The sequence below is a fragment of the Caulobacter sp. GW821-FHT11E11 genome (genome assembly GCF_058808315.1).
In genome coordinates this window covers 54,402-164,698 of sequence record NZ_JBXARO010000005.1, presented here as the reverse complement: position 1 = coordinate 164,698, position 110,297 = coordinate 54,402, and the positions used below count along the sequence as shown (strand labels likewise).

General features: G+C 69.0%; 101 protein-coding genes and 11 pseudogenes (2 of these 112 cut by a window edge). 67 read left to right on the top strand and 45 right to left on the bottom strand.

Going from position 1 to position 110,297, the window contains the following annotated elements:
* The 9 genes from AC1RR5_RS14020 to AC1RR5_RS13980 all read right to left on the bottom strand — a co-directional run.
* A protein-coding gene (locus AC1RR5_RS14020; protein WP_492922253.1) for an energy transducer TonB family protein crosses the window boundary here: on the bottom strand, positions 1-734 show its 5' portion. It extends 379 nt beyond the left edge of the window; only the first 734 of its 1,113 coding nucleotides appear in the window; it begins with the start codon at positions 732-734; its stop codon lies beyond the left edge, outside the window.
* 75 nt (positions 735-809) lie between these two features.
* On the bottom strand, positions 810-1,154 hold the full coding sequence (locus AC1RR5_RS14015; protein WP_492922252.1) for a response regulator: 345 nt from the start codon (positions 1,152-1,154) through the stop codon (positions 810-812).
* Positions 1,151-1,519, bottom strand: coding sequence for a response regulator (locus AC1RR5_RS14010; protein ID WP_492922251.1), 369 nt, complete (start codon positions 1,517-1,519; stop codon positions 1,151-1,153). Before AC1RR5_RS14010 ends, AC1RR5_RS14015 begins: the two co-directional genes overlap by 4 nt.
* 499 nt (positions 1,520-2,018) lie before the next feature.
* On the bottom strand, positions 2,019-3,812 hold the full coding sequence (locus tag AC1RR5_RS14005) for a glycoside hydrolase family 9 protein (protein WP_492922250.1): 1,794 nt from the start codon (positions 3,810-3,812) through the stop codon (positions 2,019-2,021).
* A gap of 73 nt (positions 3,813-3,885) precedes the next feature.
* Complete coding sequence (locus AC1RR5_RS14000) at positions 3,886-5,277, bottom strand: family 43 glycosylhydrolase (RefSeq protein WP_492922249.1); 1,392 nt, start codon at positions 5,275-5,277, stop codon at positions 3,886-3,888.
* 17 nt (positions 5,278-5,294) lie between these two features.
* Entirely contained in the window at positions 5,295-8,138 is a 2,844-nt protein-coding gene (locus tag AC1RR5_RS13995) for a TonB-dependent receptor (protein WP_492922248.1), read from the bottom strand.
* 352 nt (positions 8,139-8,490) lie between these two features.
* A complete protein-coding gene (gene uvrC, locus AC1RR5_RS13990) occupies positions 8,491-10,395 on the bottom strand; it encodes an excinuclease ABC subunit UvrC (RefSeq protein ID WP_492922247.1) in 1,905 nt (634 codons plus the stop codon).
* Positions 10,396-10,424: 29 nt separating this feature from the next.
* Entirely contained in the window at positions 10,425-10,703 is a 279-nt protein-coding gene (locus AC1RR5_RS13985; protein WP_492922246.1) for a type II toxin-antitoxin system RelE/ParE family toxin, read from the bottom strand.
* Positions 10,700-11,005 (bottom strand): antitoxin, encoded by a 306-nt coding sequence (locus AC1RR5_RS13980; RefSeq protein WP_492922650.1) that lies wholly within the window; start codon positions 11,003-11,005, stop codon positions 10,700-10,702. The genes AC1RR5_RS13985 and AC1RR5_RS13980 overlap by 4 nt, the downstream gene beginning before the upstream one ends.
* On the opposite strand from AC1RR5_RS13980, the gene AC1RR5_RS13975 reads away from it, so the two are divergent.
* Together AC1RR5_RS13975 and AC1RR5_RS13970 are read left to right on the top strand one after the other, a co-directional pair.
* Positions 11,004-11,624 (top strand): TIGR02466 family protein, encoded by a 621-nt coding sequence (locus AC1RR5_RS13975; RefSeq protein WP_492922245.1) that lies wholly within the window; start codon positions 11,004-11,006, stop codon positions 11,622-11,624. The genes AC1RR5_RS13980 and AC1RR5_RS13975 overlap by 2 nt on opposite strands.
* 93 nt (positions 11,625-11,717) lie before the next feature.
* Positions 11,718-12,278, top strand: coding sequence for a YbhB/YbcL family Raf kinase inhibitor-like protein (locus tag AC1RR5_RS13970; RefSeq protein WP_492922244.1), 561 nt, complete (start codon positions 11,718-11,720; stop codon positions 12,276-12,278).
* A 3-nt stretch (positions 12,279-12,281) separates the two neighbouring features.
* Here AC1RR5_RS13970 and AC1RR5_RS13965 read toward each other — a convergent pair whose 3' ends face one another.
* From AC1RR5_RS13965 to AC1RR5_RS13955, 3 genes and pseudogenes are all read right to left on the bottom strand, one after another.
* Positions 12,282-12,851 (bottom strand): hypothetical protein, encoded by a 570-nt coding sequence (locus AC1RR5_RS13965; protein ID WP_492922243.1) that lies wholly within the window; start codon positions 12,849-12,851, stop codon positions 12,282-12,284.
* A gap of 28 nt (positions 12,852-12,879) precedes the next feature.
* Positions 12,880-13,577: pseudogene (locus AC1RR5_RS13960) on the bottom strand (DUF998 domain-containing protein).
* Positions 13,578-13,596: 19 nt separating this feature from the next.
* Positions 13,597-15,294 (bottom strand): M28 family peptidase, encoded by a 1,698-nt coding sequence (locus AC1RR5_RS13955; protein ID WP_492922242.1) that lies wholly within the window; start codon positions 15,292-15,294, stop codon positions 13,597-13,599.
* A gap of 374 nt (positions 15,295-15,668) precedes the next feature.
* Between AC1RR5_RS13955 and AC1RR5_RS13950 the strand changes: the two genes are divergently transcribed.
* The 3 genes and pseudogenes from AC1RR5_RS13950 to AC1RR5_RS13940 all read left to right on the top strand — a co-directional run bounded on the left by AC1RR5_RS13950 (position 15,669) and on the right by AC1RR5_RS13940 (position 16,741).
* Positions 15,669-15,908, top strand: a complete 240-nt coding sequence (locus AC1RR5_RS13950; RefSeq protein WP_492922241.1) for a flagellar basal body rod C-terminal domain-containing protein — start codon at positions 15,669-15,671, stop codon at positions 15,906-15,908.
* Between the two features lie 116 nt (positions 15,909-16,024).
* Positions 16,025-16,093, top strand: a pseudogene (locus tag AC1RR5_RS13945) (endonuclease domain-containing protein); the annotation flags it as partial.
* Between the two features lie 57 nt (positions 16,094-16,150).
* The gene (locus tag AC1RR5_RS13940) at positions 16,151-16,741 is read left to right on the top strand and encodes a C39 family peptidase (RefSeq protein ID WP_492922240.1); all 591 of its coding nucleotides are present in this window, start codon (positions 16,151-16,153) and stop codon (positions 16,739-16,741) included.
* A 4-nt stretch (positions 16,742-16,745) separates the two neighbouring features.
* Here the strand turns inward: AC1RR5_RS13940 and AC1RR5_RS13935 are convergent, their stop codons facing one another.
* On the bottom strand, positions 16,746-17,108 hold the full coding sequence (locus tag AC1RR5_RS13935; protein WP_492922239.1) for a DUF6980 family protein: 363 nt from the start codon (positions 17,106-17,108) through the stop codon (positions 16,746-16,748).
* 13 nt (positions 17,109-17,121) lie between these two features.
* On the bottom strand, positions 17,122-18,288 hold the full coding sequence (gene carA / locus AC1RR5_RS13930; protein ID WP_492922238.1) for a glutamine-hydrolyzing carbamoyl-phosphate synthase small subunit: 1,167 nt from the start codon (positions 18,286-18,288) through the stop codon (positions 17,122-17,124).
* Between the two features lie 261 nt (positions 18,289-18,549).
* Here carA and AC1RR5_RS13925 point away from each other — a divergent pair, with 261 nt between their 5' ends.
* Positions 18,550-18,828 carry a DUF1272 domain-containing protein gene (locus AC1RR5_RS13925; RefSeq protein WP_492922237.1) on the top strand — a complete coding sequence of 93 codons (279 nt, stop codon included), beginning with the start codon at positions 18,550-18,552 and terminating at the stop codon, positions 18,826-18,828.
* Here the strand turns inward: AC1RR5_RS13925 and AC1RR5_RS13920 are convergent.
* Positions 18,825-18,971: pseudogene (locus tag AC1RR5_RS13920) on the bottom strand (hypothetical protein); the annotation flags it as partial. The gene AC1RR5_RS13925 and the pseudogene AC1RR5_RS13920 sit on opposite strands and share 4 nt — an antisense overlap.
* A gap of 4 nt (positions 18,972-18,975) precedes the next feature.
* The gene (locus AC1RR5_RS13915; protein ID WP_492922236.1) at positions 18,976-19,347 is read right to left on the bottom strand and encodes an endonuclease domain-containing protein; all 372 of its coding nucleotides are present in this window, start codon (positions 19,345-19,347) and stop codon (positions 18,976-18,978) included.
* Between the two features lie 22 nt (positions 19,348-19,369).
* Between AC1RR5_RS13915 and AC1RR5_RS13910 the strand changes: the two are divergent.
* From AC1RR5_RS13910 to AC1RR5_RS13895, 4 genes and pseudogenes are all read left to right on the top strand, one after another.
* A pseudogene (locus AC1RR5_RS13910) lies at positions 19,370-19,537 on the top strand (hypothetical protein); the annotation flags it as partial.
* Positions 19,538-19,919: 382 nt separating this feature from the next.
* On the top strand, positions 19,920-22,817 hold the full coding sequence (locus tag AC1RR5_RS13905; protein ID WP_492922235.1) for a TonB-dependent receptor: 2,898 nt from the start codon (positions 19,920-19,922) through the stop codon (positions 22,815-22,817).
* A gap of 252 nt (positions 22,818-23,069) precedes the next feature.
* On the top strand, positions 23,070-23,213 hold the full coding sequence (locus tag AC1RR5_RS13900; RefSeq protein ID WP_492922234.1) for a hypothetical protein: 144 nt from the start codon (positions 23,070-23,072) through the stop codon (positions 23,211-23,213).
* A 189-nt stretch (positions 23,214-23,402) separates the two neighbouring features.
* On the top strand, positions 23,403-24,176 hold the full coding sequence (locus AC1RR5_RS13895) for an alpha/beta hydrolase (RefSeq protein ID WP_492922233.1): 774 nt from the start codon (positions 23,403-23,405) through the stop codon (positions 24,174-24,176).
* A 56-nt stretch (positions 24,177-24,232) separates the two neighbouring features.
* On the opposite strand, the gene AC1RR5_RS13890 is transcribed toward AC1RR5_RS13895, so the two are convergent.
* A complete protein-coding gene (locus AC1RR5_RS13890) occupies positions 24,233-24,484 on the bottom strand; it encodes a hypothetical protein (RefSeq protein ID WP_492922232.1) in 252 nt (83 codons plus the stop codon).
* A gap of 131 nt (positions 24,485-24,615) precedes the next feature.
* Between AC1RR5_RS13890 and AC1RR5_RS13885 the strand changes: the two genes are divergently transcribed.
* Together AC1RR5_RS13885 and AC1RR5_RS13880 are read left to right on the top strand one after the other, a co-directional pair.
* Positions 24,616-26,244 carry an ABC-F family ATP-binding cassette domain-containing protein gene (locus AC1RR5_RS13885; protein WP_492922231.1) on the top strand — a complete coding sequence of 543 codons (1,629 nt, stop codon included), beginning with the start codon at positions 24,616-24,618 and terminating at the stop codon, positions 26,242-26,244.
* Between the two features lie 73 nt (positions 26,245-26,317).
* The gene (locus tag AC1RR5_RS13880) at positions 26,318-27,019 is read left to right on the top strand and encodes an HAD family hydrolase (protein ID WP_492922230.1); all 702 of its coding nucleotides are present in this window, start codon (positions 26,318-26,320) and stop codon (positions 27,017-27,019) included.
* On the opposite strand, the gene AC1RR5_RS13875 is transcribed toward AC1RR5_RS13880, so the two are convergent.
* The 4 genes from AC1RR5_RS13875 to manD form a co-directional block, all read right to left on the bottom strand.
* Positions 27,016-28,089 (bottom strand): acyltransferase family protein, encoded by a 1,074-nt coding sequence (locus AC1RR5_RS13875; RefSeq protein ID WP_492922229.1) that lies wholly within the window; start codon positions 28,087-28,089, stop codon positions 27,016-27,018. The genes AC1RR5_RS13880 and AC1RR5_RS13875 overlap by 4 nt on opposite strands.
* Positions 28,090-28,230: 141 nt before the next feature.
* Complete coding sequence (locus AC1RR5_RS13870) at positions 28,231-28,896, bottom strand: helix-turn-helix domain-containing protein (RefSeq protein ID WP_492922228.1); 666 nt, start codon at positions 28,894-28,896, stop codon at positions 28,231-28,233.
* Between the two features lie 58 nt (positions 28,897-28,954).
* Entirely contained in the window at positions 28,955-29,704 is a 750-nt protein-coding gene (locus AC1RR5_RS13865) for a FadR/GntR family transcriptional regulator (protein ID WP_492922227.1), read from the bottom strand.
* 111 nt (positions 29,705-29,815) lie between these two features.
* Positions 29,816-31,027 (bottom strand): D-mannonate dehydratase ManD, encoded by a 1,212-nt coding sequence (manD, locus tag AC1RR5_RS13860; RefSeq protein WP_492922226.1) that lies wholly within the window; start codon positions 31,025-31,027, stop codon positions 29,816-29,818.
* A gap of 238 nt (positions 31,028-31,265) precedes the next feature.
* Here manD and AC1RR5_RS13855 point away from each other — a divergent pair, with 238 nt between their 5' ends.
* Positions 31,266-33,371, top strand: coding sequence for an alpha-glucuronidase family glycosyl hydrolase (locus AC1RR5_RS13855; protein ID WP_492922225.1), 2,106 nt, complete (start codon positions 31,266-31,268; stop codon positions 33,369-33,371).
* Positions 33,372-33,565: 194 nt separating this feature from the next.
* Positions 33,566-34,879 carry an amidohydrolase gene (locus tag AC1RR5_RS13850; protein WP_492922224.1) on the top strand — a complete coding sequence of 438 codons (1,314 nt, stop codon included), beginning with the start codon at positions 33,566-33,568 and terminating at the stop codon, positions 34,877-34,879.
* Here the strand turns inward: AC1RR5_RS13850 and AC1RR5_RS13845 are convergent.
* The 5 genes from AC1RR5_RS13845 to AC1RR5_RS13825 form a co-directional block, all read right to left on the bottom strand.
* On the bottom strand, positions 34,876-35,457 hold the full coding sequence (locus AC1RR5_RS13845; protein WP_492922223.1) for a TetR/AcrR family transcriptional regulator: 582 nt from the start codon (positions 35,455-35,457) through the stop codon (positions 34,876-34,878). The two genes, AC1RR5_RS13850 and AC1RR5_RS13845, sit on opposite strands and share 4 nt — an antisense overlap.
* Positions 35,458-35,596: 139 nt before the next feature.
* A complete protein-coding gene (locus tag AC1RR5_RS13840) occupies positions 35,597-37,114 on the bottom strand; it encodes a tryptophan halogenase family protein (protein WP_492922222.1) in 1,518 nt (505 codons plus the stop codon).
* On the bottom strand, positions 37,111-38,625 hold the full coding sequence (locus AC1RR5_RS13835; protein ID WP_492922221.1) for a tryptophan halogenase family protein: 1,515 nt from the start codon (positions 38,623-38,625) through the stop codon (positions 37,111-37,113). Before AC1RR5_RS13835 ends, AC1RR5_RS13840 begins: the two co-directional genes overlap by 4 nt.
* A gap of 153 nt (positions 38,626-38,778) precedes the next feature.
* Positions 38,779-39,864: a tryptophan 7-halogenase gene (locus AC1RR5_RS13830; RefSeq protein WP_492922220.1), complete on the bottom strand. Its 1,086-nt coding sequence runs from the start codon at positions 39,862-39,864 to the stop codon at positions 38,779-38,781.
* On the bottom strand, positions 39,861-41,387 hold the full coding sequence (locus AC1RR5_RS13825) for a tryptophan halogenase family protein (RefSeq protein ID WP_492922219.1): 1,527 nt from the start codon (positions 41,385-41,387) through the stop codon (positions 39,861-39,863). The genes AC1RR5_RS13830 and AC1RR5_RS13825 overlap by 4 nt, the downstream gene beginning before the upstream one ends.
* 364 nt (positions 41,388-41,751) lie before the next feature.
* Here AC1RR5_RS13825 and AC1RR5_RS13820 point away from each other — a divergent pair, with 364 nt between their 5' ends.
* From AC1RR5_RS13820 to AC1RR5_RS13805, 4 genes and pseudogenes are all read left to right on the top strand, one after another.
* The gene (locus tag AC1RR5_RS13820) at positions 41,752-44,943 is read left to right on the top strand and encodes a TonB-dependent receptor (RefSeq protein WP_492922218.1); all 3,192 of its coding nucleotides are present in this window, start codon (positions 41,752-41,754) and stop codon (positions 44,941-44,943) included.
* Between the two features lie 170 nt (positions 44,944-45,113).
* Complete coding sequence (locus AC1RR5_RS13815; protein ID WP_492922217.1) at positions 45,114-46,241, top strand: glycoside hydrolase family 10 protein; 1,128 nt, start codon at positions 45,114-45,116, stop codon at positions 46,239-46,241.
* 119 nt (positions 46,242-46,360) lie between these two features.
* Positions 46,361-48,046 (top strand): glycoside hydrolase family 43 protein, encoded by a 1,686-nt coding sequence (locus AC1RR5_RS13810; RefSeq protein WP_492922216.1) that lies wholly within the window; start codon positions 46,361-46,363, stop codon positions 48,044-48,046.
* Positions 48,046-48,120 (top strand): annotated as a pseudogene (locus AC1RR5_RS13805) (hypothetical protein); the annotation flags it as partial. The gene AC1RR5_RS13810 and the pseudogene AC1RR5_RS13805, both read left to right, overlap by 1 nt.
* 68 nt (positions 48,121-48,188) lie before the next feature.
* Here AC1RR5_RS13805 and AC1RR5_RS13800 read toward each other — a convergent pair.
* Positions 48,189-49,791: pseudogene (locus AC1RR5_RS13800) on the bottom strand (GH35 family beta-galactosidase).
* Positions 49,792-49,807: 16 nt separating this feature from the next.
* On the opposite strand from AC1RR5_RS13800, the gene AC1RR5_RS13795 reads away from it, so the two are divergent.
* The 4 genes from AC1RR5_RS13795 to AC1RR5_RS13780 all read left to right on the top strand — a co-directional run bounded on the left by AC1RR5_RS13795 (position 49,808) and on the right by AC1RR5_RS13780 (position 54,621).
* Positions 49,808-51,145, top strand: coding sequence for an alpha/beta hydrolase family protein (locus AC1RR5_RS13795; protein WP_492922215.1), 1,338 nt, complete (start codon positions 49,808-49,810; stop codon positions 51,143-51,145).
* An 83-nt stretch (positions 51,146-51,228) separates the two neighbouring features.
* Positions 51,229-53,400: a sensor histidine kinase gene (locus AC1RR5_RS13790; RefSeq protein ID WP_492922214.1), complete on the top strand. Its 2,172-nt coding sequence runs from the start codon at positions 51,229-51,231 to the stop codon at positions 53,398-53,400.
* Entirely contained in the window at positions 53,397-54,041 is a 645-nt protein-coding gene (locus AC1RR5_RS13785) for a response regulator (protein ID WP_492922213.1), read from the top strand. Before AC1RR5_RS13790 ends, AC1RR5_RS13785 begins: the two co-directional genes overlap by 4 nt.
* 76 nt (positions 54,042-54,117) lie before the next feature.
* On the top strand, positions 54,118-54,621 hold the full coding sequence (locus tag AC1RR5_RS13780; RefSeq protein WP_492922212.1) for an FKBP-type peptidyl-prolyl cis-trans isomerase: 504 nt from the start codon (positions 54,118-54,120) through the stop codon (positions 54,619-54,621).
* A gap of 69 nt (positions 54,622-54,690) precedes the next feature.
* On the opposite strand, the gene rutA is transcribed toward AC1RR5_RS13780, so the two are convergent.
* The 4 genes from rutA to rutB form a co-directional block, all read right to left on the bottom strand.
* Positions 54,691-55,755, bottom strand: coding sequence for a pyrimidine utilization protein A (rutA, locus tag AC1RR5_RS13775; protein ID WP_492922211.1), 1,065 nt, complete (start codon positions 55,753-55,755; stop codon positions 54,691-54,693).
* 5 nt (positions 55,756-55,760) lie between these two features.
* Positions 55,761-56,561 (bottom strand): pyrimidine utilization protein D, encoded by an 801-nt coding sequence (gene rutD / locus AC1RR5_RS13770; protein ID WP_492922210.1) that lies wholly within the window; start codon positions 56,559-56,561, stop codon positions 55,761-55,763.
* Positions 56,562-56,697: 136 nt separating this feature from the next.
* Complete coding sequence (gene rutC / locus AC1RR5_RS13765) at positions 56,698-57,087, bottom strand: pyrimidine utilization protein C (RefSeq protein ID WP_492922209.1); 390 nt, start codon at positions 57,085-57,087, stop codon at positions 56,698-56,700.
* 12 nt (positions 57,088-57,099) lie between these two features.
* The gene (gene rutB / locus AC1RR5_RS13760; protein ID WP_492922208.1) at positions 57,100-57,819 is read right to left on the bottom strand and encodes a pyrimidine utilization protein B; all 720 of its coding nucleotides are present in this window, start codon (positions 57,817-57,819) and stop codon (positions 57,100-57,102) included.
* Positions 57,820-57,928: 109 nt separating this feature from the next.
* Between rutB and rutR the strand changes: the two genes are divergently transcribed.
* From rutR to AC1RR5_RS13740, 4 genes are all read left to right on the top strand, one after another.
* Positions 57,929-58,672 carry an HTH-type transcriptional regulator RutR gene (gene rutR, locus AC1RR5_RS13755; RefSeq protein ID WP_492922207.1) on the top strand — a complete coding sequence of 248 codons (744 nt, stop codon included), beginning with the start codon at positions 57,929-57,931 and terminating at the stop codon, positions 58,670-58,672.
* Between the two features lie 62 nt (positions 58,673-58,734).
* Complete coding sequence (locus tag AC1RR5_RS13750; protein ID WP_492922206.1) at positions 58,735-60,408, top strand: sensor histidine kinase; 1,674 nt, start codon at positions 58,735-58,737, stop codon at positions 60,406-60,408.
* Between the two features lie 199 nt (positions 60,409-60,607).
* Positions 60,608-62,218: a flavin monoamine oxidase family protein gene (locus tag AC1RR5_RS13745; RefSeq protein ID WP_492922205.1), complete on the top strand. Its 1,611-nt coding sequence runs from the start codon at positions 60,608-60,610 to the stop codon at positions 62,216-62,218.
* A gap of 4 nt (positions 62,219-62,222) precedes the next feature.
* Positions 62,223-62,624: a c-type cytochrome gene (locus AC1RR5_RS13740; RefSeq protein ID WP_492922204.1), complete on the top strand. Its 402-nt coding sequence runs from the start codon at positions 62,223-62,225 to the stop codon at positions 62,622-62,624.
* A 2-nt stretch (positions 62,625-62,626) separates the two neighbouring features.
* Here AC1RR5_RS13740 and AC1RR5_RS13735 read toward each other — a convergent pair.
* From AC1RR5_RS13735 to AC1RR5_RS13720, 4 genes and pseudogenes are all read right to left on the bottom strand, one after another.
* Positions 62,627-62,756 (bottom strand): annotated as a pseudogene (locus AC1RR5_RS13735) (hypothetical protein); the annotation flags it as partial.
* Positions 62,755-63,228 carry an SRPBCC family protein gene (locus AC1RR5_RS13730; protein WP_492922203.1) on the bottom strand — a complete coding sequence of 158 codons (474 nt, stop codon included), beginning with the start codon at positions 63,226-63,228 and terminating at the stop codon, positions 62,755-62,757. The gene AC1RR5_RS13730 and the pseudogene AC1RR5_RS13735, both read right to left, overlap by 2 nt.
* Positions 63,225-63,560, bottom strand: coding sequence for an ArsR/SmtB family transcription factor (locus AC1RR5_RS13725; RefSeq protein WP_492922202.1), 336 nt, complete (start codon positions 63,558-63,560; stop codon positions 63,225-63,227). The genes AC1RR5_RS13730 and AC1RR5_RS13725 overlap by 4 nt, the downstream gene beginning before the upstream one ends.
* Before the next feature lie 99 nt (positions 63,561-63,659).
* Positions 63,660-65,252, bottom strand: coding sequence for an aldehyde dehydrogenase (NADP(+)) (locus AC1RR5_RS13720; protein ID WP_492922201.1), 1,593 nt, complete (start codon positions 65,250-65,252; stop codon positions 63,660-63,662).
* Positions 65,253-65,367: 115 nt separating this feature from the next.
* On the opposite strand from AC1RR5_RS13720, the gene AC1RR5_RS13715 reads away from it, so the two are divergent.
* Entirely contained in the window at positions 65,368-66,249 is an 882-nt protein-coding gene (locus AC1RR5_RS13715) for an oxygenase MpaB family protein (protein WP_492922200.1), read from the top strand.
* Between the two features lie 142 nt (positions 66,250-66,391).
* Here the strand turns inward: AC1RR5_RS13715 and AC1RR5_RS13710 are convergent, their stop codons facing one another.
* A complete protein-coding gene (locus AC1RR5_RS13710; protein ID WP_492922199.1) occupies positions 66,392-67,144 on the bottom strand; it encodes an SDR family NAD(P)-dependent oxidoreductase in 753 nt (250 codons plus the stop codon).
* On the opposite strand from AC1RR5_RS13710, the gene AC1RR5_RS13705 reads away from it, so the two are divergent.
* From AC1RR5_RS13705 to AC1RR5_RS13695, 3 genes and pseudogenes are all read left to right on the top strand, one after another.
* Complete coding sequence (locus tag AC1RR5_RS13705; protein ID WP_492922198.1) at positions 67,143-67,769, top strand: hypothetical protein; 627 nt, start codon at positions 67,143-67,145, stop codon at positions 67,767-67,769. The genes AC1RR5_RS13710 and AC1RR5_RS13705 overlap by 2 nt on opposite strands.
* Positions 67,708-68,904: pseudogene (locus AC1RR5_RS13700) on the top strand (DNA-packaging protein); the annotation flags it as partial. The gene AC1RR5_RS13705 and the pseudogene AC1RR5_RS13700, both read left to right, overlap by 62 nt.
* 13 nt (positions 68,905-68,917) lie before the next feature.
* Positions 68,918-68,994, top strand: a pseudogene (locus AC1RR5_RS13695) (NlpC/P60 family protein); the annotation flags it as partial.
* On the opposite strand, the gene AC1RR5_RS13690 reads toward AC1RR5_RS13695, so the two are convergent.
* The gene (locus AC1RR5_RS13690) at positions 68,987-69,382 is read right to left on the bottom strand and encodes an endonuclease domain-containing protein (protein ID WP_492922197.1); all 396 of its coding nucleotides are present in this window, start codon (positions 69,380-69,382) and stop codon (positions 68,987-68,989) included. The pseudogene AC1RR5_RS13695 and the gene AC1RR5_RS13690 overlap by 8 nt on opposite strands.
* A gap of 111 nt (positions 69,383-69,493) precedes the next feature.
* Between AC1RR5_RS13690 and AC1RR5_RS13685 the strand changes: the two genes are divergently transcribed.
* Genes AC1RR5_RS13685 through AC1RR5_RS13640 form a run of 10 tightly spaced genes read left to right on the top strand, consistent with a single transcriptional unit; the run spans position 69,494 to position 74,668 of the window.
* On the top strand, positions 69,494-70,645 hold the full coding sequence (locus AC1RR5_RS13685) for a phage portal protein (protein ID WP_492922196.1): 1,152 nt from the start codon (positions 69,494-69,496) through the stop codon (positions 70,643-70,645).
* Positions 70,642-70,896, top strand: a complete 255-nt coding sequence (locus AC1RR5_RS13680; RefSeq protein ID WP_492922195.1) for a hypothetical protein — start codon at positions 70,642-70,644, stop codon at positions 70,894-70,896. The genes AC1RR5_RS13685 and AC1RR5_RS13680 overlap by 4 nt, the downstream gene beginning before the upstream one ends.
* Positions 70,886-71,293: an HK97 family phage prohead protease gene (locus AC1RR5_RS13675; protein ID WP_492922194.1), complete on the top strand. Its 408-nt coding sequence runs from the start codon at positions 70,886-70,888 to the stop codon at positions 71,291-71,293. Before AC1RR5_RS13680 ends, AC1RR5_RS13675 begins: the two co-directional genes overlap by 11 nt.
* Positions 71,294-71,325: 32 nt before the next feature.
* A complete protein-coding gene (locus tag AC1RR5_RS13670; protein WP_492922193.1) occupies positions 71,326-72,549 on the top strand; it encodes a phage major capsid protein in 1,224 nt (407 codons plus the stop codon).
* A 56-nt stretch (positions 72,550-72,605) separates the two neighbouring features.
* On the top strand, positions 72,606-72,890 hold the full coding sequence (locus AC1RR5_RS13665) for a head-tail connector protein (protein ID WP_492922192.1): 285 nt from the start codon (positions 72,606-72,608) through the stop codon (positions 72,888-72,890).
* A complete protein-coding gene (locus AC1RR5_RS13660; RefSeq protein WP_492922191.1) occupies positions 72,887-73,279 on the top strand; it encodes a DUF3168 domain-containing protein in 393 nt (130 codons plus the stop codon). The genes AC1RR5_RS13665 and AC1RR5_RS13660 overlap by 4 nt, the downstream gene beginning before the upstream one ends.
* A 15-nt stretch (positions 73,280-73,294) precedes the next feature.
* Entirely contained in the window at positions 73,295-73,711 is a 417-nt protein-coding gene (locus tag AC1RR5_RS13655; protein WP_492922190.1) for a phage major tail protein, TP901-1 family, read from the top strand.
* A complete protein-coding gene (locus AC1RR5_RS13650) occupies positions 73,711-73,995 on the top strand; it encodes a GTA-gp10 family protein (RefSeq protein WP_492922189.1) in 285 nt (94 codons plus the stop codon). The genes AC1RR5_RS13655 and AC1RR5_RS13650 overlap by 1 nt, the downstream gene beginning before the upstream one ends.
* Complete coding sequence (locus AC1RR5_RS13645) at positions 73,992-74,168, top strand: phage tail assembly chaperone (protein WP_492922188.1); 177 nt, start codon at positions 73,992-73,994, stop codon at positions 74,166-74,168. The genes AC1RR5_RS13650 and AC1RR5_RS13645 overlap by 4 nt, the downstream gene beginning before the upstream one ends.
* Entirely contained in the window at positions 74,165-74,668 is a 504-nt protein-coding gene (locus tag AC1RR5_RS13640; RefSeq protein WP_492922187.1) for a phage tail tape measure protein, read from the top strand. The genes AC1RR5_RS13645 and AC1RR5_RS13640 overlap by 4 nt, the downstream gene beginning before the upstream one ends.
* On the opposite strand, the gene AC1RR5_RS13635 is transcribed toward AC1RR5_RS13640, so the two are convergent.
* Positions 74,665-75,129 (bottom strand): DUF805 domain-containing protein, encoded by a 465-nt coding sequence (locus AC1RR5_RS13635; protein WP_492922186.1) that lies wholly within the window; start codon positions 75,127-75,129, stop codon positions 74,665-74,667. The two genes, AC1RR5_RS13640 and AC1RR5_RS13635, sit on opposite strands and share 4 nt — an antisense overlap.
* Before the next feature lie 142 nt (positions 75,130-75,271).
* Between AC1RR5_RS13635 and AC1RR5_RS13630 the strand changes: the two genes are divergently transcribed.
* The 3 genes and pseudogenes from AC1RR5_RS13630 to AC1RR5_RS13620 form a co-directional block, all read left to right on the top strand.
* Positions 75,272-75,871: a phage distal tail protein, Rcc01695 family gene (locus AC1RR5_RS13630; protein ID WP_492922185.1), complete on the top strand. Its 600-nt coding sequence runs from the start codon at positions 75,272-75,274 to the stop codon at positions 75,869-75,871.
* Positions 75,871-76,497, top strand: a complete 627-nt coding sequence (locus AC1RR5_RS13625; protein WP_492922184.1) for a phage/gene transfer agent baseplate hub protein — start codon at positions 75,871-75,873, stop codon at positions 76,495-76,497. Before AC1RR5_RS13630 ends, AC1RR5_RS13625 begins: the two co-directional genes overlap by 1 nt.
* An 11-nt stretch (positions 76,498-76,508) precedes the next feature.
* Positions 76,509-76,611 (top strand): annotated as a pseudogene (locus AC1RR5_RS13620) (hypothetical protein); the annotation flags it as partial.
* Here AC1RR5_RS13620 and AC1RR5_RS13615 read toward each other — a convergent pair.
* Positions 76,584-76,646, bottom strand: a pseudogene (locus tag AC1RR5_RS13615) (hypothetical protein); the annotation flags it as partial. The pseudogenes AC1RR5_RS13620 and AC1RR5_RS13615 overlap by 28 nt on opposite strands.
* On the opposite strand from AC1RR5_RS13615, the gene AC1RR5_RS13610 reads away from it, so the two are divergent.
* The 8 genes from AC1RR5_RS13610 to AC1RR5_RS13575 all read left to right on the top strand — a co-directional run bounded on the left by AC1RR5_RS13610 (position 76,620) and on the right by AC1RR5_RS13575 (position 88,502).
* Entirely contained in the window at positions 76,620-77,066 is a 447-nt protein-coding gene (locus AC1RR5_RS13610) for an NlpC/P60 family protein (RefSeq protein WP_492922648.1), read from the top strand. The pseudogene AC1RR5_RS13615 and the gene AC1RR5_RS13610 overlap by 27 nt on opposite strands.
* Positions 77,054-80,725, top strand: coding sequence for a baseplate multidomain protein megatron (locus AC1RR5_RS13605; RefSeq protein WP_492922183.1), 3,672 nt, complete (start codon positions 77,054-77,056; stop codon positions 80,723-80,725). The genes AC1RR5_RS13610 and AC1RR5_RS13605 overlap by 13 nt, the downstream gene beginning before the upstream one ends.
* 92 nt (positions 80,726-80,817) lie before the next feature.
* Positions 80,818-81,753: a DnaJ C-terminal domain-containing protein gene (locus tag AC1RR5_RS13600; RefSeq protein WP_492922182.1), complete on the top strand. Its 936-nt coding sequence runs from the start codon at positions 80,818-80,820 to the stop codon at positions 81,751-81,753.
* Between the two features lie 88 nt (positions 81,754-81,841).
* Positions 81,842-84,421, top strand: coding sequence for a porin family protein (locus AC1RR5_RS13595; RefSeq protein WP_492922181.1), 2,580 nt, complete (start codon positions 81,842-81,844; stop codon positions 84,419-84,421).
* A 126-nt stretch (positions 84,422-84,547) separates the two neighbouring features.
* Positions 84,548-84,889 (top strand): PepSY domain-containing protein, encoded by a 342-nt coding sequence (locus AC1RR5_RS13590; RefSeq protein ID WP_492922180.1) that lies wholly within the window; start codon positions 84,548-84,550, stop codon positions 84,887-84,889.
* A 19-nt stretch (positions 84,890-84,908) separates the two neighbouring features.
* A complete protein-coding gene (locus AC1RR5_RS13585; RefSeq protein WP_492922179.1) occupies positions 84,909-85,586 on the top strand; it encodes a response regulator transcription factor in 678 nt (225 codons plus the stop codon).
* Complete coding sequence (locus tag AC1RR5_RS13580; RefSeq protein ID WP_492922646.1) at positions 85,570-86,970, top strand: ATP-binding protein; 1,401 nt, start codon at positions 85,570-85,572, stop codon at positions 86,968-86,970. The genes AC1RR5_RS13585 and AC1RR5_RS13580 overlap by 17 nt, the downstream gene beginning before the upstream one ends.
* Before the next feature lie 161 nt (positions 86,971-87,131).
* Positions 87,132-88,502 (top strand): hypothetical protein, encoded by a 1,371-nt coding sequence (locus tag AC1RR5_RS13575; RefSeq protein ID WP_492922178.1) that lies wholly within the window; start codon positions 87,132-87,134, stop codon positions 88,500-88,502.
* Here AC1RR5_RS13575 and AC1RR5_RS13570 read toward each other — a convergent pair.
* On the bottom strand, positions 88,499-89,191 hold the full coding sequence (locus AC1RR5_RS13570) for an alpha/beta fold hydrolase (protein ID WP_492922644.1): 693 nt from the start codon (positions 89,189-89,191) through the stop codon (positions 88,499-88,501). The two genes, AC1RR5_RS13575 and AC1RR5_RS13570, sit on opposite strands and share 4 nt — an antisense overlap.
* Before the next feature lie 102 nt (positions 89,192-89,293).
* On the opposite strand from AC1RR5_RS13570, the gene ccmI reads away from it, so the two are divergent.
* From ccmI to uczS, 7 genes are all read left to right on the top strand, one after another.
* The gene (ccmI, locus tag AC1RR5_RS13565; RefSeq protein ID WP_492922177.1) at positions 89,294-90,397 is read left to right on the top strand and encodes a c-type cytochrome biogenesis protein CcmI; all 1,104 of its coding nucleotides are present in this window, start codon (positions 89,294-89,296) and stop codon (positions 90,395-90,397) included.
* Complete coding sequence (gene ccmE / locus AC1RR5_RS13560) at positions 90,394-90,909, top strand: cytochrome c maturation protein CcmE (protein WP_492922176.1); 516 nt, start codon at positions 90,394-90,396, stop codon at positions 90,907-90,909. Before ccmI ends, ccmE begins: the two co-directional genes overlap by 4 nt.
* Positions 90,906-92,891 carry a heme lyase CcmF/NrfE family subunit gene (locus AC1RR5_RS13555; protein WP_492922175.1) on the top strand — a complete coding sequence of 662 codons (1,986 nt, stop codon included), beginning with the start codon at positions 90,906-90,908 and terminating at the stop codon, positions 92,889-92,891. The genes ccmE and AC1RR5_RS13555 overlap by 4 nt, the downstream gene beginning before the upstream one ends.
* On the top strand, positions 92,888-93,340 hold the full coding sequence (locus tag AC1RR5_RS13550) for a cytochrome c-type biogenesis protein (protein WP_492922174.1): 453 nt from the start codon (positions 92,888-92,890) through the stop codon (positions 93,338-93,340). Before AC1RR5_RS13555 ends, AC1RR5_RS13550 begins: the two co-directional genes overlap by 4 nt.
* A 177-nt stretch (positions 93,341-93,517) precedes the next feature.
* On the top strand, positions 93,518-95,095 hold the full coding sequence (locus AC1RR5_RS13545) for a Do family serine endopeptidase (protein WP_492922173.1): 1,578 nt from the start codon (positions 93,518-93,520) through the stop codon (positions 95,093-95,095).
* Positions 95,096-95,286: 191 nt separating this feature from the next.
* Positions 95,287-95,958 carry a two-component system response regulator UczR gene (gene uczR / locus AC1RR5_RS13540; protein WP_492922172.1) on the top strand — a complete coding sequence of 224 codons (672 nt, stop codon included), beginning with the start codon at positions 95,287-95,289 and terminating at the stop codon, positions 95,956-95,958.
* A gap of 34 nt (positions 95,959-95,992) precedes the next feature.
* The gene (gene uczS / locus AC1RR5_RS13535) at positions 95,993-97,399 is read left to right on the top strand and encodes a two-component system sensor histidine kinase UczS (RefSeq protein WP_492922171.1); all 1,407 of its coding nucleotides are present in this window, start codon (positions 95,993-95,995) and stop codon (positions 97,397-97,399) included.
* Position 97,400: 1 nt separating this feature from the next.
* Here the strand turns inward: uczS and AC1RR5_RS13530 are convergent, their stop codons facing one another.
* On the bottom strand, positions 97,401-98,279 hold the full coding sequence (locus AC1RR5_RS13530; protein ID WP_492922170.1) for a M56 family metallopeptidase: 879 nt from the start codon (positions 98,277-98,279) through the stop codon (positions 97,401-97,403).
* Positions 98,280-98,307: 28 nt separating this feature from the next.
* Complete coding sequence (locus AC1RR5_RS13525; RefSeq protein ID WP_492922169.1) at positions 98,308-99,195, bottom strand: M56 family metallopeptidase; 888 nt, start codon at positions 99,193-99,195, stop codon at positions 98,308-98,310.
* A gap of 198 nt (positions 99,196-99,393) precedes the next feature.
* On the opposite strand from AC1RR5_RS13525, the gene AC1RR5_RS13520 reads away from it, so the two are divergent.
* The 9 genes from AC1RR5_RS13520 (at position 99,394) to AC1RR5_RS13480 (ending at position 108,236) form a co-directional block, all read left to right on the top strand.
* Positions 99,394-102,276, top strand: a complete 2,883-nt coding sequence (locus AC1RR5_RS13520) for a bifunctional [glutamine synthetase] adenylyltransferase/[glutamine synthetase]-adenylyl-L-tyrosine phosphorylase (RefSeq protein WP_492922168.1) — start codon at positions 99,394-99,396, stop codon at positions 102,274-102,276.
* 78 nt (positions 102,277-102,354) lie between these two features.
* On the top strand, positions 102,355-102,771 hold the full coding sequence (locus tag AC1RR5_RS13515) for an EF-hand domain-containing protein (RefSeq protein WP_492922167.1): 417 nt from the start codon (positions 102,355-102,357) through the stop codon (positions 102,769-102,771).
* 26 nt (positions 102,772-102,797) lie between these two features.
* The gene (locus AC1RR5_RS13510) at positions 102,798-103,358 is read left to right on the top strand and encodes an RNA polymerase sigma factor (protein ID WP_492922166.1); all 561 of its coding nucleotides are present in this window, start codon (positions 102,798-102,800) and stop codon (positions 103,356-103,358) included.
* Positions 103,359-103,371: 13 nt separating this feature from the next.
* Entirely contained in the window at positions 103,372-103,809 is a 438-nt protein-coding gene (locus AC1RR5_RS13505; RefSeq protein ID WP_492922165.1) for a hypothetical protein, read from the top strand.
* The gene (locus AC1RR5_RS13500; protein ID WP_492922164.1) at positions 103,806-104,462 is read left to right on the top strand and encodes a periplasmic heavy metal sensor; all 657 of its coding nucleotides are present in this window, start codon (positions 103,806-103,808) and stop codon (positions 104,460-104,462) included. Before AC1RR5_RS13505 ends, AC1RR5_RS13500 begins: the two co-directional genes overlap by 4 nt.
* Positions 104,463-104,531: 69 nt before the next feature.
* Positions 104,532-105,449, top strand: a complete 918-nt coding sequence (gene msrP / locus AC1RR5_RS13495; RefSeq protein ID WP_492922163.1) for a protein-methionine-sulfoxide reductase catalytic subunit MsrP — start codon at positions 104,532-104,534, stop codon at positions 105,447-105,449.
* A complete protein-coding gene (gene msrQ / locus AC1RR5_RS13490; protein WP_492922162.1) occupies positions 105,449-106,075 on the top strand; it encodes a protein-methionine-sulfoxide reductase heme-binding subunit MsrQ in 627 nt (208 codons plus the stop codon). The genes msrP and msrQ overlap by 1 nt, the downstream gene beginning before the upstream one ends.
* A 39-nt stretch (positions 106,076-106,114) precedes the next feature.
* Positions 106,115-106,870, top strand: coding sequence for a RadC family protein (gene radC / locus AC1RR5_RS13485; RefSeq protein ID WP_492922161.1), 756 nt, complete (start codon positions 106,115-106,117; stop codon positions 106,868-106,870).
* A gap of 121 nt (positions 106,871-106,991) precedes the next feature.
* Complete coding sequence (locus AC1RR5_RS13480; RefSeq protein ID WP_492922160.1) at positions 106,992-108,236, top strand: dipeptidase; 1,245 nt, start codon at positions 106,992-106,994, stop codon at positions 108,234-108,236.
* Between the two features lie 48 nt (positions 108,237-108,284).
* Here the strand turns inward: AC1RR5_RS13480 and map are convergent, their stop codons facing one another.
* From map to sfsA, 3 genes are all read right to left on the bottom strand, one after another.
* Positions 108,285-109,115, bottom strand: a complete 831-nt coding sequence (gene map / locus AC1RR5_RS13475; protein ID WP_492922159.1) for a type I methionyl aminopeptidase — start codon at positions 109,113-109,115, stop codon at positions 108,285-108,287.
* A gap of 105 nt (positions 109,116-109,220) precedes the next feature.
* A complete protein-coding gene (locus tag AC1RR5_RS13470; protein ID WP_492922158.1) occupies positions 109,221-109,613 on the bottom strand; it encodes a hypothetical protein in 393 nt (130 codons plus the stop codon).
* 73 nt (positions 109,614-109,686) lie between these two features.
* On the bottom strand, positions 109,687-110,297 hold the 3' portion of the coding sequence (gene sfsA, locus AC1RR5_RS13465; protein ID WP_492922157.1) for a DNA/RNA nuclease SfsA. Its footprint extends 109 nt past the window's final position; the window shows 611 of its 720 coding nt (coding positions 110-720); its start codon lies off the right edge, out of view; its stop codon occupies positions 109,687-109,689.

Below are 110,297 nucleotides of genomic sequence, written 5' to 3'. Positions count from 1 at the left end.
GGCGAGCCCGGCTGGAAGCGGCTCTCGGCCACCGACGAGGCGGCGGTGTCGGCGAAGGCCTGCTCGCCGTGTTGGGTGACGATCTTGACGTTGCGCACCGCGCCGCCCTCGTCGATGTCGTAGGTCAGGCCCGCCCAGGCCGGATCGACGGTGCGGTCGCCGAAGCTGCGCAGGTCGGGATAGGCGATGGTGTCGGGCCGGCGGCGCGGGGCGCGGGCGCAGTCGCCCAGGCCGTCCAGGGCCTGGCGCAGCGCGGGCCGGGCGTTGCGACCCTCGGCGATCATCGCCTGCATCAGCCGGGCCGGCGAGGCGGCCGCCAGCGGCGTGACGGTGGCGGCGACGTCGAACTTGCAGTCCGAGGCCGGCGCGCCGGGGGCGAAGCGCCAGCTGGCGATGACGGCGGCCTGGGTGTCGGGCGACCAGGCGCCTTCGCGCTTGAGGTCGATCACCCGGCCGTCGGCGTCCACCCCGAAGGCGTAGCGCTCGGGCACGGGCGAGGGGCTCTCGGCAACGACCGTCTTCCAGCTGTTCTGCGTCCGGGGCAGCAGCGGCGCGCCGGCGACCAGCCGGGCCTGGCCTGTGGCGCAGGCGAAGGTCGCAGGCGTCGGGGCGAAGGCGATCAGCTGCGGCTGGGCCTTTTCCTTGACGGTGATGACGGGCGGGGGCGTGGGCCGGGCGATGCGGTCGGCGTGCGCCACGGCGGGCGTCAGGACGGCCAGGGCTAGAAGCAACATGCCGCGCATTGCAACTCTCGCGATCTAAGGTTGAGAATTTGTCCTCGCGGAGCGCTGTTAGGTCAAGTGAAGGTTTTAGGCCGCTTGCTGCCTGATCGCCGCGCCCAGGCGGCCCAGGCTGTAGGGCTTTGGCAGGAACGGATCGCCGGCCGGCAGGCGGCGCGGCCGGCCCGAGGTCAGCAGGCAGCGCACGGCGGGGCGCCGGCGGTGGATCTCGTCGGCCAGCTCCAGGCCGCTCATGCCGGGCATGTCGATGTCGGTGAAGACGACGCCGACCTCCTGGTGGTCCTCGAACAGGTCCAGGGCCTCGCTGGCGTCGGCGGCCTCGTAGACGGTGAAGCCCTCGTCACGCAGGGCTTCGGCCGCGCTCATCCGCACCAGCGGCTCGTCCTCGACGACCAGCACCACGGACGCGCTCATGGCCGGGTCTCCAGGGCGCGGCCCAGGGCCTGGAGCAGTTCCCACGGCGCGATCGGCTTGGCGACGAACTCCGAGCGGCTGACGCCGTCACTCGGGAAGCGATGGGCGCAGCGGGCCGAGACATAGACCACCGGCAGGTCGGGATTGCCCACCCGCGCCATCCGGGCCAGGTCGAAGCCATCGGCCCCCGCGCCCAGGTTGATGTCGGTGACGAGCGCCGCCAGCGGCTCGCGGCCCAGCCGGCTCAGCGCCTCATTGGCGTCGGCGGCGACCCGCACCCGGTATCCCGCCGCCGCGAGCATGGCCTGACTCATCGCCCGCAGGGCGGCGTTGTCTTCGACCAGGAGCACCGAAATCTGTTCCATGCTCATCCTCCTGAGCAATGAAATGTGTGAAGTGCTGTGTGGTTTCAGGTTTCGTAGAATTAATTTCTTGTAAATACTGGTTAATGTTTGGCTTTGGGCGCTGTTGCACTTTTGGAGGCAGGTAAACGGACCCTTGCGGCGTTCGAGAAGGGGGAGCAGACGCAACGCCTCCTCGTCGCTGCCCCAGATGCGGGGGACAGATCGACTTGAGCAGGATTACCGTTCTGGATCACGCTTCGTCGCTGATCTTCCGACATGGCGCCCAGTTGGTCGGCACGCGCTCGGGCAAGCGCAATGTCCGAGTAGCCTTCAAACCAGACCAGATCGTCCACGCTATACTTGACGATCCACTCCATATCGAGGAGCGACGCCGAGACCCCCACATAGGAGCTGTCGCATCCCGCGCCGGTCGCGATGTAGACGTAGCCGGAGGTAGAGACGTGCATTGCGGCAGTATGCCTGCCTGGTGCGCACTTCCGCTATGGGGGCTGATGTCGGTTCAGAAGCGCGCCGGCAGCGGCAGCTCATCGTTCTCCGGCGACCCCTTCACCGGCTCGGGCGCCTCGATCGCGTGCTTGCTGGGCGGGTCGACGACCGCGCCGAAGCCCAGCAGCCCCGTCGCCAGCAGCAGCGCCGCGTTCTCGCTGGTCTGGCCTTCGTTGGAGGCCCAGGAGCCGTCGTTCTCGCAGGCGTCGACGAAGCACTTGGCCGGCGGGGTCTTGGCGTCGATCAGGACCTTCAGGCGCGGATCGGCGCCCGGCGCGCCGCCGTTGGGGCCGCCGCTGGCCCAGCCGGGCATGACGATCCCCCAGACCCGGCAGGTCCAGTGATAGGGCCGCCGCGTGGCGCGCTCGCCGTGGCCGGTGACGAAGCTGTGGTCCAGGGCGTTGCAGCCCAGCACGTAGTCCAGCAGGCGCTGGGCGGCGCCACGGGCTGAGGTTTCGCCCAGCTCGGCGGCGAACAGGCAGATGACGGCGGTGTTGAGCGCCACCTCCACCGAGCCCCAGCTGTAGGCTTCAGGCCGCAGCGTGAAGCCGTAGGGATCGGCCGCGACGTCGGGCGCGAGAGCCTTGGCCGTCTCGACGATGGCCGCGCGGGCCGTGGCGGCGGCGGCGTTGGCGCTCCGCGCCAGGCTCATCGCGCCGAGCACCTGGGGCGAGGGCCAGAAGAACGGGAAGACGCCGATCGTCTTCAGGGTCTCCGCCGCCCGCACGCCCAGCGACGGGTCGCCCGTGGCCGCCGCCATCTCGCAGGTCGCCCACAGGATCTCCTGGCGAGGGTCGGGATCGGCGTAGTTGACGTCGTCGCGCAGGACCTTGGGGTTGGCCTCCAGCCAGGTCCAGGCGCGCTGGGCGGCGGCGCGGCACCGCGCGGCGAAAGCGGGGTCGAGCGCGGCGAACACCCGGGCCGCCTGCAGGGTCGCGCCGACGAACACGCCCGCGTCCAGGCTGCCGCCCGCCTGGACCGCGCGCGGATGCGGATCGCGCTCGGGCGGCTGGCCCCAGGCATAGACATTGGGGCCGGAGTCGACCTTGTGCAGCACCGAGCCGTCGGGGTTCTGCATCTTCAGCAGCCATTCCAGCCCCCAGCGGGCCTGCTGCAGCAGGTCGGGGAGGTCGGGATAGAGGGGCGTGATCCCCAGCTTCAGTGCGCCAGCCTTGGCGGGGCGCAGGTCGTGCAGCCACATCATCTGGCTGACGCTGATCGCCGCCATGTGGGTCCACTTGCCGAAGTCGCCGGCGTTGTACCAGCCGCCGGTCAGGTCGCGGGTCTGGCCGTCGACGATCAGGGCGGCCTCGTCGCGATGGCCCGCGGCGTGGCGGATCCCGGTCACCGGATCGTCGATCGCCACGCCGGCGCGGATCAGGAAGAAGGCGCGGGCGGCGTCGCGGATCAGCGGTCCGTACAGGCCCTCGGCCACGCCGAACGGGACGGAGGCCGCATCGCCCACCTTCACGCGATAACGACCCGGCGTGGTCAGGGCCGAGAAGTCGCCCGTCCGCACATGCTCGCCGGCGGTGACGGTCAGGTCGTGGACCTTGTCGTCCAGCTTGCCGGTGAAGACGGGCTTGCCCGTCAGGGTTTCGACCGTGAAGGCGCGGGCGGCCGTATCGCCGGGCGCGACGGTCAGCACGAACCGCTTGGCCGCGCTGGGAGCATAGCCCACCTGGTTCAGCTTCGGCCCTGGCGTGGCGGGCGCGGCGTGAGCGCAGCCGGCCTGGGCCGCCGCCAGCAGGCCGATCGCGCCGCCGGCCGCCTGACGGCGGGTGATCCCCTTGCGAGCCTTCGACATGCCGCCTCCCGTATGGTTGGCGAGACGCTAGCGTGCGGGCCTGGTGGAGACAATCTCCGGTGGAGAGTGCGGCTCAGGTCACCGCGAACGTCGCCGCGCCGGCGTCACCGCCGCCCACGACCACCACGCCGTCGCGATGCCGCAGATGCCCGCCGCCCAGCGCCGCGAACGACACGCCCTTGCCGGCCAGGCCGACGCCGCGCTTGAAGCTGGCGCGCTTGGGATCGCCGCCGGCCTTGACGATCTCGACCGCGCCATTGGCCCCGACGGCCAGCACGTGGCCCGGCTTGAGGATCGGCTCCAGCGACACCGTCCCCGCGCCCGCCAGCCCCGGCTTCTGTCGGAACTGGGTGGTCGGCAGCGGGCCCGCGCCCACCACCAGCCGGTCGCCGTCATGGCGCAGGAAACTGCCCGCCCGGTCCAGCGGGGCGAAGCGGTCCGGAACCTCGCCCGCGCCCACCGGCACGCCGAAGTCGGGCGTACCATCCGGCTTGTAGTACAGCCGCTGCACCCGCGTGTGGCGGTTGGGGTCGAACAGGGGATCGCCCTTGATCTCCTTGTAGTCGCGGCCGTGATAGACGAGGACGTCGCGGCCCTGCTCGTCGACGGTGAACGAGTTGTGGCCCGGCCCCCAGATCCCCGTCTCCTCGCAGGTCTTGAACACCGGCTCGGGCGACTTACTCCACACCTCCGGCGACATCAGGTCGGCGTCTTCGTCGGCGCTCAAGAGGCCCAGGCAGTAGCGATCGTCGGTGGCGCTGGCCGAGTAACTGATGAACAGCTTGCCGTTGCGATGCAGCGGGGCGGGGCCCTCGGCGACCTTGAAGCCGCGGATCTCCCAGTCCAGCGTCGGCACGGTCAGGCGCGCGGGCGGCCGGGCCAGGGTATTGGCCGTCTTCAAGGGCGCCAGATAGAGGTTGCTGTTGGTCTTGATGCCCGGCTCGGCCTGGGCCCACAGGATGTAACGCACGCCCTTGTGGCTGAAGACCGTGGAGTCCAGCGTGAAGGTGTCCCACGGCGTCTGGAACTGGCCGACGGCCTCCCAGCGGCCGGTCATCGGGTCCTTGTCCAGGCAACGCAGCACATAGGTGCGGATGTGGAACGGCTCGCCGGAGTCGCCGGCCGCGAAATACATGTGCCAGCGGCCGTCGATCTCGTGCAGCTCGGGCGCCCAGATATAGCCGCCCAGCTTGCCGGTCTTGGGCCGCCGCCAGATCACCGTCTCCTTGGCCGTGGAGAGCCCGGCAAGAGTGGGCGCGCGGCGGATGACCAGGCGGTCGTACTCCGGCACCGAGGCGGTCATGTAGTACAGGCCGTCGTGGTGCTTGAAGATCAGGGCGTCGGCCCGCTGGCGCACCAGCGGGTTCGACGGGGTGACCGGGGAGATGCGGGCGGCGGCGGGGCCGGCTACCGCGAGAGCGCCGGCGCCGGCCAGCATCGTCCGGCGCTTGATATCGAACGTCATGCTCTGGCTCTCCCCGCTTAGTTGAACGAATACCGCAGGCCGACCGCGAAGGTGCGGCTGAGGATGGTCGAGCCGAAATTGTCGGTCGCCGGACCGCCCGCGTCGCCGAAGGCATAGTACGACTGGGCGATCTCGTCGGTCAGGTTCACGGCGTCGAAGCTGACCGACAGGTTGTCGCGCACCTGGTAGTTCAGCTGGAAGTCCAGGCTCTTTTCCGGCTTGCGCCAGATGCCGATCGGGTTTGCGAACAGGGCGGCCTCGTTATTGGCCAGGAAGTCGTCGCGCCACACGTACGACAGGCGCGCGCCGATCTTGCCGCGTTCATAGGCCAGGGTGACGTTGTACGAGAAGTCCGACACGCCGAAGAAGTCGGTGCGTTGCTGGCCGGTGATGGCCCCCGAGGCGTCGGTGGACGGCACGTTCTGCGACGAGCTCAGCTTGGTCAGGCTGGCCTGCACGCCCAGGCCCTTGAGCACGCCGGGCAGGTAGTCGGGGAAGTAGACGAGGCCGACCTCGACGCCCTTCAGCACGCCGTCCGAGGCGTTGACCGGTTGGCTGATCACGAATGAGTTGGTGTTCTGGCCGCTGTTGGCGATGGTCTGGCGGCGGCGCAGCGACACGACCAGCCCGTCGATCTCGCGGCGGAAGGCGGTGGCGTAGAGCGCGCTGCCGGGCGCGAAATACCACTCGGCGGTCAGGTCGAAATTGGTGGCGCGGGTGGCTTCCAGGTCCGGATTGCCGCCTGAGCCCTGGCCGTAACCGACGTTCGTCAGGTCGCCGGTCAGGTTGTAGTTCGGGTTCAGGTCCGTGAAGTTCGGCCGGCGCAGGGTCTTGCCGTAGTTGAAGCGCAGCGTGAAATCGTCGGTCAGGTCATAGCGGACGGTGACGCTGGGCAGCAGGTCGGTGACCTTGGTGGAGTCCAGCTTGCGCGCGCCGGTCAGCTGGTCGTTGAAGGCCATGTCGGTGTCGACGCTGACATACCGCACGCCGGCCTGGGCCTTCAGCGGACGGCCGAAGACCTCCTGCTCGAAATCGGCCTGGACGTAGGCGGCGGTGGTGGCCTCGTCGATCGAGAAGTTCTTGAACAGGCGCAGCTGGTCGGTGGTGCGGAAGGCCGGATTGACCGTCTTGTACAGGGTGCGCAGCTCGCTGGCGTGGTCGCGCAGGTAATAGCCGTTGGCCAGCACCCACGAGGTCGGCACGGCGGCGCGGCCGTCGAAGAAGTCGGAATTGGTGAACTGCAGGCCCTTGTCCAGCGTGCTGAGCGGACGACCCAGGAAGCCTTCCTGGGTGCGCTGGGATTCCGAGGCGCCGCGGAAGTCGTAGCGGCCGCCGAACTTCACCGTCTTCAGCGCGCCCCAGTCGGCGTCATAGGTCCCGTCGAACGACAGGGTGATGGCGTCGCCCTCGTTCTTGTTGGCGTTGTCGTACAGCTGGGCGACGTTCCACTGGGCGGCGTCGGTCAGCAGGGCGTTGTTGTCGAACTTGAACGCCGTCACCCCGTTGCCCGGATTGAAGTCGACCGTGATCGAATTGGCGACGCGGTCGGTGCGCATGGCCAGGAACTGGCTGCTGTACTGGCTGTCCTGGTACGAGAAGTCGGCCGCCAGATGCAGGCGGTCGCCGACCTCCCACTTGCCGTTCAGGGCGTAGACGAAGCTGTCGGTCTTGGCGCTGGTCAGGTCGCCGCTGTTGAAGCCGTAGACCGAGCCGGCGGTGCGGGTCTTGATGATGTTCGTGCCGGGATACAGCGTGTAGGTCGAGGCCGGGTTCGGCCCCAGGGCGCCCCACCAGTCGACGAACGAGAACAGCAGGCTGTTGAAGGTCGTGTTGCGGTAGCCGTCGTAGAAGAACTCGAAGGTGTATTCGCTGCGGTCGTTGGGCGCCCACTGCAGCGCGGCGTTGACGGCGGGACGCTTGCGGTCGCCGTAGAAGTCGCTGGCGAACACCGCGTCGCGGGCCAGCAGGTAGGGCGTGGCGACGCCGTTGACGGTCAGGGTCGAGCCGGCCTTGCTGGGCAGGCCGCTGTTGCTGCCCGGGATCCACAGCTGCTGGCCGGGCGCGCGACCGTCGGTGGGCTGGATGCGTTCCAACGGGGTCCAGCCGGCGGCCGGCGTGGCGGTCATGAACGGCACCAGGGCCCCGGCCGTGACGCTCTGGTCGCGGAACTTGGTGCGGGCGTAGCTGACGCTGAGCAGGGCCCCGACCTCGCCGGCGTTGGTCTGCCAGCGGTTGCTGACCAGGGCGCTCAGGTTGGGGTTAAACTTGTCGGCCTGCTCGTGCCAGATGCCGCGCGCGGCCAGCGAGAAGGCGGGGCCGGAGAAGTCGAACGGCCGGCGGGTCTGGACGTCGACCTGGCCGGCGATGCCGGTCTCGATCTGCTCGGCGGCGCGGGTCTTGTAGACGTCGATGCGCTTGACCAGGTTGGCCGGGATGTCCTGCAGGGCGAACTGGCGGCCCGAGGCGGTGAAGACGTTGCGGCCGTTCCATGTAGTGGTGATGTCGGGCAGGCCGCGGATCGAGATGGCCGTCGCCTCGCCGCCCGAGCGGTTGGTGACCTGCACCCCGGCGATCCGCTGCAGGGCGTCGACGACGTTGTTGTCGGGCAGCTTGCCGATGTCCTCGGCCACGACGGATTCGACGACCTGCGACGACTGGCGCTTCACGGCCAGGCCCTTTTCCAGGCTGGCGCGGATGCCGCGCACGACGACCTCCTCGACCTCGTTGTCAGCGGCTCGGGTGGCGACGGGCGCGTCGCTGGCGGCCTGAGCTTGCGCGGTAGTGGCGGCGCCCAGAAGCAGCGCGGCAGTGGCGCCCGACAGCAGCAGATAGGCGCGCGGAGTCGTGGACCGATTGGTCATTGGTGTTCCCTCCCTGGAAGTCCATGGCCCCCGTCTACGCGGCGGCTTCATTTGTAGTATTGTCGGACAATAAGAGGTTCGACAAGAGGGTTTGCGATGACGATGTGCGGCATGCGTCGAGGAAAGGCGTGCAAACGCTAGCTATGACAGCGCGCGCAACGCAAAGCCTTCTAGTCAGACAAATTGTCCTGACCAGTTGTCTGGCCTCGTGCAAGCCGCCGTAAAGGCGCGCGAACGCTACGGAAACCCGGCGTTTCGGCGGTGTTTCCGGTGCTTCGAAATGGATTTGTCAGGGGATACAAAAGGGTGTCATCCCGGATCGGCCTTCGGCCGTCCGGGATGACACGTTGGTCTAGCTCTTCCGGAAGAACCCGTGGATCCGTTCGGCCAGGGCCTGGCTGACGCCCTCGACCTTGAGCAGGTCCTCGACGCTCGCCCGACCCACGCCCTTGGCCGACCCGAACGCGTGCAGCAACGCTTTCTTCCGCCCCGGGCCGACGCCTTCGATCTCGTCGAGGGGGTTCTTCTTCAGGTCCATGGACCGACGCGTGCGGTGGGCGCCAATGGCGAACCGGTGAGCCTCGTCGCGCAGGCGTTGGAGGTAATACAAAACCGGCGACTTGGGCTCGAGCATGAACGGTGTCTGGCCGGGGATGAAGAAGCGCTCCAACCCGGCGTCGCGGTCAGGACCTTTAGCAACCCCGACGACGGCGATGTCGTCGACACCCAGGTCGGCCATGATCTCTAGCGCCGCGTCCAGCTGGCCCTTGCCGCCGTCGACCAGGACGAGGTCGGGGCGGTTGTCGCTGTCGCCTTCCTCCTCTTCCTTCACCAGGCGGGCGAAGCGGCGCTTCAGCACCTCCTTCATCATGCCGTAGTCGTCGCCGGGGGTGAGCTCGGTGCTCTTGATGTTGAACTTGCGGTACTGGCCTTTCATGAAGCCTTCCGGCCCGGCCACGATCATCCCACCGACAGCATTGGTGCCCTGGATGTGACTGTTGTCGTAGACCTCGATCCGCTCGGGCGGGGCCTCCAGCTTGAAGGCTTCGCAGACCCCGGCCAGCAGCTTGGTTTGGGCCGAGCCCTCGGCCATCTTGCGGCCCAGGGCCTCCTTGGCGTTGGTCAGGGCGTGACCGACGAGATCGGCTTTCTCGCCGCGCTTGGGGACGGCGATCTCGACCTTGCGGCCGCTCTTCACGGCGAAGGCCTCGCTGAGCAGGCTGGCCTCGGCCGGCTCCAGATTGGCCAGGATCAGGCGCGGGATCGGCTTGTCGTCGTAGAATTGGCCGAGGAACGCGGTGAGGATCCGCTGCTCTTCGGTCGAGGTCTCGTCCTCGGATTCGTCGGCCGCCCCGGCGACGCGCGGGAAGTAGGCGCGGTTGCCCCAGTTCTGGCCGGCGCGGAAGAAGAACACCTGCACACAGGCCTGGCCGCCCTCGACGTGCAGGGCCACGACGTCGGCCTCGTCCACGGTCTCGGGATTGATCTGGGTCTCTTGAGCGACGGACGACAGGGCGCGGATGCGGTCGCGCAGGCGGGCGGCGCGTTCGAACTCCAGCTCCTCGGCGGCGGCTTCCATCTCCTTGGCCATCTGGCTCATCACCGCGCGGGACTTCCCTCTTAGGAAAGCCTCGGCCTGGTCGACCAGCGCCTGATAGTCGTCCTTGCCGATCAGGCCGGTGCAGGGGGCGGCGCAGCGCTTGATCTGGTGCAGCATGCAGGGCCGGTCGCGGGCGTCGTAGACGCTGTCGCTGCACGAGCGGAGCAGGAAGGCCTTCTGCAGGGTGTTCAGCGTGCGGTTCACCGCCCAGGCGCTGGCGAACGGCCCGAAATAGTCGCCCTTGATCGTGTGGGCGCCGCGGTGCTTGCGCAGTTGCGGGGCGTCGTGGTCGCGGCGGATGACGATCTCGGGGAAGCTCTTGTCGTCGCGCAGCAGCACGTTGAAACGCGGTTTCAGCTGCTTGATCAGGTTGATCTCGAGCAGCAGGGCGTCGGCTTCGGTGCGGGTGGTGACGAACTCCATCGACCGCGTGGCGTCGACCATGTGGGCGATGCGGTTGGTGTGGAAGCGGCCCTGGGCGTACTGCACGACGCGCTTCTTCAGGCTCTTGGCCTTGCCGACGTACAGCACCTCGTCGGCCTCGCCGATCATGCGGTAGACGCCCGGCGCGTCAGGCAGGCGCGTGACCTCGTCCTTGATCAGGGCGGCGCCGATCAGGCGGGGCGAGGCGTCGGTATCGGAGGTAGTGTCGGTCACGGAGGGAGATATAGGCGAGTCCCGGACGTTCAGCGACGTTCGAGGCTGTGGAAGACGCGGGACAATGTGACCCGCTCGGCATGGATGACGTATCGCAACACATAGCCGGTCGAGCTGAAGCGAACGATCAGCTCTCTCTGGTTGTCACGTATGAGGCGCCCACGCTCGGGAAATTCGGCGAGAGTCTCAGCAGCCGTGAGGATCGTTCGTACCGCGCGTCTGGAGGCGCTTGGCGCGCGCGCCGCTAGCCAGGCGCGCAGATAATCGATGTCTCGGCGGGCAGCCGTCGAGATTTCGACTGTTCTCATCCAGCGTTTCTTGGGCGGGGTTCAGGCGGGGGGAGTTCGTTTTCCGTGTCCCACGACTCTACCCAGCGGATGACGTCCTCCAAGGGGATGCCACCGTTGCGTTCAGTCTCGTCCGCGATGCGCTGGACCTCATCCCAATATGCTTCGTTGTCCTCGAAGCCGGGGCGTTCCACGAAGTCGCTTTCTGGGAGGCTGCCAGCGAGCGTCGGATCGATCTTGGTGGGCAGATTACCAGCCATGTTCCCATGATGTTCCAATCCCGGTTTGTCGTCAACGCGCTCCGGCGCTATGACGCCGCCCATGACCACGCGCTCGCTCTTCGTCACCCCGCTCTATGAAGCCTCCCTCGCCGGCGAGAAGGATTTCGAGACCTTTGTCGACGAGCTGCACGACGCCTGCATCGCCATCGCCGAAGACGACGAGGCCGGCCAGGCCTGGGCCTATAACAAGGGCTATCTGGGCTACACCTCCTACGCCTCGCTGAACGACCTGCCGCAGCGCGACAGCCTGTTCGCGGACCTGAAGAAGAAGCTCGACAAACACGCGGCCGCCTTCGCCAAGGCCCTGCATTTCGACCTGGGCGCGGGCAAGCTGGTGATGGACAGCTTCTGGATCAACATCCTGGAGCCGGGCGGCCAGCACAGCGGCCACATCCACCCCCACAGCGTCATCTCCGGCACGGTCTATGTCACCATCCCGCCGGGCGCCTCGGCCCTGAAGTTCGAGGATCCGCGCCTGCCGATGATGATGGCCGCGCCCACCCGCGACGGCGAGGCGCCTGAGGGGCTGCAGCCATTCGTCTACGTCCAGCCCTCGCCGGGCACGGTGCTGCTGTGGGAGAGCTGGCTGCGCCACGAGGTGACGCCGAACCAGGCCGACGAGCAGCGCATCAGCATCAGCTTCAACTACGCCTGGCGCTAAGGTCGAGGCTGACAAACGGAGCCTTGAGCGCCTTTTGTTAAGCTGGGAAACTTGACCGGAGGGTCGTGGGTTCAGGTCTCGAAGGAGACCTGCATGGCTCAAGCCCCAGATCATGCCCCAGACCATTCCGGCGACGCCCTCGTCATCCAGAAGGTCCAGCCGTTCGGTCAGGGCGGTATCGTCCTGACGACGCCCTCGCTCGATCGGGACGGCCGGCTGGAGGACCGCCACTCGGCCTATCACGAGAACCGCTCGCCGCCGCTGGTGTGGACGCCGGTGGAGCACGTGGCCGCCTACGCCATCGTGGTCGAGGATCCCGACGCCCCGCGCGAGCATCCGTTCGTGCATTGGCTGATCTGGAACATCCCCGCCGAGGCCACCAGCCTGCCCGAGGGCCTGCCGAACGAGGCCAGCCTGGGCCTGATCGGCGACGCCACCCAAGGCGTTAACGGCGCGGGCAAGATCGGCTGGTACGGGCCGCGCCCGCCGCCGGGACACGGCCTGCACCGCTATCACTTCCAGATCTTCGCCCTGGCCGAGCGGCTGACCTTCGGGCCCAACGTGCCGCTCGAGACCCTGGTCAGCGCCCTGAAGGGCGACACCCTGGCCGACGGCCTGCTGGTGGCGACCTACGAGGCGCCGGAAACGCAGTAGGGTCTACGGACCGCAGGTCCAGGTTCCCTCGATGACCCGCTTGGCGCCGTCGGCGCGGTTGTAGCTCAGGGTGGCGGGGTAGGCCGGGGACTCGCCGCCTCCGGTCGCCTTACCGGTGATGGCGATCTTGATGGTCTTGCCCTGGCCGCTGAAGGTCGCGCCGTTGACCATGGCGTCGTAGCCGCCAGGCGTGACGATGCGCTCGACATAGGACCCGACCTTGACCAAGCCTTGGGCGGCGTCCTTGGAGGCCACGAAACCCGTCGCGTAGAGCAGTTGATCGGCGCCGCTGTTGAAGCTGCAGCCCAGTTCGCCCTTCAGGTCATTGGCCTCGAAGTCGGGGCGGGTCAGGCCCGACAGCTGGATCTGCGAGCCGTCGCCGCCGACCGTGCCCCCATTTGGCGCGCCATCGTTCGGCGCGGCCGTGACCGGCGCCGGAGCGGCCGGCGTCACGGCCGGGGTGCGCACCTCGTCGGGCGCGGCCGGGGCGGCGGGCTGGTCCTCGGTCTTCTGTTGCGAGCAGGCGGTAAAGGCCAAGGCGACGAGGGCCAAGGTCGCGGCGCGACGGATCATACGGCGTCTCCCTTTGTTGCGGGGGAGCCTAGACGGTCGCCGGCTCGCCCGCTACCGCACTCGCCTTCCAGCCCTTCTCCAGGGTCCAGGCGGCGATGGCCAGCCACAGCAGGCCCAGGAAGGCATGGCCGCGCTGCCAGTAGCCGACGTCGTAGCCGGTGCGGATGTTCCACACGCCGGTGAGCAGGGCGAAGACCAGCAGCAGCCCCAGGAACCAGCCCAGCGAGAAGTGCGCCAGCCGCCGATAGCCCGGCTTGCCCCACAGGGCCCAGGCGGTGAACAGCGGCGCGAACTGGATGGCCAGGCCCACGCCGCAGGCCCGGTGCATCTCGTCGGGCCAGTGGAAGAGGCCGGCGAACACCGCGCCCAGGCCCGTCAGGGCCACGAACAGGCCGGCGAAGGCCGAGACCCGCCGCCGGCCACCGGCTTCTTCCAGCGCGTGGGCGAAGCCGGCGCCGGCCAGCAGGCCCGCGATGCCGGCGATGATCATGCCGATGTTGAACACCTCGGGCAGGGGGGCCTTGGGGCCGCCCAACTCGCTGATGAACTGGGCGCCGGCGTCGAAGCCGGGGAACAATCGCTGGGCCAGCCAGACGTCGGCCACCATGATGGCCGGCGCGATCACGCCGATCTTCAGGAAGGCGCCGGTGCGGACGGTCAACGCGAGGGATCCGAGGTCACAAAAGAAGAGGGCGGCAGAATCCCTTCCGCCGCCCTCCGGGTCAACACTGCTTTGAAGCGAAGCTTACTTCGCCGTCGACGGATGGCCCGCCGGGGCGAAGGTGCCGCCGAAGAAGTCGCCCTTCTTCCAGACCGGACGCGCCGGCTGGTTGGCCAGTTCGCGGGCGATTTCGTAGTTCACCAGGGCGAACTTGGCGGCCGCCTGGTAGTCGATCGGCTGGTTCAGGTCGTCGCCCGGGTGGTGGTAGTTGGTCTTCAGGAAGGTGGTGAAGGCCTTCTCGCCGCCGTTCTGGAAGCCGGTCATCAGGAACACCGAAGGGATGCCCTGCTCGACGAAGCGGTAGTGGTCCGAGCGGGTGAACAGGCCTTCGTCCGGCATCGGATCACCGGAAAGCGCCACGCCCACGCGGCCGGCGGCGTGCTTGACGGCCTCGCCCACGGTCGAGCGGTCGGCGCCGAACGCGATCACGTCGGTGAACGGGTACAGCAGCACCGGCATGTCCAGGTTCACGTCGGCGGCGATGTTCGCCTTCGGCACGGTCGGGTTGTTGGCGAAGTAGTCCGAGCCGACCAGGCCCTTCTCTTCACCGGTCACGGCCAGCAGGATGATCGAGCGCTTGGGACGCAGCTTGGTGTTCTTGAAGCCGCGGGCGACCTCCAGCAGCGTGGCGATGCCCGAGGCGTTGTCGAGGGCGCCGTTGTTGATGCGGTCCTCGCCCGGCTTGGCGTTGTCCTTGATGCCGATGTGATCGAGGTGCGCCGACAGGATGATGGTCTGGGCCTTCAGCGTCGGGTCCGAACCCTCGATGACGCCGACGACGTTGCTGCTCTCGCGCTTCTCGATCTCGGTCTTCAGCGTGATCTTGACCTTGCCGGGCAGGGCGAAGCCCTTGATCGCGCCGGCCGGGGTCTCGGCCTGTTCCAGGACGGTCGCCAGCGGCGTGGCCGAGCCGGCGAACAGCTTCTCGGCGCCGGTCAGGCTGATCGTGGCCAGCGACGGAGCCGAGGGCGCGCGGATGGCGCCGACGTCCTGGGCGTTGCGCCAGATCACCCGCCACTCCTTCATGCCCGCCAGGCCGCGCGCGAACGGACGGCGCTTTTCGCTGCTGGTGGTCGGGATGATCAGCACGCCGATCGCGCCGCGCTTGGCGGCCTCCACGCGCTTGGTGTTGGGGTTGCTGAAGTGGGCGCGTTCCTCGGTCTGGATCGAGGTCGGGGCGCCGGTCAGCATGACGACGATCTTGCCCTTCACGTCCAGGCCCGCGTAGTCGTCGCGACCGCGCGAGGGATCGACGACGCCAAAGCCGGCGAACACCAGCGGAGCCTCGACATTGACGTCGGCGGCCTGGGCCTGCGAGCCCGGCAGGTAGTCTTCACCGTACTTCAGGGCGACGGCCTGGCCGTCGGCGCCGGTGACGCTGATCGCGCCGTCGGTGGCCGGGCGGTGGGCCAGCAGCGGCACGTGCTGCAGGTAGCTGCCCTTGTCGCCGGCCGGCTTGACGCCCAGCAGGGCGTATTGAGCGGCGACATAGTTGGCGGCGATGTCGTAGCCGCGGGTGCCGGCCTCGCGGCCTTCCATGGCGTCGTCGGCCAGGAAGGTCATGTGGGCCTTGATGGCCTCGGCCGACGGCGTGAAGTCCGAAGCCGGAGCCGCCTTCTTGGCGGCGGCCGGAGCCGGCTTGGCCGGGGTGGCGGCCAGGACCGGTTGCGCGGCCATGAGCAGGGCGGCGCTGGCGAGCGCGGCGCGACGCGTAAACGACATGTGTGGAGGAGCCTCTTGAAAGGCGAGCCGCCCCCGGCCCGCATAGGGGGCGAACCATGTCGGGGCTGTGACAGCTTGTCGAGACGCGCGCGCCTGAACGTTTTGTAATGTTGGGCAGGATTTCCCGCCGCTAACGGTGTTCTCGCAACAGGGCTCGCGCGGCGGGCCAGGGCAAGGCGGGCAACGGCCCCGGCCGGTTCGGTTAGCGGCAGATTCACCCTGTTGGCGACCCCGATTTGGGTCCCCGAAACATGGTTAACCCGCGTAAAAAATTATGACCAAGGTATGAATTTTACCATTTTTGGTTGCATCCTCTTAACCCAACCGGCGGGATAACCAACGTCAAGAACGGCAACTCCCCTGGGGAATTTCCAATGCAGGCAATCTCGATCGCAGCCTCCGGCATGATGGCGGCCGCCGACCGTCTCCACGCTTCCGCCCAGCGGGTCGCGGCGTCGGACGCCTCGGCCGAGCGCGCCCAGACCCTGGGTGATGTCGACTACGTCAACGAGCGGGTCCAGCAGATCGGCGCCGCCACCGACTTCAAGGCCAATGCGGCGGTGCTCCGCACGGCCGACGAAATGACTGGAGCCCTGCTCAACCTCAAGGTCTGAGCCGGTTCCTGAGTGCGGCCAGGCCGCGCTCCCACGAAGTTAGAGCCCGGTCAGCCGAGGCGGCTTCTGCCGCAGCGGAAGGGCTCTAGCGGCCGGACGCCCAAAGCGCGCCCCCCTTGCAGCGGGCGTTCGGCAGCCGCCTCCCGCTTTGCCCCCTAGTCTTGCGGGAGGCGGCCCCCACTTTTTTCGGGGTCGATTAATCTCCGGGCTGTAGATCTCCGTCGATGTTTCCGGAGGTTGAATTGCGCCGCCTCGCCTTCGCCTTGCTCGCGTTTCTGGTCTTGCCGTTGTTCGGATGCGAAGGGCGGTCGGATCACCGCGTCGACCTCGCCGTGCCGCACATCGCCCAGGAGACCCTGCTGTGCGTGCCGACCTCGGCGGCCATGGTGCTGGCCTTCTACGGTGACCGCCAGGAGCCCCGTCGGCTGAAGGCCCTGTCGCGGGGCCGGGCCTATGATCCCGCCGCGCCTTTCGACGACTTCACCATCACCCTGTTCGCCGACATGAAGCGCGGCTTGGCCAGCCAAGGTTACGCCTGGAGCGACGCGGGTTTCCCCGATACGGCCGAGGGTTATGCGGCGGGGCTGAAGGTGATCGAGGACGAGCTGCGCCAGGGGCGGCCGGTGCTGGTCGACATCACCGCCGGCGGCGTGGGCCATACGCTGGTGGTCAGCGGTTTCGACGACCGCGCGCGGCAGCTGTTCATGGTCGATCCCGCCCAGCCGGCGCCGGGCGAGGTCACGATCGGCTACGACGACTTCGCGACCTTCTGGAACGAGCACGCCTATGGCGGCCAGTTCCGCGCGCTGATGAAGACCGCGCCGAAGGGGTAGGGGTCTACCGCTCGAACTTCGCCAGTTCGGTGTCGCGCCACCAGGCGTCGGCGCGGTAGGCGGGCGGGGCCAGGAAGTCGACCGGGGGCATCTCGTCGACCGGAAAGGCGCCCACGGCCTCGAGCGCGTCGAACCACTCGTCGCGCAGGGACGGCGGCAGGCGCTGGCCTGAGAGCGGGCAGTGGTTCAGCACATAGGCGGAAACGCCGTCGGCGTTGGGGATCGTGAACTCGCGCAGGGCCGGTTCGTAATAGACGACCGCGCCGTCGGCGATCGCGTCGAACAGTTCGGGAAACAGCGCGTAGTCGTGGAGCGCGCGCAAGCGTTCGGGGGCGGTGTTGGGTTCGATGCTTTCGATCCCGAACACCGCCGCCGGTTCCTTATTTCGCCTTGTCCATCAGGCCGGCGAAGCGTTCGAACAGGTAAAGGCTGTCCGTCGGGCCGGGCGAGGCTTCCGGGTGGTGCTGCACCGAGAACACCGGCTTGTCGGCCAGCTGGATGCCGGCGTTGGTGCCGTCGAACAGCGAGACGTGGGTCTCTTGCACCGGGGCCGGCAGGCTCTCGCTGTCCACGGTGAAGCCGTGGTTCATCGAGACGATCTCGACCTTGCCGGTGGTCAGGTCCTTGACCGGATGATTGGCGCCATGGTGGCCCTGTTCCATTTTCACGGTCTTGGCGCCCAGCGCCAGGGCCAGCATCTGGTGGCCCAGGCAGATGCCGAAGACCGGCTTGCCGCTCTGCACCAGCTTCTGGATCTCGGGCACGGCGTAGGCGCCGGTCGCGGCCGGGTCGCCGGGGCCGTTGCTCAGCAGCACGCCGTCCGGGTTGCGGGCCAGGATGTCCTCGGCCGAAGTGTTGGCCGGCACCACCGTGGCGCGGGCGCCGACATGGGCCAGGGCGCGCAGGATGTTGCGCTTCACGCCGTAGTCGATGACGACCACTTCGTACTTGGGCGTGTCCAGCTTGGCGTAGCCGGCCGGCCACGACCACAGGCCCTCGTCCCAGGTGAAGGTCTGGGTGGTCGAGGCGTCCTTGGCCAGGTCCAGGCCTTCCAGGCCGGCCCAGGCCTTGGCCTTGGCGACCAGGGCGTCGAGGTCGAACTTGCCGTCCGGCGAATGGGCGATGACGCCGTGCGGCATGCCGGTCTCGCGGATCTTGCGGGTCAGGGCGCGGGTGTCGATCCCGGCCAGGCCGATGACGCCGCGGTTCTTCATCCAGCTGTCGAAGTCGCTGCCGGCCCGCCAGTTGGCGTGGTCGGTCGGGACGTCGCGGAACAGCGCGCCGCGGGCGGCGGTCTCGGCCACGCCGGTGATCTGCTCGACGTCCTCGACGTTCGTGCCGACGTTACCGATGTGCGGGAAGGTGAAGGCGACGATCTGGGCCATGTAGGACGGGTCGGTCAGGATCTCCTGATAGCCCGTCATGGCGGTGTTGAAGCACACCTCGCCGACCGCGTCGCCGACCGCGCCGCAGCCCACGCCTTGCAGGATGGTGCCGTCGGCCAGGGCCAGAACGCCGGTAACGCCGGGGAGAAGGTCTTGGGACATCTCGGGAGCGCTCCTAACGCGTGTTGGCGGGTATCCATTTTTGCAAAAAAGCGGGCGAGGTGTAACCCCGGCCCGCCGCGCAAACGGCGCGGTGTCTAGGGGGTATGGGGGAGGGGGTCAACCCCTGCTGATCACGCGGATTTCGCTTGGCTCCACATTCCCGTGATCTGCGAACGCGCACCCTCGCGCGGGGGGCTGAAAAGCCCTTATGGTAGAAGGCTTCCAGGCAAACAGAACAGACGAACACGGGAGGACGGACCCATGCTCGAACTGCGCCCGAATTGCGAGTGCTGTGACGCCAACCTGCCGCCCGACAGCGACGCGGCCCGAATCTGCACCTTCGAACACACCTTCTGCGCCGATTGCGCGGATGCGCGGTTCGATACGGCGTGCCCGGATTGCGGCGGCGGGCTGGTGGCGCGGCCGATACGGCCGGAGAGCCAGCTGCATCGGTACCCGGCGTCGCTGCGACGGGTGAACCGGGGGCATCGGTATACGGTGCGCCGGCCAGAGGATGAGCGGCCGGCGGGCTGGGCTTAGGGGGGCTCAGCGCCCCCTCCGTCTCGCTGCGTATCCGTAGCGATCAACCTCCCCCGTTTCGCATGGGAGGAGGAAGCTGTTCTTTCCTGCCCCGCTTGCGGGGGAGGTGGCGCGGCGCCGATAGGCGACGTGACGGAGGGGGCGCTGCTAACCGCGTCTGCTCCGCGCCAGATCCAGGCACGTGTTCCAGATCCCATCTGCCACGCCGGTTGGATCGCGCATCACCTCATCCGCCGGATAGCGCACGACCTTAAGGCCACGCTCCGCCATCCACGCATCCCGCCGTTCATCCCGCTCCGGCCGGTCGCCCATGTTGTGGCCCCAGCCGTCGATCTCGATCACCAGCCGGGCGTCGGCGCAGTAGAAGTCGGCGATGTAAGGGCCGATGGGGTGTTGGCGGCGGATGCGCGGGGCGTCCGGATGGCGCGTGCGTAGGCGGGTCCAGAGGATGGCTTCGGGCGGGGTTAGGGTTCTGCGGAGGGGCTTGGCTTGCGTGTGGGTTTTTGAATTTGACCGCATGGGTTGAGTTTAGCGCTTTTGCGCCCCCTCCGTCACGCTGCGTATCCGCATCGCGCCACCTCCCCCGCAAGCGGGGCAGGAGGTCGGTTTCCTCCTCCCTCGTGAAACGGGGGAGGTGCCCCGGAGGGACGGAGGGGGCGCTCTGCAGCTTCAATATCAGCGCTGCCATTGGTCTGACGTTCTTGTCTGAGTAATTGACGCGGCGTGCGCCACTTTGCGCCCTGCCAGACCCCTCAACCCTTGAAGGTCTATCCAGTCCCTCCGCCTGGTCTCCTCCGACCATTCCCCAATGTTCGCGCGAACATTCGCCCGGAAACCCAAATTTTCCCCTGCGAGACCCTGCCGCTGCCCCCGCACAGCGTGGCGCCCGCGCCGCAGCTGCGCTTCAAAGGTCCGACGCGCCATCGTCGATAAGGTCTGACCACCTTGACCTGAGAGGACTTACCTCGTAACGCTGTTCATTGTGACCGCTACCACCGCCGTGTGGGGCGTGAACGTTGGCATGGGAAGGCCAGCGGACCCCACGGCGGCAACGAACAAGTGCGCAGAGCACCGTCTCTTAGGGGAGAAACATGCCGTCCATCCGACACCACGCCTCCGCCCGTCGTCTGGCCCTCGTCGCCGCGACGTGTCTGACCACCTTCGTCACGACCCAAGCGGCCCATGCCCAAACCGCACCCGCCTCCGACACCGTCGAGGAAGTGGTCGTCACGGGCTTCCGCAAGTCGCTGACCGACTCGACCAACGCCAAGCGTGACAGCGTCGCCTTCACCGACTCGGTGTTCGCCGAGGACATCGGCAAGTTCCCTGACCTGAACATCGCCGAGTCGCTGAACCGGATCCCCGGCGTGCAGCTGACCCGCGAGATCAACGGCGAAGGCCTGAACGTCGCCATTCGCGGCCTGGGCACCAACTTCACCAAGATCCTGCTGAACGGCGCGCAGGCCGCCGTCGCCTCGTCGGGCCGCACCGACGGCCAGAACCAGAACCGCGAAGTCGATCTGGACCTCTATCCGACCGAGCTGTTCACCCGCCTGGACGTGTCCAAGACCCCGACCGCCGGTCAGGTCGAGGGCGGCGTCGCCGGCGTGGTCAACATGCGCAGCGCCCGTCCGTTCGACTACAAGGTCGGCCAGCAACTGGTCTATTCGGTCCAGGGCGGCAAGAACTCGGAAGACGACGGCCTGTCCAAGCGCGGCTCGCTGCTGGCCAGCAAGACCTTCGAGACCGCGGCCGGCGAATTCGGCATCCTGGTCGGCGGCGCCTGGGCCCGCAACAAGTCCACCACCGAGGGCTTCGAGACGATCGGCTGGACCAACGCCAACATGACCTGCACGGGCTGTAACGTCACGGCGGGCAACGGCTTCAACTGGGCCGGCACCGTGCCGGTCGGCGTGAGCGGCAATGGCCTGACCCCCGGCCAGACAGTCGACAACGCCCTGCTGGCCTCGCTGAACCCGGGCACCACCCTGGCCCAGCTGTCCGACGCGCAGCTGCCGCGCCTGGGCCGGGACTCGTGGAGCTCGGGCGAGCGCAACCGCAACAGCTACATCGCCTCGCTGCAGTACCGCCCGAACGACAATCTCGATATCTACCTCGACACGATGTACTCGGAAGCGCATCGCGAGTTCGAGCGCATCGACATGAACTGGTCGGTGCGGAACAGCAACTTCATGGTCCCGGTGGGCGTGAAGGTCGACGGCAACAACGTCGTCACCGAAGGCACCTTCCTCAACTCGCAGTTCTTCCTCGAGTACCGCCCGTACAAGGAAGACGTCGAGGTCCTGAACGTGAACCCCGGCTTCAGCTGGAAGGCCAACGACTGGATCAAGGTCGACGGCCAGGTGAACTGGAGCCGCTCGGTCTTCTTCCGCGAAGCCCCCACGGTGCTGTTCAACAGCCCGCTGAACACCGGCCTGAACGTCACCTACAAGAACGACGGCAATAAGCCCTCGATCGTCGCGTCCAAGAGCCTGAACGACCCGAACCTGGGCTGGACCTGGGCCGGCGGCCGCGTGAACGTGCAGAACGAAAAGCGCGTCACCTTCACCAAGGGCGCCCACTTCGACGTCACGTTCGGCGAAGACAAGAACATCAACTTCAAGGTCGGCGCGGCCTATGACGACGTCGGTCGCCGCATCACGGCCATCGACAACTCGGGCCGCTGGCAGACCTTCACCTGCGGCGGCGGCGGCGTCACCCCGCAGAGCCCGGCCCCGTCGCCGACCCCGGCCTGCGACGGCCGGGCCGGCTCGGCCGTCACCTCGGCCACTCTGGCCAGCTTCATCAAGGCCGGCCCGATCGGCTTCGTGACGCTGGATAAGGACAAGTTCTTCGCGGCCACCAACTACGACGCGTTCAACGCGGCCGCGCCGTTCTCGTCCTCGGCCGCCACGGGCGCGGCCTCGGGCTATATCCGCGAGAAGACCTCGGGCGCCTATATCGAGATGAACGGCGTGGCCCAGATCATGGACCGCGACCTGCGCTTCAACGCCGGCGTCCGCTACTACGACACCGAGCAGACGATCGAAGGCCCGCAGACCGTCAATGGCGTGCTCTCGTTCCTGCAGCGCACGACCAAGTACGACGGCATGCTGCCCTCGTTCAACGCCGCCTTCGACCTGAGCGACAGCATCGTGCTGCGGGCCAGCGCCTCGCGGTCGATGACCCGTCCCAACCCGTCGGCCATGCTGCCGGGCACGGTGTTCTCGGATCCCTCGGCCCAGCAGGCCACGCAGGGCAATCCCAGCCTGCAGCCCTACTTCTCGAACAACTTCGACCTGGGCGGCGAATGGTACACCGGCGGCGCCGGCTATGTGGGCGTCGCTTTGTTCCGCAAGGAGCTGACCGGCTTCACCATCAACGGCAACAACACCATCCCGTTCGCCCAGCTGGGCGTGCCGTATGACCAGCTGACCAACCTGCAGCAGCAGGCCATCACCAACCGCGGCGGCCCGAACGCGGCCACCGTGACGGTGACCCAGCAGGTCAACGCCGACGGCGTGCTGACCATCCTGGGCCAGGAAGTCACCTGGGTTCAGCCGCTGGACTTCGTGCTGAAGGGCTCGGGCTTCACCGCCAACGCCACCCACGTCGAGCAGAACCCGCGCGGCAACGGCGCCCCGGCCCAGGCCGTCGGCATCTCGCCGTGGACCTACAACATCACCGGCTACTACGAAGACCACGGCGCGACGGTCCGGCTGTCGTACGTCTGGAACGACGCCCAGATCTCGTCGGGCAACAACCAGAACGGCATCCCGTTCGCGACCCTGAACACCGAGGCCCGCGGTCAGTTCGACCTGTCGGCCAGCTACCAGTTCAAGAACCTGCCGACCCAGCCGCGCATCACCCTGGATGTCATCAACATCACCAAGGAAGAGCAGCGCAGCAACTTCTACTGGGACAACGCCATGTTCACCCAGTACCAGCCGGGCCGCCAGATCATCCTGGGCATCCGGGGCAAGTTCTAGGACTTCACCACCTCAGTTCCCTCTACCCGCCGGTCAGCGTTCCCTAGACCGGCGGGGTTCTTTTCCACCCCAAATTCGCGTCCGGGATCCTAGTCTGCCTCCCCCCGTACGCGGTCTTCGCGGCGTGCCTTCCCACCGAAGGCGCGCCGTTTTTTTGGGGCCTCAGGACAATCTGTCGCGGTTTCATGACTGTGGCGGAATCTGGGCGTTAACCAGCAGGGGCGCAGGGTTGGATCTGCAAGGAGCCACCCCATGACCCACCTCGACCCCGCTGCCGCCAAGTTCGCCGCGATGTCCGCCAAGTTCGCCCTCGGCGTCGGCGAGACGGTGCTGAACCTGGCTCTGTCGGCGGCCGTCCCGGTCAGCATCGTGGTCTTCGTGGCGCTGACCTTCTAAGGCGCGCCGAGCCGGCTCAGCCGACTTTTTCCCATCGCTAGAACCCAGGCCCTACAAGGGTTTGGATTTTAATTATCGCGAAATATGTTGTCGCGATATCTTTTTCTCTGGACAAGCGGATCGCCCTGGGTTTATCCATTTCGTTATCGCGATAAGCATTATTGCAAATTGAAACCGAGGGAGATCCAAATGACTCAGTTCCGCACCCTGATCGCGTCCGCCGCCGCCCTGACCCTGGCCGCCGGCTTCGTTCCCGCTAACGCCGCCCCGAAGGCCGTGAAGAACGTCGTCCTGGTCCACGGCGCCTTCGCCGACGGCTCGGGCTGGGCCGGCGTCTACAAGATCCTCAAGAAGGACGGTTACACCGTCACCATCGTCCAGAACCCGACCACCTCGCTGGCCGACGACGTCACCGTCACCAAGCGCGCCCTGGCCCAGCAGGACGGCCCGGCCATCCTGGTCGGCCACTCGTATGGCGGCGTGGTGATCTCGGAAGCCGGGACCGACGCCAAGGTCGCGGGCCTGGTCTATGTCGCCGCCTTCGCGCCGGACGCCGGCGAGTCGATCGCCACGCTCACCGCCAACCCGGTCCCGGGCGCGCCGCTCCCGCCGATCCTGCCGCCGCAGGATGGTTTCGTGTCGCTGGACCGCGCCAAGTTCGCCGCCGCCTTCGCCGCCGATGTCGATCCCGCGCAGGCCGCCTTCATGGCCGACAGCCAGGTGCCGTGGAGCATCAAGGCCGTCAGCGGCGCGGTCACCCAGCCGGCCTGGAAGGTCAAGCCCAGCTACTATCTGCTCGCCACCGAAGACCTGATGATCCCGCCCGTCGCCCAGCGCGCCCAGGCTGTTCGCGCCGGGGCCAAGATCACCGAGGTCGCCGGCAGCCACGCCGTCTTCATCTCCAAGCCGGAAGCGGTGGCCAAGCTGATCGAGCAGGCCGCCGAGGCCGCCTCCGCGAAGTAAGCGAACCGCTCGGAATGAAGCCCCGGAACGCCTGGCGTCCCGGGGCCTGTCCGCGTCTAGAGGTCGCCTCGGCCGCGCAGTCGCGACCAGTGATCGGTGTCCGACGCCTCATCCTGGAGCGCCCCGTCAAGGTGGACGAGGATCCGCGCGGCGCCGAACACCATCAGCCAGGCCAGCGCGAAGAACCGGATCAGGTCGGCGTGGAGCGGCGCATGGGCCGCCCAGGCCGCCAGGCCGGCGAACCCGCCAAGGCCGGCGAGCATCAGGACCAACAGAAGGCGGCGATGGGCGGGGCGTTTGGCGGGCATGGGCTGGTGATAGCGCCGGGCCGCATAAGGGCGCTGTTCGGAAAGGCGGCCTGCGGCGTAAGCGCCGCATAAGCTTCGAGACGGCGCTCTAAGGCTGGCGTTCTGCGCCCGCCCGCGTTAGCAGACCGCCCATGATCCGCCTCGACAACATCTCCAAGCAGAACGGCCACCAGCTCCTGTTCATCGACGCCTCGATGGGCGTCCAAAAGGGCGAAAAGGCCGGGCTGGTCGGCCCCAACGGCGCCGGCAAGACGACGCTTTTCCGCATGATCACCGGCCAGGAGCAGCCCGACGACGGGCTGGTCGTGATCGATCCCGGCATGAAGATCGGCTATTTCAGCCAGGACGTCGGCGAGATGTCGGGCCAGAGCGCGGTCGCCGCGGTGATGGACGGCGTCGGTCCCGTCAGCGCGCTGGCCGCCGAGATGGCCACGCTGGAAGCGGCCATGGTCGATCCGGACCAGGCCGACCAGCTGGACACCGTCATGGAGCGCTATGGCGAGGTGCTGGAGCGCTTCCAGGAGCTGGACGGCTATGCGCTGGAAGCGCGGGCGCGTGAGGTTCTGGCCGGCTTGAGCTTCAGCCAGGAGCGCATGGACGGCGACGTCGGCCAGCTGTCCGGCGGCTGGAAGATGCGCGTGGCCCTGGCCCGCATCCTGCTGATGCGGCCCGACGGCATGCTGCTGGACGAACCGTCCAACCACTTGGACCTGGAAAGCCTGATCTGGCTGGAGGCCTTCCTCAAGAACTACGAGGGCGCCCTGCTCATGACGTCGCACGACCGCGCGTTCATGAACCGCATCATCGGCAAGGTGATCGAGATCGACGGCGGCCAGCTGATCACCTATTCGGGCGACCTGGACTTCTACGACCAGCAGCGCGCGCTGGGCGAGGCGCAGCGCCAGGCGCAGTACGAGCGCCAGCAGGCGATGCTGGCCAAGGAAATCAAGTTCATCGAGAAGTTCAAGGCGCGCGCCTCGCACGCCGCCCAGGTGCAGAGCCGGGTCAAGAAGCTCGACAAGATCGACCGCGTCGAGGCCCCGCGTCGCCGCCAGGCGGTGCAGTTCGAGTTCCAGACCCCGGCGCGGTCGGGCGAGGACGTGATCAGCCTGCGGGGCGTCCACAAGGGTTATGGCGACAAGCCGATCTATGAGGCCCTGGACTTCCTGGTGCGCCGCAAGGAGCGCTGGTGCGTGCTGGGCGCCAACGGCGCCGGCAAGTCGACGCTGCTGAAGCTGGTGGCCGGCGACACCAAGCCCGACCAGGGCGCGGTCCACATCGGCGCCAGCGTCAAGATGGGCTATTTCGCCCAGCACTCGATGGACCTGCTGGAAGGCGAAGAGACGATCTTCGAATCCCTGGAGCGCTCGTTCCCGCAAGCCGGGCAGGGCGCGCTGCGCACCCTGGCGGGGTGCTTCGGCTTCTCGGGCGACGACGTCGAAAAGCCCTGCCGCGTCCTGTCGGGCGGCGAGAAGGCGCGTCTGGTCATGGCCAAGATGCTGTTCGATCCGCCGAATCTGCTGGTGCTCGACGAACCGACCAACCACTTGGACATGGCGACCAAGGAGATGCTGGTCGCGGCCCTGGCGGACTTCGAGGGCACCATGCTCTTCGTCTCGCACGACCGCCACTTCCTGGGCGCGCTGAGCAACCGCGTGCTGGAACTGACGCCCGAGGGCGTCCACCAGTACGGCGGCGGCTATACCGAATATGTCGCCCGCACCGGCCAGGAAGCGCCGGGCCTGCACCCGGGCGGGTAGCGGCCCGCCCCTCGCGGCTGCTATTCATGCCGCCGATGACCGGCAGGGCCCGCGGCAGAAGACCAAAAGACCAATGACTTCAATCACCACCGTCGGCGTCGACGCCGACGACACCCTCTGGCACTGCGAGAGCAAGTTCCGGCTTTCGCATGCGCGGTTCCTGGACCTGCTGTCCGACCACGGCGATCCTGAGAAGATCGAGAGCCAGCTGCTGGCCGTCGAGAAGCGCAACCTGCGGGTCTATGGCTACGGGGCCAAGGGCTTCACCCTGTCGATGATCGAGACGGCGCTGGAGGTCACCGACGGCGCGGTCGACACCCGCGTGATCCGCGAGATCCTGGCCGTGGGCCGCGAGATGCTGACCGAGCCGATCGAGCCGCTGCCCGGCGTCGAGAAGGCGCTGTCGGACCTGTCGGATCGCTACCGCCTGATCCTGATCACCAAGGGTGATTTGCTGCACCAGGAGCAGAAGCTGGCCTCGTCGGGCCTGGGCGACTTCTTCGTGGCCGTCGAGATCGTGTCCGAGAAGGACGCGGGGACCTATCGCCGGGTGTTCGAGCGTTACGGCACCGGGGCCGAGCAGGCGGTGATGGCGGGCAACTCGATGAAGTCCGACATCCTGCCGGCGCTGGAGGCGGGCTGCTGGAGCGCCTTGATCCCGTATCCGCTGGTCTGGTCGCACGAGGCCGCCGACGCGCCTGTGGGGCATGAGCGGTATGTCGAGCTGGGCAGCATCAGCGAGCTGCCGGCGTGGGTGGACACCCTGAAGGGCTAGGGCTTGCCCAGCTTCGCCACCCAGTCGCGCGCCGGGCGTTCGAAGCCGATCAGCGACAGGTAGGCGATCGGGAACAGCGCCACGATCCAGAAGAGGCACCACAGCCGCATCGCGTCGCCATTGAGATGCCACATGCCGAAGCCGACCCAGTTCAGGGCGATCTTCAGCGCGATCGGGTGCAGCAGGTAGAGGCTGAAGGACAGCTGCGCCCACGGGGCCATGGCCTTGCTGACGCCGGCTTGCACGCCGGCCGCATCGGCCGCCACGCCGGCCAGGCCGAGGGCGTAGACCACCAAGAGCAGCGACGTGCGCGACGCGCCCATCCCCGAGGCGACCAGGAACGCCGCCAGCAGGCCCCACATCACGAAGCGGGCGTAGGGCAGCTTGGCGAGCTGGTCCCGCAGCTGGAACGCCAGCATGCCCAGCATGAAGCCCGGCACGGCGCGGGCGACGCCGAAGTTGTAGGTCCACTGCGAGAAGGTCTCGCCGGTGCGGGAGATCCACAGCAGCAGGGCCAGGCTGCCGATCGCCGTGGCGGCGGTGGCCCACGCGCCTCGGGCGGTGATCCAGAACAGCGCGGGCAGGGCGATGTACAGCCCCATCTCGGCGCTGATCGCCCAGCTGACGAAGTTCCAGGTCTGGGCCTTGCAGGTCCCCCAGGCGTGGATGAACAGGATGTTCTGCGGGATGCAGGCCACGTCGTAGCGCGACGGGTCCCGCTCGTTCAGCACCCCCGCCCAGCCGAGCGCCGCGATGACGACGAACACCAGCATCGTCGCCCAGTGCAGCGGCCCCAGCCGCGCCACGCGCTTCTGCAGGAAGTCGCGGTACTTGGCGGCGGTGGTCAGCCGGCCGGTATAGATCGCGGCCATCACGTAGCCGGAGATCAGGAAGAACAGGTCCACGATCAGGCTGAAGCTCTTGATCGTGTCGTCGGCCAGCTGCCAGCGGCCGTCCAGGTTGATGAACCGGTTGAAGTGGAACACCACGATCATCACCGCGCCCACGATCCGCAGGGCGTCCAGGTGCAGCATCTGGTCGGAGTCGGGCTTCAGGGCAGGCAGGCGCATGGGCAAGCTGTGCCACGATCCAGATCCTCCCCCAAGGGGGGAGGTGGCCGAAGGCCGGAGGGGGAACTTGTCCTGGCCCCGGTTTCTTCCCCCTCCGTCGGCTGCGCCGACACCTCCCCCGCTAGGGGGAGGATCTTGAGTCTAAGCGGCCACCCGCCATGCCCCTGGCGTCCGCCCTGTCAGCGCCTTGACGTCCCGCGTCATGTGCGCCTGGTCGGTGAAGCCGACGTCCGCCGCGATGGCCGCCAGGGCTTCGGCCGTCCCAGTGATCATCCCCCAGGCCCGCCGCGCCCGGGCCTCGACGCGGTAGCGGGCCGGGCCGACGCCGTAGGTCTGGCGAAACCACCGGAAGGCGGTCTCGCGGGTGACGCCGTGCTCGCGGGCCCAGGCCTCGACGCCGAGGTCGGGCAGGTCGGACAGGGCGGCGGCCATCAGGTCCGGCGCGTCGTCCAGGGCCGCGCGGCCGGGGGTCCAAGTGTCGGTCAGGAACGCGGTGGCGGCCAGCGGATCGCGCTCGGCCAGGCGGACCAGGGTGTCGGGATCGGCGATCCGGGCGGCGGCGAAGGTCGGCACGGCCGTCAGCGGCAGGTTCAGCACCACGGCGGGGCGGCCCGCGCGCCGGTGCGTTGGATTCCAGTGGGCGCTGAAGGGCGCGTGGACCAGGACGTCGCCGGCTTCGACCCGCCAGCGGCCGCGTTCGCCGGCCTCCTCATAGTCGCCTTCCAGCACCACGGCCGCATAGGGCGTGGTGTGCAGGTGACGCGGAATGGGATCGGGCGAGAGGGTGTGCCGGAGCGGGGGATGCATTGGGCGAACGTAGTGCGCCGAAAGCCTCGCGCCAGTTAAACCGACGTCATGGAGAGCCTTAGATCGCCACCCGCTTGGCGATGGCGCTGCGTCGCGCCTTAGTCTCCTGCTGCGCCCGCTGCACCGCCTCGGTCTCGGTCGCATGCAGCAGGTGGTCGATCACCCGCTCCAGGTGGTCGCGCATCGCCTGCCGGGCCGCCGCCGGATCGCGGGCCTTCAGGGCGTCCACGACGCGCCGGTGCTCGACGATCCGCGGCTCCAGGCCCATGCCGCGCGCGCGGGTCAGGATGTTCCGCGCCAGGGGCGAGCGGTTGCGCCAGTCCCACAGGTTCTCGATCGTGGCGATGATCGCGCCGTTGCCGGTGGCGCGGGCGATGATCATGTGGAAGTCGCGGTCGGCGTCCTCGCCCCGGATCTCTTCCTCGACATGCATGCGCTCAAGCAGGCCTTCCAGCGCCTGGATCTGTTCGTCGCTGATCGAGGTGGCGGCCAGGGCGGCGGCCTCGCCCTCGAACAGGCGGCGGGCCTCGATCAGCTCGAAGGCGCCGATCTCGAAGTCGATGTCGGCGCTGGGCGCGGCGGGGCGGACATTGCCGGTGACGTAGATGCCCAGGCCATGGCGGGCCTCGATCATGCCCAGCATTTCCAGGGCGATCATGGCTTCGCGGAGGGTCGGGCGCGAGACCCCGAACTGTTCGGCCAGTTCACGCTCGGTCGGCAGGCGGTCGCCCAGCTTGTACTGCCCCGACTCGATGGCGTCGGCAACGGAGTCGGCGATCTTGCGGTAGAGCTTGACGTTGTCTGACATGGTCGGCGGGAGCTCAAGAGACGCGTGGCTGTCGTCGGAATCCGTGATTCACTAACACGGAGACCGGCCCAATTTGTCCTACTTTCTCACGCCCCTCACCGAATGGTCAGATCACCAGTCGTGCATCGAGCCGTCCAGGCGACGCGCGACCGGCAAATAGGCGCGTTGGTAGGGATATTTGGCGGCCAGCTCCTCGTCGATATCGACGCCCAGGCCCGGCGCCTCGCCCGGGTGCAGCATGCCGTCCTTGAAGGTGTAGGCGTGCGGGAAGACCGCGTCGGTCTCGGGCGTGTGGCGCATGTATTCCTGGATGCCGAAGTTGGGGATCGACAGGTCGAAATGCAGGGCCGCGCCCATGCAGACCGGCGAGAGATCCGTGGCCCCATGGCAGCCGGTGCGCACGTGATAGAGGTCGGCGAAGCTGGCCAGCTTCTTCAGGTGGGTGATGCCGCCCGCATGCACGACCGTGGCGCGGATGTAGTCGATCAGCTGTTCCTCGATCAGCTGCTTGCAGTCCCAGACCGAGTTGAAGATCTCGCCCACGGCCAGCGGCGTCGTGGTGTGCTGGCGGATGATGCGGAAGCTGGTCTGGTTCTCGGCCGGGGTGGCGTCCTCCATCCAGAACAGGCGGTAGGGCTCGAGATCCTTGCCCAGGCGCGCGGCCTCGATGGGGGTCAGGCGGTGGTGCACGTCGTGCAGCAGGTGGACGTCGTCGCCCAGCGCCGCGCGGGCCGCCTCGAACAGGGCCGGGGCGCTGCGCAGGTAACGCTCGGTCGACCAGACGGTCTCCTTGGGCAGGTCGCTGTCGGCCGGCTCGTAGAAGAAGCGGTCCTTGGAGACGCCATAGGCGCCCTTCATGCCGGGCACGCCGGTCTGCAGGCGGATGGCCTTGTAGCCCTGGGCTGCATAGTGCTGGGCGTTGTCGATCGTCTCCTCGATCGTCTCGCCATTGGCGTGGCCATAGACCATGACCCCCGTGCGGCAGGCGCCGCCCAGGAGTTGATAGACGGGCAGGCCGGCGATCTTGCCCTTGATGTCCCACAGCGCCGTGTCGACCGCGGCGATGGCGGCCATGGTCACCGGGCCACGGCGCCAATAGGCCCCGCGATACAGAAATTGCCAGATGTCCTCGATCTGGTGGGCGTCGCGGCCGATCAGGCAGGGGATGACGTGCTGGGTCAGATAGGCCTCGACCGCCAGCTCGCGCCCGTTCAGCGTGGCGTCGCCGATGCCGTAGACGCCTTCGTCGGTCACGATCTTCAGGGTGACGAAGTTACGCCCCGGACACGTGACGATGGTCTTGGCGGCGATGATCTTGGGCATTGAGGACGCTTTGCTTGAACCTGCGGGCGGGCCGGAAAGATCGAGGGCGCGCCATAAGTCGAGGCGAGCGACGTCCATCTTCCTCCCTGCCTATCGGTTTACCGCTACCATGAGGGTTGTCAACCCGGTGGTCTGACCACTAGTCTTAGGTGTCCCGACCTTTGACGGCGCTGTCAAATAGCATTGTTCGGTGACGCCTGTGTCAGGTCCCCGGATGAGGGACCATGGGAGTGAAGTCATGCGTCTGATCGCCTTTGCCGCCGCCCTGTTGCTGCTGGCGACCCCCGCCGCGCGGGCCGAGGACGGTTATGACCTGTGGCTGCGCTACAAGCCGGTCGAGGCCGGGGCGAAGGCGCCGTACGCCACCCACGCCGCCGCCATCGCGCCGGTGGCCAACTCTCCCACCCTGAAGGTCGCCCGCGCCGAGCTGGAGCGCGGCATCACGGGCCTGGTCGGCAAGCCCGCCAGCGCCGCCGCCGGCTCGCGCGACGGGCTGATCCAGCTGACCGTGGCGCCGCAGAAGGACCTGGGCGACGAGGGCTACCGCATTCGCACCACGGCGGTGAACGGCAAGAAGACCACGGTCATCGCCGCCAGCCGCGACATCGGCGTACTGTACGGCGTGTTCCGCTACCTGGAACTGATCCAGACCCGCCAGCCGGTGGAGACCCTCGACATCGCCTCTTCGCCCAAGGTGAAGCTGCGGATGCTGAACCATTGGGACAACCTGAACCGCACGGTCGAGCGCGGCTATGCGGGCCAGTCGATCTTCGACTGGTGGCGACTGCCCGGCCATGTCGATCCGCGCATGGTCGACTACGCCCGCGCCAACGCCTCGCTGGGCATCAACGGGACGGTGCTGAACAACGTCAACGCCAAGGCTGACAGCCTGACGCCGGCCTATATCGCCAAGGCCGCCGCCCTGGCCGATACCTTCCGGCCCTACGGCATCCGGGTGTATCTCTCGGCCCGCTGGTCGGCCCCGGTCGAGCTGGGCGGCCTCAAGACCGCCGACCCGCTGGACCCGGCCGTCGCCGCCTTCTGGAAGGCGAAAGCGGACGAAATCTACAAGGCCATTCCCGACTTCGGCGGTTTCCTGGTGAAGGCCAATTCCGAAGGCCAGCCCGGCCCGCAGGACTATGGCCGCACCCATGTCGACGGGGCCAACATGCTGGCCGACGCGGTCGGTAACCGCGGCGTCGTGATCTGGCGCGCCTTCGTCTATTCGCACGAGCAGCCCGACGACCGCGCCAAGCAGGGCTACAACGAGTTCAAGCCGTTCGACGGCCAGTTCCGCGACAACGTGGTCATCCAGGTCAAGAACGGCGCGATCGACTTCCAGCCGCGCGAGCCGTTCCACCCGCTGTTCGGGGCCATGCCCAAGAGCAACCTCGGCATGGAGTTCCAGATCACCAAGGAATATCTCGGGTTCTCGACCCACCTCGTCTATCTCGGCCCGATGTACGAGGAGACGCTGCGCGCCGACACGATGGCCAAAGGCAAGGGCTCGACCGTGGCCAAGGTGGTCGACGGCCAGCTGGACGGTCGCAAGCTGACGGTGATGGCGGGGGTGGCCAATATCGGCTCGGACCGTAACTGGAGCGGCTCGCAGTTCGACCAGGCCAACTGGTATGTCTTCGGCCGCCTGGCCTGGGATCCGGAAGCCTCGACGCGCGACATCGCGACCGACTGGGCGAAGATGACCTTCAGCAACGACCCGCGCTTCGTCAAACCGGTGGTCGACATGATGATGGGTTCGCGCGAGGCGACGGTGGACTACATGACCCCGCTGGGCCTGCACCACCAGATGGGCCGCAGCCACCACTACGGCCCGGGGCCGTGGGTCGCCGGCGGCGAGCGCGCCGACTGGACCAGCGTTTACTACGCCAAGGCAGGACCGGATGGGGTTGGCTTCGATCGCACGCCGACGGGTAGCAACGCGACAGCCCAGTATGCGCCGGCGGTGGGCGCGTGTTTCGCGGACCTCAAGTGCGTGGATGAGAAGGACCTGCTGTGGTTCCACCACCTGGGCTGGGATTACCGGCTGAAGTCGGGCGACACGCTGTGGGATGGCTTGGTGAAGCGGTACGGCCAGGGCGTGAAGTATGTCGACGGGATGGAAACGACCTGGGCCGGGGTGGCGCCGTATGTCGATCCGCAACGTCACGCGGAGGTGGCGGACTACCTGAAGATCCAGCGCGACGAAGCGCAGTGGTGGCGCGACGCGTCGGTGGCTTGGTTCGGGAGCTTCTCCAAGCGTCCACTGCCGGCCGGAGAGAAGGCCCCGCCGAAGAGCTTAGAGGAATACGAAGCCATGAAGTTCCCCTACGCGCCAGGGATTTAGAGCTCGAAGATCCTCCCCCTAGCGGGGGAGGTGGCGCGAAGCGCCGGAGGGGGAAGAGGCCGGGCCAGGACAAACTCCCCCTCCGTCGTCGCTACGCGCCGACACCTCCCCCGCTAGGGGGAGGATCGGGGAGCACTGGCGGTAAAGCCGGACTCGTGCGTCGATCCCCTGACTCACCACGCTCGGGGCTCCGCATGAAACTCCTCACCGCCACGGCCCTCGCCGCGCTGTTCGCCACGGCCGCCGTCGCCGCCCCGCTCAACGTCCCCGTCGCCAAGAAGGCCATCGACGCGCAGCTGGACCGCGACTACCCGGCGCTGGACGCCCTCTACAAGGACATCCACGCCCATCCGGAGCTGGGCTACCAGGAGGTCGAGACCGCCAAGAAGCTGGCCGCCCAGATGCGCGCGCTGGGCTTCACGGTGACCGAAGGCGTCGGCAAGACCGGCGTGGTGGCGGTGCTCAAGAATGGCGACGGCCCTAAAATCCTGATCCGCACCGAGCTGGACGCCCTGCCGATGCAGGAGAAGACCGGTCTGCCCTATGCCAGCCAGGCCCAGGCGACCTGGAACGGCGAGACGGTCTATGTCGCCCACTCGTGCGGCCACGACATCCACATGGCCGCCTGGATCGGGACCGCCCGCCAACTGGTCGCCATGAAGGCCAAGTGGAAAGGCACGCTGGTCTTCGTCGCCCAGCCGTCCGAGGAGACGGTCAGCGGCGCGCGGGCCATGCTGGCCGACGGGCTGTGGGACAAGATCGGCGGCAAGCCGGACTACGGTTTCGCCCTGCACGTCGGCGGGGGCGCGGCTGGCGAGGTCTATTACAAGCCCGGCGTCCTGACCTCGACCTCGGACGGCATCGACCTTACCTTCCTGGGGCGCGGCGGCCACGGCTCGATGCCCAGCGCCACGATCGACCCGATCCTGATGGCCAGCCGCTTCGTCGTCGACGTGCAGAGCGTGGTGAGCCGCGAGAAGGACCCCAGCCAGTTCGGCGTGGTCACCATCGGCTCGATCCAGGCGGGCAGCGCCGGCAACATCATCCCCGACCGCGCCCGGCTGCGCGGCACGATCCGCACCCAGGACGCCCTGGTGCGCGACAGGATCCTGGACGGCGTGCAGCGCACCGCCAAGGCCGTCGCCGCCATGGCCGGCGCGCCCGAGCCGGAGCTGAAGCTGACCCCCGGCGGCAAGATGGTGGTCAACGACGCCGCCCTGACCGAACGCACGGCGGTGGTGTTCAAGGCCGCCTTCGGGGCCGGCGCGGTGGCGCAGGACAAGCCCGGCTCGGCGTCGGAGGACTATTCGGAGTTTGTGCTGGCCGGCGTGCCGTCGGTCTATTTCGGCCTGGGCGGCTACAGCCCCGAGACGATGCTGAAGGCCAAGGCGGACGGCAAGCCGCTGCCGGTCAACCACTCGCCCTTCTTCGCCCCGGATCCGGAGCCGACCATCCGCACGGGCGTCGAGGCCATGACCCTGGCGGTGCTGAACGTGGTCAGCCGCTAGAGGCCCAGCAGCTTCCGCACCACCAGCTCCAACGCCCCCGCCGTCACCGGCCGGCCGGTGGCGTGGTTGTTCATGGCCAGGCCGCTGAGCACGTCGATGACCAGGTCCGGATCGGTGTCGGGCGCGATCTCCCCCCGCGCCATGGCTCGCTCGACGACGGCGCGGTTGTGGGCGCGGCGGCGGGGGAAGACGTCCTGGTGCCAGGCGACCAGCTCGGGCCGCACGCGGGCCTCGGCGATCATGAAGCTCATGCACGAGCCCATCACCGGGTCGTTGTACAGTCGCAGCATGGTCTGGCCCATGATCACCAGGTCGGTGACCACGTCGCCGGTGTCGGGCGGGCTCTCGAAGCGGAAGGCCTCGTCGAAGGCCTCGGCCACCGCGTCGATCGGGTTGGCCCAGCGGCGGTAGAAGGTGGCGCGCGGCGCGCCGGCGCGTTCGCAGATGCGGTCCAGGGTGAGGCCCGAGAAGCCGCGTTCGGCGAGGACTTCCAGCGCGGCGCGCTTCAGCCGCCGCTCGACCTCCGGGTCGCGCGGCCGGCCGGGGCCGCGTCTCTTGGGGGCAGGGGCGTCAGTCATTGGACGAGCATAGGGGAGGAGCGCCCCCTCCGTCACGATGCGTATCCGCATCGCGCCACCTCCCCCGTTTCACAGGGGAGGAGCAACGCTTTCCTCCCCCGTGAAACGGGGGAGGTGGCCCGGAGGGCCGGAGGGGGCGCTAAGCCTCCGCCATCGCGTCGCAGTTCTCCGCGATAAACTCCATATGCCCGGGCATCACCTCGGCGGACTTGGCGATCACCGACTTGATCTCGTCCATCCGCGCCCGGAACAACCCCTCGTCCATCGGATCGGCCATCGGGTCCCAGCTCTCGGGCATGATCCCCTGGCCGATGAACACCGCGAACCACGAGGTGTCGTTGAACAGCTCCTCGTTCTCGCGGAACACCCGGCCCGAGCCGCGGAACAGGTCGATCTTGTCGGCCAGATAGTCCGGGATCGGCATCTCGCGCAGATAGTCCCAGTACGGCGTGTCGTTCCGCGTCGTGGCCTTGAAGTGGAGAATGAGAAAGTCCCGGATCTTCTCGTACTCGAAGGTCATGGTGCGGTTGTAGCGGTCGATGTCGGCCTGGAAGAACCGGCGGTCGGGGAAGTGGGCCATCAGGCGCGAAATGCCGACCTGGATCAGGTGGATCGACTGGCTCTCCAGCGGCTCCATGAAGCCGGCCGACAGGCCGATGGCGACGACGTTCTTGTCCCAGCTCTTCTTGCGACGGCCGGCGGTGAAACGCAGGAAGTTCGGATCCGCCAGGGGCTCGCCGTCCAGGTTCGAAAGCAGGTCGGCCAGGGCCTTGTCGTCGCTGACATGGGCGCTGGAATAGGCGTAGCCGTTGCCTAGCCGGTGCTGCAGCGGGATGCGCCACTGCCAGCCATGCGGCCGGGCCGTCGCCCGCGTCACCGGGGCCAGCGAGCCGCCCAGCGTACACGGCATGGCCACGGCGCGGTCGTTCAGCAGCCAGTGGCTCCAGTCCTCGTAGCCGGCCTTCAGGGTCTGCTCGATCAGCAGGGCGCGGAAGCCCGAGCAGTCGATGAACAGGTCACCTTCGATGACGGCGCCGCTCTCCAGGGTGACCGACGCAACGTAGCCGCTCTCGCCGTCCTGCTGGACGCTGGCGATCTTGCCCTCCTGGCGCACGACCCCGCGCGCCTCGGCATACTCCCGCAGGAACTTGGCGTAGAGCCCGGCGTCGAACTGGAAGGCATAGGCGATCTGGCCCAGCGGCGAGTTGGCCTGGCCGTTGGGACGCATGAACTTGCTCTGCCGCGAGGCCACGGTCTGCAGGCTGTAGTCGCCAAGGTCCGGCGCGACGCCCATGGCGTGGGCCTTCAGCCAGTAGGCGTGGAACGACACCCCCTCCATGTCGACGCCATAGGGGCCGAACGGGTGATGGTAGCTGTGGCCGATTTCCTTCCAGTCGACGAAGTCGATGCCCAGCTTGAAAGTCGCCTTGGTCTTCTTGACGAACTCGTTCTCGTCCAGCCCCAGCATGCGGTTGAAGATGTTGATCTGCGGGATCGTGGACTCGCCCACGCCCACCGTGCCGATGGCCTCTGACTCGACCAGGGTGACCTGGGTATAGCCGTCCTTGAGGAAGCGGCCCAGGGCGGCGGCGGTCATCCAGCCGGCGGTGCCGCCGCCGACGATGACGACACGGCGCAGGCGGTGGTTCTGGGTCATTTCGCAAATTCCGGGGCCGCGCAGTAGCGGGCGATGAAGGCTTCGTGGGTGGGCATGGCCTCGGCGGTCCGGCGGATCAGGCCGCCGAGCCGCTCCATCTGGCCCTGGACGAAGGCGCGATCGTACTGGTCGACCAGCGGGTCATGGCGCTGCGGCGTCACCCCCTGGCCCAGCAGGACGGCGATCCAGCTGGCCTCGGCGAACAGATCGTAGTCCGACTGGAACAGGCGCCCGGAACTGCGGAAAAGCTCGATCTTGCGCTGCAGGTCCGCCGGGATCTCCATCTCGCGCAGCTGCTTCCAGTAGGGTTCGTCGCGCTGGTTGGCGTGGAAGTGCAGGATGATGAAGTCGCGGATCAGCTCGACCTGCAAGATGGTCAGGCGGTTGTACTCGGCGATCTCGACGGGGTTGAAGCCCTTGTCCGGGAACAGGGCCAAGAGCTTGGTGATCCCGGCCTGGATCATGTGGATGCTGGTGCTCTCCAGCGGCTCCAGGAAGCCCGACGACAGGCCGATGGCCACGACGTTCTTGTTCCAGATCTGCTTGCGGCGGCCAGCCCGGAACTTGATGAAGTTCGGCTCGGCCAGCGCCTCGCCGTCCAGGGTGGCGCGCAGGCGGGCCAGCGCGTCCTCGTCGCTGATATGCCGGCTGGAATAGACGTAGCCGTTGCCGATGCGGTGCTGCAGCGGGATGCGCCAGCGCCAGCCGGCCGTGTCCGCCGTGGCGCGGGTATAGGGCGTGAGGCCATCGCCGCCGGTCGCGCAGGGCAGGGCCACGGCGCGGTCGTTGGGCAGCCAGTGGCCCCAGTCCTCGAAGCCGGTCTGCAGGGTCTGCTCGATCAGCAGGCCGCGGAAGCCGGTGCAGTCGACGAACAGGTCCGCCTCCAGCACCTGGCCGCCTTCCAGGGTGACGCCGGTGACGAAGCCGGTCTCGCTGTCCTGGCCGACGCTGGCGACCTTGCCCTCCACGCGGGTGACGCCGCGCTTTTCCGCGTAACCCCGCAGGTACTTGGCATAGAGGCTGGCGTCGAAATGGAAGGCGTACTTCAGCGCCGACATCACCTGGCCGGGATCCTTGGACGGCAGGGCGAACTTGCCGAGGTTCACGGCGGTGGCCGGCAGGTTGTAGTCGTCGATCGGCTGGGCCCAGCCTTCGTGCAGGCTCCGCAGCCAGAACTGGTGGAACTTCAGCGCCTCGATATCCAGGCCGAAATTGCCGAACGGATGCTGGTAGCGGTGGCCCTTGTGCTTCCAGTCGACGAACTCGATGGCCAGCTTGAAGCTGCCCTTGGTGGCCCGCATGAACTCGGCTTCGTCGATGCCGAGGATCTGGTTGAAGGTGGTGATCGGCGGGATCGTCGCCTCGCCCACGCCGACCGTGGCGATGGCGTCGGACTCGACGAGGGTGACCTCGACGCCTTTGGCATCCAGCACCTTTGAGAGCGCCGCCGCCGTCATCCAGCCGGCGGTGCCGCCGCCGACGATCAGGACCTTGCGGATGGGGTTGGTCATGGAGTCACCGAGAGAAACTTGTTGAGGCCGTAGGCCCCCACCTGACCTGCTGCGCAGGTCTTCCGCCCCCGGAGGGGGCAGAAGGTTCGCGCACTTCCTTCTTCCCCCTCCGGGGGAGGAGCGCGAAGCGCGGAGGGGGCAAGCCGGACGAGATTAAGCACGCGGCATCTCCTCCGCCGTCCGTTCGATCACCGCTCTCATCCGCCCCAGCATCTCCCGCGTCTGCCCAAGCGGCACGCGCTCGACCAGCGGGTCCCACCGCTTCGGCGTCACGCCCCGCGCCAGCATCGCATGCACCCAAGCCCCGTCCGGCCAGGTCTCCTCGTCGTAGCTCACCACGCGGCCCCGGCTCTCGAACTGGGCGATCTTCCAGGCCAGCTCTTCCGGAGGGGTCGAAAGATCCCCCCACCGCAGGATCGCCATGTCCCGCGCTCGCTCGACGGCCAGGGCGGTCAGGCGGTTGAACTCCGCCACCGCCGCCGGACCGGTCGGCAGCAGGGCGGCCAGGCGCGAGACCGTCGTCTGCAGCAGGTGCAGGTCACCGCCGTCGGCCGCGCCGATCGAGGCCAGCGCGCCGCCGACCGCCACGACATTGCCGGTCACCGCCTGCGCCCGGCGGCCAGCCTTCAGCGGCGCGTCGTGGGCGAAGGTCGCGACCAGGCCTTCCGAGCCCGTGAGGCGCGCGCCGGTCGGGAGCCAGGCGCTCCAGTCGCCCCCATCGCCGAACTCGCCGGAGGCGTCGACCACCAGGTCGGCGTCAGGGCGGTGGTCGACCAGCGTGGCGCCGGCCTTCAACGCCACGGCCTTCAGCGTCTCCGCATACTCGGCCGCGTCCAGCAGCAGGCCATGGTCCAGCGTCGACAGCGGCGATCTCGGATCCTGGCTCCGCATCGCGAAGCGGCCCCGCGCCGCCGCCTGCGCCGACAGGCTCCAGGCCTCCAGCGGCGCGCCGTCGCCGGCCCGCAGCCAGTAGTGATGGAAGGGCAGCCCCTCCAGCGCCGCGCCGGTGTCGCCGAACGGCTCGACGCTCGCGCCGTGTCGCAGGCCCAGCAGCGGCGTCCCGACCTGGATCCCCAGGCGCTCGTGCAGGCCGTGCAGGGCTGGCAGACCCACCAGCGGCCCCGACGCCGGCGGCGCGGTCTCGTTCACGGCGATCTGCGCAGCGCTTCGGCTGGCGGTCGCCAGCACGGCGGCGGTCAGCCAGGCGTCGACGCCGCTTCCGACGATCAGGATCTTCATGCCCGGGTCCTCCCCTCGACGAAGGCGCGCAGGAAGTCCTCGTGCGCCGGCATGGCCTGGACCGTGCGGGCGACGGCGGCCTTGGTCTCGGCCAGCACCTGGGCGGAGCGGCCCGGGTCGATCGCCTCGACCATCGGGTCATAGCCGCCCGGCATGATGTTCTGGCCCAGATAGACGGCCACCCACGAGGGCTCCTTGAAGAAGCCGTCCTTGTAGCTGGCCACCACGCCGCGCTCGCGCCACAGGTCCATCTTCCAGGCCAGGCTGTCGGGGATGGGCTTGTCGCGGCGGTCGCGCCAGAACTCGGAATCGCCCCGCTGGTTGGCGTGATAGTGCAGCACCAGGAAGTCGCGGATCCGCTCGAACTCCAGGTCCATGACGCGGTTGTACTCGTCCTGGTCGGCCTGCTCGCAGCCCCGGTGCGGGAAGAGCTCCAGCAGGGTGGTGATGGCCACTTGGATCAGGTGGATCGAGGTGCTCTCCAGCGGCTCCAGGAAGCCCGAGGACAGACCGACGGCCACCACGTTCTTCAGCCACTGCTTCTTGCGCCGGCCGGTCACGAACCGCAGGAAGCGCGGGTCGGCCTGGGCCTTGCCGTCCAGTTTTTCCAGCAGGACGCGGGCGGCCTCGTCGTCGGCGATGAAGCCCGAGCAATAGACATAGCCGTTGCCCACCCGGTGCTGCAGCGGGATGCGCCAGCGCCAGCCGGCCGCATCGGCGCTGGCGCGGGTCAGGGGCTTGGCGGGCTCGATAGACTCGCAGGGGACGGCGACAGCGCGGTCGCAGGGCAGCCATGGCGTCCAGTCGTCATAGCCGGCCTTCAGCGCGCCCTCGATCAGCAGGCCCCGGAAGCCCGAGCAGTCGACGAAGAGGTCGCCCTCGATGGTCTGACCACTCTCCAGGGTGATCCCGGTGACGAAGCCGTCCTCGGCCCGCTGCTGGACGCTGGTGACCTTGCCCTCGGTGCGCACCACGCCCCGAGCCTCGGAATATTCGCGCAGGTACTGGGCGTAGAGCGCCGCGTCGAACTGGTAGGCGTAGTTGAAGGTCGAGCCCAGCGACCGCAGGTCCGAGGCGGGCGGGACGAACTTGCCCGCGAAGCCGGCCATGATCGGCAGGCTGTAGGCTTCGATCGGATCGACCTGGCCTTGGCCCTGTGCGGCCAAGTGTCGCGCGCGCAGCCAGTGCTGGTGGAACGGCACGCCGCCGACCGGATGGCCGTACGCCCCGAAAGGATGGATGTAGGTCTCGCCCGCGCGGCCCCAGTCGCGGAACTCGATGCCCAGTTTGTAGGTGGCCTGGGTCCTGCGCATGAAGTCGGCCTCGTCCAGGCCCAGGCGCGCGTTGTAGTGGCGGATGTGCGGGACCGTGGCCTCGCCGACGCCGACCGTGCCGATCTCGGCCGACTCGATGAGGGCGATCTCGACGGGGAGGCCCTTCAGCATGGCCGACAGGCCTGCGGCGGTCATCCAGCCGGCGGTGCCGCCGCCGACGATGACGATCTTGCGGATCGCTTCGGTCATTAATGCCCCTCCCCGAGCATGCGTCCCCATTGTCGTGACCGGGAGACGAACATCAAATTGACAACGCTGTCTCACGTTGTCATCTTTCTTATCAAGCCGGACGTCGAGATCCGGTTCGTCGTGGCCAGACCACGAATGGGGGAGGACACCAGGTCGGAACTAGAGGCTGCAGGACCGCGGGCGACCGCGATGCCTCTACTCAGAATGGTACCGTTCCCATTTGTAGGGCTACCCGAACCGGGCTCGTGTGACAACGGCTTGACGAGCAGTGGTCTGTCATGTGATCTGACAACAATGGTCACGGTAACATGACCGATGGTAGCGCTACCTTGCTGCCATAACGAACAAAAGGGGAGGTGGACTAATGGGCACGGCCAACAGGCCGTCCGCGGAACGCGGACGCAATTCGATTTCCAACAATCTGAAGTACGGCGCCTCGGTGCTGGTTCTGGGCGCGCTGATGATCGGCGCCCCGGCCCTGGCGCAGGACAAGAAGGATTCCGAGACGGTCGACGAAGTCGTCGTCACCAGCATCCGTCAGAGCCTGAAGAGCAGCCAGCAGCTGAAGCAGTCGTCCGACATCATCGGCGACTCGATCACCGCCGAAGACATCGGCGCCCTGCCGGACCGCTCGGTCACCGAAGCGCTGTCGCGCGTGCCGGGCGTGTCGATCAACCGCTTCGCCGCCGGCGTCGACCCCGACCACTTCTCGGTCGAAGGCTCGGGCGTGGTCGTTCGCGGCCTGAACTTCGTGCGTTCGGAACTGAACGGCCGTGACACCTTCACCGCCAACAACGGCCGTATCCTCAGCTTCGCCGACGTTCCTTCGGAACTGATGGGCGGCGTGGACGTGTTCAAGAGCCCCTCGGCCGACCTGATCGAAGGCGGCATCTCGGGCACCGTGAACCTGCGCACCCGTCTGCCGTTCGACGCCAAGGGCGAGGTTCTGTCTCTGTCGGGTGAAGTCACCTACGGCGACATGATCAAGAAGTACCGCCCGTCGATCACCGGCCTGTACAGCAACCGCTGGGACACCAGCATCGGTGAAGTCGGCCTGCTGGTCTCCTACGTGAACTCGCGTCTGGCCAGCCGCAGCAACGCCATCCAGGTCTCGAACTTCGGCTGCCGCACGAACCTCGGCCAAGCCGTCTCGGATTGCGGCAATGGCACGAAAGGCCTGTGGTTCCCGCGCGGCGCCGCGTTCCGCTCGACCGACACCGACCGCAAGCGTGAAGGCCGCGCCTTCGCCGCCCAGTGGAAGAGCACCGACGGCACGATGTCGGCCGCGTTCCAGTACCTGCGCTCGAAGGCTGTCGCCAACTGGACCGAGCACGCGATCGAAATCGCCACCGACAACGTCACCAGCAACGGTGACTCGCGTCCGGCCGCCGGCACCACCTTCACCTTCGACGACGAGGGCGTCTTCACCAGCGGCGTGATCACCGGCACCACCGGCTGGCGCGCCGACCAGCAGGGCAGCGATCCGCGCACGCCGATCGACGGCCTGCAGTCGAACAACGTCCGCCGCGACGAGACCCAGACGACGATCACGTCGGACTATGGCTTCAACTTCAAGTGGACCCCGAACGAACACTGGGGGATCCTGTTCGACGCCCAGCACGTGGACTCGTCGGTCGACGCGGTCAGCATGGGCATCTGGGGTTCGACCTTCCAGAACGCCGCGATCAAGCTGAACGGCAACGACCTGCCGAACGTCAGCTTCCTGCCGCCGTCGAACGGCACGTCGATCTCGAACTGCGCGCCGTTCAACGCCAACTGCACGTCCTACATGCGCGCGCCGCATGACAACTTCAGCGACCCGTACAACAACTTCTGGCGCTCGGCGATGGACCACATCGAGCAGTCGGAAGGCACCGAAGACGCCGTCAAGCTGGACGTCGAATACAAGTTCAACGACGACACCTGGTTCGACTCGGTGAAGGCCGGCGTGCGTTGGTCGGAACGTGACCAGACCACCCGCTTCTCGACCTACAACTGGGGCGTCCTGTCCGAAATCTGGGGCAGCGGCGGTCCGGTCTGGATGGACGACCCGATCAACGGCAACCCCAACACCGCGGGCGGCTTCAACAGCACCTCGCAGGTCGAGACCTACGCGTTCGACAACTTCCTGCGTGGCAAGATGGCCTCGCCGACGGCCGGCCAGCCGCGTCTGTTCTACACGAACAACACGGTCGACAATTACGCCGACCTGTCGAAGTTCGCCCTGTCGATCGGCGACGAGTGGCGCGACCGCCTGGCCGGCGGCTGCCCGCAGAACTGGGTCCCGCTGGCGATGCGATGCAACGTCAAGGCCGGCACGCCCTTCCTGCCGCAGGAAATCAATCCTGTGAACGAGAAGACCCAGTCGGCCTACATCATGACGCGCTTCAAGGGCGACATCGGCGAGGCTCGCGTCAGCGGCAACATCGGTCTGCGCTACACCAAGACCGACCGCATCGCCGACGGCTTCACGGCGTTCCCGAACGCCACGGGCCTGGCCACCGAAGCCGACTGCGCCGCCGTTCCGGCCGGTCAGACGCCGTCGCCGTTCTGTCAGCTGACGCCGGCGGTCCGTGCGCAGGCTCGCGCCTGGGCCAACGGGGCGGTGACGCCGAACACGGCCAAGTCGTCGTTCGACTACTGGCTGCCCAGCCTGAACGTGAAGGTCGTCATGCCGCACGGTCTGCAGTATCGCTTTGGCCTGTCCAAGACGATCACGCCGCCCGACATCGGCCTGACCCGCAACTACTACAACCTGGCCATCAACACGAACGCCGACGGCATCACCGGCGGCCGCCCCTCGGGCAACGTGACGGTGGGCAATCCGTACCTGAAGCCCACCCAATCGAAGAACATCGACGCCTCGGTCGAGTGGTACTTCGCGCCGGTCGGCTCGCTGACGGTCGCGGCCTTCTGGAAGCAGCTGACGGACGTCAACTTCAACTCGACCACCCGCATGCCGTTCACCAACAACGGCGCCACGTTCGACGTGCTGATCACTCAGCCCGGCAACGCGAGCAAGAAGTCGACGGTCAAGGGCTTCGAGGTCGGCTACCAGCAGTTCTACGACTTCCTGCCCAAGCCGTTCGACAAGCTGGGCGTCAACGCCAACTACAGCTACATCGACAGCTCGGGCGTGCCGCAAAGCACGCTGTCGGCGACCGACCCCGACGTGGCCGCCGGCCGCATCACCACGGTCGACACCAGCAAGCTGCCGCTGCAGGGCCTGTCCAAGCACAACGCCAACTTCGCGGTGGTCTATGAGACCAGCAAGATCTCGGCGCGCCTGGCCTACAACTGGCGTTCGGACTTCCTGCTGACCGTCCGCGACGTGATCGTGCCCTACGCGCCGATCATGAACGAGGCCACCGGCCAGCTGGACGGTTCGATCTTCTACAATGTGACCCCGAAGATGAAGGTTGGGATCCAGGGCGTGAACCTGACCAACGAGACGACCCGGACTACGCAGATCCTGAACAACGAACTGCTGAAGACCGGTCGTTCGTGGTTCATGGCCGACCGCCGCTACACGCTGGTCGTTCGCGCCAGCTTCTAGGTTCCGCGGCTTGCCGGTTCGGGGCCTTTGCCCCCGGACCGGCGGCTCGGATGGATGGGTTCGGCTCGCCTCTGCTCTCTCGAGGCGGCCGACCCGGTTACTCCTGCCAACTGTTTCGGCGCGCATCGTTCCAAAAAGACGGTGCGCGCTTTTTTCTGGGAGCCTGACGCATGAGCCTCTCTCGTCGAGACATCCTCGCCCTGGGCGCGGCCGCGACCTTCGCCGGCCCGGCCTTCGCGGAAGAGACCTCGCTGCGCGACCTGGCCAAGGCCAAGGGCGTCTATTTCGGCAGCGCCGTCGGCGCGGGCCCCAAGGGTGCGATCACCGGCTCGTTCGAGGATCCCAAGTACCGCGAGATCCTGGCCCGCGAGTGCGGCGTGCTGGTGCCCGAGAACGAGTTGAAGTGGTACGTGATCCGGGCCCGCGGCGCGCAGGCCTTCGACTTCGAGCGCGCCGACCGCATCGCCGAATTCGCCAAGGCCAACGGCCAGGCCCTGCGCGGTCACACCCTGCTGTGGCACCACCCGCAGTGGTTCCCCGACTGGACCAAGACCTACGACTTCGGCGCGCGCCCGGCCGAGGCCGCCGCCAAGATGGTCACCGAACACATCCAGGCCCTGTGCGGCCGGTATCCGCAGATGATCTCGTGGGACGTGGTCAACGAGACCGTCGATCCCAAGGACGGCTCGATCCGCTCGACCTTCCTGTCCGACGCCATGGGCAAGGAGCAGGTGCTGGACCTGTCCTTCCAGGTCGCCCGCCAGGCCGCGCCCAAGGCCCGCCTCGTCTACAATGACTATATGAGCCAGGAAGTCGGCAACGAGCAGCACCGCTATGGCGTGCTCAAGCTGCTGGAAGGCTTCAAGAAACGCGGCACGCCCGTCGACGCCCTGGGCATCCAGAGCCACATCGGAGCCGAGAACGCCGACAGCTTCTCAGGGTTCGGCAAGCCGCAGACCCAGGAATGGACGGCGTTCCTGAACGACGTCACCGGCATGGGCTACGACCTGCTGGTCACCGAGTTCGACGTCCACGACAAGGGCCTGCCGGCGGCCTTCGGGCCTCGCGACGCCGAGGTCGCGGCCTATGCCAAGGCGTTCCTCGACCAGATGCTGAGCTACAAGCAGACCAAGGAGGTCCTGGCCTGGGGCATGGTCGACAAGTACTCGTGGCTGCAGAACCAGTGGTACCGCCAGGACAAGCTGCCCAAGCGGCCGACGCTGTACGATGATGACTATAAGCCCAAGCCGCTGCGAGAGGCGGTTGCTGCGGCGTTCCGGGCGGCGCCTTCCCGATAACAAAACTCCGCTCATCCCCGCGAAAGCGGGGATCCAAGCGGTGCTTGGGGAAGAGCGCGGTGCGAAGTCACGAACTCGGCTTGGGTCCCCGCTTTCGCGGGGATGAGCGGTGAGAGGGGATGCGTATGATGAGATTGACCCTGGCCTTGGCCCTGATGGCCACCGCCGCTCAAGCCGCCCCCAACACCGCCCAGTTCACCAACTTCGTCTACAGCGGCTCCGACCCGTCGGACGCCGTCAAAGCCGCCCCCGGTCAATACCGCAACCCGATCGTCCAGGGCTTCTACCCCGACCCGTCGGTCACCCGCGTGGGCGCCGACTACTACCTGGTCAACTCGACCTTCGCCTGGTTCCCGGGCCTGCCGGTGCACCACTCTACCGACCTCGTCCACTGGGAGCAGATCGGCAACGCCCTGGACCGTCCCGGCATGCTGGACTTCAAGCGGCTGGGCCTGTCGCGGGCGGTGTTCGCGCCGGCCATCACCCATCACGACGGGCTGTTCTACATCCTCAACACCTGCGTCGACTGCGGCGGCAACTTCCTGATCACCGCCAAGGACCCCAAGGGGCCGTGGTCGGACCCGGTGTGGTTGCCGGAGGTGGGCGGCATCGACGCCTCGTTGTTCTTCGACGATGACGCCAAGGGTGGGGGGCGCGCCTGGATCGTCAACAACGACAACCCGCCCGGACCGGCCGAGTACCAGGGCCACCGCGCCATCTGGATCCAGGAATACGACCCCAAGACCCAGAAGACGATCGGCCCCCGCAGCGTGCTGCTGGACAAGGGCGTCGACCCTTCGACCAAGCCGATCTGGCCCGAGGGGCCGCATATCCTCAAAAAGGACGGCTGGTATTACCTGGTCGCCGCCGAGGGCGGTACGGCCGAAGGGCACAGCCAGGTGGTGCTGCGGAGCAAGGCGGCCACCGGGCCTTACATTCCGTACAAAGACAATCCGATCCTGACCCAGCGCGGCCTGCCCAAGGACCGCCCGCTGCCGATCACCTCGGCCGGTCACGCCGACATCGTCGACGCCCCCGACGGCTCGTGGTGGGCGACCTTCTTAGCTGTACGTCCTTATGGCGATGATGCGTACAACACCGGCCGCGAGACCTTCCTGCTGCCGGTCGAGTGGAAGGACGGCTGGCCGGTGATCTTGCCGGCGGGCGAGACCATTCCGTATGTGAAGACGGCGCCGAAGCTGCCGGCGTTGAAGGCGCCGAGAACGTCGGGTCCGTTCCGGGCGGCCGAGATGTTCGCGGGTCCCGAACTGCCTAAGAGTTGGATGACCATGCGTATCCCGACCTCGCGCTGGTGGTCGGTGAAGGGCGGCATCCTGAGCCTGGAGGCGAGGACGGCCAAGATCGGCGACAACGACCAGCCGTCCGTCTGGGCGCGGCGCCAGCAGCACATGAACGCGACGGTGACGACGACGGTGCGCTTCGAGCCCAAGGCCGATGGCGACAAGGCCGGGTTGGTGGCGGTGCAGAACGACGACTTCTACTGGTTTGTCGGCCTGGTGCGGGATGGCGGCAAGACGCTGGTCCGGGTCGAGAAGCGGGCCGGGAAGGGCGATCCGGTCGACAGTGTGGTTGTGGCGGAAAAGCCGGTTTCCCTCAAATCCGGCGAGGGCCTGAATTTGAAGATCGTGGCGCGGGGTGGGGCTCTGGACTTCGCCTGGGGCACGGCGCCGGGGACGTGGGAGACGCTGACGGCGGGAGCTGACGGGACCACGCTGAGCACCAAGGTCGCCGGGGGCTTCGTCGGGACGATGCTGGGCGTTTACGCGCATGGCGCGGAGGACTGAAGCGCCCCCTCCGTCACGGCGCGTATCCGCGCCGCGCCACCTCCCCCGTTTCACGGGTGAGGAGGAAGCTTCTCCTCCCTTGCGAAGCGGGGGAGGTGGATCGCTGCGGATACGCAGCGAGACGGAGGGGGCGCTCCCTCCTTCAACGGTACTTGTAGAGCTTCACCCGCTGCACCCCGAACTCCGTCGGCGGCAGCCGCACGTGCCGGCCCTGGTGCGTCTGGTCGCCGTTCAGCCAGCGCCCATCGACCCACTTCCCGTCCTGGAAGCTGAGCTCCCGCACGGTCTCCAAGCCCACACTCGCCCCTTCGGCCGCGAAGGTGATCGTGATCCCCCGACCCGCCACGATGAACTCATCCGGCCCGGTCTGGATCACCAATCCGCCATGGCTGGCGTAGTCCTGCTTGTCCTTCGGCGTCCATGGATCGACCACCGTCACCGTGAAATCCCAGCCCCCGAAGCTCACCTTCCGAGGCGTCAGGTCCACGGTCGCGTCATAGGCCACCGGCGCACGGAAGCCGCGCATGGTCTTGCCGCCGTCGTGGGTGGTGATCAGCGGCGTCAGCTGGTCCAGCAGGCGGTAGGCGTCGCCCAGGGTCTTCACCCCCTCGGGCGGCAGGTGCTCGATCGAGAAGGGCGAAAAGCCGATCGCGTCGTGCTCGCCGATCGCCCAGAAGGCGTTGCCGGGGGCGGGCGTCTTGCCGGCCTGGTCGGCCTCGGGGATGAACAGCGGCTGGTCGGCCCGGTCGTAGGGCGGCATCCACTTGGTGAAGTCGGCGAAGTAGATGTCGGGCGAGAGCATGTCCAAGGACGGCGCCGCCGCGCGCCACAGGTCGATCAGGTGCGGCAGCGGCCCGGCGCTGGGATAGCCGCCGGGAACCGTGTTGGGCCGGGGCAGGGCGGCGTTGATGTACATCGGCAGCGCATAGGCCTTCTTGCCGGCCGCCGTGACGGTCTCGACATAGCGCCCGAAGGTCCAGGCCTGCCACAGCTCGTCGGTCGCCGCCGAGGCGCCGAACACTTCTTCCCAGGTCCCGGTCTTCTTGGCCCCCGTCGCCTTCAGCACCGCCGCCGGCACGGGCTTCTTGAAGTCGTCCTCGGCGGCTTTGGAATGGTCGCGGGCCTGCGGCAGCATGCCGATCTCGTTCTCGACCTGGACCATCAGCACTGTGCGCTGCTCGCCGTCGACCGCCTTAAGGTGGGCCATCATCGCGGCATAGGCCTTGGCGTCGGCGTTGCGGGTGGCGGGGTACGACGCGCTGAGGATCTCGACGGCTTTCCCCTCGGCCGTGCGGGCCAGCGGGAAGCGGACCTGGTCGCGCTTCACCCAGGCCGGGGTGTAGGTCGACATGCTGTTCTTCCACGCTCCGAACCACAGCAGGACGAGCCGCATGTCGTTCGCGCGCGCCTGGGCGATCATGCCGTCCAGCACGGTGAAGTCGAACTTGCCCTCGACCGGCTCCAGCTGCTCCCAGGTCACGGGCGCGAGCACGGTGTTGAGGTTCGCCGCCTTCAGCACCGCCCAGTGGCCCGACAGCTCCTTGAGGTCCGAGCTGCTCGAATTGCCCAGCTCGCCGCCCAGGATCAGGAACGGCTTGCCGCCGACCAGCAGCCGATGCGCGCCGTCCTGGCGGGCGATGCGGGGCAGCTCTTCGGCGTGCGCGGGAACGGTGGCGAGGCCCAGGGTCAGGGCGGCGCCCACGGTGATAAGAATGTTTCGCATGGCAGAGGTCAGATGACGTCATGACACTTGTAAGATCAATGCTCAAAATCGCCGTGCTGGCGGGCTTTGTGACCGCTACCCCGGCGCTCGCCCAGTTCCCTCAGCGCGACGTCACCGCCGGCCAGGCCGAGCACGCGCGGATGCTGAAAAGCCTTGCCATCGACAAGCCCCTGCGCCCCGGCGTCGACGGCTACAACAAGACCGCGCCCAACGCCGTGAACTACGACGAGGCCAAGGCCGGGCCGTTCAGCCTGCTGCCCGACCCGCTGGCCTTCCCGGACGGTCGCCCGGTCCCCGATGCCGACGCCTGGTGGAAGGCCCGCCGGCCACAACTGGTCGAACTGTTCGAGCGTGAGGAGCACGGCCGCGTGCCGAAAAACGCGCCGAAAATCACCTGGACGGTGGTCAAGGAAACCAAGGCTGTCCGGGCCGGCGTGCCGGTGGTCGAGAAGCGGCTGGCCGGCGTCGCCGATAACCGCAAGGCGCCGTCGATCAGCGTCAGCCTCGACCTGCTGGTCGTCACCCCCGAGGGCAAGACCGGCGTCCCGCTGATCCTGGAGCTGGGCTTCCCTGATGGCGCGCCGTGGATGCGCGGCCGCCCGGCCCCGCCCGGACGGGACTGGAAGGACCTGGTGATCGCCCGCGGCTGGGGCTACGCCATCCTCGATCCGACCAGCGTCCAGGCCGACGATCCTGGCAAGCTCTCGCAAGGCATCATCGGCCTCGCCAATCGCGGTCAGCCCCGCAAGCCCGACGACTGGGGCGCCCTGCGCGCCTGGGCCTGGGGCGTCAGCCGGGTGATCGACTACGCCGAAACCAACCCCGCCATCGACGCCAAGCGCATCGGGCTGGAGGGCCTGTCGCGCTACGGCAAGGCCGCGCTGGTCGCCATGGCCTACGAGCCGCGCCTGGCCGTGGGCCTGGTCGCCTCGTCTGGCGAAGGCGGCGCCAAGCTGCATCGGCGCAAGCGCGGCGAGCAGCTCGAGAACCTGGCCGCCGAAGGCCAGCACCACTGGATGGCGGGGAACTTCCTCAAATACGCCGGCCCGCTGACCGTCGACGACCTGCCGGTCGACAGCCACGAGCTGATCACTCTGGTCGCCCCGCGCCCGCTGTTCATCAGCGTCGGCAATGACGAGGCCGACGCCTGGATCGACTCCCGCGGCATGTTCATGGCCGAGGTGGCGGCGGGACCAGTCTATCGCCTGCTGGGGAAGAAGGATCTGGGCGCGACGGTGTTCCCCGCGCCCTTGACCCTGATCGCCGACGGCGACCTGGCCTTCCGCCAGCACGAAGGCGGCCACACGCCGGGCCCGAACTGGCCGTTCTTCCTGGACTTCGCGGCGCGGTACTTCGAGGCGGGGAAGGGGAAGTAAACCCCCAATCATGGGGGTGTCCCCGTAACGGTGTTCCGTGAGAGTTGCGGCCGTGCTTGTCCTGCCCCAAGCTCCGGTCCCTGATGCGTACATCGTCACCCACCACCCTGTTGCTCGGCGTCGTTCTGCTGTGCGTGGCGACCGCGCTGGCCGGGGTGTGGATGGCGTTGAGCCCGGCCTGGCTGGGGGCGAGCTTCACCGCTCGGCCCGACGGGACGGTGGTGATCACCCGCCTGGCTCCCGAGGGGCCGCTGGCGCGGGCCGGGGCCAAGGTGGGAGATCGGCTGACCGGAGTCGGCGCCGATCCGACGGCCCCGGCCTTGCGCGCCGCCGAGATCGGCGGCCTCGACAGCCCCGCCACCCAGGTCGCCGCGCGTGAGCAGAACCGGCTGGAAGGCCAGTTCGCCCAGGCCCTGAAGGCCCGGCCGCTGGTCGTGCGGCTGGCGGGTCCGGACGGCGTCCAGCGCCCCGTGACCCTGGACGGCCGCACCCGGCCGCTGACCAGCCTGAACCCCGAGTTCTGGGCCAACCTGGCGTTCGGCCTGATCGCGGCCCTGATCGTCGGCTGGGTGTGGGCGCTGCGGCCGCGCGACCTGGCCACCCAGCTGTTTGGCCTGACGGGCCTGTCGATGCTGGCCTTCACCTTCGGCTGGGCGGTCAATTCCAGCGTCGAGCTGGTCAGCGGCGCCGGACTGAACCTGGCCGCCGGCGTGCTGAACATGACGGGCGCGGTGGCCTTTGGCGGGGCGATGATCGCCTTCTTCCTGGCCTACCCCAAACGGGTGACCAGGCTGCCGGTGATGCTGCTGGTTCCGCTGTGGGTGCTGGCCTGGGCGCTGACGCCGCTGCTGCCGGGCAACCCCTCGGTCGAGAGCACGGGCCAGGCGGTCACCTCGCTCGAGATGGCCCTGATCATCGTCGCCATCGCCGTCCAGGCCTTCGCCAGCCGCAAGGACCCCGCCGCCATGGCTGCGACCCGCTGGCTGGGCCTGTCGGTGATCGTCGGGGCCGGGGCCTTCATCGGCAATGTCGCCGTGCCGATCGCGTTCGGCATGCGCCCGTTCCTGGACCCGCGCTACTCGCTGGGCTTCTTCGTGATCATCTATGTCGGCATGGCCGTGGGCCTGCGCCGTCACAAGCTGTTCGAGCTGGACCAGTGGGCGTTCCGGATCCTGTTCTACCTCAGCGCCGGCGCGGCCATGCTGGCTCTGGACGGCCTGCTGATCACCGCCCTGGGCGCGGCGCCCAGCACGGCGCTGGGCGTGTCGCTGCTGATCGTCGCCTTCGCCTACCTGCCGTTCCGCGACGTCCTGTGGCGGCGCACGATCGGCCGCAAGACCATGAAGGAGCACGAGATGTTCGCCGCCGTGGCCCAGGTCGCCCTGATCCACGACGTCGAGGCCCGCATCTTCGCGTGGAAGGCCTTGCTGTCGCGGGTCTATGAGCCGCTGGAGGTGACCGCCGGCTCGCCCGTCCAGGCCCCAAGCACCAATGGGGCCGAGATCCTGGAGGAGGGCGTGGCGCTGGGCCTGCCCGCCGCCGCCGGGGCTGGGGCCCTGACCCTGCGCTTTCCGTTCCGAGGCCGGGGGCTGTTCGGCACGGCCCAGGCCCAGTTGGCCGACCAGCTCGTGGGACTGCTCTCACAGATCGAGGAAGGCCGCGACGCCTATGCCCGCGGCGTGGTTGAGGAGCGCCTGCGCATCGCCCGCGACCTGCATGACGACGTCGGCGCGCGGCTGCTGTCGGGCCTGCACCGCCAGGACCTGGGCCAGACCCGCGAGGCCATGCGCGGCGCGATCGGGGATCTCAGGGCCATCGTCTCGGGCCTGTCGGGCCACGACCTGCCGCTGGAAGCGGTGCTGGCCGACCTGCGCCACGAGACCGCCGAGCGGCTGGAGGCGGCCGGCATCGCCCTGGACTGGCCGCCGGTCGAGCTGGCCGCGCCCGACGCCGTCTCGCCCTACCGCGTCTACAAGAACCTGACCTCGGCAGTGCGCGAGGTGGTGTCGAACGCCATCCGCCACGCCGGGGCGACCCGCGTGGCGGTGACCGTGCACGAGGCGGGCGGCCGGCTGGAACTGACGATCAGCGACGACGGCGTGGGCTTGCCACGCGATCCTGGCGGGCGGCGCAGCGGCCTGGCCAATCTTGAGCGCCGTCTTGGCGAGATCGGCGGCGCGGTGGACATTCCGGACACGACCAGGGGCACGGTGATCCGCCTGTGCGCGCCGATCGATGCGAGCGCGCCCGCATGAGCCTGCCCTCCACCGCATTGGTCCTCGAAGACCAGGCCGAGACCCGCGAGCACCTGCTGGCGGCCCTGGCGGAGGCCTTCCCCGGCGTGGTCGCGCGCGGTGCGGCCGACCTGGCCGAGGCGCGCTCGTTCCTGAGTGACGGCGCGCCGGACCTGGCCTTGGTCGACCTGGCCCTGCCGGATGGGCGCGGCGTCGACTTCCTGCGCGATCTCGCCGAGCGCTCGGGCGGGACGACGCGGTCGGTGGTCGTGACGATCTATGCCGACGACCACCACCTGTTCGACGCCATCGCGGCGGGGGCGGGCGGCTACCTGCTCAAGGACATGGGCCGCGACGAGCTGGTGCGTTACCTGCGCCGGCTGGAGGCGGGCGAGACGCCGCTGTCGCCGGCGGTGGCGCGGCGGATGCTGGACTATTTCCGCAAGCCCCTGGCGGCGGTGGAGCCAGAAGCGGCTTTGACGCCCCGCGAGACCGAGGTGCTGCGCCTGATCGGCCGGGGCCTGCGCTCGGGCGAGGCGGCCAAGGTCATGGGCGTCACCGAACTGACCGTGGCGGGCTATGTGAAGGCGATCTACCGCAAGCTCAACATCTGCTCGCGGGCCGAGGCGGCGCTGGAGGCGGCGAAGCGGGGGTTGGTCTAGAGCCAAATTTCGCCGCGAAGTTCCGCTCAAGGATCGCTACGGTGAGCCTCACCGGAATCGAACCTCGAAAGTCCCCATGCGCCTTCTCGCTCCCCTGGCCCTCGCGGCCTTCCTCGCCGCCGGCGCGGCTCATGCCCAGGTCACGCCGACCGCGCCGCCGCAGCTGAACGCCGGGCCGTCGGCCAACGCCGTCGCCGGCAAGGCCTTCCTGGAGAAGAACGCCAAGGCGCCGGGTGTCGTCACCCTGCCGTCGGGCCTGCAATACAAGATCACCACCAGCGGCCCCAAGACCGGCCCGTCGCCGAAGCTGGGCGACATCATCAAGGTCCACTACGAGGGCAAGCTGCTGGACGGCACGGTGTTCGATAGCAGCTTCGCGCGCGGCAAGGCGGCGATCATGCCGGCTGACGGCCTGATCCCGGGCTGGCTGGAGGCCCTGCCGCTGATGAAGGTCGGTGACGAGTGGACGCTGTATATCCCGGCCGAGCTGGGCTACGGCGGGCGGGACATGGGCGAAATCCCGCCGGACAGCGTGCTGGTGTTCCGGCTGCAGCTGATCGGGATGCTGGCGGTCGACTAGGGGCGCAGCGACAAGGCTTTTCCCTCTCCTCCCCCTCTGGGGGAGGGGGAGGAGAGGGACTTCTCAGATTCAGCTGACGTTCCGCGACTTCATCAACGGCTGGATCTTCTCCCCGAAGTCCTCGACCCCCTTCACGAAGTCGTCGAACGTCAGCAGCACCCCCGCCGTGCCCGGCACCGCGGCGATCTCGTCCATCATCCGGGCGATGCTCTCATAGCTGCCCACCAGCGTGCCCATGTTCAGGTTCACCGCCGACTCCGGCGCCGCCAGCTGGGTCGTATTGGTCGTCGCCCCGGCCTTGGCATTGGGCGCCGCCTGGTTGGTCAGCCACGCCAGCGCCTCCTGGTCCGCGCCCTCGCGGTAGGACTGCCACTTGGCCATCGCCTTCTCATCGGTCTCGTCGGCGATGATCATGAACAGCAGGAACGACTGCACGTCGCGGCCGGTCTTTTCCGCCGCCGCTTCCAGCCGCTTGTTGACGCTGGCGAAGGCCGTCGGCGTGTTGGTCCCCTTGCCCAGGGCGAAGCTGTAGTCGGCATATTGCGCCGTGAAGGCCAGGCCCTCGTCGGACGAGCCGGCGCAGATCAGCTTGGTCTCTTTCGGGTGCGGACTGACCCGGCAGTCGTCCATGGTGAAGTACTTGCCCTTGAAGTCCGAGACGCCGGTCTCCAGCAGCTCCTTCAGCACGGTCGTGTATTCGGCCAGGTAGTTGTAGCGGTCGGTATAGTGCTCCTCGCCCGGCCACAGACCCATCTGGCTGTACTCGGCCTTCTGCCAGCCGGTGACCAGGTTGATCCCGAAGCGGCCCGGGGCGATCGAGTCGATGGTCGAGGCCATGCGGGCCACGATGGCCGGCGGGATGGTCAGGGTGGCGACGGTGGCGAAGATCTTGATCTTCGACGTCACGGCCGCCAGGCCCGACATCAGGGTGAAGCTCTCGAGATTGTGCTCCCAGAACTCGGTCTTGCCGCCGAACCCGCGCAGCTTGATCATCGAGAGCGCGAAGTCGAAGCCGTACTTTTCGGCCTTCTGGGTGATCTCTTTATTGAGCTCGAAGCTGGGCATGTACTGCGGAGAATTCTCCGAGATCAGCCAGCCGTTGTTGCCGATGGGGATGAAGACGCCGACCTGCATGGTTGTTATTCCCCCGTGAGAAATTTGATGAGGCCTTCGTTGAAGGTCTCGGGATCGGTGACGGTGAAGCCGTGGCCGCCCCAGGCGATCTGCTGGAAGTCGGCATTGGGCAGGCGGCCGGCCATGCGTTGCGAGCACAGCGGCGGCACAAGCATGTCGTCGGCGCTGGCGCTGATCAGGACCCGGTGGGTGATCTGGTCCAGCCGCGCGTCGACGTCGAAGGCCAGCAAGGCGTTGATCCGCGCCAGCATCACCTCGCGCGGCGGGAAGCCGGCCACGTGGTGGGCCTCCTCGGCCTGCAGCCGAGTGTGGTTCCGCGAGATCCAGTCGGCCGGATAGAGGAAGATCGGCTGGGCGTGGACATAGGCTTGTGGGCCGGTGTCGTTCAGGAGATGGATGCGGGTGTCGAAGCAGCGGCGGATGTGCGGATCGGGCCGGCTCCAGCCGTTGACGACGACCAGCTTGGCCAGGCGGTCGGGGTGGTCGAGGGCCAGTTGCAGGCCCGCATTGCCGCCGGCCGCGTGGCCGACCACGTGGGCCTTGGCGAGGCCCAGGGCGTCCATGACCTTGACCATGTCGTCGGCCATGTGGGCGACGGTGTAGTGGGGCGGCAGTTCCCGCGTGCTGCGGCCCGTGCCGCGATGATCGTAGGTGACGACCGGCCAACGCTCCAGCAGCGCCGCCATCTGCGGCGCCCAGAACGCCCCCGAGCCGCCCAGGCCCGACGACAGCAGCACGACCTCGCGGCCCGCCACGGGACCGCCGTGGAGTTCGTAATAGAGACCATCAACCACGCCAGAACTCACAACCCCACCCCCAATCCGCTCATCCCCGCGAAAGCGGGGACCCAAGCCGAGGCTGCGGGTTTCAGCTCGGCCGCGCCACGCTCTGAACGCCAGCCTGGGGCCCCGCTTGCGCGGGGATGAGCGGGGAGGGAGTGCATCACGTCTTACCGATGTGCGCCACGGACGCGATCTCGACCACGAAGCCGGGCTTCACCAGGCCGCACTGGATGCAGTAGCGGGCCGGTTTGTCGCCGGGGAAGTACTCGGCATAGACCTTGTTCATCGGCGCGTAGTGGGCCCAGTCGGTAACGAAGATGTGGTTCATGGTGATGTCTTCCATCGTCCCGCCGGCGGTCTCGATCACCGACTTGATGGTCTCCAGCACCTGGCGGGTCTGGGCCTCGGCGTCGTCGGGGAAGGCGACGTTGTTGTCCTTGTCGAAGGCCAGGGTGCCCGAGACGTAGACGATCCCGTCGGCCAGCGTGCCGGGCGAGAACGGGGCGATGGGCGTGCCCGTGCCGGGCGGGGTGATGACGGTCTTGGGCATCTCTTTTTCTCCCTAGGTTCGCGGCGCCAGCTGCCCGAACGCCCCCTTGAAGTCGGCCGTGCTCGACACCCAGCCGAAGAAGGTCTCGATGTTGAACAGGGCGGCCTTCTGGACGTAGTCGGGGCCCGCCTGGTGGGTGGCGTCCTCGAGCACCGTGCCGAAATATTCGAGCATGAAGCCGTCGCGCAGGGTCGACTCCACGCAGACGTTCGTGGCGATGCCGACGAACACGAGATGGCGGATGCCGCGCGCCCGCAGCACGCTGTCCAGCTGGCTGTTGAAGAAGCCGGAATAGCGGGTCTTGTGCAGCTGGATGTCGCCGGCCTGCGGTTTCAGCTCATCGACCAGCTCGTAGTCCCACTGGCCGCGCGCCAGCAGCTTGCCCTGCAGCTCGGGCTTGGCGCGCATGGTCTTCAGCGCGTTGGACTTCCACCAGTTCGGCGAGCCCGGACCGCCGGCCTCGACATACTGGTCGTCCCAGCCGTTCTGGAAATAGATCACCTGCATGCCGGCCCCGCGGGCCACCTCCAGCACGCCCTTGATCTGCTGGATCACGGCGGCCGCGCCCGAAATGTCGAAGCCGGCGAGGTCCAGATAGCCGCCCGGCGAGGCGTAGGCGTTCTGCATGTCGATGACGATCACGGCGGTGGTCTTGGGATCCACCGGGATCGGCTCAGGCCGCGCGGGCAGCATCACGGCGTCCGGAGAGAGCGGGGTGATCTGCGAGCTCATCGACGCGGCTCCTTGTGAAATCCAGGGGGCATGGAATACCATCCGGGAGAACGTTGCAATCCGAACCATTCGGTCCATGTTTGACCAAATGGTCCAAGTTCGAGATGTGATGACCGGCTCATCGGCCAAGACCGTCAAGGCTCCGCGCAAACCCGCCGCGAAACCGGCGTCCGGCGCCCGCATGCTGGTCAAGGCCGCCCAAACCGTGGGCGATGCGGGGGCTGTGGATAACTTTCCTAAGGGCCGTCGCGCGCAGGCCGGCGAAGTCCGCAAGGCCGCGATCCTCAAGGCGGCCCTGGCCGTGTTCGCGCGCCAAGGCCCGGACGGCGCCAGCGTCGAGGCCATCGCCCAGGCGGCGGGGATCTCGAAGGCCAACCTGCTCTACTACCACCCCTCCAAGGAGGCACTGTACGTGGCGGTGCTGGAGCAGGGGCTGTCGCTGTGGCTGGCGCCGCTGAGCCGCTTCACCGAGGCCGACGACCCCGCCGACGCCATCGCCGCCCTGATCGGCGCCAAGCTGGTCCTCAGCCGCGACCATCCCGAGGTCTCGCGTCTGTTCGCCCTGGAAATGCTGCGCGGCGCGCCGCTGCTGAAGCCCGTTCTCTCGGGACCCCTGAAGGCGGTGTTCGACGCCAAGGTCGCGGTGATCCAGGCCTGGATCGACGCCGGCAGGCTGAGACGGGTCGATCCGTCGCACCTGATCTTTTCGATCTGGGCCCTGACCCAGCACTATGCCGATTTCGCCGTCCAGGTGCGGGCGCTGGCCGGTAAGTCCCTGGCGGACAAGGCCTTCATGGACGAGACCCGCGCGGCCCTGACCGCCCTGGTGCTGGATGGGGTAAGACCCCGTTAGGCCTGCGCTGCGGCCACGCGCCACGTTCCGCCGGCGCGCCCGCGCGGCCTAAGGTGGCGCCGATGGTTGCGCCAGCTTCGAAACCCCGGACCGCCGATGGACGGCAGACGCGACTGATCGTCGGCATTGTCGGCGCGGCCGCCGTGCTGGTGCTCGTCTCGATCCTGGGCGCCCTGGCGCTGATGGCCCTGGCCGCGCGCCAGCTGGACCGCATGGAGTCGGTCGACGAGGTCGAGATCACCCAGCGCACCATCGCCCGCAGCCTGGAGCGGATAGAGCGCGAGCTGACCTCGGCCACGGTCTGGGACTCGGCCTATCTGGCCAATGACTGGACGCCCGACCTCGACTGGGCCGACGCCAATTTCGCCACCTACTACCACGACCAGTTCGACCACGACGTGACCTTTGCCATGCGCTCGGGCCAGGTGGCCTATGCCTCGCGCGGGGGCAGGCGGACCTCGGTCGAGGCGCTGGGCGACTTCCCGGTCCAGGCCGCGCCGATCGTCGCCGCCGTCGCCGCCGACGCCCGCGAGGCCCGCCGCCTGGGCCGCGTCAGCACCGAGGGCGAGGTGACACGCACCGGCCTGATGCGCATCGACGGCGTCGTCCACCTGGTCGCCTTCGCCGCCGTGACGCCCGAGACCGTCGCCGGCGCGCAAGGCTATGACGGCCCGCCGACCGTGGTGATCACCGCCCGCCGAATGGACGCGACCTTCGTAAGGCGCCTGTCCGAGGACCTGGGCCTGAACGAGCTGGTCCTGCTGAACGACCCCAACGCCAAGATGCCGCGCGTGCTGCTGTCGGACATCGACGGCCAGCCGCTGGCCGCCCTGGTCTGGCAGGCCGAGAACCCGGGCCTGAAGCTGCTGAAGAGCATCGCCCCCTGGATCGCCCTGGGTTTCATCGTATTGGCCGCCGCGGGCGCGGTGCTGCTGCACCGCGTGGCCGAGGCCCTGCGCAAGCTGGAGACCGGCCGGATCGCGCTGCTCGCCGCCAAGGAAGAGGCCGAGGCCGCCAACGCCGCCAAGACCCGCTTCCTGGCAAACATGAGCCACGAGGTCCGCACCCCGCTGAACGGCGTGCTGGGCATGGCCCAGGTCATGGCGGTCGACACCCTCAGCGAGCCCCAGGCCAAGCGCCTTCGAATCCTGGAGGAGTCGGGCCAGTCGCTGCTGGCCCTGCTGAACGACATCCTCGATATCGCTCGCCTGGAGACCCGCGCGGTGCGCCTGCGGGCCGAGATCTTCGACCTGGCCGGGCTGGTCGAGGCCTCCTGCGCGGCCTTCTCGGGCGCGGCGGCGGCCAAGGGTCTGAACCTCTCCGTCGACATCGCCCCTGACCTGCGCGGCCGCTGGACGGGCGACCCGATGCGCCTGCGCCAGGTGCTGGGCAATCTGGTCGCTAACGCCGTCAAGTTCACCGACGAGGGCGGGGTGACCGTCCGCGTCCGTCCCGCCACCAAGGGCGGCCTGCGCTTCGAGATCGAGGACACCGGCCTGGGCGTCGCCGTCGAGCACCAGACCGAACTCTTCAAGACCTTCTCCCAGGTCGACAGCTCGCTGACCCGCGCCCACGACGGCGCCGGCCTGGGCCTGTCGATCTGCCGCGAGCTGGTCGAGCTGATGGGCGGCACCATCGGCATGCACAGTTCGCTGGGCCTGGGGTCGAGCTTCCACTTCACCGTGCCGCTGACGCAGGCGAGCGCGGAGCGGCCGGCGCTGCGAGTGGTGCGCTGATCCATCCCGGACCGGTTTGGTAGGGTTTAGTCGCCCTGCACAGTTCGCGCGCACCCAGACCGTCAGGGCGCCGATAAATCGGAGCCGATGGCCCGACCTGCGTCCGTGGGGCCCGCCACCTCTCGCCCCACCGCCCGCCGCCGTGACCCCCTAACTCCGCACCGCCGGAGTCGGCGGTTCAGTAGGGGATGGGCTTTCAATGGATTCGCGTTCAGGGGATTCGCGTTCAGGGGCGCCGACCAGGCGTCAGCTACTTTCCGCCATCGCCAAGGTCGGCGGCACGGCGGCGCTCTATCAGGCGATGACCACGCTGGGCCACGCGGCCGAGACGCAGTTCCATGGGCCGCCCAGCCTGCAGGGCGCGCGAGCCGGGGCCAAGGTCATCGTGCTGGGCGCGGGCCTGGCCGGCATGCTGGCGGCGTTCGAGCTGCGCAAGGCCGGCTACGAGGTCCAGATCCTGGAGTTCCAGAACCGCGCCGGCGGCCGCAACTGGTCGCTGCGGGGCGGTGACACCTACACCGAGCTGGGCGGCGCGACCCAGAAGGTCGGCTTCGCTCAGGGCAACTACCTCAACCCCGGTCCCTGGCGGATCCCGCACCATCACCGCACCCTGCTGCACTACTGCAAGCAGTTCGGCGTGGCCCTGGAGCCGTTCATCCAGTTCAACCACTCGGGCTGGGTGCACTCGTCCCAGGCCTTCGGCGGCAAGCCGGTGCGCTTCAACGCCGCCGCCGCCGACTTCGAGGGCAATATCGCCGAGCTGCTGGCCAAGTCGGTCAACGCCAGGGCCCTGGACGATACGGTCACCCAGGAAGACCGCGACAAGCTGCTGGAGGCCCTGAAGGGCTGGGGCATGCTGGACAAGGACTACAAGTACTCGGCGGGCTTGCGGGCCTCGTCGCACCGGGGCTTCGAGCGGCCGGGCGGCGGCGGGGTCAATGGCGCGCCGATCCCGTCCAAGGACCTCTACAGTCTGCACGACGTGCTGGACCCGCAGGTCTGGACCTCGATGGCCTTCTTCATGGGCTCGGAGATGCAGACCACCATGTTCCAGCCGGTGGGCGGCATGGACATGATCGGCAAGGCCTTCGCCAAGCAGGTCGAGGGCCTGGTGACCTACAACGCCAAGGTCAGCAAGATCGCCCAGGACGACAAGGGCGTCGTGGTCAGCTGGACCGACACCGTCACCGGCAAGTCCGCCGACGCCAAGGGCGACTACTGCGTCTGCACCATCCCGCTGGGCATTCTGGGCCAGATGGACCTGCAGGTGACCGACGAAATGATGGCCGCCATCAAGGCCGTGCCGTACTCGGGCCAGGTCAAGATCGGCCTGGAGATGAAGCGCCGCTTCTGGGAGGAGGACGACTTCATCTACGGCGGCCACAGCTTCACCGACCAGGAGATCGGCCTGATCTCGTATCCCAACAACAACCTGTTTGGGAACGGGCCGGCGGTGCTGCTGGGGGCCTTCGCCCGCGACCTGGGCGCCTTCCGCCTGGCCGGCATGACGCCCGAGCAGCGGATCGAGGTGGCCTTGCAGCAGGGCTCGGTGCTGCACCCGGCCAGCTACCGCAAGGAGTTCGCCAGCGGCGCTTCGGTGGCCTGGAGCCGCGTGCCCTGGACCCTGGGTTGCTGCGCCCGCTGGAACGAGGAGACCCGCAAGGAGCACTACCAGACCCTGGTGGCCCTGGACCGCCGCATCGTCCTGGCCGGCGAGCATGCCAGCTACGTCGGCTGCTGGATGGAGGGCGCGCTGCTCTCGTCCATCGACGCCATCACCCGTCTGCACAAGCGCGCCCTGGAGGCCTGAGGTCATGAAGAAGCTGATGGTTTTGACGGCGCTGCTGCTGGCGTCTCCCGCTGTGGCCCAGGATAGCGCCGGCGGCATCGTCCGCGTGCCCAAGCCGGTGACCGGCGAGCAGGTCTATGGCGCGGTCTGCCAGGCCTGCCACATGGCGGATGCGAAGGGCGCGGTGGGGGCGGGGAGCATCCCGGCCCTGGCGGCCAATCCGAAGCTGGCCGGGTCGGCCTATCCGATCATGGTGGTGGCCGGCGGGAAGGGCGCGATGCCGGGGTTCAGCGGGACCTTGAGCAACGCCCAGATGGCCGAGGTGGTCAGCTATGTGCGGACCCACTTCGGCAATGCGTACGCGAAGCCGGTGACGGAAGCCGACGTGGCCAAGATCGCCAAGCCGCCGCCGGCGGCGTCGCACTGACAAGGCGGAGCCGGCGCTCCAACTCCTCCCCTAGCGGGGGAGGTGTCGGCGAAGCCGACGGAGGGGGAAGAGACCGGCTCAGCAGCACTTCCCCCTCCGGCCTTCGGCCGCCTCCCCTACGGGGGGAGGATTACCCCTCCACGATCGGCGCGATCGCGTCCAGCTGCCAGCGGATGCCGTGCTCACGCCCTTCGGCAGAGTAGTACCCGTCCAGGAACGCTCCCACCTCGGTGATCACCAGCCGGGTCTTGTCCTCCTCGGCCCGGAACTCCAGCGTCGCCACCGAGGCCGAGGCCAGCGGCTCGCCGTGGTGCATCCAGTACGCATAGACGATCCGCTCGTTGGGGATGATCTCCAGATAGCGGTTGTAGAACCGGTGCGGCGGATCCCCCGGCGGGCCGCCGATGCTGTGCTCCTCGCCGCCGACCCGGAAGTCGTACTTCTGGTCGGGGACGCCCCATTCGTCGGGGCCCTTGAACCACCGCTTCTTCTTCTCCGGATCGGCGAAGGCGGCGAACACCCGGGCGGGCGAGGCGGCATAGGTCCGCTCGACGACGAAGGTGGCGTGGATGGCATTCCTGTCGGTCTCTGGGCGCTCGGTCATTTCTCGTCCTCTTCGGCCGCCAGGAAGTCGCCCAGGCGGTCGAGGCGTCGCTCCCACTGGGTGCGCCTCTGGTTGATCCATTGTTCGGCCAGACTGAGGACATCGGGATTGATCCGGCAGGTGCGCACCCGGCCGACCTTCTCCGACGCCACGATCCCGCCCGCCTCCAGCATGGCCAGGTGCTGCATGACCGCCGGCAGCGACATGTCCAGCGGCCGGGCCAGTTCGCTCACCGAGGCAGGGCCTTGGGAGAGCCGCTCGACCATGCTCCGCCGCGCGGGGTCCGCGAGGGCCTGGAACATGAGGTCGAGCGAGGGTTGTTGGTTAGGCATGGGCTTAAGTATCGTTCGTGAGGCTAATGGTCAAGTGATTGCTTAAGTATCGTCGCAACAAAAAGCCCGCCGTCCTCGAAGGGCGGCGGGCTCTTGCGTTTAGGCTACGCGGACCTTGCCATCGACCCGGCGAGCAATCCCCAGCGGGTTGTCCGTCTTCAGCTCGGCCGGCAGCAGGGCTTCCGGCAGGTTCTGGTAGCTCACCGGGCGCAGGAATCGCGCGATCGCCAGCGTGCCGACCGACGTCGTGCGGCCATCCGAGGTCGAGGGGAACGGGCCGCCGTGGACCATGGCCGGGGCCACTTCCACGCCGGTGCCGAAGCCGTTGACCAGGATGCGGCCGGCCTTCAGCTCCAGGGCCGGCAGCAGGGCGGCGGTCAGGGCGTGGTCGGCTTCTTCCAGGTGGATGGCGATGGTCAGCTGGCCTTCCAGGGCGTCGATGACCTTGGCCAGTTCGGCCTCGTCGGCGGCGCGGACGACGACCGAGGCGGCGCCGAACACTTCCTCGTGCAGGTGCGGATTGGCCAGGAAGTCGGCCGCCGCGACGCTGAACAGGGCCGCGCGGCCGGTGTGGCTGCCGTCGGGGCCAGGCACGCCGCGCGCCACGGTGGTGACTTCCTTGGCTTCGGTCAGGGCCGCGACGCCATGGGCGAAGGCCTTGCAGATGCCCGGCGTCAGCATGACCGCGGCCGGGGCGGCCTCGACCGCTGTGGCGGCGGCCGCGACGAACGCGTCCAGCTCAGGCCCGTCGATGGCCAGGATCAGGCCGGGATTGGTGCAGAACTGGCCCGCGCCCAGGGTCAGGGCGGCCACGAAGTCCGGGGCGATCTTCTCGGCGCGGGCCTTCAGGGCGCCCGGCAGCAGGATCACCGGATTGATGCTGCTCATCTCGGCATAGAACGGGATCGGCTCGGGACGGCCCTGGGCGATGGCCAGCAGGGCCAGACCGCCGCGACGCGAACCGGTGAAGCCGGCGGCCTTGACGCGCGGATCGGCGACCAGCGCCTGGCTGACCTCGTAGCCGCTGTCGTGGATCATCGAGAACACGCCCGGATGCAGGCCGACCGAGGCGACGGCGGCCTGGATGGCGCGGCCGATCAGCTCCGACGTGCCGGGATGCGCCGGGTGGGCCTTGACGATGACCGGGCAGCCGGCCGCCAGGGCCGAGGCGGTGTCGCCGCCGGCCACCGAGAAGGCCAGCGGGAAGTTGCTCGCGCCGAACACGGCCACCGGGCCCAGCGGCACGTTGCGCAGGCGCAGGTCGGGACGCGGCAGCGGCTTGCGGTCCGGCTGGGCCGGGTCGATGCGGGTCTCCAGGAAGCCGCCGTCGCGCAGCACGCTGGCGAACAGGCGCAGCTGGCCGGTGGTGCGGCCACGCTCGCCTTCCAGGCGCGGACGGGGCAGGCCGGTCTCGGCCATGACGCGGACGATCAGGTCGTCGCCGATCGCCTCGATGTGCTCGGCGATGGCTTCCAGGAACGTCGCGCGGGTTTCGTAGGAGAGGGCGCGGTACGACGCGAAGGCCTCATGGGCCAGGGCCGCGGTGGCCTCGACATCGGCCTTGGTGGCGCCGCCGAAGGCGGGGGCCAGGGTCTCGCCGGTCGCGGGGTTCACGCCCACGATCTCGCCGTTGGTGCCCTTGCGGCTCTCGCCGCCGATCAGAAGCTCGCCCGTCAGATTCACGTTGGTCATCCCTGCAAGGATTGAAGTCGTTGTCGCCTAAATGGGAGCGCTAACATGACATGTCCATGCGCGCGCTGACCGGGTTGAGCGTTATTGTCGGAGTACACCTTGCCCGGAGGCGCTCTTGAAAGCCCGTTTCGCCGACGCCGCCAAGGCCTTGTTCGAGATTCAAGGCGGTCCGCGCGTGGATTTTACCGCTCCGCCCGGCGAGACGGCGCTGGCGGCGCCGGACTCGGTGTCGTGGCGGGTGTTCAAGAACCCGGTCGCCCTGTTCGTCGGCGGGGTGACGGCGGTGATCCTCGAACTGGCCGAGCCGCGGGTGCGGACCGGGGTGTGGGAGTATTCGAGCTTCCGGACCGACCCGCTGGGGCGGCTGAAGCGCACGGGCCTGGCGGCGATGGTCACGGTGTACGGCGCGCGCTCGGTGGCCGAGGCGATGATCGCCGGCGTGGGGCGTCAGCATGCGCGGGTCGGCGGGGTGACGCCGGGGGGCGCGGCCTATCGCGCGGATGACGTCGAGCTGCTGGACTGGGTGCAGGCGACGGCCAGCTTCGGTTTCATGGGGGCGTATCACAGCCTGGTCGAGCCGCTGTCGGCGGCGGAGCGCGACCGGTTCTACGGCGAGGCGGCGCCGGCTGCGACGCTCTACGGCGCGCTGGGCGCGCCAAGGTCGGAAGCCGACTGGGAGGCGCAGTTGGCGGCCATGCTGCCCAAGCTGGAGCGGTCGGAGGCCGTGCTGGAGTTCCTGGGTCTGATGCGCGGGGTGAAGGTGGCGGGGCCGCTGAGCCGGCTGCAGCATCCGCTGATCCGGGCGGCGGTGGGGCTCGTGCCTGAGCCGGTGCGGGAGGTGCTGGGTTTGGGCGGTGAGTGGCTGCCCAGGCCGCTGGAGCTGCCGGCGATCCGCGCGGCGGCGAGGCTCGCGGACCGAACGCCGATCCCGGGCGCGCCGCCGTGGGAGGCGAGCGTGCGGATGGGGTTACCGGGGAACTGGCTTTACCGGCGGTGAGGCTGAATAGATCCTCCCCCTAGCGGGGGAGGTGGCGCGAAGCGCCGGAGGGGGAACTTTTCCTGGCCCGGCTTCTTCCCCCTCCGTCGGCTGCGCCGACACCTCCCCCGCTAGGGGGAGGATCTTTCACCTCAGCGCCGCCCTACAGCGACTGCCCGTCATCCACCGTGAACACACTCCCCGTCACCGCCCGCGCGGCATCGGAACACAGATACAGCGCCGTCGCCGTCAGATCGTCCTCGGCCATCAGCCGCCGCCTCGGAAACCCCGACACCAGCTTCTGCCCGCCCTCGCTGTCGAACCACTCGGCGTTCAGCTCCGTCCGGATATAGCCGGGACACAGCACATTCACGTTGATCCCCTTGCGGATCCACTCCCGCGCCAGGCTCTTGCCCAGCATCGCCGTCGCCGCCTTGGACGTGCAGTAGGCCGTCAGACCGGGGAGCACCTTGTGCGCCCCGATCGAGGCCACCAGCAGCACCCGGCCACGCCCACTGGCCTCCGACCCCGCCTTGATCATCCGCCGCGCGCCCTCGCGAGCCGTCAGGAACACGCCCCGCGTATTGACGCCCATGACCTTGTCGAAGTCGGCCACGTCGATGTCCAAGGCCATGCCCTGGATGCTGATGCCGGCATTGGCGATCACCGCGTCGGGCGCGCCCAGCCGGGCCTCGATGGCGTCATAGGCGGCGATGATCGAGGCCTCGTCCTCGACGTCCATGGCGAAGGCCGCGGCGCTCGGCCCGATCTCGGCGACCAGGTCCTCCAGGCGATCGGCGCGGCGCGCGGCCAGGGCCACCCGGGCTCCCGCGGCGGCCGCCTGCCGCGCCAGATGCGCCCCGATGCCGGACGAGGCTCCGGTGATCAGCACGGTTCGTCCGCCGAGGTCGGTCATGGTCGCTCCCTTTTTCGCCAGCGTGTCGGGGCGAGGCGGCGCTGTCGAGCCGGCCCTGGCGGAAAGTACGGGGATTGAGCGGCCTGAATGCTCTGAATTGGCGAGATCGAATGTCGCGAAATCAAAGGCTTGTCACTTTTACGCGGTCCCCAATCATCCGCGCCCGCTGGCGCCGTATCTTTGTGTCATGGCCGGAAGAAGCGACGAGACGCAGGGCTGGGGCGAGACGCACCAGCACACGCTCAAAGGTCTGGTGGACACCCAGATCGAACGCCTGAAACACACCACCGACCTGGCCGTGGTCGCCGAGGTCGAGAAGATCACCAAGGCTTACATGACCGTCGCCCGCACCGTGAAGGCGGTGGAGACCATGGTCCCCGAGCCGAAAGCCAAGCCGGTCGCCAGCACGGCGGCCGATGACGACGAGGCCCCCATGCATGACGGCATTCCCGACGATCCCGAAGAGCTTCACGCCGCTCTGGCCGAGCGGTTCGCTCACGTCGCCGATCTCATCGAACGCAAGCGACGCGAAGCTGTGGACCGCGCGGGAGAAACTGGCGCTCCAGCGTGTGCTCAGCGCGATGCTGGCCAAGCCCCTGGGGCACCAGCAGAGCCCGGAACATGAGGCCTGGACCACCTGGCTGATGCTGGGCGGACGCGGCGCGGGCAAGACCTTCGCCGGGGCGCGCTGGATCACCCTGAACGCCTTGAGCCATCCGACTCTGGCCCTGGTCGGACCCACCCTGCACGACGTGCGGGAGGTGATGATCGAGGGACCGTCCGGCTTGAAGGCGATGGGCGGACCGTTGTTCCGCCCCCGCTGGGAAGCCTCGCGCCGGCGCCTGGTCTGGCCCAATGGCGCGACGGCCTACGCCTTCTCGGCCGAAGACCCCGACAGCCTGCGCGGCCCGCAGTTCCACGCCGCCTGGGCGGACGAGTTCTGCGCCTGGCCCAAGCCGGCCGAGACCCTGGCCATGCTGCGCTTCGGCCTGCGGCTGGGGGCGGATCCACGGCTAGTGGTGACGTCGACGCCGAGGCCGATCCGGGCGCTGAAGGCCTTGATGGCGGAGCCGGGCGTGCATGTGAGCCGCGCGGGGACTTCGGCCAACGCGGGGAATCTCGCGCCGGCGTTCCTGCGGACGCTGGAGACGCTGTACGGCGGCACAAGACTGGCCGCCCAGGAACTGGACGGCGTCATTGTCGAGACCGACGGCGGGCTGTTCCGGGCCGAGGACCTGGCGCGTTGCCGGGCCGCCAAGCCGGCGCGGCTGGACCGCGTGGTCGTTGCTGTTGATCCGCCCGCCACGGCGACCGGCGACGCCTGCGGGATCGTGGTGGTCGGGAGGCGGGACGACCGCGCCTTCGTGCTGGCCGACGAGACCGCGCGGGGCTTGTCCCCTGCCGGCTGGGCCGGGCGGGCGGTGGCCGCCGCGAGGCTGTGGAACGCCGACGCCCTCGTGGCCGAGGCCAACCAGGGCGGCGACATGGTGCGCTCCGTCCTGGCCCAAGCCGACCCGCCATGCCGCGTGAAACTGGTCCGCGCCAGCATCGGCAAACGCGCCCGCGCCGAGCCGGTGGCGGCCTTGTACGAGCAGGGCAGGGTGCTCCACTGCGGGCCGTTCGTGGCGCTGGAGGAGGAGCTGATGGCGCTGGGGTCGGGGGATTTGGAGCACAGTCCGGACAGGGCGGATGCGCTGGTGTGGGCGGTCAGCGAGTTGATGCTGGGGCCGGGCCGAACGCCGAGGTTGCGGGCGCTCTAGATCCTCCCCCTAGCGGGGGAGGTGGTCCGAAGGGCCGGAGGGGGAAGTTGTCCTGGCCCGGTCTCTTCCCCCTCCGTCGTCCCTACGGGCTGACACCTCCCCCGCTAGGGGGAGGATCTAGTTTCCATGGACGCGCCGTTTCGAGGATTGTCGAAAGTGTGTCGTCGACCGACCGCAGCACTTCGGCGGCCGGTATCCGCAAGGTGAAAATGCCGCGATCGGCCAGCTGCAAATCACGGATCTCGTCCTTTTCGGGTTGGTCTTCTGTTCCGTGCGACCAGCCGTCGATCTCCACGGCCAGGTGAGCCGCCGGACAATAGAAGTCTATCACGTACGGCCCGATCGGATGTTGGCGACGGAACTTGAGCCCGTCCAGGCGGCCGGCGCGCAACGCGGTCCATAGCAACACTTCAGGCAAGGACATCTCGCGGCGGAGCGATCTGGCGCGGGCGATGCGCGGTTTCTCAAGTCGCTTCACTTCCCCCTCCGTCGGCTTCGCCGACACCTCCCCCGCTAGGGGGAGGATCTGATCGGCGGCATCCACAGCTATAAATCGTTCTTTTTTTGTTCTCAATCATGGGAGGCGTCAATGCCCCTCTTCAAACCCCGCCCGCCCCAAGCCGCGCGAGAGACCAAAGACTCCCGCGCCGCCCGCCTCATCGCCCTCACCACCGGCGGCCGGCCGCAGTGGACGCCCCGCGACTACGGCGCCCTGGCGTCTGAGGGTTTCGCCAAGAACCCCGTCGCCTATCGCTGCGTGCGCCTGATCGCCGAGGCCGCCGCGGCCACGCCGTTGGCCGTGTTCGTCGACGGCCGCCGGGCTGACGACCATCCGCTCAAGCGCCTCCTCGACCGCCCCAACCCGGAGCAGGGCGGGCCCGACCTGATGGAGCAGTTCTTCGGCAGCCTCCAGGTCGCCGGCAACGCCTACCTCGAGGCGGCCGGCGCCGACGCGCCCACCGAACTCTACGCCCTGCGCCCCGACCGCATGACCCTGGTCCCCGGCCCGCGCGGTTGGCCGCTGGCCTATGACTACCAGGCCGCCGGACGCACCGTCCGCATCGCCCGCGACGCCGACGGCTGGCTGCCGGTGCTACACCTGAAGCTCTTCAACCCGACCAACGACCACTACGGCTTCTCACCGCTGGAAGCCGCCGCCTTCGCGATCGACGTCCACAACGCCTCCAGCGCCTGGAACAAGGCGCTGCTGGACAACTCCGCGCGGCCGTCGGGCGCGCTGGTCTACTCGTCCAAGGACGCCGGCGACCGGCTGACCGACGAGCAGTTCGACCGGCTGAAGACCGAGCTCTCCGCCGCCCACTCCGGCCAGGCCAACGCAGGCCGGCCGCTGCTGCTGGAGGGCGGCCTCGACTGGCGGGCCATGTCGCTGACGCCGGCCGAGATGGACTTCACCGAGGGCAAGCACGCCGCCGCCCGCGAGATCGCTCTGGCGTTTGGGGTCCCGCCGCAGCTGCTGGGTATCCCCGGCGACAACACCTACGCCAACTATCGCGAGGCCAACGCCGCCTTCTGGCGCGGGACCGTCGCGCCGCTGGCCGAGCGGGCGGCGCGGGCGCTAACGGGATGGCTCGGCGCCAAGTTCCCCGGCGCGCGGATCGCCCCGGACCTGGACGCGGTGCCGGCCCTGTCGACCGAGCGCGACGCCCTGTGGAGCCGCCTCCAGGCCGCCTCTTTCCTGACCGACGCCGAGCGCCGGCGCCTGGCGGGGCTGGAGCATTGAGCGCCTCCGTCAACGGCTGGCGCTTCGACCGCCAGGTGTCGATCGGCCTGATCGTCACCGTCTTCCTGCAGGCCGCCGCCGCCCTGATGTGGGCCGGCCGCGCCTCGGCCCGGATCGACGACATGCAGCGGCGCGTGGACGCCCAGGCCCCGGTCGCCGAGCGTCTCGCCCGCCTGGAGGAGCAGGCCACCGCCACCCGCCAGAGCCTGGCCCGCATCGAAGCCCGACTGGAGCGCGTCCATGACCGATGACCTGAAGATCGAAGGCTACGCATCCCTGTTCTGGACCCGCGACCTCAATGACGACGTCACCGCCGCCGGGGCCTTCGCCGAGAGCCTGGCGCAGGGCGCGCCGGTGGTCATGCTGCACCAGCACGACGAGGCCGAGCCGGTCGGCGTCTGGGACGAGGTCGTCGAGGACGGCAAGGGCCTGTTCGTCCGTGGCCGCATCCTGCGGACCACGCCGCGTGGCCGTCTGGTCGCCGCGCTGGTCGAGGCCGGCGCCCTGGACGGCCTCTCCATCGGCTTTCGCCAGGTCAAGGCCCGCACCCAGGGCCGCCTGCGCGTCCTGTCCCGCGTCGAGCTGTGGGAGGTGTCGATCGTGACCTTCCCGATGCTGCCGGCCGCGCGGCTGACCCGATCCGCCTAGCGGATATCTGCTTCCCCAACCCGGAGATCCCCATGAAGGAAACCAAACACGCGGCCTCGCCCGAGGCCCGCGCGGCGCTGGCTGACGTCCTGACGGCGTTCGAGAGCTTCAAGACCGCCAACGACCAGCGGCTGTCGGCCATCGAGACCAAGCGGGCCGACGCCCTGCTGGAAGAGAAGGTTGGCCGCATCGACGAGGCCATGAGCCGCGCCCAGGATCGGCTGGACCGGATCATGGCGGATCTTCGCCGGCCCGGTCTTGGCGGCGATGCGCCGCTGGCGCAGGTCGACGAACGCAAGGCCGCCTTCGACCGCTATGTGAAGACTGGCGAAACGCCCGCCGCGCTACTGGAAGCCAAGGGCCTGTCGGAAGGTGTGGCCACCGCCGGTGGCTATGTCGCCCCGCCGGAGCTGGAGCGGCTGATCCTGCGTCGCCTGGCGGCCACCAGCCCGATGCGCGAGATCTGCCAGGTCCGCACCATCGGCGCCGGCACGTTCCGTAAGCCGGTCAGCCCGACGGGCCTGGCCGCCGCCTGGGTGGCCGAGACCGCCGCGCGTCCGGAGACGACCGCGCCCACGCTGGACGTCATCGACTTCCCGGCCGGCGAGCTCTACGCCAGCCCGGCCGCCACCCAGGCCCTGCTGGACGACGCCTATGTCAGCATCGACGAGTGGCTGGCGGAAGAGGTGCAGGACGCCTTCGCCGCCCAGGAGACCACGGCCTTCGTGACCGGCGACGGGGTCAACAAGCCCAAGGGCCTGCTGGCCTACACCGCCGCGCCGGACGCCTCTTACACGTGGGGCCAGGTCGGCTATCTGGCCACCGGCGTCGCGGGCGCCTGGCCGGCCAGCAACCCGACCGACAAGCTGATCGACCTGATCTACGCGGCCAAGACCCAGTACCGCCAGAACGGCCGGTTCGTGATGAACCGTCGCACGGTCAGCGCCGTGCGTAAGTTCAAGGATGCGCAAGGCAACTACATCTGGAACGCGGCCCTGCAGCCGGGCCAGTCGGCGTCCTTGCTCGGCTTCCCGGTCACCGAGATCGAGGCCATGCCGGACGTCGGCGCCAACGCCATGGCCCTGGCGTTCGGCGACTTCGAGAAGGGCTACCTGATCGTCGACCGCGCCGGCGTGCGGGTGCTGCGCGACCCGTACTCGGCCAAGCCGCACGTGCTGTTCTACACCACCAAGCGGGTCGGCGGCGGGGTGCAGAACTTCGACGCGATCAAGCTGCTGAAGTTCGCGGCGTCTTAAGATCGCTTCAGCGTCCCGCCGCGACGCGGCGGGACGCGCCTTCCAGGAATTCCTCCATGCCCCAATCCCTCACCCTGGCCGAGGCCCGGGCGTTCCTGCGCGTGCCCGACGCCTCGGAGGACGCGGTCCTCACGATCCTGATCGACGCCGCCGAGGCGCGCATCGCCAGCGCCGCGTCCGTGACCCTGAGCCCCACGAGCCCCGCGCCGTTGCGGCTGTCGGTGCTGACCCTCGTCGCCCACGCCTATGAGCACCGCGCCTCTCAAAGCGAGAATGGGGGCGAGCCCTCGCTGGCCCTCGTCGAGCCGTGGCTGGCGCCCTATCGAAAGGCCCGGCTGTGAGCGACAAGCCCCTGATCGACGCCCTGGTCGCGACCCTGAAGGCCGCGCCCGCCGTCACCGCCATCGTCAGCCAGCGGATCCATCCGACCGCCCCGCGCCTGCCGACCTATCCCTGCGTCGTCGTCACCCGGACCGAAGCCCGGCCGGTCGGCGAGAACGACGCTATCGAGCACCTGCTGACCATCACCTGCGCCAGCCGCTTCGGCGGACCCGAGGAGGCCCGCGCCCTGGTCGCGGCCGTGCGGGTGGCGCTGCACGATGCGCGGCCGACGCTGACCGGCCGGCGACTCGTGAACCTGCGGGTTCCTTATGCCGACGTCTTCGCCGGCGCGGATCGCGAGACCACCCTGGGCGTCGTCCGCGTGCGCGCCGTCACCGAAGCCCCCTAATTCCGGAGAACCGCCATGGCCGCCCAAGCCGGCAAGGACATGCTGCTGAAGATCAGCGACGGGGCCGCGACCCCGACCTTCCACACCGTCGCGGGCCTGCGCGCCCGGACCATCAGCCTGAACGCCAGGACCATCGACGCCACCGACAGCGACAGCACCGGCCGCTGGCGTGAGCTGCTGGCCGGGGCAGGGGTGAAGTCGGTGGCCGTCTCCGGCTCGGGCATCTTCCGCGACGCCGCCTCGGACGCCCAGGTGCGGACCAGCTTCTTCGACCAGTCGGCCCGCGTGTGGCGGCTGGTGATCCCGGACTTCGGCCAGCTGGAGGGCGCGTTCCTGGTGGCGGCCCTGGACTATGCCGGCGAGCACGACGGCGAGGCGGCGTTCGCGCTCAGCCTGGCCTCGGCCGGCGTCGTGACCTTCACGGCGATCTGATGCTGTCGCCCAATCCCGCGCGGGGCGAGGTGGTCGTGACGATCGCCGGCGCGCCGCGTCGCCTGTGCCTGACCCTGGGCGCCCTGGCGCGGATCGAGACGGCGTTGGGGCTGTCGGACTGGTCGCAACTTCCGGACCGGATCGCCACGCTGTCGGCCGGCGATCTCTCCGCCGTGCTCGCGGCTCTGCTGGACGGCGGCGGCGAGGCCTCCGACATCGCCGACCGCGCCACCGTCCCGGAAGCCGCCAGCGCCCTGGCCGCCGCCCTGGCGGCCTGCGCGTGACCTGGGCCACGCCGCTGCGGCTCGCCGTGTCCCTGGGTATCGCGCCCGAGGCCTTCTGGCGGCTGTCGCTCAAGGAGTGGCGGGCGCTGACGCAGACGCCACCGGCGCCCGTGCTCACGCGCACCGACCTGTCCGCCCTGATCGCCCGCTATCCCGACGAGGAGATCCGATGAACTTCGAAGACGACGGCCTTAGCGCCATTCCTGCCAAGGCCGCCCAGGCTGCGGCTGCACTCGAGACCCTGAAGGCCCCCGCCGAACGCGCCGCGCGCTCGATCGACGACGCCTTCACGCGGGCCGGCGCGTCCCTCGCCCGCTCGCTGGCGCGAGCGGCGGCCGATGGTCAGGTGTCGCTGGGCGAACTGGCGCGCGCGGTGCTGGGCGCGGCGGGGACGGCGTTGAAGGGCGGCCTGACCGAGGCTCTGTCGAAGAGCTTTTCCGGCGCCAGGGCCGACGGCGGCCCGGTGCTGCCCGGCGGCGCCTATCTGGTCGGCGAGCGCGGGCCGGAGGTGTTTCGCCCGACCTCGGCCGGCAGCATCGAGCCGGCCGGCGGGGGAGGGGTGTCGGTGACGGTCAATGTCCAGGGCGGGGAGGTCAGCGGCCTGGTCCGCTCGGACGCCCAGCTGGCCCAGGCGCTGGCCCGGGCCGTGTCCTTGGGGGCGCGGCGCCTCTAGAGCGCCATCGCCACGGTGTTCGGCGGCGGGGCGCCGTACTTGTTTTCGCCCACCACGCCGGTGCTGCAGCCGACCCACAGGGTGAAGGCCAGCCAGATCGCGAAGGCGATGAACATCGACATCAGCAGGCCGCCCACGCTGGCCAGCATGGCCATGCTGGGCTCGTCGCCGTGGAAGCCGTTGGCGATGGCCGTGAAGCCCACCGAGGCGACGGCGCCGAACACCAGGACCGGGCCCAGAACCCACGGCAGCACCTGCCACCAGCCGGTTTGACCCATGTCGTGCAGGCGCTTGGAGTGGATGCAGACGCTGGAATAGATCGTCGCCAGCGAGATGGCCCAGCCGATCACGGGCAGCCAGCCGGCCACGACGTTGACGCCCAGCAGGACGAGCCAGCCGATCCAGAACGCCTGGCGGCCGATGCGGCCTTCCGGCGACAGGAACAGGGTCTTCCAATCCATTTCGATCTCCAATCTCAGGCTCAATAGGTAGAGCCCGACGACCCGCTGATGAAGTGAAAAGCGGGTCATGACGCAGTCTTAATGGCGTTTCGCCTGAACGGCTCCGCTTTTTCCGCAAACCATTTCGCGAGTGAGGATCGCCATGAGCGAGTTCCATGAGGCGCGCCTGCCCGCGCGCCTGGCGTTCGGCTGCACGGGCGGGATCGAGCGGCGCACCGACATCGTCACCCTGGCCTCCGGCTTCGAGCGGCGGACCAGCGCGTGGAGCCAGGGCCGCCGCCGCTACCTGATCGCCACCGCCGCCCGGCCGCTGGACGAGGTCGCCGAGTTGCTGGCGTTCTTCGAGGCGCGGGGCGGACGGCTGGCGGGGTTCCGGTTTCGCGATCCGACGGACTTCAAGTCGTGCGCTCCTTCAGCGCTGCCGGCGATGGGGGACCAGGCGATCGGGACCGGTGACGGGACACGCAAGGTGTTCCAGCTGATCAAGGCGGGGCGGCTCATCGCCAAGCCGGTAGCCGGGACCGTGAAGGTTGCTGTCGCCGGCGTCGCGGCGCCGTTCAGCGTGGATACGACCACCGGGCTCGTGACCCTGACCACGGCGCCGGCCGTCGGCGCGGCGGTGACGGCGGGGTTCGAGTTCGACACGCCGGTGCGCTTCGACCTCGACCGGCTGGACGTGACGCTGGAGGGCTTCGCCGCCGCGCGGGTCAGCGCCTGCGCCCTGGTCGAGGTGCGGGTCTGATGCGCGCGCTTCCCGAAGCGCTGGATATCGGCCGGCTGTGCCAGGCGTGGATCGTCACGCGCGTGGATGGGGTGAAGCTGGGCTTCACCGATCATGACCGCGACCTGGTGGTCGACGGTGTCACGTGCCGGGCCAGCGGCGGCTGGAGCCCCGGCGCGACCGAGACCGCCGCCGGCTATGCGCCGGGGCAGGGCGCGGCGCTGGGTGTGCTGGATGCGGACGGCGTCACCGAAGCGGACCTGGCGGCCGGGCTCTACGACGGGGCGCGGGTGGCGGCGTTGCGCGTGGACTGGAGCGCGCCGAGCCGGCTGGTGCGGCTGTGGACGGCGACGATCGCGGCGGTGTCGCGAGAGGGCGAGGCGTTCACCGCGACGCTAGCGGGGCCGCTGGCTGAGTTGGAGCGGGTGGTCGGGCGGACGTTCACGCGGCTTTGCGATGCGCGGCTCGGCGACGAGCGCTGTGGGATCGCGGCGGCGCCGGGGGCAGTCTGTGACAAACGCTGGGCGACGTGTGTCGGGACGTTCGCAAACGGCGTGAACTTCCGGGGTTTCCCGACGGCGCCGGGGGAGGACTTCCTGACGCTGTATCCGGTCGAGGGCGAGCGGAATGATGGGGGGCGGCGGTGAGCGCGGAGAGCGCCCCCTCCGTCTCGCTGCGTATCCGCAGCGATCCACCTCCCCCGCAGGCGGGGCAGGAGAAGAGCGGGTTTCCTCCTCACCCGTGCAACGGGGGAGGTGGCGCGGCGCGGATACGCGCCGTGACGGAGGGGGCGCTCGTCCTCCACCACGCCCGCCTCTGGCTCGGCACCCCCTACCGCCACCAGGCCTCGACCCTGCACGCCGGCTGCGACTGCCTGGGCCTCGTCCGCGGCGTCTACCGCGCCCTCCACGGCGCCGAGCCCGAACCGCCGCCGCCCTACCGCCCGGATTGGGCCGAGACCGGCGGTCGCGAACTCCTCCTCGAAGCCTTCTCCCGCTGGCTCATCCCCATCGACACCCCACGCCCTGGCGACGTCCTCGTCTTCCGCATGGCCCCCGGCGCGGTCGCCAAGCACTGCGCGATCCTCACCGCCCCCGACCGCATGATCCACGCCTACTGGGGCCGGGCCTGCGTCGAGAGCGTGCTGGGCCGATGGTGGCGCGAGCGCCTCGTGGCCGCCTTCCGATTTCCAAAGGAGCCCGCATGGCCCAGATGATCCTCACCAGTGTCGGCGCGGCCGTCGGCGGCGTGTTCGGCGCGGCGGCGGGCGCGGTGGTCGGCGGGCTGATCGACCACGCCGTGGCGGCTGGCACGAAGGTCGGCCCGCGCATCCCCGAGCTGCGCCTGACCGGCGCGGCCGAGGGCGCGGCGCTGCCGTGCGTGTTCGGCCGGGCCCGCGTCGGGGGCCAGGTGATCTGGGCCGCGCGGTTCCGCGAGAAGCGGGTCGAGACCAGGGTGGGCGGCTCCAAGGGTACGAGGACCGCCAACTACGCCTACAGCCTGTCGTTCGCCGTGGCGGTCGCCGAAGGGCCGATCGACGGCATCGGCCGGGTCTGGGCCGACGGCAAGGTGATGGACATGACCGCTGTCACGATGCGCGTGCATCGCGGAAGCGAGGACCAGGCCCCAGACCCGCTGATCGCCGCCATCGAGGGCGCGGCCCCAGCTTATCGCGGCGTGGCCTATGTAGTGTTCGAGGACCTGCCGCTGGAGCCCTACGGCAATCGTCCGCCGCAGCTATCGTTCGAGGTCTTTCGCCGGCCACGCGCCAGCGGCGCGTCAGCGGGCTTGGAAGAAAGACTGAAGGGCGTCTGCCTGATCCCCGGCGCGGGGGAGTTCGTCTATGCGACCGAGGCGGTGTTGCGTCGCGAGGGCCTGACCCGCACCGCGTCCGAGAGCATGCACAACGCCGAGGGACGGCCCGATCTCGTGGTGGCCCTGGACCAGCTCAAGGCCCAGCTGCCGAACGTCGATCACGTCACCCTGGTGGTCAGCTGGTTCGGCACGGATCTCCGCTGCGGCCAATGCCAGATCAAGCCGGGCGTCGAGGGCGCGGGCAAGGACACCCTGCCGCTGACCTGGAGCGTCGCCGGCGTCGGCCGCTCGGGCGCGCACCTGATCTCGCTGAAGGATGGCGCCCCGGCCTATGGCGGCACGCCGGCCGACGCGGTGGTGCTGCAGGCCATCGCCGAGCTGAAACGGCGCGGGCTGAAGGTGACGCTGTACCCGTTCATCCTGATGGATGCGCCGACCTACCCCTGGCGCGGCCGGATCACCTGCGAGGCGGGGAGCGACGGGACCGCCGCCGCGGCGGCCCAGGTGAACGCCTTCTTCGACGGCGAGTGGGGCCTGCGCCGCATGGTTCTGCACCAGGCGTCGCTGGCCGCCCAGGCCGGCGGCGTGGACGGCTTCGTGATCGCCTCGGAGCTGCGCGGCGTGACCACGGTGCGCGGCGCCAGCGGGACCTATCCGGCGGTCGCCAAGCTGAAGAGCCTGGCCGCCGAGGTCCGCGCCGCCGTCGGCCCGGCAACCAAGCTGGGCTATGCGGCCGACTGGTCGGAATATTTCGGGCACCAGCCGGGCGGCGGCCATGCCGTCTTCCACCTCGACCCGCTGTGGGCCGATCCGAACATCGATTTCGTCGGCATCGACTGGTATCCGCCGGTCACCGACTGGCGCGAGGGCGAGACGCACCTGGACGCCGTCGCCGGCTTCAGTGGGCCGCACGATCCGGACTATCTCCGCGCCGGCCTGACCGGCGGCGAGGCTTTCGACTGGTTCTACGCCAGCCAGGCCGCGCGCGACGCCCAGGTCCGCAGCCCGATCACCGACGGCGCGGGCGAGCCGTGGATCTGGCGGGCCAAGGACCTGAAGTCGTGGTGGAGCAACCCGCACCACGATCGCCCCGGCGGCGTGTGGTCGTCCACGCCCACGGCCTGGCTCCCGAAGTCCAAGCCCATCCGCCTGACCGAGTTCGGCTGCCCGGCTGTCGACAAGGGCGCCAACTCGCCGAACCTCTTCATCGATCCCAAGAGCTCGGAGAGCTTCCTGCCACCCTATTCCACGGGTGAGCGCGACGACTTCGGCCAGCGTCGTTACCTGGAGGCCGTGCTGGCCTGGCTGGCGACGCCGACGACCAATCCGGTCTCGCCGGTCTATGGCGGGCCGATGATCGAGGCCGCCAGCGCCTGGTGCTGGGACGCGCGGCCGTTCCCCGACTTTCCCGCCCGCGCGGACGTCTGGAGCGACGGCGGCAACTGGGTGCTGGGCCACTGGCTCACGGGGCGGGCCGGCATCGCGCCGCTGCCGGAGTTGATCCAGGCCCTGGGCGCGCGGGCCGGCGTCGACATCGACCCCGGTGAGGCGGGCGGATCGGTGGGCGGCTATGTCGTCGACCGGCCGATGCGCCTGCGCGACGCCCTGGCGCCGCTGACCGAGGCCTTCGCCCTGGATCCGGTCGAGCGCGGCGACCATGTGAAGATCCTGGCCCGCGCTGGCCGGGCCGTAAGCACACTGGACGCCGACGACCTGGCCCTGCCCGACGACGGCCCCGCCGAGACCCACAGCCGCGTGCTCGACCCCGCCGTCGAGGCCTTGCGCCTGCGTTTCATCGACGCCGCCCGCGACTATCAGGTCGGCTCGCTGGTCGTGCGACGCGAGGCCGGCCAGGGGACCCGCGACGCCGATGCGCCGATCGTGCTGGCCAGCGCCGAGGCCCAGGCCGTCGCCCAACGGATGCTGGCCGCCGACGAGGCCGCCCGACTGGCTCGCATCGTGCGCCTGTCGCCCTCGGCCGCCCTGCGCCTGGAGGCCGGCGACCGCCTGGCCCTCGATGGTGAGACCTGGCGCGTGCAGCGCCTCGATCTCGACGAGCGTCCGCGCGCCACCCTGGTCCCAGTGCTTGCGGGCATTGGCGTGGCCGGCGGCGTCGACTGGACCCCGGCTCCGCCGCGCGATCCGGCCGCCCCACCGATGCTGCACGTGCTGGACCTGCCGTCGGACGGCGCGCTGTCGGATGACGCCCGACCCCTGGTCGCCGCCGCCTGCGAGCCGTGGCGGCCGCTCGAGATCCATGCCGGCGCGGGCGTCGAGACCCTGAAGGTCCGCACCCGCCTCGCCGAGCCCGCGACCCTGGGGGAGACGCTGACCGATTTGCCGCCAGCCTCGCCGCATCGGCTGGACCGAGGCAGCCTGACCGTCCGCATGGAGGGCAAGAGCCTCTCCTCCGCGCCCCTCGCCGCCATGCTGGCCGGCGACAACAGCCTGGCGATCCGCGCGCCATCGGGCGACTGGGAGGTCATCGCCTTTCAGGCGGCCGAGCTGGTCGCTTCCGATACCTGGAAGCTCTCCGGCCTGCTGCGCGGCCAACGCGACGGCTTGGCGACCGAGGTCGTGATCCCGGCCAGCGCGCCGGTCGTGCTGCTGGACGAGGCGCTGGCTCCGATGGACGTCGCCGCCTTCGAGCGCGGGACGCCGCTGATGGTCCGCGCCGCTCCGGCCGGTGGACCGCCGGCAGGCTCGGCCATGACGCAGGTCTCCGCGACCTGGACCGGCCGCGCCCTGCGGCCGCTGTCGCCGACGCATTTGAGGAAGCGCCTCGTCGCCGGTGACCTGCAGCTCACCTGGATCCGCCGCGCCCGGGTCGGCAACGACGTCTGGGAGGGTGAGGTCCCATTAGGCGAGGGTTCGGAGCGCTACCTCATCCGCATTCTGGACGGCGCAACGGTGCTGCGCGAAGCTGAGGCTTCGGCGCCCGTCTTCACCTACACCGCCGCCATGCGCACGGCCGACGCCCCCTCTGGCGCGGCCCGCATTGAGGTCTTCCAAGGCGGCGCGCTGTACGGTTGGGGCGCCCCTGCGACGACAGGTCTGTGATCCGAAAGCCACAGGTGGTCTTGCGCGGCGCTCTGGACGTTCTAGATGGAGGGCGGTACCGACACCGCCTTACTTTTTCCAAAGGACCTTCCTTGGCCCGCGACCCGTATCAGGAACTCGGCGTTTCCCGCACCGCAACGGCGGACGAGATCCGCAAGGCGTTCCGCAAGCTGGCCAAGCAGCACCATCCGGACGCCAATCCGGGGGACAAGAAGGCCGAGGAGAAGTTCAAGCAGATCAGCGCCGCCTTCGACATCGTCGGCGACGCCGAGAAGCGCAAGAAGTTCGACCTGGGCCAGATCGATGCCGACGGTCGCGAAACCGCGCGCGGTTTCGGCGGCCAGCCCGGCAACGGCCCGTTCAACGCCGGCGGCTTTGGCCAGGGCGGGTTCCATCGCGACCAGGGGCCCGAGATCGATCTGTCGGATCTCTTCGGGGGCATGTTCAATCAAGGCGGCGGCGGGCGTGGCCCGTTCGGCGGCGGTGGCGCCGGCGGCGGCTTCTCGACCAAGGGCGCCGACATCAAGGCCCGCCTGGACATCGACCTGGAAGAGGCGATCAAGGGCGGCAAGAAGCGCGTGGCCTTCTCGGACGGCCGCACGATCGACGTCAGCATCCCGGCCGGCGCCCAGGAAGGCCAGACCCTGCGCCTGAAGGGCCAGGGCAGCCCCGGCCGTGGCGGCCAGGGCGACGCCCTGATCGAGCTGGCGATCAAGCCGCACCCGATCTATCGCCGCGAGGGCGACGCCCTGGTCATGGACCTGCCGATCTCGATCCCCGACGCGGTGCTGGGCGGCAAGGTCGAGGCTCCGACCCCCGACGGCAATGTCATGCTGAACGTGCCCAAGGCCAGCAACAGCGGCCAGACCCTGCGTCTGAAGGGCCGCGGCATGCCCGACGCCAAGGGCAAGCGCGGCGACCTGCTGGCCAAGCTGGTGGTCACCCTGCCCGAGACCGCCGACGAAGACCTGGAAAAGTTCGCCCAGGCCTGGCGGGATCAAAAGCCGTACACGCCGAAGCGTAAGTAGGGGCGCGACCGCTCGGCTCTTGCCTCCAAGCCCTACCCGTTTTAGGGGAATTGACGGGCTTTCAGCGAACGGCGTCGGGCGGGCTTCCATGGTTCTGGTCAGCGTACTGGCGCTTCTGCAGGTCGCCGCGCCGCTTCAGGAGACACCGGTTTCCCCCGCGCCGCCGGAAAGCGAGCAGACGGGCCTGCTGGACAGCCTGGTGGTCAAGGCCACGCGCGGCAAGGCCGAGGGACCGGCCCAGCCCGAACTGACCCTCGACGCGTCCGAGATCCAGGCCACAGGCGCCAGCACCGTGCAGGACCTCGTCAACCTGCTGGCGGCCGAGATCACCACGGGCGAGCCGGACGCGCCGCCGCCGGTCTATCTGGCCAATGGCCGCCGCATCTCGGGTTTCCAGGAGATCAGCGGGCTGCCCAGCCAGGCGATCGAGCGCATGGACGTGCTGCCGCCGGCTTCGGCCATCGCCTATGGCTACCGGCCCAACCAGAAGGTCGTGAACTTCGTCCTGCGCAAGCGCTTCCGCTCGGCCGCCGTCGAGGTCGAGGCGAACGCCACGACGGCGCCGGGCCGCACGGTCGAGCGCTTCGACGGAGACCTGTTCCGCCTGGCCGGCGACGAGCGCACCACGGTCGGCCTGGACTGGCGCCAGGAGTCGACCCTGTTCGAGACCGAGCGCGACATCTACCGCGTCCCCTCGGCGACCTCGCCGTATGGCTTGGTCGGCAACGTCGCCGCGACCAGCTTCGGGCGCGAGATCGACCCGGCCCTGTCCGCCTTGGCCGGTGGTCCGGTGTCGGTGACAAGCGCGCCCGACGCGGCCTGGGAAGGCCCGGTCGCGCTGGCGGGCTTCGCCACCGGCGCTGGCGATCCCGACCTTTCCGGCATCATCGCCAACCGAAGCCTGCTGCCGTCGCTGGGGCAGGGGAACTTCAAGGCCGCCATCACCCGCGACCTGGCTCGCAAGGTCAGCGTCACGGTCAGCGTCGACCTGGAGGACGCCCAGCGCACCAGCTTCCTGGGTCTGCCGGCCACGTCGGTGAAGCTGCCGGCCGGCAGTCCGTTCTCGCCGTTCGCCGGCGACGTCACGGTCTATCGCTACCTCGACGCCCCGTGGTCGCAGCTGCGGGTGCAGGACAATTTCCGCGGCCAGCTGGCCATGGCCGCCAACGGTTATGTCGGCGACTGGCGCTGGTCGCTGACCGGCAACTACGATCGCAACGACAGCCAGACCGCGACGGGCCGAGGCGTCGACAGCACGGCCTGGAAGGCGGCGATCGCCGAGCGGGATCCGGCGGTCAATCCGTTCGGCGCCGTTTCCCGCGCCCTGTTGAAGATCAACGCCCGCGACGTCGCCAAGTCGAAGTCCCGCGCCGCCAAGGCCGAGCTGGTGCTGAACGGCGATGTCGCCGAGATCCCGGCCGGCCGCGTCTCTTCCACCGTCAAGGTCGGCGGCGAGAAGGTCGAGCAGATCTCCGACGCCCTGCGCAACGGCGCGCCGATGCGCAGCCTGTACGACCGTCGCACCCTGTCGGTGCATGGCGACATCGACGTGCCCCTGGCCAGCCGCTCGCACGAGGTTCTGCCGGTGCTGGGCGAGCTGACCGCCAGCGTCAACGCCGGCTACAATGTCGAGACCTTCAAGGACCGCCTGGCGATGGGCGCGGGCCTGAACTGGTCGCCGGACCAGCTGGTCAGCGTCAATCTCAGCCTCAGCGAGGAGCAGTCGGCGCCGAACGCCAACCAGATCGTCGATCCGGTGGTGCTGACCCCCAGCGTGACGGTGTTCGACTTCAGCACCGGGACCAGCGTCACGGTCAGCCGGACCGAAGGCGGCAACAAGGGCCTGGAGAACGATCGCCGCCGCACGCTGCGGGCCGGGGTCAATCTGAAGCCGATGGGCCGCGACGGCGGGCCCACGCGCCTGACGGTCAACGCCAACTATGTCCGCACCCATATCGAGGACCCGATCTCCAACTTCCCGGTGATCACCCCGGCGCTGGAGGCGGCTTTCCCCGAGCGGTTCACCCGCAACGCCGACGGCGTGCTGACGGCCATCGACAGCCGGCCGCTGAACTTCGACGCCATCGATCGCGAGGAGCTGCGCGGCGGCATCAACCTGACCCGCTTCATCGGCCGGCCCAAGAAGGACGCGCCCAAGGGGACCAAGCCCGACCCCAAGAAGGTCGGCCAGGTGCAGCTATCGGTGAACTACACCCTGCGCCTGCGCGACGAGACCACCCTGCGCCACGGCCTGGCGCCGCTGGACCTGTTGAACGGCGCCAGCACCAGTCGCCGAGGCCAGCCGAAGGAAGAGCTGAACTTCCGCGTCAACGCCTTCCGGCAGGGCGTGGGCGTCAACGTCAACGGCGCCTGGCGCGGCGGCAGCGTCATCGACGCGGGCCCGACCACCGGCGCCCTGCGTTTCGACGATCAGACCACGGTCAATCTGTCGGCCTTCTACGAGGTCCCCCGCGACGTGAAGGCCGGCCTCGCCTCGGGCTGGCTGGCCGGCACCCGCGTCACCCTGGCGGCCGACAACCTGTTCTACAGCCGCCCCATCGTGAAGGACGCCAAGGGCGCCACGCCCCAGGCCTATCAGCCCGACTACCTGGACCCGCTGGGCCGCACGGTGAAGCTGACGCTGCGCAAGAGCCTGATCGCTTTGTGACCGCTATCGACGGAACTTGGCCGGTCGGTTCGTTCCAAGCGTGTCTAACCGTGACAGAACGTCGCGGCCCGTTCATAACCCCTGCATTCAGTCTCCATTCAGCCGAGGTCCGTTAGACCGTAGAGCATGAAAACGATCCGTGCCCTTCTCGCCACCGCCGCGCTGGTCGCCGCCCTTCCGGGCGCGGCCCTTCCCAGCGTGGCATGGGCGCAGCGTCACGACCGTGGTCCCGACTCGCTGGGCGCCGACTGGCGCGCGCAGTCGGACCAGGCGCGTGGCGGCGTGCAGTCGGGTCGTCTGGTGCCGCTGGGTCGCGTGATCCAGATGATCGCCGCGCGCGTGCCCGGCCGGGTGCTGGACGCCGGCCTGGAAGGCCGCAACTACCGGGTCCGCTGGGCCGCCGCCGACGGCCGCCGCATCGACTTCATCGTCGACGCCGAGACCGGCCAGATCCTCAGCGGCGGCTAAACACGGTTTAGGAGTCTCCATGCGTATCCTGCTCGTCGAGGACGATCCCGACCTGTCGCGTCAGCTGAAGCTGACCCTGGGCGACGCCGGCTATGCCGTCGACCACGCCCCGGACGGCGAGGAAGCCCAGTTCCTGGGCGAGACCGAACCCTATGACGCGGTGATCCTGGACCTGGGCCTGCCCAAGGTGGACGGCGTCTCGGTGCTGGAGCGCTGGCGCCGGGGCAATGTCGCCACGCCTGTCCTGATCCTGACCGCGCGCGGCGCCTGGAGCGACAAGGTCGCCGGCTTCGACGCCGGGGCCGACGACTACCTGGCCAAGCCCTTCCACACCGAAGAGCTGCTGGCCCGCCTGCGCGCCCTGCTGCGCCGCTCGGCCGGCCATGCCGCGCCGTCGCTGTCGTGCGGCGCCCTGCGCCTGGACCCGCGCGCCGCCCGGGCCAGCGTCAATGGCGAGCCGCTGCGCCTGACCTCGCTGGAATACCGCCTGCTGCACTACATGATGATGCACCAGGGCCGGGTGATCGGCCGCACCGAGCTGGTCGAGCACCTATACGACCAGGACTTCGACCGGGACAGCAACACCATCGAGGTGTTCATCGGCCGCCTGCGCAAGAAGCTGGGCGCCGATCGGATCGAGACCGTCCGTGGCCTGGGTTATCGCCTGGCGCCGCTGCCGGGTGAAGAGACGGCCTAGCCGCTTGCTGGATCTCCGCCGCCGATCGCTGGTCCGCCGCCTGGTGCTGATCGCCGGCGGCTGGACGCTGCTGGTCGTGCTGGTGGCGGGGGTCTTTCTGACCGCCCAGTTCCGTGACGCGGCGATCCGCCGGTTCGACCAGTCGCTGGCGGTGCTGACCGATGACCTCTATGCCGGCTCGACCGTCGACAGCGGCCAGCTGCGCGCGCCGTTCCTGACCGACATCCGCGCCACGCGCGTCTATTCCGGCCGCTACTGGGTGATCCTGGACAAGTCGCCGGACGGGGCGATGACCCCGGTCGTTCGCTCGCGCTCGCTATTCGACAGCGACCTGATGCTGTCGTCGGTGCAGATCGACCAGCTGGAGGCCGCGCCGGGCAAGACCCAGTATTTCGACCTGCGCGGGCCGCAGGACAGGCCGCTGCGCGCCGCCGCCGTTCAGGCCCAGCTGCCGGGCTACACCCATCCGGTGGTGTTCCTGGCCGCCGAGGATCGCTCGCCGATCGACGCCGACGCCGACCGCTTCGCCGGCACGACGGCCATCGCCCTGCTGATCCTGGGCTTTGGCCTGATCCTGGCGGTGGTGGTGCAGGTGCGGTTTGGCCTGCAGCCGCTGTTTCGCCTGCGCCGCGAGGTGGCCTCGGTGCGGCGCGGCAAGGCCGAGCGGCTGGCCGACGACTATCCGGAAGAGCTTGAGCCGCTGTCGCGCGAGCTCAACGCCCTCCTGGCCCACAACCAGGAGGTCGTCGAGCGCCAGCGCACCCACGTCGGCAACCTGGCCCACGCCCTGAAGACCCCGCTGTCGGTGATGCTGACCGAGGCCTCGCAACAGCCGGGCCAGCTGGCCGAGGTGGTCGAGCGCCAGGCCCAGACCATGCGCGAGCAGGTCGACCACCATCTGCGCCGGGCCCGCGCGGCCGCCCGCTCCCAGACCTCCGGCGAGCGCACGCCGGTCGAGCCGATCCTGGACGAGCTGGCCGTGACCCTGGAGCGGATCTTCCAGGACAAGGGTGTGGAGATCGACTGGCGCTGCCCGGAAGACCTGGCCTTCCAGGGCGAGAAGCAGGACTTCCTCGAAGTGGTCGGCAACGTGATGGAAAACGCCGGCAAGTGGTCCAAGGGCAAGATCCGCGTCGTGGCCGTCCCGACCGGCGAGGCCCGCATGACCGTCACCGTCGACGACGACGGCCCCGGCCTGCCGCCCGAGGAACGGGCCCAGGCGCTGAAGCGCGGCCAGCGACTCGACGAGAACGCGCCCGGCTCGGGTCTGGGTCTCTCGATCGTCGACGAACTGGCCCGCGCCTATGGCGGATCGGTGCAGCTTGGTGAATCACCGCTGGGCGGATTGCGCGTCACGCTGGATCTGCCGCGCGCTGAATCGTAACCCATGGTTGCGGCGAACGGTCGCGGACCTGTGTTCGCGCGACTTTGCTACCGGTCACCTAAACTTCTGGTAGGTCACGACTTTTCCGCCCGCGACATCTCGGCCCAAGGCCTTGGTTTTTTAGCCAGTTTCGGAAATCCTTAACCTCGTTTCGAACATGGTTGACGTCTGTCGGCCCTGTGAGTCCGACTCGGGGAACCATGGCCGCTATCGCCGCGCACAAATTGCAGATCATCCGGACGCTGGTGGAAACCGCTCCGGACGCGGCGCTGCGCAGCCTGGAGCTGGCGCTGTCCAGCGCCGGCGCGACCGGGTCCCTGGCCGCCGTGCGGGCCCTCGTCGAGGACGAGACCGCCAACCGATTTGTCCGCAACAACGTCCTGGCCCCGATCGTGCCGCTGTGCGCGCCGCGCGGCGAGGGCTGCGTCTCGTTCCCCAGCATGGTGCTGGGCCGCCTGTGGAAGGCGCTGAAGGTCATCGCCCCGTCGCGGGTCGAGGAAGCCTCGGCCAAGTGCAATCCGTGGGATCTGGAGCAGGGCACCCCGGAAGTCTTCGACGAACTGTGCAAGACGGCCGCCGCCGGCCTGCGCGATCCCGAGAACGCCGCCTTCGACAGCGTGCGCTCGCTGTGCGACCCCGAGCATCTGGCCCTGTGCCTGCAGCTGTCGGCCATCGCCCGCTCGTGCCTGCCCAAGCTGGCCGAATGGGTCAGCCGCATGTCGGACGAGCGCGCCTTCGCCGCCAAGCTGGCCTATCGCGACGCCTGCCGGATCAGCGAGGACGCCGGTCCGCTGTTGCTGGACATGCTGTCGGCCCACCTGCCGGACGACTGGCGGATCATGCGCGTGATCTCGGCCGTCATGGACCGTCCCACCGACCGTTACCTGGCCTCGTCCGAGGTCAAGGCGTTCGGCGAGCGGATCCTGGCCGACATCGACGCCTCGATCGCCCGCATCGAGAACTTCAACTTCGCCGACGGCGAGAAGGTCGGCCGCCAGGCCGCCCAGGGCGCCCACCGCGCCCAGCTGCAGATCGTCGAGTTCCAGCAGTCGATCGAAGTCGCCAAGGACGGCCCGTGGGGCAAGCGCCTGGCCCGTCACAAGCAACAGATGGCCAAGGTCTGCGAACAACGCATGGACCAGGCCGACAAGCAGCTGGAAGCGGCCCTGCCGCTGCGCTCGCTCTCGATGATGTCCAAGAAGGGCAGCAAGGGCGCGGCCAAGCTGACCGACGAGCCGGACGAGGCCCTGATCCGCCGGGCCCAGTCCGCTCTCGCCTTCATCGCCGAGCTGCGCTCGTGCGCCGACAAGGCCGGCTACGGCACCTCGCGCAACAAGATCCTGGAAAAGCTCAACAGCCGCCTGGACCCCTATATCGAGGACGTCCTGCACGTGGCCCGCACGGGCGACGGCGGCGACTCCGGCTTGGCCGTGAAGTACCTGGATGTTGCGGCGGGCTTCATCGCCTACACGCGCGACGACAAGACCGCCGAGATCGTGCGCCGCCGCGCGGCCGCGGCGATCGCGGCCTAGGCCGTCAGCCACGCCACCAGCGCAGCGTTCACTACCTCGGGCCGCTCGAGGGTGATCACGTGCCCGCAGGTCTCCGCGACGACCAGCGTCGCGCCCGGGATCGCCTCCGCCATCTCCTGCGACAACGCCAGCGGCGTCAGCGGATCGGCATCCCCCACGACGATCACCGTCGGGACCTTGATCTCCGCCAGTAGCGGCCGGCTGTCTACGCGCGCAATCACCGCTTCGGTCTGGCGCGCGAAGCCCTCCAGCCCCACCGCGCGGCCCATGCGGATGCTGGCGGCGTTGAGGTCCGGGTCGCCCTTGCGGCTGGGATGGGTCAGGGCGTCGGCGCCTAACGCCAGGAAGCGCTCGAAGCCGACGGCGCGGGCCTGGTCCAGCATTTTGCGGCGGGCGGCCGTCTGCTCGGGCGTGTCGGGGCGGGCCGAGGTGCAGACCAGGGCCAGTTTCTCGACCCGCTGCGGCGCCTGGCGGATGATCTCCAGCGCCAGATAGCCGCCCATCGACACCCCGACCAAGGCAAAGCGCGCCGGGGCGGCGGCCAGGATCAGGGCGGCCATCTCCGGCAGGGTGTCGCCGGCCAGGGTGTTGGCGATCTGGACCGGGCCGTGCGGCCACAGGGCGGGCAGTTGCGGGGCGAAGATCTCCTCCGAGCACAGCAGCCCCGGAACCAGCACGATCGGCGTCATGAACCCTCCCTCGATGAGCAGCGTCAGCATGGCGCGGGCGCGGACCGCACTTAAGCGCTTTTTTCGCTAACGGACGGCGCGGTTACCGGCTAACACGCGGCCATGATCGCTTTCTGGATCGCCGCGACGGGGCTGTCGGCCGTAACGGCCGGGCTGGTGCTGCGCGGGGCCGCGCGGGCCAGGCCCATCGACGACGCCCAGGCCCGGCTGGAGCCGCATCGCCGCCGCCTGGCCGAGGTCGAGCGCCTGGCCATCGACGGCCTGCTGGCCGAAGGCGAGCTGAAGGCCGCCCGCGCCGAGGCGGCCCGGGGCCTGCTGGTCGCTGCCGACCAGACCCAGGTCTGGGAGCGCGACGGCGTCGGCCCGCGCAAGGCCGCGGTGATCGCCGCCGGGGCGGCCTGCGTCGCCGCTGTCGGCCTCTATGTCGCGATCGGCCGTCCCGAGCTGCCCGACCAGCCCTTCGCCAAGCGCGTCGCCGCCTGGAAGGCCGCCGATCCTGCGACCCTGGCCCCCGAGCAGATCGCCGCCGTGCTGCAAGGCGTCGCCGCCGAGCGTCCCAAGGATCCCGAGCCGCTGGTGTTCCTGGCCAAGGCCCGCGCCGCCGCCGGCGACCTGCCCGGCGCCGAGGCCGCCCTGCGCAAGGCCGTCCGCATCGCCCCCAAGCGTGCCGACATCTGGAGCCTGCTGGGCGAGACCTTCATGATGGAGGCGAAAGGCGAGGTCACCGCCGACGCCAAGCTGGCCTTCGGCGAGGCGTTGAAGGCCGATCCTGCCGATGTGCGGGCCCGCTACTACCTCGGTCGCGGCAAGATCGGTGACGGCGACGTCCAGGGCGGCCTGACCGACTGGCGCGCCCTGGCCGCCAGCCTGCCAGCCAACGACCCCGGCCGCGCGGCCTTGGGCCAGGAGATCGCCCAGGTCGAGGCCAAGGGCGGTCTGCCCAGCGCCCAGCCGGCGGCCGAAGAGAACCCGCAGGTCCAGGGCATGATCGCCGGCATGGTCGAGGGCCTGGCCGCGCGCCTGGCCCAGGCTCCTGACGATCCCGACGGCTGGGTGCGCCTGGTCCGCGCCTATGCCGTGCTGGGCGAGACCGCCAAGCGCGACGCCGCGCTGGCCTCGGCCTCGGCCCGTTTCAAGGACCAGCCCAAGGTGCTGTCGGCCCTGCGCCAGGCCGCCGACACGCCTCCGCAGAAGACCGTGCAATGAGTTTCTGGCCCCAAAGCTTACTTCCAAAGTCCCGCAAGGCGCGTCGGCGCCTGACCATTCTCTTGGCCATCGCGCCGGTGCTGGCCTTGGCCGTGGGCCTGGCGCTCTATGGCCTGCGTGACAGCATCTCGCTGTTCTACACGCCGGCCCAGGCCAAGGCGGCCAATGTCGCGCCCGGTCGCAAGGTGCAGCTGGGCGGCCTCGTTCAGCACGGCAGCGTGGTCAAGCATCCCGGTGGTGACGTCGAGTTCGTGGTCGCCGACCAGCAGGCGACGGCGAAGGTCAGCTATCACGGCGACCTGCCGGACCTGTTCCGCGAAGGGCAGGGGATCGTCGCCGACGGGTCCTTCGACGCCAACGGGACCTTCGTCGCCAAGCAGGTGCTGGCCAAGCACGACGAGCGCTACATGCCGCGCGAAGTGGCCAAGGCGCTGAAGAAGCAGGGCGAGTGGCGTGGTGAGGGGGCAGCGCCTCCCACCTACGGAAAGCCCCCCTCCGAGAAGAAGACATGATCACCGAACTGGGCGCCTTCGCCCTGATCCTGTCGCTGATGCTGTCGGTGGCGCAGACCGGTCTGTCGGCCGTCGGCGGCGCGCGGCGCTCGCCGGTGCTGGCGGGCGCGGGACGCGGCGCGGCCGTGGCGACCTTCGTCGCGGTCATCGTGGCCTTCGCGGCCCTGATCCACGCCTTCGTCACCTCGGACTTCTCGGTCGCCAATGTCGCGGCCAACTCGCACACGGCCAAGCCGCTGTTCTACAAGGTGGCTGGGGCCTGGGGCAGCCACGAGGGCTCGATGCTGCTGTGGTGCCTGGTGCTGACCGGCTACGGCGCGGCCATGGCCTTCTTCGGCGATAGCCTGCCGCCGCGCCTGCGGGCCTACGCCATCGCCATCCAGGGCGCGCTGGGCGTGTTGTTCCTGGCCTATACCGTCTTCGCGTCGAACCCGCTGGCGCGCCTGCTGGACGTGCCGGTCGAGGGCCGTTCACTCAACCCGCTCCTGCAGGACTGGGCGTTGGCGGTGCACCCGCCGTTCCTCTACTGCGGCTATGTCGGCTTCTCGGTGGTCTATTCACTGTCCTTGGCGGCCTTGATCGAGGGCCGGATCGACGCGGCCTGGGCGCGCTGGGTGCGGCCCTGGACCCTGGCGGCCTGGAGCCTGCTGACCATCGGCATCACGCTGGGCGCCTTCTGGGCTTATTACGAGCTGGGATGGGGCGGCTGGTGGGCCTGGGATCCGGTCGAGAATGCCAGCTTCATGCCGTGGCTGATCGGGGCTGCCCTGCTGCACTCGGCGATCGTCACCGAGAAGCGCGGGGCGCTGCCGGGCTGGACGGCGTTCCTGGCCCTGGCGGCCTTCACCTTCTCGATGCTGGGCGCCTTCCTGGTGCGCTCGGGCGTGCTGACCAGCGTCCACGCTTTCGCCGTCGATCCGACGCGCGGCGTGCTGCTGCTGATGATGATGGGCCTGGCCGCGGGGACCGGCTTCCTGCTGTTTGGCCTGCGCGCCGCCAGCCTGAACCCGGGCGGCCAGTTCCGCCCGGTGAGCCGCGAGAGCGCCATCGTGCTCAACAACATCCTGCTGTCGACGGCGACGGCGGTGGTGCTGCTGGGCACCCTCTATCCGCTGATCCGTGAGGCCATGGACGGCGAGGCCGTCTCGGTCGGCGCACCGTTTTTCAACATGACCTTCGTGCCGCTGATGCTGCTGGCCTTCGCCGTGCTGCCGGCCGGCCCGCTGCTGGCGTGGAAGCGCGGCGACGCCAAGGGCGTGGCCCGCAAGCTGTGGATCGTGCTGGCGGTCGCCGCCGTGCTGGGCCTGATCGCCTATGGCCTGGTCCAGCCGCGCAAGGCCCTGGCCAGCGGCGGCTTGGTGCTGGGCTTCTGGCTGGTGGGCGGCGCGCTGCGCGAACTGGCCGATCGCCTGAAGCTGTTTGCCGCGCCCGTCGCCGAAAGTCTCCGTCGTGCGCGTGGCCTGCCGCGCGGCGCCTGGGGTACGACCCTGGCCCACGCGGGCATGGGCCTGTTCGTGCTGGGAGCCTCGTTCGAGACCGCCTGGAAGGTTGAGGCCGCCCAGGCGCTGAGCCTCAACGACAGCCACGCCCTGGGCGCCTACACCCTGACCCTCAGCGACGTCGGCACGGTCGAGGGGCCGAACTACCTGGCCGAGCGCGGCATCGTGAAGGTGGTCAACAAGGCTGGCGTCGAGGTCTGCCGCGCCGAGCCCGAGCGCCGCTTCTATCCCACCGGCGGCCAGACCACCTCGGAAGTGGCCATCTGCCCCAGCCTGCTGGACGACATCTACATCGTGCTGGGCGAGCGCCGGGCGGGCGAGGGCGGCAAGCCGGCCTGGCTGGTCCGCGCCTATGTGAACCCCTGGGTGCGGCTGATCTTCCTGGGCCCGCTGATCATGGCGCTGGGCGGGGCGGTGTCGCTGTCGGACCGCCGCGTGCGCCTGGGCGTTGGCCGTCGCGCCGGCGAGGAGGTCGTGTCGTGAGCCGCGTCCGCGCGCTGCTGATCGCCGCAGCCGCCCTGGCCATGACCGCCGGCGCCTACGAGCCGTCCGAACGCCTGGCCGATCCCGCGCAGGAGACCCGCGCCCGCCACCTGTTCAAGGAAGTGCGCTGCCTGGTCTGCCAGAACGAGTCGATCGACGATTCCGAGGCCCAGCTGGCGGGCGACCTGCGGCAGATTGTCCGCGAGCAGGTCAAGGCTGGACGCAGCGACAGCCAGATCCGCGCGTTCCTGGTCGAGCGTTATGGCGAGTTCGTGCTGCTGAAACCGCAGTTCTCGGCCGGCAACGCCGTGCTGTGGCTGGCCCCGATCGGGGTGTTGATGGTCGGCGGCGGTCTGATGTTCGGCCTGCTGCGACGTCGCGAGACTGAACAGACCGAGCTTTCGCAGGACGAAGAAGAGCGCGTCAGGCGCCTGCTTGAAGACGATTGACACGATTGCGCCGAAAAGGAGCCTCAAGAAGCACCTTTCGGATGACGGAAAGATAATTCGAGAACCATTGCACCTTTTATTGCTGGGACTAGGTTCAGAGATCGACTGTGACCACGCGCCGGGCGCGAGGTTGACGCGAAAGGGACCGCGCGGATCGCGCGGGTGAGGAAGAGACGAATGACCGCTAGGAAGTCGGGTTTCATTGTGGGCGCCGTGGCTGGCGCGGGCGTGGCCTGCGCCGCGCTGGCAGGCGTGGGCATGCGCATGGGAACGGCCGCTGCCGAGGCGCCGGCCATCCGCCCGGTCAGCGCCGGCGCGCCGGCCTTCGCGCCTCCGCCGGGCGCGCCGATGTCGTTCGCCGACATCTTCGAGAAGGTCTCGCCCGCGGTCGTCCAGATCAATGTGACCTCCAAGGCCAGTCAGCCGACGCTGCGCATCCCGGGCCTGGAAGGCTTCGACATCGTGCCGCGTGGCCAGAAGGGCAAGCCGGGCCAGCAGGGCCAGGACGGCGATGACGGCGACAGCCCCTCGCTGCCCAAGCAGCAATCGGCCGGTTCGGGCTTCTTCATCTCGGCCGACGGCTACATCGTCACCAACAACCACGTCGTGGCCGACGCCGACGACATCCAGGTGGTGATGAAGGACGGCCGCGAGCTGAAGGCCACCCTGGTCGGCCGCGACGAGGGCACCGACCTGGCGGTCATCAAGGTCGTCGACCCCAAGACCAAGGGCGACTTCCCGTATGTGAACTTCGAGAACCAGGCCAAGCCGCGGGTCGGCGACTGGGTCATCACGATCGGCAACCCGTTCGGCCTGGGCGGCACGGCCACGGCCGGCATCATCTCGGCCTATGACCGCGACCTGGGCGATAGCTCTTCGCGGTTCGTGAACTACATCCAGATCGACGCGCCGATCAATCGCGGTAACTCGGGCGGTCCCAGCTTCGACATCTATGGCCGGGTGATCGGCGTCAACAGCGCCATCTACTCGCCGTCGGGCGGTTCGGTCGGCATCGGCTTCGCCATTCCCGCCGACGTCGCCGAGGCCACCGCCAAGCAGCTGATCGCGACCGGCAAGGTCGTGCGCGGCTACATCGGCGTGAACATCATGGACTTCAACGCCGAGATGGCGGAGTCCCTGGGCCTGAACAACGTGAAGGGCGCCATCGTCGCCGAGGTCGTGGCCGGTGGCCCGGCCGCCAAGGCTGGCCTGCTGCCCGACGACATCCTGACGGCGGTCAACGGCGTGCCGGTGGCAGGCGTCTCGGAACTGACCCGCGAAGTCGCCAAGGCGCGTCCGGGCGAGTCGGTGAAGATCTCGGTCATTCGCGACGGCAAGCCGCGCATCATCGAGGTCAAGTCGGGCACGCGTCCGACCGAAGGCGCTCTGGACGTCAATGACGACGACAAGAACCAGGACGGCGCCGCGCCGACCCCGGACAAGTCGACCAGCCAGAAGGTCGACGCGCTGGGCCTGACGCTGAGCCCGATCGACCCGGCCTCGCGCCAGACCTACAAGATCGACAGCGAGATCAAGGGCCTGCTGATCATCGGCGTGCGCGGCGACAGCGACGCGGGCGAGAAGGGCCTGGCCAAGGGCGACGTGCTCTCGACCATCAACGGCGCGGCGATCGCCAGCATCGGCGACGTCAACGCCGCCCTGGCCACCGCCAAGAAGGCCGGCCGCGCCAGCGTGCTGGTCAAGGTGATCCGCCAGAACAAGCCGGTCTTCCTGCCGCTGAAGATCGCGCCGTAAGCTGACGACGCTTTAGACGATCAAGCCCCGTTCCGGTCCGCCGGAGCGGGGCTTTTTCGTATCTGTCCAAGGTTTAAGTTACGGCGGTCGCCGAAAACGCTATCAACCTCACAACTGTCGCGCGATGGCGCAGAATCGGGGGAACGTCGAGCGTTCCGCTGTTCTGCCTTGAGCGCATGAGGGGCTCACTGATGCGTATTCTGATTATCGAAGACGACCTGGAAGCCGCCGCCGCCATGGCGCACGGGTTGAAGGAAGCCGGCTACGACGTGGAGCACGCGCCCGACGGCGAGGCCGGTCTGGGCGAGGCCCAGAAGGGCGGCTTCGACGTCCTGGTCGTCGACCGCATGATGCCCAAGATGGACGGCGTTCAGGTTGTCGAGACCCTGCGCCGCGAGGGTGACCAGACGCCGGTGCTGTTCCTGTCTGCCCTGGGCGAGATCAACGACCGCGTCACCGGCCTGCGCGCCGGCGCCGACGACTATCTGGTCAAGCCGTACGCCTTCCCTGAGCTGGTCGCCCGCGTCGAGGCCCTGTCGCGCCGCCGCGAGACCGGCGCCGTCGCCACGACCCTGAAGGTCGGCGAGCTGGAGATGAACCTGATCAACCGGACGGTTCATCGCCAGGGCAAGGAGATCGATCTCCAGCCCCGCGAATTCCAGCTGCTGGAGTTCATGATGCGCCATGCCGGTCAGTCGGTGACCCGCACCATGCTGCTGGAGAAGGTCTGGGAATACCACTTCGACCCGCAGACCAACGTCATCGACGTGCACATCTCGCGTCTGCGCTCGAAGATCGACAAGGGCTTCGACCGGGCCATGCTGCAGACCGTGCGCGGCGCTGGCTATCGCCTCGATCCGTAGGAGACTGGCGGCGGCCTAGCCGTCGAACTTGCCCATGCGCCTGCCGCGTCTTCTCCGCACCACGCCGTTCCGGCTGACCCTGCTGTTCCTGGCCCTGTTCGCGGCGGCCGCCAGCGCCTTCCTGGGCTACATCTACGTGGCCACGGCGGGCGAGGTGAACCGCCGCTCGCAGGCCGAGATCAGCCGTGAGTTCGAGAGCCTGGAGGCGGCCTACCGCCAGGGCGGCGTCGACGCGCTGAACCAGACCATCGTCGAGCGGGCCACGGGCGAGCGGCCGTTCCTGTACTTCCTGGCCGATTCCAGCGGCAAGCGGATCTCGGGCTCGATCGAGGAGTCGCCGGTCAGCAACTTCTCGGGCGACGGTCCCGAATGGGCCAGCTTCAAGGTCACCGAGACCGACCTGGACGGCGCCGAGGTCAAGGCCGCCGCGCGCGGGGTGCAGCAGCGCCTGGAGCACGGCGAGATCCTGTTCGTCGGGGCCGATGTCGACGCCTCCGAAGCCTATGTCCGCAAGATCGTCCGGGCCCTGTGGGGCGCTGGGGCGCTGGTCATCCTGCTGGGCATGGCCGGCGGCGTCCTGATCAGCCGCAATGTCAGCCGCTCGATGCAGGGCCTGGTGGATGTGGTCAACGACGTGCGGGCCGGCGACCTGCACGCCCGCGCCAAGATCCGCGGCGCCCGCGACGAGTATGATGAGCTGGCCGAGGGGCTGAACGACATGCTCGACCGGATCGAGCGCCTGATGGGCGGCCTGCGCCACGCCGGCGACGCCATCGCCCACGACCTGCGCTCGCCCCTGACCCGCTTGCGCGCCCGCATGGAAGTGGCCCTGATCGACGCCGAGAACGGCAAGGGCGATCCCGTCGCGGCGCTGGAAACCGCGCTGCAGGACGCCGACGGGGTGCTGAAGACCTTCAACGCCGTGCTGGCCATCGCCCGCCTGCAGGCCGCCGGCTCGGCGCCCGACCAAAGCAACTTCGACGCCAGCGAACTGGCCACCGACATGGCCGAGCTCTACGAGTTCTCGTGTGAGGACAAGGGCCTGGACTTCAAGGCCGAGATCGTCCCGGCCCTGAACATCAAGGGCAACCGCGAGTTCCTGGCCCAGGCGCTGGCCAACCTGCTCGACAACGCCATCAAATATACCCCCGAGGGCGGGGCGATCATGCTGCGCGCGCGGCGCACCTCGTCCGGCGAGCTGGAGTTCTCGGTGACCGACACCGGCCCCGGCGTGCCCGAAGCCGATCGGCCGCGCGTGGTCCAGCGCTTCGTGCGCCTGGAGAACAGCCGCAGCGAGCCTGGCGCGGGCCTGGGCCTCTCCCTGGTCAGCGCCGTCGCCGTCTCGCACGGCGGGCGGCTCGAACTGGCCGAGGGGCCGGGCGAGTACAACGGCATGGGCCCGGGATTGCGGGTGGCCCTGGTGCTGCCGCGCGTGGAGTAGGCTAGGGCAGCTTCCAGCCCAGGTCGGCGTGCGGCGCGTAAATGGCGTCCGGGGCCATGGCCAGCGAGTCGAAGCCGGGCGGAGCCAGGCTCCAGACGGCCAAGAAGGTCGCGATCGCCGCCGCTGGCAGGAACAGGTAGCCGACAAACTGGCGGCGGACGCTGGGCTCGGCCCGGCCCAGGAAGGTCACGCGCAGGATCAGCGGGTGCGTGCCCCAGCCACAGGCCAGGGGCGAGGCGACGCCCGAGCCGGAGACCTTCAGCAGGGCCTTGGCGTAGTCGCCTCGGATGTCGCCGCGCATGGCCAGGACCGTGGCGTCGCAGGCCAGCTCCTGGTCGACGCGCGCGAAGGCCGCGCCGAGGTGGATCGCGGGATTGCACCAGCCCAGCACGCGGCAATAGGCGACCACCAGATTGGCCAGCGGATCGCCCCGGCGAATGTGGGTGCGTTCGTGCAGCAGGATCAGTTCGCGCTCGCGGGCGGTGAAGCGGGTCTCGAAATCGGCCGGCAGCACTAGGCGCGGCCACAGGGCCCGCATGACGGCGGGGCCGGCTTGGCCACGCGCCGCGCGGCGCTGGAAAGCGCGTTCCTGCAGCAACATGAGGCCGGCCAGCAGCGCCGCTCCGATCATCCAGGCCGCCAGCACCTTCAGCGCCAGTTGATGGCCCAATGGCGCGGCGCCGCCGCTGATGCGCAGGGTCTCCGAGAGGCTGGGAAAGAGGCCGGCCACGGCGGCGACCGGCACGAGCGACCAGAGGCCATAGGCCAGGCGCGGCCCGAACAGCCAGCGGACCGGCAGGCGCAGCAGCAGGACGATGACCACGCCGATGGCGGCGGCGACCTGCACGCGCATCAGGGCCAGGACCAGCAGGTCGATCATCGCGGTCCTCCCCCTGCCGACGTGTCGGCTACTCGCCCTGCACCCAGGTGATCGCGCCGGTGTAGGGGTCCATCTGGGCGGCCATGCCGGGGCGCAGGTCGCTGGCGTCGGGGCCGCGGGGGGAGACGCTCCAGACGATGACCATGGCCATGATCGCCAGGAAGGTCATCGTGAGGAAGCCGGCGATGTCGCGGTGCAGGCTGGGCTCGCGCCGGTTCAGCAGCGACACGCGCAGGATCAGCGGATGGGTCGCCCAGCCGCAGGCCAGGGGCGAGGTGGCGACGCTCATCTGCGCCTTCATCAGGGTCTTGGCATAGTCGGCGCGGATGTCGCTGCGCAGGGCCACGACGGTGGCGTCGCAGGCCAGCTCCTGGTCGATGCGCACCAGGCGCGTGGCCAGGGCGATCATCGGGTTGCACCAGCCCAGCACGCCGGCCCCGGCGATGACCAGGTTGGCGATCGGGTCGCCGCGATTGATGTGGGTGCGCTCGTGCAGCGTGATCATCTCGCGCTCGCGGGCGTCGAAGCGTTCGGCGAAGTTGGACGGCAGCACCACGCGCGGCCACAGGGCGCCCATCACGGCCGGACCGGCCAGGCCTTGGTCGACCTTCTGCCGGAACAGACGCTCGCGCAGGACCAGGATGGCGGTGGCGATGGCGCAGCCGGCCAGCCACAGCAGGATCAGCTTGGACGCCCAGGCGCCCAGCGGCCGGGCGGGCGAGCCGAGGTCCATGGTCTCGGCCAGGCTGGGCAGGAAGGCGGCGGCGGCGGCGGCCGGCACGATGGCCCACAGGCCGTACGAGCGGCGCGGGCCGAACAGCTGGCGCGCGGATGGGCGCAACATGACGACCAGCAGCACGGCGGCCGCGGCGGCGATCTGGGCCCGGATCAGGGCGAGGGCGAAGAGCTCGGTCATTCTTGAGCAGTTCCTGGCCGTTTCCTCAGATGCGATGGTTACAACTGTAAATTCACACGTCAACCCGTCTGTGATCTGCCCGCGCCGGGCAGATCACAGATTCTTAGAGTGGGAGCGCGTTCGGGCGGCGAACCGCGCACACTTCGCCTAACGCGCTCCTGCTTGTCCGTGAACGCAACGCGGGTCACGGTGCCCCGCATGACTCAGCTCGCTGACCGCTTGGCCCCGTGCGGCCCGATCCTCGACACAAAGGCCGCAGAGCGGGCGTATGAGGCGATCGCCAAGCGGGCGGGCGAGGCCATGTCGGGCGTCGACGCCGCCTGGGCCGCCCTGGCCCCGGTCTTCGCCGCCTCGCCCTACCTGGCCGGCCTCGCTCGCCGCGACGGCCAGCGCTTGCCCAGGATCCTGGGCGGAGATCCGGGCCAAAACTTGACCATGATCCTGGACGCCGCGCGGGCCGTCGCCGCCGAGCCCGACTTCGAGACCGCGCGCAAGGCCTTGCGCGAGCTGAAGGCCGACCTGCACCTGTTGACGGCCCTATGCGACCTGGGCGGGGTCTGGGACCTGGACCAGGTGACCGGCGCCCTGACCTGCTTCGCCGACGCCGTATTGCACGCCGCCCTGGCCCAGGCCGTCCGCCAGGAGGTCGATCGCGGCGCGCTGACCCACGTGGGGGAGGGGGGGGACGGCCCCGCGCCGGGCCTGTTCTGCATCGCCATGGGCAAGCACGGCGCGTTCGAGCTGAACTATTCCAGCGACATCGACTTTTCGATCTTCTACGCGCCCGAGAAGCTGCAGGTCGCCGAGGGCGTCGAGCCCCAGGCCGTGGCGGTGCGCATCGCCAACCACCTGGGCCGGGTGCTGCAGGAGCGGACCGGCGACGGTTATGTCTTCCGCATCGACCTGCGCCTGCGTCCCGATCCGTCCTCGACCCCGCCCGCGATGCCGGTCGACGCGGCCATGGACTACTATGAGAGCGTCGGCCAGAACTGGGAGCGCGCTGCTCACATCAAGGCCCGGATCGCGGCCGGCGACGCGGCCGAGGGCGCGGCGTTCCTGGAAGGGCTGCAGCCCTTCATCTGGCGGCGCAACCTGGACTTCGCGGCCATCGCCGACATCCACTCGATCAAGCGCCAGATCCACACCTACAAGGTCGACGACCGCCTGACCGCCAAGGGCGCGGACCTCAAGCTGGGGCGGGGGGGGATCCGCGAGATCGAGTTCTTCGTCCAGACCCAGCAGCTGATCCTGGGCGGTCGCCAGCCGGACCTGCGCAGCCCGCGCACCCTGGACGCCATGCAGGCGCTGGCTGCCGCCGGCCACGTCACGGACGAGGACGCCGCCTGGCTGACCGACGCCTACAGGGCGCTGCGGGCGCTGGAGCACCGCGCCCAGATGATCGCTGACGACCAGACCCACAAACTCCCGGAGTCCGACGCCGAGCGGAAGAAGGTCGCCGCGCTCTGGAATCACGACAATCTGCGCACCTTCGACGCCGCCGTCGGCAAGATCCTGAAGGGCGTGAACCAGCGCTACGGACGCCTGTTCGCCGGCGAGGAGGAGCTGTCCTCGCGGTTCGGCAGCCTGGTGTTCACCGGCGTCGAGGACGATCCCGAGACCCTGGCCACCCTCAAGCGCATGGGCTTCTCCAGTCCCGAGCGGGTCGCCGCCACCATCCGCGGCTGGCACCACGGCCACATCGCCGCCACCCGCACCGAGCGCAGCCGCGAACTCTTCACCCGCCTGGCGCCGCGCCTGCTGGACGCGGCCAACGCCACGGGCGCGCCGGACCAGGCCTTCAACCGCTTCGCCGATTTCTTCGCGTCGCTGAGCTCGGGCGTGCAGATCCAGTCGCTGTTCCTGGCCCAGCCGCGCCTGTTCGAGCTGATCGTCGAAGTCATGGCCTTCGCCCCGCGCCTGGCCACGACCATGGCCAAGCGCCCCACGGCCCTGGACGCCCTGCTGGACCCCAGCTTCTTCGGCCCCATCGAGACCCCCGCCGTCGCCCCGTGGGACCCGGCCGATTTCGAGGGCGCGATGGACGCCGCCCGCCGACTGTTCCGCGACCAGAGCTTCCGCATCGGTGTGCGGGTGATGAGCGGCAGCGCCGACGCCCGCGACATCGGCCGCGCCTTCGCCGAACTGGGCGACCTGATCATCGGCGGCCTGGCCCCCGCCGCCCTCCTGGAGACCGAGCGCCTGGGCGGCGCTTTCCCTGGCCACGTCGCGGTGGTGGCGCTGGGCAAGGCGGGCTCGCGCGAGATGACCGCCAAGTCGGACCTGGACCTGATGACGCTCTACGCCGCCGACGACCCGGCGGGCCTGTCGGCGGTGAAGGAGTGGAGCGCAGACACCTTCTACGCCCGCTTCACCCAGCGCATGACCTCGGCCCTGTCGGCGCCGACGGGTGAGGGGACGCTGTACGAGGTCGACCTGAAGCTGCGTCCCTCGGGAACCAAGGGGCCGGTGGCGGTCAGCTTCGGGGCCTTCGAGGACTATTATGAGCGCGAGGCCGAGACCTGGGAGCTCCTGGCCCTGACCCGCGCCAGGGTGGTCTGGGCCAGCTCGCCCGAGTTCAAGGTGCGCGCCGAGGGCGCGATCGCCTCGGCCCTGCGCCGCGCCCGCGAGTGGAAGAAGACCGCCGCCGACGTCATCGACATGCGTGAACTGATGGAGCGCGAGCGGCCCGGCAAGGGCGACTGGGACCTGAAGCTGGAGCCCGGCGGCCTGGTCGACATCGAGTTCGCCGCTCAGTTCCTGCAACTGGCCCACGCGGCCAAGGGCGGCCCTCTACGCCAGAACACCGGCGAAGCCCTGGCGGCCCTGCGCGAGGCGGGCCTGGCCGACGACGGTGCGCTGGCCCGGCTGGAGGCCGCCTGGCGGCTGGAGCAGGACCTGTCCCAGCTGATCAAGGTCGCGCTGGAGGACGGCCTGGACGTCGAAGCCGAGCCCAAGGCCTTCAAGGCGCTGCTGGCCAAGGCGGGCCACGTCAGCCAGTTCAAGTCGCTGAAACCCAAGCTGGCCAAGGCGAAAGCTGAAGCGCGGGCGGCCTATGAAACGATCGTGAAGGCGCCGGGATAAATCCGACGACGGAATCGGTGCCTCTACGCGTTTCAGTCTCCATGGGACGGCTTCCAGCCTTTGGAGACCTGAAGACCGATGATCGTACGCATCCTGATCGCCGCTGGCGTGCTCGCCGTCGCGGCGCCGGCCCTGGCGCAGACCGCCGCGCCTAGCGCAGCGCCTCAGGGCATGACCCTGCAGCAGTTCCAGGCCTCGAACGGCGACAAGCTGTTCACGCGGCTGGACGCCAACAAGGACGGCAAGATCTCGCCCGACGAGTTCACCGCCTTCCGCAAGGAGAACCCCGAGGTCGACGCCAAGGCGACCAAGGCCGGCAAGCGCGGGCAGCGGGTGTTCGCCCGCTTCGACAAGGACAAGGACGGCTTCCTGTCGCGCACCGAGGCCGACGCCGTGCTGGCCTGGCGCTACAAGCGGATGGACGCCAATAACGACGGCATCCTGACGCTGGAGGAGTTGCAGGCCAAGAAGGGCAAGGCCAAGGTCGGGGTCTGATGACGACGTGCGCGGCGGGTTGAAGCTTGGCGTCCGACGGGAACGATCCCGACGAAACCTTGCTGGCGGGGGTAGGACGGGGCGACCCGACCGCCGTGCGCACCCTGCTGGACCGACGCCTGCCGCGTATCCTGGCCCTGGCCCGGCGCATGCTGAACGACTCCGGCGAGGCCGAGGACGTGGCCCAGGAGACCTTCCTGCGGGCCTGGAAACAAGCGCGGTCGTGGACGCCGGGCGGCGCGAAGTTCGACACCTGGCTGCATCGCGTGGCCCTGAACCTCTGCTACGACCACCTGCGCCGCCGGCGCGAGGTGGTGACCGATACGCCGCCCGAGCAGGTCGACACCGGTCCGGCGCCGGACGCCGGTCTGCTGCGGGCGGATCTTTCGAAGCGCGTCGAGGCGGCCCTGGCCGCTCTGCCGCCGCGCCAGCGCGAGGCGATCGTGCTTTGCCATCACCAGGGGCTGGGCAATATCGAAGCGGCGCAACTGATGGAAATCAGCGTCGAGGCGCTGGAAAGCCTGCTGGGGCGAGGGCGTCGGGCTCTCAAGGCCTCGCTGGCGGATCTGCAGGGGGCGGGCGTATGAAGGAGCTGTGGTCATGATGCGCTTCGAGAGGTTCGAGGACCTGGCCGAGACCTATGGCGGCGAGATCGCGCGCTGGCCGGAAGGCGAGCGCGAGGCCGCGCGCGCCTTGCTAGCCGCCTATCCCGAGCGCCTGAAGCCGGTGCTGGCCGGCGCGGCGCAGTTGGACCGCCTGCTGGACCTTACCCCCGCACAGGCCGTCGACGCCGCCCTGCTGGGCCGGCTGATCGCCGCCGCGCCGCAAGCGCGTAGCAGCGCCCGCCGCTGGATCGCTGGCCTGGGCGCGGCCCTGGGTCTGTCGGCCGCCGCCTTCGCGGGCGTGGCCGTCGGGGTCTTTGCCGGCCGGTCGACGCCGGTGGAGACGCCGGTCGCCGTGGCCGCCGAGCCTTTCGTCACGGCCGTCGACACCTCGGCCGACCTGCAGGACGCCATCGCGGAGCCCGCGGAACTATGACCGGCTCGCGTCCCTGGATGATCGGCCTGGCCGTCTCGGCGACGATCAACGTCTTCCTGGTCGGCGGGCTGGCGGGCATGGCCTATGCGCGCCTGACGACGCCGGCTCCAGCGCCGGTCCCAGCGCGGCCCGCCATCGTCGTCGCCAATCCGCCGCCCACGGTCCCGGCGCAAGCGCCGGTCGCGGTGAGCGAGGAAACGCCCAAGCCGCTCCGCCGTCCCAAGGCTCCTCCACCCGTCGCCGAGGATCTGCCGACCGTGGCCGCGCCGGCGGTCGAGCCCGTCGCCCCGCGCGCGATCCCGCCGCGCGCCTCGCTGATCTCGGTGGGCGACGCGCTGTCGCCGGAGAGCCGCCGGGCGTTCCGCAAGGCGCTGAACGAGACCAACAAGCGCAACAAGCCGCTGACCCAGCAGGCCCGCGCCGAACGGCAGGCCGCCCTGGCCGCCCTGGGCGCGCCGGGCTACGACGCCGCCGAGGTGGCGCGGCGACTGGCCTCGGCGCGCGCCCTGGACCAGCAGGCGCGCGGCAATGTCGAGGCGACGCTGGCCAGCTTCACCGCCTCGCTGACCCCCCAGGAGCGCGCGGCCCTGGCCGAGGGCTTGGCGTGGGTCTATGCGCCGCCGGCGGCGCGGCGCATGGAAGGGCCGAACTGATTTTTTGGCTCTGCGCGTAACCAAACGCTCCGCGCCGACGTATCTCTGGACGTAGCTTCGGAGCATCCCATGCTGATCCGCCACGCCGCCGACCTGACCGACAACGACGTCACCGACCACGGCCTGTACCTCAAGCGCCGAACGCTGATGGCGGGGCTGGCGGGCGCTGGCCTGTTCGGGGCGGCGGGGCAGGCCCAGGCGGGCCTGACCTTCGCCAAGGGGTTCTCGACCCAGGAGAAGGCGACCTCGAAAGAGGACATCACCAGCTACAACAACTTCTATGAGTTCGGCGTCGACAAGGGCGATCCGGCCGAGAACTCGGGCAAGTTCAAGCCGCGGCCCTGGACGGTCCGCATCGACGGCGCTTGCGAAGCCCCGCGCACGGTCGGCATCGAGGACCTGATCGGCGGCAACAAGCTGGAGGAGCGCATCTATCGCATGCGCTGCGTCGAGGGCTGGTCGATGGTCATCCCGTGGGTCGGCTTCCCGCTGAAGGACCTGATCGCCTCGGTCAAGCCGACCTCCAAGGCCAAGTACGTCGCCTTCGAGACGGTGATGCGGCCCTCGGAAATGCCCGGCCAGGGCTGGAACACCCTGGACTGGCCCTATCGTGAAGGCCTGCGCATCGACGAGGCCATGCATCCGCTGACCCTGATGGCCGTGGGCCTGTACGGCGACGTGCTGCCCAACCAGAACGGCGCGCCGCTGCGGCTGGTCGTGCCGTGGAAATATGGCTTCAAGGGCATCAAGTCGATCGTCCGCATCAGTCTGGTCGAGAAGCAGCCGGTCACCTCGTGGAACAAGCTGGCGGCCCGCGAGTACGGCTTCTTCGCCAACGTCAATCCGGCCGTCGACCACCCCCGCTGGTCGCAGGCCAGCGAGCGCCGCATCGGCGAGTTCCGCCGCCGCGAGACCCTGCCGTTCAACGGCTATGGCGAGTGGGTCGGCGACCTCTATCGCGGCATGGACCTGAAGCGGTTCTACTGATGGTCGCGGCTAAGAAGCGTCCTTCGAAGACGCGGGACAACATCGTCTACGCCCTGGTCTGGGCGGTCTGTTTCGCGCCGATCGTCTGGCTGGCCTGGAAAGGCTTCAACGGCGACCTGGGCGCCAATCCGATCGAGAAGCTGATCCGCCAGCTGGGTGTCTGGGGCCTGCGGTTGCTGCTGGTGGGCCTGGCCATCACGCCTGCCGCGCGGATCCTCAAGATGCCCAGGCTGGTGCGCTTCCGGCGGACTATCGGCCTGTTCGCCTTCAGCTACATCCTGCTGCATCTGGCCAGCTATATCGGCGTCGACCTGTTCTTCGACTGGGGCCAGCTGTGGAAGGACATCCTCAAGCGGCCCTTCATCACCCTGGGCATGCTGGCCTTTGTGCTGCTGATCCCGCTGGCGGTGACCTCGACCAATGGCTGGGTGATCCGCATGGGCCGCGCGGCCTGGAGCCGGTTGCACAAGCTGATCTACCTGATCGTGCCGCTGGGCGTCGTGCACTACTACCTGCTGGTCAAGGCCGACCACCGGCCGCCGCTGATCTATGGCGCGGTGTTCGTCCTGCTGATGGGCTGGCGGGTTTGGGAGGCCAGGCGGCAAACCGCCTCTAGACAACCATGAGGCGATAAAGCCTACTGCTCGCCTAAGGTCGAGGGCGGCATGGTCAGCGTCAAATCCCTGGGCGTCTCGGACGCCGAGCTCTTTCCGCCCGCGCCGGTCGTGGCAAACAAGAAGCGCTCGGCTCACGCCCATCACGCCGGTCACCGCGACCGTCTGCGCCAGCGGGCCAAGGCCGGCGGTTTCGTGGCCCTGCCGGACTACGAACTGCTGGAGCTCTATCTCTTCCGCACCTTCCCGCGTGGCGACGTCAAGCCGATCGCCAAGGCGCTGCTGGCCCGCTTCGGCTCGCTGGGCGCGGTGCTGGGGGCGACGATCGAGGAGCTGGCCACGGTCCCGGGCGTTGGCGAGACGGCGGCCATGGACATCAAGCTGCTGCACGAGGCTACCTTGCGGGCCGGCCGCGACAAGATCGTCAAGCGGCCGGTGATCTCGTCCTGGAGCGCCTTGCTCGGTTATGTCCGCGTCGCCCTGGCCAACGAGTCGCGCGAGCAGTTCCGCGTCCTGTTCCTCGACAAGAAGAACCAGCTGATCGCCGACGAGGTGATGAACCGCGGCACGGTCGACCACGCCCCGGTCTATCCGCGCGAGGTGATGCGGCGGGCGCTGGAGCTGTCGTCCAGCAACATCATCATCCTGCACAACCACCCGTCCGGCGACCCGACTCCGTCGCGGCCGGACATCGACATGACCAAGCAGATCGTCGAGGCTGGCAAGGCGCTGAAGATTGCCGTCCACGACCACCTGGTGGTCGGCCGCGAGGGCGTGGCCAGCTTCAAGGCCCTTGGCCTTATGTAGACTGGGTCTGATGTAGATCGGATCAGGACGAGAATTTTCTCATCAGGACGCCCGACGTCGGCTTGACGCCCTCCGTTGAAACCTTGAGCGTCGCGGCCTTGGTTTCGTTCGGAGTCTGCTCATGCGTCGCCTGCTCACCGTTCTGCTCGGATCCGCCGCCCTGCTGGGGGGCATGGCTCACGCTGCTGAAAAGAAGCCGCCAGAGAAGCCCGGTGAGGTCACCAAGGCGATCAAGACGCTGCACGACAGCTTCCTGGTCCTGGACACCCACCTTGACACGCCCGAGCACTTCGCCCGCCACGGCTGGTCGATGCTGGACGAGCACGGCGTCGCCAAGGACGGCAGCCAGGTGGATCTGCCGCGCATGAAGGCCGGCGGCCTGGATGGCGGCTTCTACGTGATCTACACCGGCCAGGGCGAGCTGACCGCCGAGGGCTATCGCAAGGCCCGCGACTTCGCCCTGGAGCGCGCGACCGAGATCCGCGAGATGGTCGCCGCCCACCCCGACCAGTTCGAACTGGCCTACACCGCCGAGGACGCCGCGCGGATCAACAAGGCGGGCAAGAGCTTCGTCTTCCAGAGCATCGAGAACTCCTGGCCGATCGGCGAGGACCTGACCCTGCTCCAGACCTTCTACGCCACCGGCGTGCGCATGGCCGGTCCGGTCCACTTCCGCAACAACCAGTTCGCCGACAGCTCGACCGATCCCAAGGGCAAGATCTGGAACGGCTATTCGCCGCTGGGCCTGCGCTGGTTGGCCGAGGCCAACCGCCTGGGCATCCTGGTCGATGTCAGCCACGCCAGCGACGACATCGTCGACCAGTCGGTGGCGATGTCCAAGGCGCCGATCATCGCCTCGCACTCGGGCGCCAAGGCGATCTTCGACCACCCGCGCAATCTGGATGACGCCCGCATCAAGAAGATCGCCGACAGCGGCGGCGCCATCTGCATCAACTCGGTCTATCTGCGCGCCAGCGCCGACAGCCCCGAGCGCAAGGCGGCTATGGAAGCCATCGGCCGCCCGCCGCGCGACGAGGGCAGCCAGGCCGAGATCGTGGCGTGGATGGCCAAGAAGGTGGCGGTCGACAAGCAATACCCGCCGGTGCGCGCCAACTTCGACACCTTCATGGCCAGCATGCTGCACACCCTGAAGATCGCAGGCCCCAAGGGCGTCTGCGTCGGCGCCGACTGGGACGGCGGCGGCGGCGTCGAAGGCTTCGAGGACGTGGCCGACCTGCCCAAGATCACGGCGCGGCTGAAGGCCGAGGGCTATAGCGACGCCGACATCCAGGCGATCTGGAGCGGCAACGTGCTGCGCCTGGTCGCGGGCGCGCAGGCCTACGCCAAGAGCGTGGCGGCGAAGTAGAAGAACAGACGGCGGATGCTCCCAGAAGGAGCGTCCGCCTTGTCCTGATTAAGCGCCCAGGATCGCCGGCTGGAACAGCCCGGTCGGTGAGGCGGTGAACACCTCGTAGCCGTCCTCGGTCACGCCGATCGAGTGCTCGCACTGGGCCGACAGCGACTTGTCGCGGGTCACGGCGGTCCAGCCGTCGTTCAGCACCTTCACGGCCGGCTTGCCCAGGTTCACCATCGGCTCGACGGTGAAGAACATGCCTGGCTTCAGCACCGCGCCTTGGCCAGGGCGGCCAAAGTGCAGGATGTTCGGGGCGTCGTGGAACACCTTGCCCAGGCCGTGGCCGCAGAAGTCGCGGACGACCGAGCAGCGCTGAGCCTCGACGTAGCTCTGGATGGCGTGGCCGATGTCGCCCAGCGTGGCGCCCGGCTTCACGGCGTCCAGGCCGCGCTTCATGCCCTCATAGGTGATCTCGACCAGGCGGCGGGCGCGTGGGCCCACTTCGCCGACGCCGTACATGCGCGAGGTGTCGCCGTGCCAGCCGTCGACGATGGCGGTGACGTCGATATTGACGATGTCGCCTTCCTTCAGGTTCCAGTCGCCCGGGATGCCGTGGCAGACCACGTGGTTGCGCGAGATGCAGACCGTCTTGGGGTAGCCGCGATAGTACAGGCAGGCGGGCAGGGCGCCGTGGTCCAGGATGAACTCGCGGGCCAAGCGGTCCAGCTCGTCGGACGAGACGCCCGGCTGCACGTGGGGGACCAGCATGTCCAGGCACTCGGCGGCCAGCTTGCCGGCCTTGCGCATGCCCTCGAAGTCTTCCGGCTTGTGGATCTTGATCTGGCCCGTGCGGGTCTCGGCTTCGATCTCGAGGGCGTTGTCCAAGGTCATGCTCTACTCAGCGGTCGCTGCCGCACGTGGGGCGGCGATCAGGCGGGAAGGGGCGTATCTGCTGATCCTAGCACGGATTTCAAGCCCTTGCCCGGTTTCAAACGCCTATCGGGCCGGGTTGATGCGTCGCACCGTGTCCGTCGCCGGACGAATTTCCTTGATGAAGGTCGCGTCCAGGGCCGTCGGCTTGTCGCGGCGCACATGACAGACGCCCTTGTAGCGCGTGACGCGGCCGGTCGGCTTCTCGGTGACGTCGGCGGTGAAGCTGACGTCCCACTCGCCCGGCTTGCCGGCGGGGTTGGGCTTCATGTCGTTGGAATTGACGTCGCCGATCTCCTTCAGGCCGAAGCGGCTCTCCAGCTTGTCGGTGCAGGCCTTGAACGCGAACACGGCCCGCAGGCCTGTCATGAAGCCGTTCTCGGGCTTGCTCGGATCGGTCCGCCCACAGCCCGACACCGCCAGCGCCAGTACGACGAGCGCCAGTACGGTCCTCTTCATGCGATCCCCTCAATCCGCGAGCCTCTGGCCGCGAGCCGGGCGAATGGGTAACTGAAGGCGCGACGATTGCAGCTTAAATCGCCGTTAGGTGAGCGTTGGTCCACAGGATGCGGCGGTCGACGCGGATCGTTTCAGTGCTCATCGCGCAGGCATAGACCAGCACCTCCACGCCGGCCTTGGCCGCCGCGTCCAGGCCCGCCGTGAATTTCGGGTCCAAGTCGGCGCAGGCGCTGAAGGTCTCGCAGTCCTCGCGCTGGACGATGAACAGCGCTACGGCGCGGTGGCCCTCGGCCACCTGGGCGGCAAGGTCGCTGAGGTGGCGGGTGGAGCGGTCGGCCTTGCAGTCGGGAAACTCGGCCAGGCCGAGCGTGCGGGAGAAGTGGCAGTTCTTGACCTCCAGCCAGCACGGCGGGCGGTCCGGGTGGGTCAGCAGGAAGTCGACGCGGCTGGCCTCGGCGTATTTCACCTCGGGCTTGATGGTTGCGTACCCGGTGAGCTCGGGGATCCAGTCGTTGGCCAGGGCTTCGGCGACCAGCCTGTTGGGCAGCAGGGTGTTGATGCCGACCAGGGCGTTGCCTTGCTCGACGCATTGCAGGGTCCAGGCCAGCTTGCGTTTGGGATCGTCCGACCACGACACCCAGGCGCCCTGGCCGGCGTCGCGCACGCCCAGCATCGCGCCGGGAT

What these genes read in the sequence shown, in the direction of transcription:
- AC1RR5_RS13975 (WP_492922245.1), top strand. Translation starts at nt 11,004, where the DNA reads ATGACCACGCGCTCGCTCTTCGTCACCCCGCTCTATGAAGCCTCCCTC.
- msrQ (WP_492922162.1), top strand. Translation starts at nt 105,449, where the DNA reads ATGGTCGCGGCTAAGAAGCGTCCTTCGAAGACGCGGGACAACATCGTC.
- AC1RR5_RS13500 (WP_492922164.1), top strand. Translation starts at nt 103,806, where the DNA reads ATGACCGGCTCGCGTCCCTGGATGATCGGCCTGGCCGTCTCGGCGACG.
- AC1RR5_RS14010 (WP_492922251.1), bottom strand. Translation starts at nt 1,519, where the DNA reads ATGGAACAGATTTCGGTGCTCCTGGTCGAAGACAACGCCGCCCTGCGG.
- AC1RR5_RS13950 (WP_492922241.1), top strand. Translation starts at nt 15,669, where the DNA reads ATGCAGGCAATCTCGATCGCAGCCTCCGGCATGATGGCGGCCGCCGAC.
- AC1RR5_RS13470 (WP_492922158.1), bottom strand. Translation starts at nt 109,613, where the DNA reads ATGAAGAGGACCGTACTGGCGCTCGTCGTACTGGCGCTGGCGGTGTCG.
- AC1RR5_RS13745 (WP_492922205.1), top strand. Translation starts at nt 60,608, where the DNA reads ATGGATTCGCGTTCAGGGGATTCGCGTTCAGGGGCGCCGACCAGGCGT.
- AC1RR5_RS13570 (WP_492922644.1), bottom strand. Translation starts at nt 89,191, where the DNA reads ATGACGCCGATCGTGCTGGTTCCGGGGCTGCTGTGCTCGGAGGAGATC.
- AC1RR5_RS13630 (WP_492922185.1), top strand. Translation starts at nt 75,272, where the DNA reads ATGAGCGAGTTCCATGAGGCGCGCCTGCCCGCGCGCCTGGCGTTCGGC.
- AC1RR5_RS13905 (WP_492922235.1), top strand. Translation starts at nt 19,920, where the DNA reads ATGCCGTCCATCCGACACCACGCCTCCGCCCGTCGTCTGGCCCTCGTC.
- AC1RR5_RS13900 (WP_492922234.1), top strand. Translation starts at nt 23,070, where the DNA reads ATGACCCACCTCGACCCCGCTGCCGCCAAGTTCGCCGCGATGTCCGCC.
- AC1RR5_RS13720 (WP_492922201.1), bottom strand. Translation starts at nt 65,252, where the DNA reads ATGACCAACGTGAATCTGACGGGCGAGCTTCTGATCGGCGGCGAGAGC.
- AC1RR5_RS13675 (WP_492922194.1), top strand. Translation starts at nt 70,886, where the DNA reads ATGACCGATGACCTGAAGATCGAAGGCTACGCATCCCTGTTCTGGACC.
- AC1RR5_RS13650 (WP_492922189.1), top strand. Translation starts at nt 73,711, where the DNA reads ATGCTGTCGCCCAATCCCGCGCGGGGCGAGGTGGTCGTGACGATCGCC.
- AC1RR5_RS13705 (WP_492922198.1), top strand. Translation starts at nt 67,143, where the DNA reads ATGGTCGCTCCCTTTTTCGCCAGCGTGTCGGGGCGAGGCGGCGCTGTC.
- AC1RR5_RS13840 (WP_492922222.1), bottom strand. Translation starts at nt 37,114, where the DNA reads ATGACCCAGAACCACCGCCTGCGCCGTGTCGTCATCGTCGGCGGCGGC.
- AC1RR5_RS13710 (WP_492922199.1), bottom strand. Translation starts at nt 67,144, where the DNA reads ATGACCGACCTCGGCGGACGAACCGTGCTGATCACCGGAGCCTCGTCC.
- AC1RR5_RS14005 (WP_492922250.1), bottom strand. Translation starts at nt 3,812, where the DNA reads ATGTCGAAGGCTCGCAAGGGGATCACCCGCCGTCAGGCGGCCGGCGGC.
- AC1RR5_RS13530 (WP_492922170.1), bottom strand. Translation starts at nt 98,279, where the DNA reads ATGATCGACCTGCTGGTCCTGGCCCTGATGCGCGTGCAGGTCGCCGCC.
- ccmI (WP_492922177.1), top strand. Translation starts at nt 89,294, where the DNA reads ATGATCGCTTTCTGGATCGCCGCGACGGGGCTGTCGGCCGTAACGGCC.
- AC1RR5_RS13895 (WP_492922233.1), top strand. Translation starts at nt 23,403, where the DNA reads ATGACTCAGTTCCGCACCCTGATCGCGTCCGCCGCCGCCCTGACCCTG.
- AC1RR5_RS13585 (WP_492922179.1), top strand. Translation starts at nt 84,909, where the DNA reads ATGCGTATCCTGCTCGTCGAGGACGATCCCGACCTGTCGCGTCAGCTG.
- AC1RR5_RS13595 (WP_492922181.1), top strand. Translation starts at nt 81,842, where the DNA reads ATGGTTCTGGTCAGCGTACTGGCGCTTCTGCAGGTCGCCGCGCCGCTT.
- AC1RR5_RS13790 (WP_492922214.1), top strand. Translation starts at nt 51,229, where the DNA reads ATGCGTACATCGTCACCCACCACCCTGTTGCTCGGCGTCGTTCTGCTG.
- AC1RR5_RS13555 (WP_492922175.1), top strand. Translation starts at nt 90,906, where the DNA reads ATGATCACCGAACTGGGCGCCTTCGCCCTGATCCTGTCGCTGATGCTG.
- map (WP_492922159.1), bottom strand. Translation starts at nt 109,115, where the DNA reads ATGACCTTGGACAACGCCCTCGAGATCGAAGCCGAGACCCGCACGGGC.
- AC1RR5_RS13750 (WP_492922206.1), top strand. Translation starts at nt 58,735, where the DNA reads ATGGTTGCGCCAGCTTCGAAACCCCGGACCGCCGATGGACGGCAGACG.
- AC1RR5_RS13640 (WP_492922187.1), top strand. Translation starts at nt 74,165, where the DNA reads ATGAACTTCGAAGACGACGGCCTTAGCGCCATTCCTGCCAAGGCCGCC.
- AC1RR5_RS13850 (WP_492922224.1), top strand. Translation starts at nt 33,566, where the DNA reads ATGAAACTCCTCACCGCCACGGCCCTCGCCGCGCTGTTCGCCACGGCC.
- AC1RR5_RS13885 (WP_492922231.1), top strand. Translation starts at nt 24,616, where the DNA reads ATGATCCGCCTCGACAACATCTCCAAGCAGAACGGCCACCAGCTCCTG.
- AC1RR5_RS13545 (WP_492922173.1), top strand. Translation starts at nt 93,518, where the DNA reads ATGACCGCTAGGAAGTCGGGTTTCATTGTGGGCGCCGTGGCTGGCGCG.
- AC1RR5_RS13480 (WP_492922160.1), top strand. Translation starts at nt 106,992, where the DNA reads ATGCGTCGCCTGCTCACCGTTCTGCTCGGATCCGCCGCCCTGCTGGGG.
- AC1RR5_RS13525 (WP_492922169.1), bottom strand. Translation starts at nt 99,195, where the DNA reads ATGACCGAGCTCTTCGCCCTCGCCCTGATCCGGGCCCAGATCGCCGCC.
- AC1RR5_RS13985 (WP_492922246.1), bottom strand. Translation starts at nt 10,703, where the DNA reads ATGAGAACAGTCGAAATCTCGACGGCTGCCCGCCGAGACATCGATTAT.
- manD (WP_492922226.1), bottom strand. Translation starts at nt 31,027, where the DNA reads ATGCCCAAGATCATCGCCGCCAAGACCATCGTCACGTGTCCGGGGCGT.
- AC1RR5_RS13880 (WP_492922230.1), top strand. Translation starts at nt 26,318, where the DNA reads ATGACTTCAATCACCACCGTCGGCGTCGACGCCGACGACACCCTCTGG.
- AC1RR5_RS13915 (WP_492922236.1), bottom strand. Translation starts at nt 19,347, where the DNA reads ATGCGGTCAAATTCAAAAACCCACACGCAAGCCAAGCCCCTCCGCAGA.
- AC1RR5_RS13780 (WP_492922212.1), top strand. Translation starts at nt 54,118, where the DNA reads ATGCGCCTTCTCGCTCCCCTGGCCCTCGCGGCCTTCCTCGCCGCCGGC.
- AC1RR5_RS13835 (WP_492922221.1), bottom strand. Translation starts at nt 38,625, where the DNA reads ATGACCAACCCCATCCGCAAGGTCCTGATCGTCGGCGGCGGCACCGCC.
- rutB (WP_492922208.1), bottom strand. Translation starts at nt 57,819, where the DNA reads ATGAGCTCGCAGATCACCCCGCTCTCTCCGGACGCCGTGATGCTGCCC.
- AC1RR5_RS13965 (WP_492922243.1), bottom strand. Translation starts at nt 12,851, where the DNA reads ATGATCCGTCGCGCCGCGACCTTGGCCCTCGTCGCCTTGGCCTTTACC.
- AC1RR5_RS13845 (WP_492922223.1), bottom strand. Translation starts at nt 35,457, where the DNA reads ATGACTGACGCCCCTGCCCCCAAGAGACGCGGCCCCGGCCGGCCGCGC.
- uczS (WP_492922171.1), top strand. Translation starts at nt 95,993, where the DNA reads ATGCGCCTGCCGCGTCTTCTCCGCACCACGCCGTTCCGGCTGACCCTG.
- AC1RR5_RS13515 (WP_492922167.1), top strand. Translation starts at nt 102,355, where the DNA reads ATGATCGTACGCATCCTGATCGCCGCTGGCGTGCTCGCCGTCGCGGCG.
- AC1RR5_RS13815 (WP_492922217.1), top strand. Translation starts at nt 45,114, where the DNA reads ATGAGCCTCTCTCGTCGAGACATCCTCGCCCTGGGCGCGGCCGCGACC.
- AC1RR5_RS13925 (WP_492922237.1), top strand. Translation starts at nt 18,550, where the DNA reads ATGCTCGAACTGCGCCCGAATTGCGAGTGCTGTGACGCCAACCTGCCG.
- AC1RR5_RS14015 (WP_492922252.1), bottom strand. Translation starts at nt 1,154, where the DNA reads ATGAGCGCGTCCGTGGTGCTGGTCGTCGAGGACGAGCCGCTGGTGCGG.
- rutR (WP_492922207.1), top strand. Translation starts at nt 57,929, where the DNA reads ATGACCGGCTCATCGGCCAAGACCGTCAAGGCTCCGCGCAAACCCGCC.
- AC1RR5_RS13520 (WP_492922168.1), top strand. Translation starts at nt 99,394, where the DNA reads ATGACTCAGCTCGCTGACCGCTTGGCCCCGTGCGGCCCGATCCTCGAC.
- AC1RR5_RS13665 (WP_492922192.1), top strand. Translation starts at nt 72,606, where the DNA reads ATGCCCCAATCCCTCACCCTGGCCGAGGCCCGGGCGTTCCTGCGCGTG.
- AC1RR5_RS13730 (WP_492922203.1), bottom strand. Translation starts at nt 63,228, where the DNA reads ATGACCGAGCGCCCAGAGACCGACAGGAATGCCATCCACGCCACCTTC.
- radC (WP_492922161.1), top strand. Translation starts at nt 106,115, where the DNA reads ATGGTCAGCGTCAAATCCCTGGGCGTCTCGGACGCCGAGCTCTTTCCG.
- AC1RR5_RS13725 (WP_492922202.1), bottom strand. Translation starts at nt 63,560, where the DNA reads ATGCCTAACCAACAACCCTCGCTCGACCTCATGTTCCAGGCCCTCGCG.
- carA (WP_492922238.1), bottom strand. Translation starts at nt 18,288, where the DNA reads ATGTCCCAAGACCTTCTCCCCGGCGTTACCGGCGTTCTGGCCCTGGCC.
- AC1RR5_RS13795 (WP_492922215.1), top strand. Translation starts at nt 49,808, where the DNA reads ATGCTCAAAATCGCCGTGCTGGCGGGCTTTGTGACCGCTACCCCGGCG.
- AC1RR5_RS13865 (WP_492922227.1), bottom strand. Translation starts at nt 29,704, where the DNA reads ATGTCAGACAACGTCAAGCTCTACCGCAAGATCGCCGACTCCGTTGCC.
- AC1RR5_RS13830 (WP_492922220.1), bottom strand. Translation starts at nt 39,864, where the DNA reads ATGAAGATCCTGATCGTCGGAAGCGGCGTCGACGCCTGGCTGACCGCC.
- AC1RR5_RS13590 (WP_492922180.1), top strand. Translation starts at nt 84,548, where the DNA reads ATGAAAACGATCCGTGCCCTTCTCGCCACCGCCGCGCTGGTCGCCGCC.
- AC1RR5_RS13995 (WP_492922248.1), bottom strand. Translation starts at nt 8,138, where the DNA reads ATGACCAATCGGTCCACGACTCCGCGCGCCTATCTGCTGCTGTCGGGC.
- AC1RR5_RS13505 (WP_492922165.1), top strand. Translation starts at nt 103,372, where the DNA reads ATGATGCGCTTCGAGAGGTTCGAGGACCTGGCCGAGACCTATGGCGGC.
- AC1RR5_RS13810 (WP_492922216.1), top strand. Translation starts at nt 46,361, where the DNA reads ATGCGTATGATGAGATTGACCCTGGCCTTGGCCCTGATGGCCACCGCC.
- AC1RR5_RS13970 (WP_492922244.1), top strand. Translation starts at nt 11,718, where the DNA reads ATGGCTCAAGCCCCAGATCATGCCCCAGACCATTCCGGCGACGCCCTC.
- uczR (WP_492922172.1), top strand. Translation starts at nt 95,287, where the DNA reads ATGCGTATTCTGATTATCGAAGACGACCTGGAAGCCGCCGCCGCCATG.
- AC1RR5_RS13655 (WP_492922190.1), top strand. Translation starts at nt 73,295, where the DNA reads ATGGCCGCCCAAGCCGGCAAGGACATGCTGCTGAAGATCAGCGACGGG.
- rutA (WP_492922211.1), bottom strand. Translation starts at nt 55,755, where the DNA reads ATGCAGGTCGGCGTCTTCATCCCCATCGGCAACAACGGCTGGCTGATC.
- ccmE (WP_492922176.1), top strand. Translation starts at nt 90,394, where the DNA reads ATGAGTTTCTGGCCCCAAAGCTTACTTCCAAAGTCCCGCAAGGCGCGT.
- AC1RR5_RS13625 (WP_492922184.1), top strand. Translation starts at nt 75,871, where the DNA reads ATGCGCGCGCTTCCCGAAGCGCTGGATATCGGCCGGCTGTGCCAGGCG.
- AC1RR5_RS13955 (WP_492922242.1), bottom strand. Translation starts at nt 15,294, where the DNA reads ATGTCGTTTACGCGTCGCGCCGCGCTCGCCAGCGCCGCCCTGCTCATG.
- AC1RR5_RS13855 (WP_492922225.1), top strand. Translation starts at nt 31,266, where the DNA reads ATGCGTCTGATCGCCTTTGCCGCCGCCCTGTTGCTGCTGGCGACCCCC.
- AC1RR5_RS13980 (WP_492922650.1), bottom strand. Translation starts at nt 11,005, where the DNA reads ATGGGCGGCGTCATAGCGCCGGAGCGCGTTGACGACAAACCGGGATTG.
- AC1RR5_RS13605 (WP_492922183.1), top strand. Translation starts at nt 77,054, where the DNA reads ATGGCCCAGATGATCCTCACCAGTGTCGGCGCGGCCGTCGGCGGCGTG.
- AC1RR5_RS13740 (WP_492922204.1), top strand. Translation starts at nt 62,223, where the DNA reads ATGAAGAAGCTGATGGTTTTGACGGCGCTGCTGCTGGCGTCTCCCGCT.
- AC1RR5_RS13890 (WP_492922232.1), bottom strand. Translation starts at nt 24,484, where the DNA reads ATGCCCGCCAAACGCCCCGCCCATCGCCGCCTTCTGTTGGTCCTGATG.
- AC1RR5_RS13635 (WP_492922186.1), bottom strand. Translation starts at nt 75,129, where the DNA reads ATGGATTGGAAGACCCTGTTCCTGTCGCCGGAAGGCCGCATCGGCCGC.
- AC1RR5_RS13875 (WP_492922229.1), bottom strand. Translation starts at nt 28,089, where the DNA reads ATGCGCCTGCCTGCCCTGAAGCCCGACTCCGACCAGATGCTGCACCTG.
- msrP (WP_492922163.1), top strand. Translation starts at nt 104,532, where the DNA reads ATGCTGATCCGCCACGCCGCCGACCTGACCGACAACGACGTCACCGAC.
- AC1RR5_RS13785 (WP_492922213.1), top strand. Translation starts at nt 53,397, where the DNA reads ATGAGCCTGCCCTCCACCGCATTGGTCCTCGAAGACCAGGCCGAGACC.
- AC1RR5_RS13870 (WP_492922228.1), bottom strand. Translation starts at nt 28,896, where the DNA reads ATGCATCCCCCGCTCCGGCACACCCTCTCGCCCGATCCCATTCCGCGT.
- AC1RR5_RS13820 (WP_492922218.1), top strand. Translation starts at nt 41,752, where the DNA reads ATGGGCACGGCCAACAGGCCGTCCGCGGAACGCGGACGCAATTCGATT.
- AC1RR5_RS14000 (WP_492922249.1), bottom strand. Translation starts at nt 5,277, where the DNA reads ATGACGTTCGATATCAAGCGCCGGACGATGCTGGCCGGCGCCGGCGCT.
- AC1RR5_RS13825 (WP_492922219.1), bottom strand. Translation starts at nt 41,387, where the DNA reads ATGACCGAAGCGATCCGCAAGATCGTCATCGTCGGCGGCGGCACCGCC.
- AC1RR5_RS13685 (WP_492922196.1), top strand. Translation starts at nt 69,494, where the DNA reads ATGCCCCTCTTCAAACCCCGCCCGCCCCAAGCCGCGCGAGAGACCAAA.
- AC1RR5_RS13670 (WP_492922193.1), top strand. Translation starts at nt 71,326, where the DNA reads ATGAAGGAAACCAAACACGCGGCCTCGCCCGAGGCCCGCGCGGCGCTG.
- rutC (WP_492922209.1), bottom strand. Translation starts at nt 57,087, where the DNA reads ATGCCCAAGACCGTCATCACCCCGCCCGGCACGGGCACGCCCATCGCC.